This window comes from Stenotrophomonas sp. YJH_SMC_10 (genome assembly GCF_059371555.1).
The window spans coordinates 393,417-493,790 of record NZ_JCAFUS010000002.1; the positions used below are offsets into that span (position 1 = coordinate 393,417).

The 100,374-nt window shown below is 67.5% G+C and carries 96 protein-coding genes and 8 tRNA genes (1 of these 104 cut by a window edge); 69 read left to right on the forward strand and 35 right to left on the reverse strand.

The window, feature by feature from the left end:
• On the reverse strand, positions 1-727 hold the 5' portion of the coding sequence (locus tag AC5P9C_RS05120) for an enoyl-CoA hydratase/isomerase family protein (RefSeq protein WP_053463532.1). Its footprint begins 56 nt before the window's first position; 727 of the gene's 783 nt are visible here — the first part of the coding sequence; the start codon lies at positions 725-727; the stop codon falls past the left edge of the window.
• A gap of 167 nt (positions 728-894) precedes the next feature.
• Here AC5P9C_RS05120 and AC5P9C_RS05125 point away from each other — a divergent pair, with 167 nt between their 5' ends.
• From AC5P9C_RS05125 to AC5P9C_RS05135, 3 genes are all read left to right on the forward strand, one after another.
• Positions 895-1,596: an FKBP-type peptidyl-prolyl cis-trans isomerase gene (locus AC5P9C_RS05125; RefSeq protein WP_005408797.1), complete on the forward strand. Its 702-nt coding sequence runs from the start codon at positions 895-897 to the stop codon at positions 1,594-1,596.
• 125 nt (positions 1,597-1,721) lie between these two features.
• Positions 1,722-2,525: a CoA pyrophosphatase gene (locus AC5P9C_RS05130; protein WP_053463531.1), complete on the forward strand. Its 804-nt coding sequence runs from the start codon at positions 1,722-1,724 to the stop codon at positions 2,523-2,525.
• Positions 2,522-3,424, forward strand: coding sequence for a sulfurtransferase (locus AC5P9C_RS05135; protein ID WP_312580462.1), 903 nt, complete (start codon positions 2,522-2,524; stop codon positions 3,422-3,424). The genes AC5P9C_RS05130 and AC5P9C_RS05135 overlap by 4 nt, the downstream gene beginning before the upstream one ends.
• Before the next feature lie 385 nt (positions 3,425-3,809).
• On the opposite strand, the gene AC5P9C_RS05140 is transcribed toward AC5P9C_RS05135, so the two are convergent.
• Positions 3,810-4,376, reverse strand: a complete 567-nt coding sequence (locus tag AC5P9C_RS05140; RefSeq protein ID WP_049469548.1) for an N-acetylmuramoyl-L-alanine amidase — start codon at positions 4,374-4,376, stop codon at positions 3,810-3,812.
• A gap of 72 nt (positions 4,377-4,448) precedes the next feature.
• Between AC5P9C_RS05140 and AC5P9C_RS05145 the strand changes: the two genes are divergently transcribed.
• Together AC5P9C_RS05145 and rlmKL are read left to right on the forward strand one after the other, a co-directional pair.
• A complete protein-coding gene (locus AC5P9C_RS05145) occupies positions 4,449-4,976 on the forward strand; it encodes an alpha/beta hydrolase (RefSeq protein WP_024958728.1) in 528 nt (175 codons plus the stop codon).
• A gap of 102 nt (positions 4,977-5,078) precedes the next feature.
• Entirely contained in the window at positions 5,079-7,217 is a 2,139-nt protein-coding gene (gene rlmKL / locus AC5P9C_RS05150) for a bifunctional 23S rRNA (guanine(2069)-N(7))-methyltransferase RlmK/23S rRNA (guanine(2445)-N(2))-methyltransferase RlmL (RefSeq protein WP_053505180.1), read from the forward strand.
• 61 nt (positions 7,218-7,278) lie between these two features.
• Here rlmKL and AC5P9C_RS05155 read toward each other — a convergent pair whose 3' ends face one another.
• The 6 genes from AC5P9C_RS05155 to aptA form a co-directional block, all read right to left on the reverse strand.
• Positions 7,279-7,608: a DUF3325 domain-containing protein gene (locus tag AC5P9C_RS05155; RefSeq protein ID WP_049469543.1), complete on the reverse strand. Its 330-nt coding sequence runs from the start codon at positions 7,606-7,608 to the stop codon at positions 7,279-7,281.
• The gene (locus AC5P9C_RS05160; RefSeq protein ID WP_414615046.1) at positions 7,605-9,233 is read right to left on the reverse strand and encodes a PepSY-associated TM helix domain-containing protein; all 1,629 of its coding nucleotides are present in this window, start codon (positions 9,231-9,233) and stop codon (positions 7,605-7,607) included. Before AC5P9C_RS05160 ends, AC5P9C_RS05155 begins: the two co-directional genes overlap by 4 nt.
• The gene (locus AC5P9C_RS05165; protein ID WP_049469538.1) at positions 9,230-9,538 is read right to left on the reverse strand and encodes a DUF3649 domain-containing protein; all 309 of its coding nucleotides are present in this window, start codon (positions 9,536-9,538) and stop codon (positions 9,230-9,232) included. The genes AC5P9C_RS05160 and AC5P9C_RS05165 overlap by 4 nt, the downstream gene beginning before the upstream one ends.
• A 242-nt stretch (positions 9,539-9,780) precedes the next feature.
• Entirely contained in the window at positions 9,781-11,067 is a 1,287-nt protein-coding gene (locus tag AC5P9C_RS05170; protein ID WP_049469536.1) for a DUF445 domain-containing protein, read from the reverse strand.
• A 65-nt stretch (positions 11,068-11,132) separates the two neighbouring features.
• Positions 11,133-12,038 (reverse strand): plasmid replication/partition related protein, encoded by a 906-nt coding sequence (locus AC5P9C_RS05175; RefSeq protein ID WP_049469532.1) that lies wholly within the window; start codon positions 12,036-12,038, stop codon positions 11,133-11,135.
• Between the two features lie 62 nt (positions 12,039-12,100).
• The gene (aptA, locus tag AC5P9C_RS05180) at positions 12,101-13,453 is read right to left on the reverse strand and encodes an omega-aminotransferase AptA (protein ID WP_343541117.1); all 1,353 of its coding nucleotides are present in this window, start codon (positions 13,451-13,453) and stop codon (positions 12,101-12,103) included.
• A gap of 102 nt (positions 13,454-13,555) precedes the next feature.
• On the opposite strand from aptA, the gene AC5P9C_RS05185 reads away from it, so the two are divergent.
• The gene (locus tag AC5P9C_RS05185) at positions 13,556-15,052 is read left to right on the forward strand and encodes an aldehyde dehydrogenase (protein WP_343541119.1); all 1,497 of its coding nucleotides are present in this window, start codon (positions 13,556-13,558) and stop codon (positions 15,050-15,052) included.
• A gap of 162 nt (positions 15,053-15,214) precedes the next feature.
• A complete protein-coding gene (locus AC5P9C_RS05190; protein ID WP_343541121.1) occupies positions 15,215-16,516 on the forward strand; it encodes an MFS transporter in 1,302 nt (433 codons plus the stop codon).
• Here AC5P9C_RS05190 and AC5P9C_RS05195 read toward each other — a convergent pair.
• Positions 16,497-16,958, reverse strand: coding sequence for a bacteriohemerythrin (locus AC5P9C_RS05195; protein ID WP_004151683.1), 462 nt, complete (start codon positions 16,956-16,958; stop codon positions 16,497-16,499). The two genes, AC5P9C_RS05190 and AC5P9C_RS05195, sit on opposite strands and share 20 nt — an antisense overlap.
• Positions 16,959-17,043: 85 nt before the next feature.
• Positions 17,044-18,387 carry a diguanylate cyclase gene (locus tag AC5P9C_RS05200; protein ID WP_343541123.1) on the reverse strand — a complete coding sequence of 448 codons (1,344 nt, stop codon included), beginning with the start codon at positions 18,385-18,387 and terminating at the stop codon, positions 17,044-17,046.
• Positions 18,388-18,825: 438 nt separating this feature from the next.
• On the opposite strand from AC5P9C_RS05200, the gene AC5P9C_RS05205 reads away from it, so the two are divergent.
• A complete protein-coding gene (locus tag AC5P9C_RS05205) occupies positions 18,826-19,284 on the forward strand; it encodes a hypothetical protein (protein WP_210240921.1) in 459 nt (152 codons plus the stop codon).
• A 96-nt stretch (positions 19,285-19,380) separates the two neighbouring features.
• Here the strand turns inward: AC5P9C_RS05205 and AC5P9C_RS05210 are convergent, their stop codons facing one another.
• Both AC5P9C_RS05210 and AC5P9C_RS05215 read right to left on the reverse strand, forming a co-directional pair.
• Entirely contained in the window at positions 19,381-21,003 is a 1,623-nt protein-coding gene (locus tag AC5P9C_RS05210) for an MASE1 domain-containing protein (protein WP_343541124.1), read from the reverse strand.
• 234 nt (positions 21,004-21,237) lie between these two features.
• A complete protein-coding gene (locus AC5P9C_RS05215) occupies positions 21,238-22,515 on the reverse strand; it encodes an NAD(P)/FAD-dependent oxidoreductase (protein WP_343541125.1) in 1,278 nt (425 codons plus the stop codon).
• Positions 22,516-22,675: 160 nt separating this feature from the next.
• On the opposite strand from AC5P9C_RS05215, the gene AC5P9C_RS05220 reads away from it, so the two are divergent.
• The 10 genes from AC5P9C_RS05220 (at position 22,676) to AC5P9C_RS05265 (ending at position 34,966) form a co-directional block, all read left to right on the forward strand.
• Entirely contained in the window at positions 22,676-23,437 is a 762-nt protein-coding gene (locus tag AC5P9C_RS05220) for a gamma-glutamyl-gamma-aminobutyrate hydrolase family protein (RefSeq protein WP_343541127.1), read from the forward strand.
• The gene (locus AC5P9C_RS05225) at positions 23,434-24,831 is read left to right on the forward strand and encodes a glutamine synthetase family protein (protein WP_049469509.1); all 1,398 of its coding nucleotides are present in this window, start codon (positions 23,434-23,436) and stop codon (positions 24,829-24,831) included. Before AC5P9C_RS05220 ends, AC5P9C_RS05225 begins: the two co-directional genes overlap by 4 nt.
• A 91-nt stretch (positions 24,832-24,922) precedes the next feature.
• Entirely contained in the window at positions 24,923-26,032 is a 1,110-nt protein-coding gene (locus tag AC5P9C_RS05230) for a polyamine ABC transporter substrate-binding protein (RefSeq protein ID WP_049469506.1), read from the forward strand.
• Between the two features lie 170 nt (positions 26,033-26,202).
• Positions 26,203-27,375, forward strand: a complete 1,173-nt coding sequence (locus tag AC5P9C_RS05235) for an HlyD family secretion protein (RefSeq protein ID WP_414615047.1) — start codon at positions 26,203-26,205, stop codon at positions 27,373-27,375.
• Positions 27,372-28,925, forward strand: a complete 1,554-nt coding sequence (locus AC5P9C_RS05240; RefSeq protein ID WP_057494142.1) for a DHA2 family efflux MFS transporter permease subunit — start codon at positions 27,372-27,374, stop codon at positions 28,923-28,925. The genes AC5P9C_RS05235 and AC5P9C_RS05240 overlap by 4 nt, the downstream gene beginning before the upstream one ends.
• On the forward strand, positions 28,925-30,466 hold the full coding sequence (locus AC5P9C_RS05245; protein ID WP_414615048.1) for an efflux transporter outer membrane subunit: 1,542 nt from the start codon (positions 28,925-28,927) through the stop codon (positions 30,464-30,466). Before AC5P9C_RS05240 ends, AC5P9C_RS05245 begins: the two co-directional genes overlap by 1 nt.
• A gap of 147 nt (positions 30,467-30,613) precedes the next feature.
• Positions 30,614-31,750, forward strand: a complete 1,137-nt coding sequence (locus tag AC5P9C_RS05250; RefSeq protein WP_049469496.1) for an ABC transporter ATP-binding protein — start codon at positions 30,614-30,616, stop codon at positions 31,748-31,750.
• On the forward strand, positions 31,747-32,679 hold the full coding sequence (locus AC5P9C_RS05255) for an ABC transporter permease subunit (protein ID WP_049469494.1): 933 nt from the start codon (positions 31,747-31,749) through the stop codon (positions 32,677-32,679). Before AC5P9C_RS05250 ends, AC5P9C_RS05255 begins: the two co-directional genes overlap by 4 nt.
• Positions 32,676-33,518, forward strand: a complete 843-nt coding sequence (locus AC5P9C_RS05260; RefSeq protein WP_005415928.1) for an ABC transporter permease subunit — start codon at positions 32,676-32,678, stop codon at positions 33,516-33,518. The genes AC5P9C_RS05255 and AC5P9C_RS05260 overlap by 4 nt, the downstream gene beginning before the upstream one ends.
• Before the next feature lie 83 nt (positions 33,519-33,601).
• Positions 33,602-34,966: an NAD-dependent succinate-semialdehyde dehydrogenase gene (locus tag AC5P9C_RS05265; protein ID WP_049469492.1), complete on the forward strand. Its 1,365-nt coding sequence runs from the start codon at positions 33,602-33,604 to the stop codon at positions 34,964-34,966.
• 75 nt (positions 34,967-35,041) lie between these two features.
• On the opposite strand, the gene AC5P9C_RS05270 is transcribed toward AC5P9C_RS05265, so the two are convergent.
• The 8 genes from AC5P9C_RS05270 to AC5P9C_RS05305 all read right to left on the reverse strand — a co-directional run bounded on the left by AC5P9C_RS05270 (position 35,042) and on the right by AC5P9C_RS05305 (position 41,690).
• On the reverse strand, positions 35,042-36,064 hold the full coding sequence (locus AC5P9C_RS05270) for a magnesium and cobalt transport protein CorA (protein ID WP_049469491.1): 1,023 nt from the start codon (positions 36,062-36,064) through the stop codon (positions 35,042-35,044).
• A gap of 6 nt (positions 36,065-36,070) precedes the next feature.
• The gene (locus tag AC5P9C_RS05275; RefSeq protein ID WP_343541555.1) at positions 36,071-37,294 is read right to left on the reverse strand and encodes a lipoprotein N-acyltransferase Lnb domain-containing protein; all 1,224 of its coding nucleotides are present in this window, start codon (positions 37,292-37,294) and stop codon (positions 36,071-36,073) included.
• Positions 37,295-37,329: 35 nt separating this feature from the next.
• Positions 37,330-38,211 carry a CorC family transporter gene (locus AC5P9C_RS05280; RefSeq protein ID WP_049469485.1) on the reverse strand — a complete coding sequence of 294 codons (882 nt, stop codon included), beginning with the start codon at positions 38,209-38,211 and terminating at the stop codon, positions 37,330-37,332.
• 64 nt (positions 38,212-38,275) lie between these two features.
• Positions 38,276-38,884, reverse strand: coding sequence for a hypothetical protein (locus tag AC5P9C_RS05285; protein WP_343541541.1), 609 nt, complete (start codon positions 38,882-38,884; stop codon positions 38,276-38,278).
• Positions 38,884-39,492: a hypothetical protein gene (locus tag AC5P9C_RS05290; RefSeq protein ID WP_343541543.1), complete on the reverse strand. Its 609-nt coding sequence runs from the start codon at positions 39,490-39,492 to the stop codon at positions 38,884-38,886. The genes AC5P9C_RS05285 and AC5P9C_RS05290 overlap by 1 nt, the downstream gene beginning before the upstream one ends.
• A 75-nt stretch (positions 39,493-39,567) precedes the next feature.
• Positions 39,568-40,173, reverse strand: coding sequence for a hypothetical protein (locus AC5P9C_RS05295; protein ID WP_057495228.1), 606 nt, complete (start codon positions 40,171-40,173; stop codon positions 39,568-39,570).
• A gap of 48 nt (positions 40,174-40,221) precedes the next feature.
• Positions 40,222-40,707: an rRNA maturation RNase YbeY gene (gene ybeY, locus AC5P9C_RS05300; RefSeq protein ID WP_049469473.1), complete on the reverse strand. Its 486-nt coding sequence runs from the start codon at positions 40,705-40,707 to the stop codon at positions 40,222-40,224.
• A complete protein-coding gene (locus AC5P9C_RS05305) occupies positions 40,704-41,690 on the reverse strand; it encodes a PhoH family protein (protein ID WP_343541547.1) in 987 nt (328 codons plus the stop codon). The genes ybeY and AC5P9C_RS05305 overlap by 4 nt, the downstream gene beginning before the upstream one ends.
• 396 nt (positions 41,691-42,086) lie before the next feature.
• Here AC5P9C_RS05305 and AC5P9C_RS05310 point away from each other — a divergent pair, with 396 nt between their 5' ends.
• From AC5P9C_RS05310 to AC5P9C_RS05320, 3 genes are read left to right on the forward strand one after another with little or no spacing between them, the layout of a single operon-like run.
• Positions 42,087-43,043 carry an HlyD family secretion protein gene (locus AC5P9C_RS05310; protein ID WP_343541549.1) on the forward strand — a complete coding sequence of 319 codons (957 nt, stop codon included), beginning with the start codon at positions 42,087-42,089 and terminating at the stop codon, positions 43,041-43,043.
• Between the two features lie 20 nt (positions 43,044-43,063).
• Positions 43,064-43,987 (forward strand): ABC transporter ATP-binding protein, encoded by a 924-nt coding sequence (locus tag AC5P9C_RS05315; protein WP_313288676.1) that lies wholly within the window; start codon positions 43,064-43,066, stop codon positions 43,985-43,987.
• Positions 43,984-45,096 (forward strand): ABC transporter permease, encoded by a 1,113-nt coding sequence (locus tag AC5P9C_RS05320; protein ID WP_197638636.1) that lies wholly within the window; start codon positions 43,984-43,986, stop codon positions 45,094-45,096. Before AC5P9C_RS05315 ends, AC5P9C_RS05320 begins: the two co-directional genes overlap by 4 nt.
• A gap of 50 nt (positions 45,097-45,146) precedes the next feature.
• Here the strand turns inward: AC5P9C_RS05320 and miaB are convergent, their stop codons facing one another.
• A complete protein-coding gene (gene miaB, locus AC5P9C_RS05325) occupies positions 45,147-46,565 on the reverse strand; it encodes a tRNA (N6-isopentenyl adenosine(37)-C2)-methylthiotransferase MiaB (RefSeq protein ID WP_343543817.1) in 1,419 nt (472 codons plus the stop codon).
• A gap of 160 nt (positions 46,566-46,725) precedes the next feature.
• Positions 46,726-47,346: a glutathione S-transferase family protein gene (locus AC5P9C_RS05330; RefSeq protein WP_049467515.1), complete on the reverse strand. Its 621-nt coding sequence runs from the start codon at positions 47,344-47,346 to the stop codon at positions 46,726-46,728.
• A gap of 80 nt (positions 47,347-47,426) precedes the next feature.
• Between AC5P9C_RS05330 and AC5P9C_RS05335 the strand changes: the two genes are divergently transcribed.
• The 7 genes from AC5P9C_RS05335 (at position 47,427) to AC5P9C_RS05365 (ending at position 53,500) form a co-directional block, all read left to right on the forward strand.
• Positions 47,427-48,395 (forward strand): helix-turn-helix transcriptional regulator, encoded by a 969-nt coding sequence (locus AC5P9C_RS05335; protein ID WP_049467516.1) that lies wholly within the window; start codon positions 47,427-47,429, stop codon positions 48,393-48,395.
• Between the two features lie 46 nt (positions 48,396-48,441).
• Positions 48,442-49,371 carry a lytic transglycosylase domain-containing protein gene (locus AC5P9C_RS05340; RefSeq protein WP_057495222.1) on the forward strand — a complete coding sequence of 310 codons (930 nt, stop codon included), beginning with the start codon at positions 48,442-48,444 and terminating at the stop codon, positions 49,369-49,371.
• Between the two features lie 200 nt (positions 49,372-49,571).
• The gene (gene petA / locus AC5P9C_RS05345; protein WP_004151998.1) at positions 49,572-50,192 is read left to right on the forward strand and encodes a ubiquinol-cytochrome c reductase iron-sulfur subunit; all 621 of its coding nucleotides are present in this window, start codon (positions 49,572-49,574) and stop codon (positions 50,190-50,192) included.
• Entirely contained in the window at positions 50,192-51,451 is a 1,260-nt protein-coding gene (locus AC5P9C_RS05350) for a cytochrome b (RefSeq protein WP_049467520.1), read from the forward strand. The genes petA and AC5P9C_RS05350 overlap by 1 nt, the downstream gene beginning before the upstream one ends.
• Positions 51,444-52,193, forward strand: coding sequence for a cytochrome c1 (locus AC5P9C_RS05355; RefSeq protein ID WP_343543263.1), 750 nt, complete (start codon positions 51,444-51,446; stop codon positions 52,191-52,193). The genes AC5P9C_RS05350 and AC5P9C_RS05355 overlap by 8 nt, the downstream gene beginning before the upstream one ends.
• Positions 52,194-52,327: 134 nt before the next feature.
• On the forward strand, positions 52,328-52,963 hold the full coding sequence (locus AC5P9C_RS05360) for a glutathione S-transferase N-terminal domain-containing protein (RefSeq protein ID WP_021203577.1): 636 nt from the start codon (positions 52,328-52,330) through the stop codon (positions 52,961-52,963).
• 84 nt (positions 52,964-53,047) lie between these two features.
• The gene (locus AC5P9C_RS05365; protein WP_014646584.1) at positions 53,048-53,500 is read left to right on the forward strand and encodes a ClpXP protease specificity-enhancing factor; all 453 of its coding nucleotides are present in this window, start codon (positions 53,048-53,050) and stop codon (positions 53,498-53,500) included.
• A gap of 85 nt (positions 53,501-53,585) precedes the next feature.
• Here AC5P9C_RS05365 and AC5P9C_RS05370 read toward each other — a convergent pair whose 3' ends face one another.
• From AC5P9C_RS05370 to AC5P9C_RS05385, 4 genes are all read right to left on the reverse strand, one after another.
• A complete protein-coding gene (locus AC5P9C_RS05370; RefSeq protein WP_053494948.1) occupies positions 53,586-53,936 on the reverse strand; it encodes a DUF3301 domain-containing protein in 351 nt (116 codons plus the stop codon).
• Positions 53,937-54,003: 67 nt separating this feature from the next.
• Positions 54,004-55,005, reverse strand: a complete 1,002-nt coding sequence (locus AC5P9C_RS05375; protein WP_154330359.1) for a DUF2272 domain-containing protein — start codon at positions 55,003-55,005, stop codon at positions 54,004-54,006.
• Positions 55,006-55,120: 115 nt separating this feature from the next.
• A complete protein-coding gene (gene nadC / locus AC5P9C_RS05380) occupies positions 55,121-55,972 on the reverse strand; it encodes a carboxylating nicotinate-nucleotide diphosphorylase (protein WP_343543269.1) in 852 nt (283 codons plus the stop codon).
• Entirely contained in the window at positions 55,969-56,238 is a 270-nt protein-coding gene (locus AC5P9C_RS05385; RefSeq protein WP_057495220.1) for a Trm112 family protein, read from the reverse strand. Before AC5P9C_RS05385 ends, nadC begins: the two co-directional genes overlap by 4 nt.
• 58 nt (positions 56,239-56,296) lie before the next feature.
• Between AC5P9C_RS05385 and purE the strand changes: the two genes are divergently transcribed.
• From purE to AC5P9C_RS05400, 3 genes are all read left to right on the forward strand, one after another.
• Complete coding sequence (gene purE, locus AC5P9C_RS05390; protein WP_005412808.1) at positions 56,297-56,800, forward strand: 5-(carboxyamino)imidazole ribonucleotide mutase; 504 nt, start codon at positions 56,297-56,299, stop codon at positions 56,798-56,800.
• Complete coding sequence (locus AC5P9C_RS05395) at positions 56,797-57,945, forward strand: 5-(carboxyamino)imidazole ribonucleotide synthase (RefSeq protein ID WP_150827282.1); 1,149 nt, start codon at positions 56,797-56,799, stop codon at positions 57,943-57,945. The genes purE and AC5P9C_RS05395 overlap by 4 nt, the downstream gene beginning before the upstream one ends.
• Before the next feature lie 111 nt (positions 57,946-58,056).
• Positions 58,057-58,398: a carboxymuconolactone decarboxylase family protein gene (locus AC5P9C_RS05400; RefSeq protein WP_049467531.1), complete on the forward strand. Its 342-nt coding sequence runs from the start codon at positions 58,057-58,059 to the stop codon at positions 58,396-58,398.
• Positions 58,399-58,512: 114 nt separating this feature from the next.
• Here AC5P9C_RS05400 and AC5P9C_RS05405 read toward each other — a convergent pair whose 3' ends face one another.
• Positions 58,513-59,091 (reverse strand): superoxide dismutase, encoded by a 579-nt coding sequence (locus AC5P9C_RS05405; protein ID WP_074725984.1) that lies wholly within the window; start codon positions 59,089-59,091, stop codon positions 58,513-58,515.
• Between the two features lie 121 nt (positions 59,092-59,212).
• On the opposite strand from AC5P9C_RS05405, the gene grxD reads away from it, so the two are divergent.
• The 11 genes from grxD to AC5P9C_RS05460 all read left to right on the forward strand — a co-directional run bounded on the left by grxD (position 59,213) and on the right by AC5P9C_RS05460 (position 72,568).
• The gene (gene grxD / locus AC5P9C_RS05410; protein WP_049467533.1) at positions 59,213-59,533 is read left to right on the forward strand and encodes a Grx4 family monothiol glutaredoxin; all 321 of its coding nucleotides are present in this window, start codon (positions 59,213-59,215) and stop codon (positions 59,531-59,533) included.
• Positions 59,530-60,306 (forward strand): SDR family NAD(P)-dependent oxidoreductase, encoded by a 777-nt coding sequence (locus tag AC5P9C_RS05415; protein ID WP_343543070.1) that lies wholly within the window; start codon positions 59,530-59,532, stop codon positions 60,304-60,306. Before grxD ends, AC5P9C_RS05415 begins: the two co-directional genes overlap by 4 nt.
• Positions 60,307-60,538: 232 nt before the next feature.
• Entirely contained in the window at positions 60,539-63,742 is a 3,204-nt protein-coding gene (locus AC5P9C_RS05420; protein WP_229301983.1) for a TonB-dependent receptor, read from the forward strand.
• A gap of 253 nt (positions 63,743-63,995) precedes the next feature.
• Positions 63,996-65,384, forward strand: a complete 1,389-nt coding sequence (ppnN, locus tag AC5P9C_RS05425; protein ID WP_049467539.1) for a nucleotide 5'-monophosphate nucleosidase PpnN — start codon at positions 63,996-63,998, stop codon at positions 65,382-65,384.
• 161 nt (positions 65,385-65,545) lie between these two features.
• Positions 65,546-66,061 (forward strand): pilus assembly FimT family protein, encoded by a 516-nt coding sequence (locus AC5P9C_RS05430; RefSeq protein WP_053463494.1) that lies wholly within the window; start codon positions 65,546-65,548, stop codon positions 66,059-66,061.
• Positions 66,058-66,555, forward strand: a complete 498-nt coding sequence (pilV, locus tag AC5P9C_RS05435; RefSeq protein ID WP_057495216.1) for a type IV pilus modification protein PilV — start codon at positions 66,058-66,060, stop codon at positions 66,553-66,555. Before AC5P9C_RS05430 ends, pilV begins: the two co-directional genes overlap by 4 nt.
• A gap of 8 nt (positions 66,556-66,563) precedes the next feature.
• On the forward strand, positions 66,564-67,721 hold the full coding sequence (locus tag AC5P9C_RS05440) for a PilW family protein (RefSeq protein ID WP_053506820.1): 1,158 nt from the start codon (positions 66,564-66,566) through the stop codon (positions 67,719-67,721).
• Positions 67,722-67,726: 5 nt separating this feature from the next.
• Positions 67,727-68,248, forward strand: a complete 522-nt coding sequence (locus AC5P9C_RS05445; protein WP_343541677.1) for a pilus assembly PilX family protein — start codon at positions 67,727-67,729, stop codon at positions 68,246-68,248.
• 12 nt (positions 68,249-68,260) lie between these two features.
• The gene (locus AC5P9C_RS05450) at positions 68,261-72,013 is read left to right on the forward strand and encodes a pilus assembly protein (RefSeq protein WP_057495214.1); all 3,753 of its coding nucleotides are present in this window, start codon (positions 68,261-68,263) and stop codon (positions 72,011-72,013) included.
• 23 nt (positions 72,014-72,036) lie between these two features.
• Entirely contained in the window at positions 72,037-72,444 is a 408-nt protein-coding gene (locus tag AC5P9C_RS05455; RefSeq protein ID WP_053463490.1) for a type IV pilin protein, read from the forward strand.
• A 47-nt stretch (positions 72,445-72,491) separates the two neighbouring features.
• Positions 72,492-72,568, forward strand: a tRNA-Asn gene (locus AC5P9C_RS05460).
• Between the two features lie 52 nt (positions 72,569-72,620).
• On the opposite strand, the gene AC5P9C_RS05465 is transcribed toward AC5P9C_RS05460, so the two are convergent.
• Positions 72,621-73,166 (reverse strand): GspH/FimT family protein, encoded by a 546-nt coding sequence (locus tag AC5P9C_RS05465; RefSeq protein WP_343541684.1) that lies wholly within the window; start codon positions 73,164-73,166, stop codon positions 72,621-72,623.
• A 128-nt stretch (positions 73,167-73,294) separates the two neighbouring features.
• On the opposite strand from AC5P9C_RS05465, the gene uvrB reads away from it, so the two are divergent.
• The 3 genes from uvrB (at position 73,295) to AC5P9C_RS05480 (ending at position 75,674) form a co-directional block, all read left to right on the forward strand.
• Positions 73,295-75,319, forward strand: coding sequence for an excinuclease ABC subunit UvrB (uvrB, locus tag AC5P9C_RS05470; RefSeq protein ID WP_049464761.1), 2,025 nt, complete (start codon positions 73,295-73,297; stop codon positions 75,317-75,319).
• 107 nt (positions 75,320-75,426) lie between these two features.
• A tRNA-Val gene (locus AC5P9C_RS05475) sits at positions 75,427-75,501 on the forward strand.
• Positions 75,502-75,599: 98 nt separating this feature from the next.
• A tRNA-Val gene (locus AC5P9C_RS05480) sits at positions 75,600-75,674 on the forward strand.
• 132 nt (positions 75,675-75,806) lie between these two features.
• On the opposite strand, the gene AC5P9C_RS05485 is transcribed toward AC5P9C_RS05480, so the two are convergent.
• Positions 75,807-76,115 carry a hypothetical protein gene (locus AC5P9C_RS05485; protein WP_049464759.1) on the reverse strand — a complete coding sequence of 103 codons (309 nt, stop codon included), beginning with the start codon at positions 76,113-76,115 and terminating at the stop codon, positions 75,807-75,809.
• Positions 76,116-76,297: 182 nt separating this feature from the next.
• Here AC5P9C_RS05485 and AC5P9C_RS05490 point away from each other — a divergent pair, with 182 nt between their 5' ends.
• The gene (locus tag AC5P9C_RS05490; RefSeq protein WP_164688803.1) at positions 76,298-76,438 is read left to right on the forward strand and encodes a hypothetical protein; all 141 of its coding nucleotides are present in this window, start codon (positions 76,298-76,300) and stop codon (positions 76,436-76,438) included.
• A gap of 96 nt (positions 76,439-76,534) precedes the next feature.
• Here the strand turns inward: AC5P9C_RS05490 and AC5P9C_RS05495 are convergent, their stop codons facing one another.
• A complete protein-coding gene (locus AC5P9C_RS05495) occupies positions 76,535-76,819 on the reverse strand; it encodes a hypothetical protein (protein ID WP_049464757.1) in 285 nt (94 codons plus the stop codon).
• Between the two features lie 176 nt (positions 76,820-76,995).
• On the opposite strand from AC5P9C_RS05495, the gene AC5P9C_RS05500 reads away from it, so the two are divergent.
• The 19 genes from AC5P9C_RS05500 to AC5P9C_RS05590 all read left to right on the forward strand — a co-directional run bounded on the left by AC5P9C_RS05500 (position 76,996) and on the right by AC5P9C_RS05590 (position 96,927).
• A complete protein-coding gene (locus AC5P9C_RS05500) occupies positions 76,996-77,667 on the forward strand; it encodes a response regulator transcription factor (RefSeq protein WP_005415973.1) in 672 nt (223 codons plus the stop codon).
• A gap of 1 nt (position 77,668) precedes the next feature.
• Positions 77,669-79,012 carry a sensor histidine kinase gene (locus AC5P9C_RS05505; RefSeq protein WP_414615049.1) on the forward strand — a complete coding sequence of 448 codons (1,344 nt, stop codon included), beginning with the start codon at positions 77,669-77,671 and terminating at the stop codon, positions 79,010-79,012.
• A 59-nt stretch (positions 79,013-79,071) separates the two neighbouring features.
• The gene (locus tag AC5P9C_RS05510) at positions 79,072-81,471 is read left to right on the forward strand and encodes a DNA internalization-related competence protein ComEC/Rec2 (protein ID WP_343540652.1); all 2,400 of its coding nucleotides are present in this window, start codon (positions 79,072-79,074) and stop codon (positions 81,469-81,471) included.
• Positions 81,472-81,474: 3 nt separating this feature from the next.
• Entirely contained in the window at positions 81,475-82,137 is a 663-nt protein-coding gene (locus tag AC5P9C_RS05515) for a MotA/TolQ/ExbB proton channel family protein (RefSeq protein ID WP_019658999.1), read from the forward strand.
• Positions 82,138-82,140: 3 nt separating this feature from the next.
• Positions 82,141-82,563 carry an ExbD/TolR family protein gene (locus AC5P9C_RS05520; protein ID WP_019658998.1) on the forward strand — a complete coding sequence of 141 codons (423 nt, stop codon included), beginning with the start codon at positions 82,141-82,143 and terminating at the stop codon, positions 82,561-82,563.
• On the forward strand, positions 82,560-84,308 hold the full coding sequence (gene msbA, locus AC5P9C_RS05525; protein ID WP_057493616.1) for a lipid A export permease/ATP-binding protein MsbA: 1,749 nt from the start codon (positions 82,560-82,562) through the stop codon (positions 84,306-84,308). Before AC5P9C_RS05520 ends, msbA begins: the two co-directional genes overlap by 4 nt.
• Positions 84,308-85,327, forward strand: coding sequence for a tetraacyldisaccharide 4'-kinase (lpxK, locus tag AC5P9C_RS05530; protein WP_343540655.1), 1,020 nt, complete (start codon positions 84,308-84,310; stop codon positions 85,325-85,327). Before msbA ends, lpxK begins: the two co-directional genes overlap by 1 nt.
• Before the next feature lie 75 nt (positions 85,328-85,402).
• Positions 85,403-86,176, forward strand: coding sequence for a 3-deoxy-manno-octulosonate cytidylyltransferase (gene kdsB, locus AC5P9C_RS05535; protein ID WP_326422279.1), 774 nt, complete (start codon positions 85,403-85,405; stop codon positions 86,174-86,176).
• Positions 86,173-86,661: a low molecular weight protein-tyrosine-phosphatase gene (locus AC5P9C_RS05540; protein ID WP_326422280.1), complete on the forward strand. Its 489-nt coding sequence runs from the start codon at positions 86,173-86,175 to the stop codon at positions 86,659-86,661. Before kdsB ends, AC5P9C_RS05540 begins: the two co-directional genes overlap by 4 nt.
• Positions 86,658-88,070, forward strand: coding sequence for a hypothetical protein (locus AC5P9C_RS05545; protein WP_053463480.1), 1,413 nt, complete (start codon positions 86,658-86,660; stop codon positions 88,068-88,070). The genes AC5P9C_RS05540 and AC5P9C_RS05545 overlap by 4 nt, the downstream gene beginning before the upstream one ends.
• Positions 88,067-89,911, forward strand: coding sequence for an excinuclease ABC subunit UvrC (gene uvrC / locus AC5P9C_RS05550; protein WP_343540658.1), 1,845 nt, complete (start codon positions 88,067-88,069; stop codon positions 89,909-89,911). The genes AC5P9C_RS05545 and uvrC overlap by 4 nt, the downstream gene beginning before the upstream one ends.
• A gap of 18 nt (positions 89,912-89,929) precedes the next feature.
• On the forward strand, positions 89,930-90,556 hold the full coding sequence (pgsA, locus tag AC5P9C_RS05555; protein ID WP_049464736.1) for a CDP-diacylglycerol--glycerol-3-phosphate 3-phosphatidyltransferase: 627 nt from the start codon (positions 89,930-89,932) through the stop codon (positions 90,554-90,556).
• A 235-nt stretch (positions 90,557-90,791) separates the two neighbouring features.
• Positions 90,792-90,867 (forward strand) — tRNA-Gly (locus AC5P9C_RS05560).
• 138 nt (positions 90,868-91,005) lie between these two features.
• Positions 91,006-92,112: an NAD(P)/FAD-dependent oxidoreductase gene (locus AC5P9C_RS05565; protein WP_343540660.1), complete on the forward strand. Its 1,107-nt coding sequence runs from the start codon at positions 91,006-91,008 to the stop codon at positions 92,110-92,112.
• 113 nt (positions 92,113-92,225) lie between these two features.
• A tRNA-Gly gene (locus AC5P9C_RS05570) sits at positions 92,226-92,301 on the forward strand.
• Between the two features lie 370 nt (positions 92,302-92,671).
• Positions 92,672-94,135: an efflux transporter outer membrane subunit gene (locus AC5P9C_RS05575; protein ID WP_343540662.1), complete on the forward strand. Its 1,464-nt coding sequence runs from the start codon at positions 92,672-92,674 to the stop codon at positions 94,133-94,135.
• Positions 94,132-95,271 carry an ABC transporter permease gene (locus tag AC5P9C_RS05580; protein WP_053463476.1) on the forward strand — a complete coding sequence of 380 codons (1,140 nt, stop codon included), beginning with the start codon at positions 94,132-94,134 and terminating at the stop codon, positions 95,269-95,271. Before AC5P9C_RS05575 ends, AC5P9C_RS05580 begins: the two co-directional genes overlap by 4 nt.
• Before the next feature lie 10 nt (positions 95,272-95,281).
• On the forward strand, positions 95,282-96,010 hold the full coding sequence (locus tag AC5P9C_RS05585) for an ABC transporter ATP-binding protein (RefSeq protein ID WP_074725931.1): 729 nt from the start codon (positions 95,282-95,284) through the stop codon (positions 96,008-96,010).
• Positions 96,007-96,927, forward strand: a complete 921-nt coding sequence (locus AC5P9C_RS05590) for an HlyD family secretion protein (protein ID WP_057493623.1) — start codon at positions 96,007-96,009, stop codon at positions 96,925-96,927. Before AC5P9C_RS05585 ends, AC5P9C_RS05590 begins: the two co-directional genes overlap by 4 nt.
• An 8-nt stretch (positions 96,928-96,935) precedes the next feature.
• On the opposite strand, the gene AC5P9C_RS05595 is transcribed toward AC5P9C_RS05590, so the two are convergent.
• Both AC5P9C_RS05595 and AC5P9C_RS05600 read right to left on the reverse strand, forming a co-directional pair.
• Positions 96,936-97,358 carry a hypothetical protein gene (locus AC5P9C_RS05595; RefSeq protein ID WP_103283305.1) on the reverse strand — a complete coding sequence of 141 codons (423 nt, stop codon included), beginning with the start codon at positions 97,356-97,358 and terminating at the stop codon, positions 96,936-96,938.
• Positions 97,351-97,752, reverse strand: coding sequence for a hypothetical protein (locus tag AC5P9C_RS05600; RefSeq protein WP_150827273.1), 402 nt, complete (start codon positions 97,750-97,752; stop codon positions 97,351-97,353). The genes AC5P9C_RS05595 and AC5P9C_RS05600 overlap by 8 nt, the downstream gene beginning before the upstream one ends.
• Positions 97,753-97,880: 128 nt before the next feature.
• Here AC5P9C_RS05600 and AC5P9C_RS05605 point away from each other — a divergent pair.
• From AC5P9C_RS05605 to AC5P9C_RS05620, 4 genes are all read left to right on the forward strand, one after another.
• Positions 97,881-97,956: transfer RNA gene (locus AC5P9C_RS05605), tRNA-Gly, on the forward strand.
• A 142-nt stretch (positions 97,957-98,098) separates the two neighbouring features.
• A tRNA-Gly gene (locus AC5P9C_RS05610) sits at positions 98,099-98,174 on the forward strand.
• A 66-nt stretch (positions 98,175-98,240) separates the two neighbouring features.
• A tRNA-Cys gene (locus AC5P9C_RS05615) sits at positions 98,241-98,314 on the forward strand.
• Between the two features lie 161 nt (positions 98,315-98,475).
• Positions 98,476-99,591 carry a site-specific integrase gene (locus tag AC5P9C_RS05620; protein WP_495205101.1) on the forward strand — a complete coding sequence of 372 codons (1,116 nt, stop codon included), beginning with the start codon at positions 98,476-98,478 and terminating at the stop codon, positions 99,589-99,591.
• Here the strand turns inward: AC5P9C_RS05620 and AC5P9C_RS05625 are convergent.
• The 3 genes from AC5P9C_RS05625 to AC5P9C_RS05635 form a co-directional block, all read right to left on the reverse strand.
• Positions 99,579-99,929, reverse strand: a complete 351-nt coding sequence (locus tag AC5P9C_RS05625) for a helix-turn-helix domain-containing protein (RefSeq protein WP_495205102.1) — start codon at positions 99,927-99,929, stop codon at positions 99,579-99,581. The two genes, AC5P9C_RS05620 and AC5P9C_RS05625, sit on opposite strands and share 13 nt — an antisense overlap.
• The gene (locus AC5P9C_RS05630) at positions 99,926-100,105 is read right to left on the reverse strand and encodes a hypothetical protein (RefSeq protein ID WP_495205103.1); all 180 of its coding nucleotides are present in this window, start codon (positions 100,103-100,105) and stop codon (positions 99,926-99,928) included. The genes AC5P9C_RS05625 and AC5P9C_RS05630 overlap by 4 nt, the downstream gene beginning before the upstream one ends.
• A partial coding sequence (locus tag AC5P9C_RS05635) for a hypothetical protein (protein WP_495205104.1) occupies positions 100,098-100,374 on the reverse strand: 277 nt, incomplete at its 5' end. The genes AC5P9C_RS05630 and AC5P9C_RS05635, both read right to left, overlap by 8 nt.

The window sequence follows — 100,374 nt, forward strand, 5'->3', positions numbered from 1 at the left end:
GCATGTCCTCGGTGGCAAACAGCAGGCCAAACTGCGCGCTTTCATACTCCAACCCGGCTTCCAGGCTGCATTCGCCGCCCACGTGCACCGCATCGAGCAGCCCACGCAGGGCCAGCGGCGCCGAGCGTGCCAGCTGTCGGGCAATGTCCTGCACGCGATTGTCCAGCGCGTCGGCGGGCACGACTTCGTTGACGATGCCCAGTTCCAGCGCACGCGCGGCGTCGATCGGCGCCCCCAGCAGGCACAGCTCCAGGGTGGCGGCGCGGCCGCACAGGCGCAGCAGGCGCTGGCTGCCGCCAAAGCCGGGGATCAGGCCGAGGTTGATTTCCGGTTGGCCGACCTTGGCGGTATCGGCGGCGATGCGCAGGTGGCAGGCCATCGCCAGTTCCAGGCCGCCGCCCAGCGCAAACCCGTTCACGCGTGCGATGACCGGCTTGGGCATCCGCTCGATCTGGCGCATCAGGGCCTGGCCCAGCAGTGAGAAATCACGTCCCTGAACGGCGCTCAGGGTATTCATCTCGGCGATGTCCGCCCCGGCCACGAAGGCCTTCGGGCCGGCCCCGGTCAACACCACCACGCGCACCTGTGGATCGGCAGCGGCCTCGCCGAAGGCGTCGGCCAGGGCCTGCAGGGTGGCGGCGTTGAGGGCGTTGAGCTTGTCCGGGCGCTGGACGGTCACGGTGCGGATGGCGCCGTCGTCGGTGACAGCGATCAGGGCATCGGCCACGGGGAAACTCCTGGAACGTTAAAAAAAAGTGATATTGAACTCTGCAAACGCAGACGGGTCATAGCCTGCATCGTGAGTGGCGGTTACACGTTGCGCCCGTTATCCTAACCCGTCGCCTCAGGGCGGCGCAGAACGTCCCTGAGTTACCACCCCTGGAGAACTGTTTGATGAAGTTGCGTTCTATCGCGGTCGCCGTCGCGGCCCTGGCCCTGACGGGCAATGCCTTCGCCCAGGACGTCTCGTCCGAAAAGGGCAAGCTGAGCTACTACTTCGGTTACGACTACGGCAACAACCTGGCGGAGCTGACCGGTCGTGGTGAGCAGCTGGACATCAACTCGGTGGTGAAGGGCCTGCAGGATGCCTACGCCAAGAAGCAGCCGGCGATCACCGCCGAGCAGCTGAAGCCGGCCGTTGAAGCGTTCCAGAAGCGCGAGCAGGGCCGTGCCCAGGCTGCCAAGGCCGAGTACGAAAAGGCGGCTGCCGAAAACAAGACCAAGAGCGATCAGTTCATCGCGGCGAACAAGGCCAAGGCCGGCGTGCAGTCCCTGCCGAGCGGCGTCCAGTACCGCGTGATCGAAGCCGGCAAGGGTGCCAAGCCGACCCAGGCCAGCACCGTGCAGCTGGAAGTGGCCGGTCCGTTCCCGTACGGCCAGCGCCCGACCGAAGCCCGCCCGGCCCAGCAGATCCCGTCGATCAAGGTCAGCGAAGTCGAAATGAAGGCCATGCGCGAGACCCTGCTGCAGATGCCGGCCGGCTCGAAGTGGGAAGTCACCCTGCCGCCGGACCAGGCCTACGGTGCCGACCCGCGCACCCCGTTCCCGCCGAACGTGGCTGTGCAGTTCGAGATCAAGCTGGTCAGCGTCAAGTAAATCGAAGCAGCAAACGAAACGCGCCGGTGATTCCACCGGCGCGTTTCTGTTTGCGCAGTGCGCTGCGTGCCGCATCATCGCGCGCAAATTCAGCCCGATCGCGCTACTGTTGCCGGGTGCAAACAATGGAAGAATCGGCGCGTGTTGTCGCAAGTCCCTGCATCGGAGTGTGCACGCTGGATCCGCACCGGCAATGTACCGGCTGCGCGCGGCATATCGATGAGATCGCGCGGTGGTCGTCGATGAGCAACGAGGAACGCAGTCGCATCCTGCATCGCGTGCAGCCCCTGCGCCAGCAACTGCAGCAGTCGCTGCGCGGTTCGCTGGCCGACCACGAACGGCTGATGCGCGCGCTGCACCCGCTGGCCGAACCGCCGGTCGGCGACGGCTGGAACCGCAGCGAGCTGATCGACCTGCTGCCGCCCGGGCCGCCAGTGGAAGCGGCAGTGCTGGCCGGCATCGTGCCGCGTGCCAACGGCGCGCAGGTGATCCTCACCCGTCGCACCGAAACCCTGCGCACGCACGGGGGCCAGGTCGGATTCCCCGGCGGCCGCACCGAGCCTGACGACCGCGACGCGCTGGCGGCCGCACTGCGCGAGAGCCAGGAAGAAATCGCATTGGCGCCCGGCCAGGTGCAGGCGCTGGGGTATCTCGATCCTTTCGTGACGATCACCGGCTACCGGGTCACGCCGGTGGTGGCGGTGGTCGATCCGGATTTCGTGCCGGTGCCGCAGCCCAGTGAGGTGGCCGAGGTATTCGAGGTGCCACTGGATTATCTGATGGCGCCCGACAGCCTGCGCCAGGTCGAAATCACGCATCGCGGCCGGGTTCGACACGTCCTGGAGTATGGCTGGCCGGGCCAGCGCATCTGGGGCGCGACCGCCGCCATTCTCTACAACCTGCGTCGCCGCCTGGAGCAAGTGCAATGAAGCCGATCGATCCGCCGTGGACCCCCCTGGTCGATGTCGCCACCCTGGCCGCCACGCTGGGTGACGGCGTGCGCGTGGTCGATGCGCGCGCCACCGCCAGCACTGCCGTGCGCGTGGTGGATGCGCGTGCTTCGCTGGCCGACCCGCAGGCGGGAAGCAGCCAGTATCTGGCCGGCCATATCCCGGGTGCGGTGCATGCCGATCTCAATCGTGACCTGTCCGATCTGTCGCGCGTCGGCCACGGTCGCCATCCGCTGCCGGACAGCGATGCCTTCGCCGCGAAGCTCGGCCAGTGGGGTATCGGTCCTGACACCCAGGTGGTGGTCTACGACGGCAGCGACGGCAGCATGGCTGCCTCGCGCCTGTGGTGGCTGCTGCGCCTGATCGGGCACACCCGGGTGGCCGTGCTCGATGGCGGCATCGCCGCCTGGCAGGCCGCCGGTCACGCGCTGGCGAGCGGGCCGGCTGAAGTGACGGCGTTACCTGCCTACCCGGGCCGTTTCGACACCACGCAGATCGCCAACGCTGATGAAATCAGTGCACGGCTGAAGCACGCGCCGGGCTGGCTGGTCGATGCCCGCGCAGGCGAACGCTTCCGCGGTGAAGTCGAGCCGCTGGACCCGGTGGCCGGGCATGTGCCGGGCGCAGTCAATCGCCCGTTTGCGCTGAACGTGCTCGACGGCCGCCTGCGCGACCCACAGGCGCTGCGCGCCGAACTGCAGGGCGTGATCGGCAATCGCGATCCGCAGCAGGTGGTGCTGATGTGCGGCTCGGGCGTGACCGCCTGCCACCTGCTGCTGGCGATGGAAACGGCCGGCCTCTCCGGCGCACGCATCTATGCCGATTCCTGGAGCGGCTGGGTGAGCGACAGCAGCCGCCCGGTGGCGACCGGCGCCTGAGCCGCGCGGGGTCGGATCCGTTTTCCAACGGAGAACGGTTCTGACCCCATCAACCGAAAATCGGGTCAGAGCCCGTTGCGTAGCAACGGGATCCGACCCCGTGTCGATTCGAAGGATCGCGGAGAACTGTCGAAGGCGGGGTGGGGCCGGTTGCGGGGGCGTGAGCCGCATGGATGCGGCGACCGAGCTTACATGGGTGAGGGCGCTTTGCTTGCGAAGCACTGCTTCGCAAGCGCCCGAACGCCCAGCCGCCAGCGGCTGGGCCGGGCCCCGGAGGGGGACTTGCAGCGGCCCCCGCAACCGGAGCCACCCCGCCATCCCTCGGAATGCCAGCTCTTGACGTTGACGTTGCCTCTGCAGGTGCAGGGCGCAGCCCTGCAAACACTTACCCAACCGGCTGCAGCGGCACCTTCGCCAGCACCCGCGCCCACGGGAACAGCGGCCCCGGGTCGCGCTTGCGCGCCACCGTCAGTGCCGCATCATCGCTGGCCGGCACCTGCTCCAGGTCCAGCTGGTCATGCCCGGCAATCCGCTGCAGCGACGGATAGCGCACCACCAGCGCCTGCAGCAGCCGCTCCAGCGCTTCCAGCTGCGCCTCGGTGTAGGCCTCGTCCATCGCCTGGTGACGGCTGTCGAACCAGTGCGGGTAGCGCCCGGTATTGACCAGCTCGATGCCCAGCGTATGCGCGTTCATGCCGCGCACGTGGTGGGCCACGCGTTCGGGCGCAACGTACTGCACCACGCTGCCATCGCGGTCGATGTAGAAGTGCCCGCTGTTGCCGGCACCGCTGTCATACAGCACGCGCTCGCCGTACTCGCGGGCCGTCGCCAGATCGGGCAGCTCGGTGCAGTGGATCACCACCATCTCCAGCGTGGCCGGATCGCGCAGCGGCAGTCGGTCGTGGTAGGGCAGGGGCTGCAGCTGCAGGCCGGGCAGGAGCGGGTTGGGCATCCGGCGATGCTAGCATTGCGGCATGAACCTGCCTTCTCTTTCCTGGTTGGCCCGCGCCCACGGAGCGCGCGCATGAGCCGCGGTCACTGCATCCTGTCCCATGGCTTCGAGAGCGGTCCGGAGGCAACCAAGGTCACCGCGCTGGCCGAGGTGGCGCAACGCCTGGGCTGGACCCACGAGCGCCCCGACTACACCGACCTGGACGCGATGAGCGAGGTCAGCCGGGTGGGCGACGTGCCGACCCGCCTGCGTCGCTTGGTTGAACGCGCCGCCATCGCTGCCCGGCAGGGGCCGGTGGTGCTGGCCGGCTCCAGCCTGGGCGCCTACATCTCCGCCATCGCCTCGTTGCAGGTACCGGTCGCCGGCCTGTTCCTGATGGTGCCGCCGACCACGATGGGCCCGATGCCGGCGCTGGACGCCGCCGCCGTGCCGACCACCGTGGTCCAGGCCTGGCATGACGATGTGGTTCCGGCCGCCGGAGTGATCGCCTGGGCGCAGGCGCGTTCGGCGCAGCTGCTGCTGGTCGACGATGGGCACCGCCTCGAGCGCCACGTGGAGGCTTCCGCGCAGGCCTTCGAGCGCCTGCTGCGGCAACTGTGAAGCCCGGGCGCACGGCGCGCCCGCCCGCATTGACTACAATGGCACCCCCGCCGCCCCCGGCCCGGCCCCTGTGCCGCGCCCGACCACCTGCGAACCGATCCCGTGAAATTCTTCGTCTCCTGCGCCAAGGGCCTGGAATACCTGCTTGCCGATGAACTGTCGGCCCTGGGCCTTGGCAAGGCCACCGCCACCATTGCCGGCGTCAACGCCGAGGGCGAACTGGCGCAGGCGCTGCGGATCGTGATGTGGTCGCGCCTGGCCAGCCGCGTGCTGTGGCCGATCGACGAGTTCGAGTGCCCGGACGAGCAGGCCCTGTATGACGGCGTGCGCGCGCTGCCGTGGCACGAGCACATCACGCCGGAGATGACCCTGGCGGTGGACGCGCATGTGTCCGGCGACAAGATCACCCACGCGCGCTTTGCCGCGCAGCGGATCAAGGATGCCATCGTTGACCGCATGCGCGATGAAGGCCTGGAGCGGCCCTCGGTCAACACCGATCTGCCCGACGTGCGCGTCAACCTCTCGCTGCGCAAGGGCCGCGCCTCGCTGTCGATCGACCTCGGTGGCGGCCCGCTGCATCGCCGGGGCTGGCGCGGTGCCGCCCACGAGGCGCCGCTGAAGGAAAACCTGGCCGCTGCGCTGCTGCTGCGCGCGCAATGGCCGCGCCTGCATGCCGCCGGTGGTGGCCTGCTGGACCCGATGTGTGGCAGCGGCACGCTGCTGATCGAAGGCGCACTGATGGCCGCCGATGTTGCCCCTGGCCTGATGCGCCATGGCAGCTTGCCGCCCAGCCGCTGGCTGGGCTTCGACAAGGCGGCCTGGAAGTCCATCCAGAGCGAAGCACGTGAGCGTGAAGCGGCCGGCCTGGCCGCGCTGAAGCCGGTCATCCACGGCAGCGACATCGACCCGGCCGCGATCCAGGCGGCCCGTGAGAATGCAGAGGTCGCCGGCGTCGCCCACGCGATCCGCTTCACCCGCGCCGATGTCGCCGACCTGGCCGCGCCGGAACAGGAGATCGGTGCGGTGGTCTGCAACCCACCGTACGACGAGCGCCTGGCCGCCGATCCGGCGTTGTACCGCGCACTGGGCAATGCCTTGCAGAAAGCGGTGCCGCAGTGGCGCGCCAGCCTGCTGTGTGGCAACGACGAACTGGCCTTTGCGACCGGCCTGCGCGCCAGCAAGAAGTACCAGATGTTCAACGGTGCGCTGGAATGCGCGCTGATCGTCTGCGATCCGATTGCCGTGCCGGGCCGTGATCCGGCCCAGCCGCGCGAGCTGAGCGAAGGCGCGCAGATGGTGGCCAACCGGCTGCGCAAGAACCTGAAGAAGTTCAAGAGCTGGCGTGCCCGCGAGGACATCACCTGCTTCCGCGCCTACGACGCCGACCTGCCGGAGTACGCGGCGGCCATCGATGTCTACGAGGAAGACGGGGGCAGGCGGCGCACCTTCCTGCATGTGCAGGAATACGCGGCACCGGCGGCGATTCCCGAGAACGACGTGCGCCGCCGCCGCAACGAGTTGCTGGCCGCCGCGCGCGAAGTTTTCGGCGTGCCACCGGAACAGGTGTCGATGAAGTCGCGCGAGCGCGGCAAGGGCGGCAGCAAGTACGGCCGCTTCGAGCAGCGTGACGAGTTCATCGTGGTGCGCGAGAACCATGCACTGCTGCAGGTGAACCTGTTCGACTACCTGGACACCGGCCTGTTCCTCGACCACCGTCCGCTGCGCCGGATGATGGCCGAGCAGGTGCGCGGTAAGCGTTTCCTCAACCTGTTCTGCTATACCGGCGTGGCCAGCGTGCAGGCCGCCGTGGCCGGTGCCGCCAGCACCACCAGCGTCGACCTGTCGGCAACCTACCTGCAGTGGTGCTACGACAACCTGGCGTTGAACGGGCAGGGCGGCAACCAGCACCTGCTGGTGCAGGCCGATGCGATGGCCTGGCTGGAGGGCGACCGTGGCCAGTACGACGTGATCTTCTGTGATCCGCCGACCTTCTCCAACTCCGCCCGCGCCGACGATTTCGACGTGCAGCGCGAACAGGTGAAGCTGCTGCGGGCGGCCGTGGCGCGGCTGGCACCGGGTGGCGTGCTGTACTTCTCCAACAACTTCCGCCGCTTCAAGCTGGAAGAAAATGCGATCGCCGAATTCGCCCAGTGCCGCGAGATCACCGCACGCACCCTCGGCCCGGATTTCGAACGCAACGCGCGCATCCACCGCGCGTGGGAACTGAAGCGGTTGGGGTGAGGCGACGCCCGGGGCCCGAGCCCTTGCGCTGCACGCAAGGGCTCCGACCCCGGTGGCTCTGTTACAGCACCGCCACCAGCAGCCCGGCCACCGGCAGCACGATCGCCAGCGGCGCGATCCAGTTCGGCCGGTACGGGTACAGCCCGAACGACAGCGCCACGCCGCCCAGTGTCATCGTGCCCAGCCACAGCACCGGGCCCATCGCCCAGCCGTGGTCGGCCACGCACACCGCGAACGCCGCCGTCAGCAGCGTCCAGCCCAGCAGCCGCCATTGCGTGCGCCGTGCCAGCGTGGCCGCGGCCTTGCCGTGCAGGTCGTGCTGGTGCCTTTCCATCGCCAGCGACAGGGCGGTGAACGCCGAGAACGACAGGGTCAGCGCCAGCAGCATCATGCGCGGGCTCCCGCTTCGGTCGCGTCCACGGGTGCCTTCGACACAGCGGCGGTGGCCGCGCGCTTCTTCTTCTCGGCCGCACTCAACGGTGGCGTCCAGCGCTGCATGCGCCAGCCACACAGGGCCAGCATCGCCCCGAACGCGAGCATCGACAGATCAAAGCCGGCCAGTGCCCAGTCGCCGTTGCGCAGGGTCACGCCGAGGTGGGCGTGCGTGGTCATTGCATTGATGACCGGCACCAGCGTGAATGCGGCCGCACCCAGATACAGCTGCCAGGCCCACATCATCCGCTTCGGCCAGAGGAAGGCGGCCAGCAGCGCGCCGCCCCAGGCGCAGAAGAACACGTTGGCCTCCGCGCTGGAGCGTTCGGCAATGTCCAGCGGCAGCAGGCGATTGCCCCAGAAATAGGCCGCGAACGCGATCGGCAGGCCCGCCACGGTGCCGATGTTCAGCGCATCGACCAGGCGCAGGCCAAAGCCGGTGCGTCCACTCTTGGCGTGCTTCGGCCGTTCCTTCACCGCCCACAGCACCACGCCACTGGCCACCATCAGGCAGCCGACCAGGCCGGACAGGAAGAACAGGGCACGCAGGCCCCAATCGGCGAAGCGCGCCAGGTGCAGGCCGTACAGCACGCCGCGGGTCGCCGTGGCACCGCCGGAAGGCGGCGTTTCCGCCAGCAGCGTGCCGTTGACCATGTCGTAGCGCACGGCCGGGGTATCGGTGGACAGGCGCTTGCCGTCGCGTTGGCGGATGTCGATCACCGCATTGGCCGCCCCCGGGTTGGACACGGTGAAGCCGGCCACTTCCACGCCACGCCAGTGCGCACGTGCGCTGTCCAGCAGCTGTGCGATCGGCAGCGGCGCGGCGCGTCCTTCGGCCGGTGCAGTCACCTCCGGCATGCCACCGAAGGCCTCGCTGAAGAACGCGTCCTCGTCCTGCGGGTAGGCCACCTTCACCCCCCACGGCAGGTACATGACCATCAGGGTGACGATGCCGGTATAGGTGATCATCGCGTGGTAAGGCAGCGCCATCACCGCACTGACGTTGTGGAAATCCAGCCAGGAACGCAGGCCCTTGTCCTTGCGGAAGGTGAAGAAGTCCTTGAAGATTTTCTTGTGGGTGATGACGCCGGTGATGATCGCCACCAGCATGAACATCGCGCAGAAGCCGACCAGGTAGCGCGCCCACAGCACCGGGATGTAGTGCAGGTCGAAGTGCAGGCGGTAGAAGAAGTCACCGCCGCGGGTTTCGCGGGCTTTCAGCGCCTGGCCACTGTTCGGGTCCAGCGTGGCTTCGCCGAAACCACCGCGACGGCCACGACTGGGGTCGGCCTGCTCCGGCGGCAGCCGCCAGAACATCTGCATGGCCGGGTTGCGCGGCTGCGGCAGGGTAACGAACCAGTTCCCGGCCTGGGCCGCGTTGACCTGCAGGTAGTCGACGGCGCGCTGCGCGGCGACGTCGATGCTGACGTTGCTGGAGGGCAGCTCCGGGCGCATCCAGCGGCTGATTTCCTCGCGGTAGTAACTGGCGGTGCCGGCCATGAAGATCAGCAGCAGCAACCAGCCGACCAGCAGGCCGGTCCAGGTGTGCAGCCAGGCCATCGATTGGCGGAATCCGTTCTTCATGCCCAGGCCCCCAGCAGCCGGGCGACGGCCGCCATCAGCAACGCCGGCGCCAGGATGCCGGCCCAGGCGCGCAGCGCGCTGCGGGTGGCAAACGCCCACAACGCCGCGCAGGCGGCCACCAGGATGGCCAGCAGCATGCCGGTCAGCACGGCCTGGCCGCGGGGGCCGGGCAGTGCCACCGCGCAGAACACGCTGGTGGCCGAAGCCAGTGCGTAGCCGCCGAAGATCGCGGCCAGCGAGCGTGACAGCACGCCCCAGCGGGGATTGGAGAACAAGGGGCGGGCGGTTGCGGGCGAGCGGTCCACGGCGTTCCTGAAGATGGAAGGGAGGAGGGAACGCGCCGCGGCCTCCTTGCGCCCTGCGCATGTGGCCGAGCGAGGTCCCGTCAACGGAGCACTGCCCGCGCCGGCGGGCAGTCCTGGGTGGGAGGCAGGCGGGCAAGGGATGCGTCTTCCGCACCCGTCCGCCCAAGTGCACGACCCATCAGCAAATGATAGGCATTCGCATTTCGTGAATCAAGCATGACGCCGCCAGCGGGCGGTGGTGGCTAGAACCTGAAGACGACGGTTGCCGCATGCAGCAGCAGGCCGATCAGACCGCCGACCAGCGTGCCATTGAAGCGGATGAACTGCAGGTCGCGACCCACGCTCAGTTCCAGCTGCTCGACCAGATGGCGCTCGTCCCAGCCCTTCACGGTCTGCGCGATATGCGTGGTCACCCCTTCGCGCAGGCGGCCGGTCAAGCGCTGCGCCCCTTCCAGCAGGTGCTGGTTCAGCGCCTCGCGCAGCGCCGGGTCGGCCTGCAGGCTGCTGCCGAGCGACGCCAGGCTGCGCTGCAGGTGACCGACCAGCGCCGAGTCTTCGCGCTGCAGGTCGGCGCGCAGGCTGGCGTGGATCCGTGCCCACAACCCCTGCACGTAGTCCTGCAGGGCGGGGTGGTCGATCATGTCCTGCTTGAGCTGTTCGATGCGTTCGGCCAGCGCCGGGTCCGCGCGCAGGCGCTGTACGTAATTCTGCAGCCAGGCCTCGTAGTCCTGGCGCAGCGGATGCTGCGGCTCGGCCAGCACCTGCTGCAGTTCCTCCAGTACCGCGCGTGCCAGGCGCTCGGCCAGGCTGTCGCCGATCTCGTCGATCGGCTTGACCCAGTTCACCGTGCTCGACAGGGTCGGCCATTCGCGCTGGATGTAGCCCACGATCAGCTGCGAGGCGCGCTCTTTCACCTGCGGCTGTTCCAGCCAACGGCCGAGCCGCTGCAGGCCCTCGTCCAGCACCCGCTGGTGGCGCCCGTCGGCGGTCAGCAGGGCCAGCAGTTCACCGGCGGTGGCGGCGGCATTCCACTGCCGCAGCTGCTGCACCACGAAGGCATGCAGCTGCCGGCGCACCGCGGTTTCATCGAAGAAATCCAGCGCCTGCAACGCCCAGCCGCGGGCCATGTCGGCCAGCATCCGTGAGCGCGCCGGATCGGCCAGCCAACTGCCGAGGCGGCTGGCCGGGTCGAACACCTGCAGCTTGGCCAGCAGCACGCCCGGCTCCAGGAACTGGTCGCGCACGAACAGCGCCAGGCTGTCGCCGATGCGCTCCTTGCTGCGCGGGATGATCGCGGTGTGCGGAATCGGCAGGCCCATCGGCCGCCGGAACAGCGCGACGACCGCGAACCAGTCGGCCAATGCGCCCACGGCTGCCGCTTCGCAGAAGGCCGAGACCCAGGCCCAGATGCCGCGCTCGCCCTGCCAGTGGCTGACCGCGAAACCCGCCAGCATCAACAGCAGCAGGCCCAGTGCGAGGGCTTTCAGGCGCCGCAGCTGGGCGCGGCGCGGATCGTGGACAGGCGTCATGCCGGAAGTCTACCTGCCCGTGGATGAGCGCCAGGTAGTGCCGGCCGCTGGCCGGCATCTTCAGTTCACCCGATACCTTCATGGGGTTGCCGGCCAGCGGCCGGCACTACCTGCTTGCGCAGCGCGGCCAGCTGCGCGCGCAGGGTATCGTTTTCGCGGGTCAGCGCGACCACGCGACGGCGCAGTGCCGCTGCATCCTCGCCCAGCTGCTCCAGCGCCGACAGGACCTCGGCGTCGCGGCTGGCGATCTCGTCCTCGCTGGGCTCTTCGAAATCCATCTCGGCCGCGTCCGGCTTCGGTGCGCGCGGCTTGCGCTTGGATTCACGCACGCGCTTGGCAGCCTGCTTCAACTCGTCCTTGCCACCGGCCGCGGCCGCGCGCTGCTGGTCCTCGGGCAGGTCGGCCACGGCGGCGGCGGCGCTGATCGAGATCACGCCGGCCTTCACCGCTTCGACCACTTCGGGCGCGGCCTGGGCGTGGATGCGCTCGATCATGCCGACCTGGCTGGTGCTCAGCTTGGCCTCGCGGGCCAGCTCGGCGCGGCTGATCTTCGGTGCCGGCTCCCACGGCGGGCTGTCTTCGCCCTCGTCGGCAACGTCAGCGGTGCCATCGCTCTCGCGCTGCAGCTGCGCCTGCTCGACCTGCTTGCGGGCGGCCAGGATGTCGCGCTTGCGCAGCGCCAGCACGCCGCGCTGGAAGTCGGACACGCTGCGCCGGCCCAGGTGCTGCTCGATCATCCACAGATGCACGTCTTCCATGCTCTGGAAGCGGGTGTTCTGCACGGTGTTGAAGGGCAGGCCATGCTTCTGGCAGATGCCGAAACGGTTGTGGCCGTCGACCAGTACGTTGCCCCACAGCACCAGTGCGTCACGGCAGCCTTCGGCCAGGATGCTGCGCTCCAGCGCGTCATGTTCGTCCGCGGTCAGCGGGTCGATGTAGGCCTTGAGTTCTTCTTTGACGACGATATCCATGGGCACGGCAGCGAGCAGGAGCGGAACCGCCCATTGTACCTGCTCGCCACCGCCGGCCCGGCTCAGGCAGTGGCCCGGATCATCTCGCCCAGGGTGCCGGTGATCTGGTCGATCTGCGCCTTGTCCACGATCAGCGGCGGCGACAGCGCGATGATGTCGCCGGTGCAGCGCACCAGCAGCCGGCCGTCGTGGAAGCAGCGCCGGTAGACCTCGTAGCCCCGGCTGCCGGGTGCATCGCGGCGCGGCGCCAGCTCGACCGCGCCGACCAGGCCGAAGTTGCGGATGTCGATCACGTTGGGCAGGCCCTGCAGCGCATGCAGCCGTTGCTGCCAGTACTCGCCCAGCTCGATGGCGCGCTCGAACAGGCGTTCCTCGGCGTAGACGTCCAGTGTCGCCAGCGCCGCGGCGCAGGCCAGCGGGTGCCCGGACCAGGTGTAGCCGTGGAACAGCTCGATGGCTTGCGGCGGCGCCTGCATCAGCCCGGCATGCACCGCATCGGCCACCAGTACGCCGCCCAGTGGCACCGCGCCATTGCTGACCGCCTTGGCGAACGTCAGCAGGTCCGGGGTGACCCCGAAACGCTGCGCGGCGAAGGGCATGCCGACACGGCCGAAACCGGTGATGACCTCGTCGAACACCAGCAGGATGCCGTGCTGGTCGCACAGCTCGCGCAGGCGCTGCAGGTAGCCTGGCGCGGGCAGGATCACCCCGGCCGAACCGGCAATGGGTTCGACGAACACTGCGGCGATGGTGGAGGCGTCATGCAGTGCGATCAGTCGTTCCAGGTCGTCGGCCAGCTCCGCGCCCTGGCGTGGCAGGCCCTTGCTGAAGGCATTGCGCTGCAGATCCAGGGTGTGCCGCAGGTAGTCCACACCGCCCAGTTGCAGGGCGAACGACTTGCGGTTGTTGGGCAGTCCGCCCAGCGCCATGCCGCCGAAGCCGACGCCGTGGTAGGCCTTCTCGCGGCTGATGAAACGGGTGCGCTGGCCTTCGCCACGCTGGCGATGGTAAGCCAGCACGATCTTCATCGCGGTATCCACCGCCTCGGAGCCGGAGCTGGTGAAGAACACATGGTTGAGCGGCCCCGGCGCCAGCGCGGCCAACCGCTGCGCCAGTGCGAACGCGGGCGGCGAGCCCATCTGGAAGGCGGGTGAGTAGTCCAGCGTGCGCGCCTGCTCGACGATGGCCTCGACGATGCGGGGGCGGGCATGGCCGGCATTGCAGCACCACAGGCCGGCGGTGCCGTCGAGGATCTGGCGGCCTTCGACATCCTCGTAGTGCATGCCCTCGGCACGTACCAGTACACGCGGGGCGGCCTTGTACTGGCGGTTGGCGGTGAACGGCATCCAGTACGCCTCCAGTGATTCCGGGCGCTGGGTAGCCAGGTCGTGCAGGTCGCTCGCGGGATGCTTCATGCCGGCTCCGTCGGGTCCGATGGGGTGAATGTAGCGCAGCCACGTCACGGTGGAGTCGCGGCCACGCCGGTATAACCGGGGCGACTGTTCCGAGGAGCCGACATGGCCGACTTTCCTGACCGCAGCCACTGGCAGGTGCTGTCGCAGCAGCTTTCGATGCCCGGACAGGCCTTCATCGATGGCCGCTACACCGACGCCGCCAGCGGCGCCCGCTTCGACTGCATCAGCCCGATCGATGGCCGCGTACTGGGAGCGGTTGCCGACTGCGATGCGCAGGACGTGGAGCGTGCGGTGCTGGCGGCGCGGCGTGCCTTCGAGGCCGGCCACTGGTCGCAGGCCAGCCCGGCCCACCGCAAGCGGGTGCTGCTGGCCTTGGCGGCCCTGGTGGAGAAACACGCGGACGCGCTGGCGCTGCTGGAAACCCTGGACATGGGCAAGCCGGTGCGCGACGCGCGCCGCATCGATCTGCCCGCTGTGGTGCGCTGCCTGGGCTGGACCGCCGAAGCGGTGGACAAGCTGTACGGCGAAATCGCACCCACCGGCCTGCATGAGCTGGGGCTGGTCACGCGCGAGCCTGCCGGCGTGGTGGCGGCGATCGTGCCGTGGAATTTCCCGCTGCTGATGGCCTGCTGGAAGATCGCACCGGCGCTGGCCATGGGCAATTCGGTGGTGCTCAAGCCTTCGGAGCGGTCGCCCCTGACAGCGCTGCGGTTGGCTGCGCTGGCCGCCGAGGCGGGCCTGCCGGACGGGGTGCTGAACGTGCTGCCCGGCCAGGGCGCGCGGGTCGGCGAGCCGCTGGCCCTGCACATGGACGTGGACGTGCTGGCCTTCACCGGTTCCACGGCCACGGGCGCGAAGCTGCTGCAGTATTCAGGGCGATCCAACCTCAAGCGGGTCTGGCTGGAGTGCGGTGGCAAGAGCCCGCACGTGGTGTTCGCCGACGCTCCCGATCTGGACGCCGCCGCCAAGTCGGTGGCCCAGGGCATCTTCTTCAACCAGGGCGAAGTCTGCACCGCCGGCTCGCGGCTGCTGGTACAACGCTCGATCCGCGAGGATTTCGTGCACCAGGTGGTTGCCTACGGCCAGCGCATGCAGCCCCGCCATCCACTGGACGCCGATGCACCGATGGGTGCGCTGGTCGACGCCGCGCACGTGGAGAAGGTGCTGGCCGATATCACGCGCGCCGAAGGCGAGGGCGCTCGCCTGCTGCTGGGCGGCCGTCGGGCCGACGTGGAAGCCGGAGGCTGCTATGTGCAGCCCACGGTGTTCGACCAGGTGCGTCCGGACCACGCGTTGGCACGCGAGGAGGTGTTCGGGCCGGTGCTGGCCGTACTGGGCTTCGAGGATGAGTCTGAAGCCGTGCGCGTGGCCAACGACAGCCGCTACGGCCTGGCGGCGGGCCTGTGGACGCGTGACCTGGGCCGTGCCCACCGCGTCGCGCGCCAGCTGCGTGCTGGCAGCGTGTGGGTGAACGGCTGGGATGGCGGTGACATGACCGCCCCGTTCGGTGGCTACAAGCAGTCCGGCAATGGGCGCGACAAATCACTGCATGCGTTCGACAAGTACAGCGAGATCAAGGCCACCTGGATCCAGTTGTAACGACGCCTGGCATTGCGCTCACCTGCAGGGCGGAGACCTGCTCGACGCTACGGAGGATGGCGCCTGGCCCCCTTGCTGGCATCGGTGTCGGCTGAAACCATCGTCCCGTGCGGCCGCCAGCCCGTGGCAGAATCGGGCGATCCGCCGTTACCCGTGTTGCCGATGTCGACGATCACCGCTGCCGCACCGCCCGTGAATTCTCCCCGCCGCGTCCTGTTGGCCAGCCTGATCGGCACCACCATCGAGTTCTTCGATTTCTACATCTACGCCACGGCGGCCGTGCTGGTGTTCCCGCACCTGTTCTTCCCGGACAGCAGCGAGCAGGCGGCCCTGCTGCAGTCACTGGCGACCTTCGCCGTGGCGTTCATCGCGCGCCCGGTCGGCTCTGCGGTGTTCGGCCATTTCGGTGACCGCATCGGCCGCAAGGCGACGCTGGTCGCGGCGTTGCTGACCATGGGCCTCTCTACGGTGCTGATCGGCCTGCTGCCGACGCACGCACAGATCGGCCTGTGGGCGCCGGCGCTGCTGGCGCTGTGCCGCTTCGGCCAGGGCCTGGGGCTGGGCGGCGAGTGGGGTGGGGCGGTGCTGCTGGCCACCGAGAACGCGCCGCCGGGCAAGCGTGCCTGGTACGGCATGTTCCCGCAGCTGGGCGCGCCGATCGGCTTCCTGTTGTCGGCGGGCATTTTCCTGGTGCTTGGCCGCTGCCTGAGCCAGGATGATTTCCTGCAGTGGGGCTGGCGTATTCCGTTCGTGGCCAGCGCGCTGCTGGTCGGCCTGGGTCTGTGGGTGCGCCTGAACATCCATGAGACGCCCGACTTCAAGCAGGCACTGGAGCGCAAGGCGCCAGTGCGGCTGCCGATGTGGACCGTGCTGCGTGACCATCCGGTGCCGATGCTGCTGGGCACGCTGGGGGCGTTCGCCACCTTCGTGCTGTTCTACCTGATGACGGTGTTCAGCCTTGGCCACGGCACTGCGGTGCTGGGCTACAGCCGCGAGCAGTTCCTGCTGATGCAGATGGCCGGCATGGTGTTCTTCGCACTGGGCATCCCATTGTCGGCACGCTATGGCGACCGCTGGGGCACGCGTCGCACCATGATCGTCGCCAGCGTGCTGATCATCGGCTTCGGCGTACTGTTCGCGCCGTTGTTCCAGCCGCACAGCCCGTGGCTGGTCACCGCTTTCCTGTGCCTGGGCCTGTTCCTGATGGGCCTGACCTACGGCCCCTGCGGCACCTTCCTCGCCGAGATCTACCCGGTGGAAGTGCGTTACACCGGCGCGTCGCTGTCATTCAACCTGGCCGGCATCCTCGGCGCGGCGCCGGCGCCCTACCTGGCCACCTGGCTGGCCGAGCGTTTCGGCCTGGTCGCGGTCGGCTACTACCTGTGCCTCACCGCGGTGGCCACGCTGTGCGCGCTGGTGGCCCTGCACCGGCGCGCGCTGCGGCTCAGCCAAAGAAGCGCTTGAGCGTGCGCCCCAGCCAGCCACCGCCCTGGTGTTCGCGGGCGAACTGGTTCAGGTGTGCCTTGACCTGTTCGGCATACGCCTGGTCGTCGCCACGGATGTGGTTGAACAGCCAGCGCGAGAGCATGGTGCGCAGCTCGTCGCTGATGTCCTCGCCGGCCTGGAAGCGCATGCGGTACTCCGATACCCGCTTGATGAAGACCTCGTGCACGCGCTTGTGCGCGGCACAGAACGGATAGCCCGCTTCCTCCATCAGTTCTTCCTCGAACGCGAAGTGCGACATGGTGTAGTCCACCACTTCGTCGATCACTTCGCCCACTGCCGCACGCTGCATGCTGGCCTGGGCCACGTGCAGGTGGTTGAGCATCTCGATGATGCGGCGGTGTTGTTGGTCGATCACATCGATGCCGATGTTCAGATCGTCCTGCCAGACCAGTAGTGCCATCCCCGGCTCCCCTTCATGCGTATGTCGGGGCTGACTGTAGAGCTGCCGCGGCGGCGCGGCGTTGATCTGGATCAAGGCTGCCCGGTCAGGTCAGCGCGGGCTCGCGCGGGCGCAGCGGGCTGGCCACCGTGGTGCAGCTGACCCGGTTGCGGCCGCCGGCCTTGGCCAGGTACAGCTGGCGGTCGGCTTCGGAGATCAGCCGGTGCAGTGCATCGCGCTGCGGGCGCAGGCAGCACAGGCCGATGCTCACCGTCATGCGCAGGCTGGCGGTGCCGATGTCCACTTCCAGCGCGGCGATGCGCTGGCGCAGTTCCTCGAAGTACAGCAGGGCCTCGTCCTGCTCCATGTCCGGCACCAGCAGGCAGAACTCCTCGCCGCCGAACCGGGCGGTCAGGTCGTGGCTGCGGGCATGCGCGGCCACCGCTCCGGCCACCGCGCGCAGCGCGTCATCGCCGGCTTCGTGACCGTAGGTGTCGTTGATGTGCTTGAAGTGGTCGATGTCGATCATTGCCACCGCCACGCACTGGCCATGCAGCTGCAGCTGCGGCAGCTGGCGCTGGCTCTGTTCCAGGAAGCAGCGGCGGTTCGGCAGGCCGGTGAGGAAGTCGCGGGTGGCCAGGTCCTGCAGGGTGCCGATCAGCTCCAGCTGATCCACGTTCTGCGAGACCCGGCAGAAGAACTCCTCGCGCGAGAACGGCTTGCGCAGGAAGTCGTTGGCGCCGTTCTTCAGGAAGCGCGGAATCAGCGAGGCATCGGTATTGCCGGAAATGCCGATCACCGCCACCTTGTCGCGCGAGCGCAGGGTGCGCAGGCGACGGGTGAACTCCACGCCCTGCATGCCCGGCATTTCCTGGTCGACCACGGCGAGGCGGATCGCAGGATGCGCTTCGATCGCAGCCAGCCCCTCATTGCCATCGGCTGCTTCGTGCACCTCATGGCCATACATGCGCAGCAGGGCGGCGGCATAGCCGCGGGCCGAAGGCGAATCGTCCACCACCAGCGCCGCAATGCGCCGGTTGCGCTCCAGGCGCTGCACCAGCCACACCAGGTAGTCGATGCTGCCCGGCGTGTTCTTCAGCACGTAGTCGATGATCTGCTGCTGCAGTACGCGCTTGCGCAGGTCCTCGTCGTAGACGCTGCTGACCACCACGGTGGGCAGGCCGCGCCTGAGGAAGAACTCGACCACCGCGTCGCGGTCGCCGTCGGCCAGCACCAGCCCGGTCAGTACCAGGAACCAGCCGCCCTCTTCACTGAGCAGGCGGTCGGCCTCGGCCAGGGTGGAAGCGATCACCACCGGCAGTTCCAGGCGCTGCTCGATGGCCTCGCGCAGCATGCTGGTGAAGGCACGGGAGTTTTCGACCAGCAGGATCCGCTGCGGCAGCGGATCGGCCAGGTCGCCATCGACGGCGGCCTGCGGCAGGACGGGCATGATGCGGTGGCTCACGAGGGAGGGACTCGGCACGGATAGCGGCAGTTTCGGGTGCAACTTTAGCGTTGCGCGCCCGATGTGCGTGCAAGAGGCCCGCCGGTCGGACAGACCCCGTAGGTTCACGTGCGTGCTTCAACCGATCCAAGTGAAGTTACGCGCTGTCGGTGACGTCCATCCGCAATAGCAGGCGGGCTCTGGCCACGGAGGGCGCTCGGTGCAATCCGTGCGGGCGCATCGCGCGTTGCGGGCAGTTTCCAGTTCCCCACCGCCAATGTCGTGCAGCGGACACGATTATCCAGATCCTTCGCGATTGTGTGCCGCTCTGTATCAACGGAGTCAGTAGACATATAGTGGTTGCCGCACGTCCGACAGATGCAGCGACGTTATGCGGGGTGCGTCGAGGGCGGCCTCCGGCCACCACTGGAGAATAGTTTCATCGTGCTCACCATTTTCTTTGCCGAGGAGGCAACAGTGCGAATAGTTAACGTTGGAGTGGCGTTGGGAGTGTTCGTGGCCGCAGGTCTGCCGATGTCGGCATTGGCCCAATCCGATGATCACGGCATCAGCATGAGTGGGCAGGGCCTGGGCAAGGCATACCCCGCGGCAACCAATCTGAGCCAGGATCCTGCCTGGCTGGTCTACGGATTCCAGCGTGATGGCATTTCCTACTACCAGGTCAACGATCTTGCTGGCCGGGTAGAAATGATCATCGGCAATGCCGACGGTACATTCTGGGCGTTGCCGGCCGGTGAGACGCAGGTGCCGGTATCGCTGCCCAGCCAGCCGCTGCCGGTACCGGCCAAGGCGACCCGTTCGCTCATCTATCGTGGCAACGGCTTCGCACTGGTGCGATACAGCACGGGTTCCCGCGTGCTCTGGGCGATCGAAACGCAGTAACCAACGATCAGCAGGTGACAGCCGTCGCCTGCTGGTCGGCTGTCTGCGGAAGGGGCGCGTGCGACCACGTCGTGCGGTACGCAGGGCAGGCCGGGGTCAGGCCTGTGCCTGCTGACCATCCCAGCTGTGGGATGCGATGCTGGTGCCCGACACGGCGCTCTCGGCGGATTCGCGTCGCAATGGCGCGGCCGATTCCACCAGCACCATGATGATGCGGTTCTGGCGGCAACGCACCGAACCTCCGAATGCCAGCGTACGACCGGCCAGTCTGTCCCTGACAAGACGCGTGGTGGCGTCGGACAGCGCGCGATGCCGGTCCAGCAACGAGGCCGTCATGACGATCCCGCGCTGGCGCTTCAGGCCAATGCAGCGCGCCCGCACGATCACCTGGCCGGGCTCGCTCTTCAGTAGCAGGGACACGGCGTCAATGAGCGTCCGGTAAGCAGCCAACTGCAGATCCAGGCTGAGCCGACACGGGTCACCGGCCAGGCGGGGCTCGGCCACACGGTGCGTGTTGACCCACGCTGCGCGTACGCCACCGGCCTGCAACGCGACATACAGTCCCAGCTGCTCAAGCGCGGTCGGGTAGACCATGCTGGCCTGCTCGCGGAACAACCGGGAATGGACGTTGGCCGTGTGGGTCAGGCTGTTGGCGATGGCCGAGTGACCGTGGCTGTTGAGCCAGTTGATGACTTCCGACAGCGAAAGATCGATGCCATCGCCCAGTTTGCGCAGGTGGATGGCACGTTCGCGAAGGTCGGATTCACTGGCCATGTGTGAACTGCGCGCGAGGTTGATGGCGTTCTTCTCGCCGACCTCGCGGAGTTGATAGCGCCGATGATAATGGCTGATGCGGGAACCGAGCAGCAGCAGTGCCACTCCGGTAATGGCCATGATCTGCTGGGTAGTGAACGCCGAAGCATCGAAGGCTGCGGCATAGGGTTTCGGCGTGGTCAGGCCGATGATCAGATTCAACGCCGGCACGCCGACGGCCGCGCCACGCCAGCCATGCAGGCACGTCAGCGCGATGGCCGGCAAGCCCATCAGCAACTGCAGCGATGTCCTCAGCGCGCTGGCCTCGGAGGGAATCAAGGTCGCGGTTACGCCAAGCAGCGTCATCACCGACAGTGCGACGGCAGTGGGACCGGTGAAGATGGTTTTCCAGCCCTGTTCGACGTTGCGTCTGGCCCAGAGCAGTGCAAGTGGTGCCACGGTGAGGATGGCGATGAAGTCTCCGACGCTGAAACGTACGGCGCGGGACAGGAACGCGAGCACGGAATCCGCAGGCGGCGTCGGCCAGAGCAACTGCGACAGGCTCACGTTCAGGAGCGTGACCAGCACGGAGGACAGCAATGCGATGGCCAGCAGGCGCGCGTTGACCGAGTTTGCCAGGACCTTGCGGCAGCCATGGGTGATGAGCATCACTGCGGGCATCAACGAAGCCGATGCAAGGACCGCCCAGGCCATCCCGTACTTCTCGATCATCGGGTAGCGCATCTGTGCGAAATAGGCATATTCGCCGAGCAACAGGTACGGCCAGAACCGAGGAGGGCAAAGCAATACCGCCGCCACGCGTATTCCCGCGGGCAGATAGAACTGATCCAGTGACAACTGCCGGGTCGCCCAGCAAGCGATCGCATAGAACACCGCCAGGACCAGGCCTGCCGGATGGATGCGCAACTTCAGATGCAGGCCTTCATTCCACCAGTTCAATCGCACTTCTCCCTCGAGTACGTTCCCTGTCAGCATCCATTCGCCGCGGGACGCGGTTCCAAGGGACGGTATCGAGATGAATTGGATAATGCAATTGCAGATTTGATCTTTCGGTCAAATGAGAATTCCATCACGCGGGTCTGAATGTGCGGTCTTCACACCGTCGCACCTCGGGACACGCCACCAGGGGCACGCCCGCCGGTGAAAATGCCGTACGCGGGCTGCGGTCGGCACGCGGCTTCACCACAGCGCATCCCGCAGCTTGTACCAGGACATCGCCGCCACCAGCAGCGGCGTGCGCAGCAGCCGGCCGCCGGGGAAGGGCGCATGCCGCAGGCGCTGGAACACGTCCAGGCGCTCGCTCTGGCCGGCGATGGCGGCCGCGATGACCTCGCCGGCCAGCCCGGCGGCGGCCACCCCATGGCCGGAGAAGCCATGCGCAAAATACAGGTTGCCGTCCAGCCGGCCCCAGTGCGGGGCGCGGTTGCGGGTAATGTCCACATAACCGCCCCAGACCTGGTCCAGGGCCACGTCGGCCAGCTGCGGGAACACCTGGTGCATGCGCCGCTGCATCACCCTGCGCAGACCGGGCGGTGGCAGCGCCGAATAACTGGCACGGCCACCGAACAGCAGCCGGTGGTCGTGGCTGAGGCGGAAGTAGTCCAGTGCCCAGGCGGTGTCGGCTACCGCCATGTTGTTGCCGATCAGCGCCCGGGCACGCTCGGCCCCGATCGGCTCACTGGCACCGATATAGGTGCCGACCGGCATGATCCGGCGTTCCAGCTCGGGCAGCAGGCCCTGCAGCCACGCATTGCCGGCAATCACCAGGTGTGCAGCGTGCACGCTGCCCAGTGCGGTGTGCAGGACAGGCCGCGGCCCACGCTGCACGCGGGTTACCGCTGAATGCTCGTGGATCACCACGCCGGCCGCGCGCGCGGCGTCGGCCAGGCCTCGCGCATAGGCCAGCGGATGCAGGTGCGCGCTGAGCGGATCGAACATCGCGGCACGGTAGCGCGGGCTGTCCAGCCGCGCGCGCAGGGCGTTGCGGTCCCACCACTGCATCGGGTAGTCGTAGTGGCGCTGAAGGTGCTCGCAGTTGGCGTGCAGGTCGCGCTCATGGCGTTCGCGTATGGCAACGCTGGCGTGGCCTTCGACCCAGTGGCAGTCGATGCCGTGGCGATCGATGCGCGTGCGCATCGCCTGCACCGCATCGCGTGACCAGTCGAACAGGTGGCGCGCATCGTCACGACCGAGCTGCCGCTCCAGTTCGTCCACCTCGCAGCCGTAGCCGACCAGCGCCTGGCCGCCGTTGCGGCCGGACGCGCCCCAGCCGATCCGCTGCGCTTCCAGCACCACCACGCGCTGGCCGCGCGCGGCCAGTTCCAGTGCGGCGGTCAGGCCGGTATAGCCGGCGCCCAGCACCGCAACGTCGGCCTGCACCTGCCCCTGCAACGAGGGCAGTGCGGGCGGTTCGGGCAGGCTGGCGGCATACCAGCTGGGCGGAAAGGCGGCGCTCACTGCAGGCCTCGCGGCTGCAGTGGGGCAGGGAAGAACGGGGAAGGACGATCAGCATTCACCCGCCTAGTTTCGCCGATGCATGACGGCGTGGCGTGATGGCACCGGCTTGCCGCGTGCGGTGAGCGACGGGTAACGTGTCGGCACGCCAAGGAGTGTCCCCATGCGCCGCCTGCCCTGGGTGGGCCTGCCCACCGACAGCACCGTGCTCGGCCATCACCGTTTCGCGGTGGCCGGCGAGAAGTACGTGCGCGCGCTGGTCGAGGCGGCCGAGGTGACCCCGGTGGTGTTGCCCAGCCTGCAGCCACCGTTGCCGGCCAGTGACTGGCTGGTGGGGCTCGATGGCCTGCTGTTGACCGGCGCGGTCAGCAGTATCGAACCGCAGCACTACGAGGGCGGCCGCAGCTGGCCGGGCAATCCGCATGATCCGGCCCGGGATGCCAATGCCTTCGCGCTGCTGCGCGAGGCGCTGTCGTTGTACCTGCCTGTCCTGGCGATCTGCCGCGGCTTCCAGGAACTGAACGTCGCACTGGGCGGCAGCCTGCATCCGCAGCTGCACGCGGTGCCTGGGCTGGCCGACCATCGCGAAGACCCGCAGGCACCGGTGGAGGTGCAGTATGGAGCGGCGCATGCGGTCACCCTGGCGGCCGATGGCTGGCTGGCACAGTGGCACGGCAGCGACCGGGTGCAGGTCAATTCGGTGCACGGGCAGGGCATTGCCCGCCTGGCGCGGGGCCTGCAGGTCGAGGCCCGTGCCGATGACGGACTGGTCGAAGCGGCGCGCAGCCTGCACCATGGATTCGTGCTCGGCGTACAGTGGCACCCGGAGTGGCGCGTCATGCAGGCGCCGTTCTATCACGCTATTTTCCGTGCATTCGGCCAAGCTTGCCGGCAGCACCAACAGAACCGACTGGATTCCCGATGAGTTCCCGAACGCGCCCGCGCAAGACGGCCACGCCGCCCGCACCGCAGGAAAGCACCCTGCTGCGCTGGCTGAAGGAGCGGCGCATCACCGAAGTTGAATGCCTGGTGCCGGACATCACCGGCAACGCCCGCGGCAAGATCATTCCCGCCGACAAGTTCTCGCACGACTACGGCACGCGCCTGCCCGAGGGCATCTTCGCCACCACCGTCACCGGTGAGTTCCCCGACGACTACTACGAGCTGACCTCGCCGTCGGACTCGGACATGATGCTGCGGCCCGATCCGGACACCGTCCGCATGGTGCCATGGGCGGCCGATGCCACTGCGCAGGTCATCCACGATTGCTACACCAAGAACGGCGAGCCGCATGAGCTGGCGCCGCGCAACGTGCTGCGCCGCGTGCTGGCGGCCTACGCCGAACTGGGCCTGCGCCCGGTGGTGGCACCGGAGCTGGAGTTCTTCCTGGTGCAGAAGAACACCGACCCGGACTTCCCGCTGCTGCCCCCGGCCGGCCGTTCCGGTCGGCCGGAAACCGCGCGGCAGTCTTACTCGATCGATGCGGTCAACGAGTTCGACCCGATCCTCGACCTGATGTACGACTACGCCGATGCGATGAAGCTGGACGTGGACACGCTGATCCACGAATCGGGCGCGGCGCAGCTGGAAGTCAACTTCACCCACGCCGATGCGATGGACCTGGCCGACCAGGTGTTCCTGTTCAAGCGCACCATGCGCGAGGCGGCGATGCGCCACGGCGTCTATGCCACGTTCCTGGCCAAGCCGATGGAAAACGAGCCCGGCAGTGCCATGCACATCCACCAGAGCCTGGTGCGGGTGAGCGACGGCAGCAACGTGTTCGCCGGCGATACCGACGCCGAGGGCGAGTTCAGCCCGGTGTTCGGCCACTACCTGGGCGGCCTGCAGAAGTACGCGCCGCAGGCGATGGCGTTCTTCGCGCCGAACGTGAACTCCTACCGCCGGCTGGTGTTTGGCGAAGTCTCGCCCAGCAACGTGCACTGGGGCTTCGACAACCGCACCTGCGGCCTGCGCGTGCCGCTGGATACGCCGGAAAACATGCGGGTGGAGAGCCGCTTCGCCGGGTCCGATGCCAACCCCTACCTGGCGATGGCCGCGACCCTGGCCTGCGGCCTGCTCGGCATCCGCGAGCGGCTGGCACCGGATGCACCGGTGACCGGCAGCGCCAAGGAACTGGGCTACAACCTGCCGCGTTCACTCGGCGAGGCGCTGGACGGGCTGGAGCGGTGCAGCGAGCTGCAGGCGCTGCTGGGCGAGCGCTTCTGCCGGGCCTACATCTCGGTCAAACGCAAGGAATACGAGACCTTTTTCCGCGTCATCAGCTCGTGGGAGCGCGAGTTCCTGCTGCTGAACGTCTGAGCCTGCGGAATAGAAAAATCCGCCGCCGGGGGGTAGGCTGGCAGCCGTCGCCGGCCCCGCCGGCCCCCCTTCCCGCATTCTGGAGCACCCGATGAAGCTGCGTATCCTCACGCTCGGCCTGGCCTCCGCCATGCTCGCCGCCTGTGGCGGTGGCAACGGCGGCGCGCAGGACAGCCAGGTCCTGAACGTCTACAACTACAGCGATTACATCGCCGAGGACACCATTCCGACCTTCGAGAAGGAGAGCGGCATCAAGGTGACCTACGATGTGTTTGACAGTGACGAGATGGTCGAGACCAAGCTGCTGGCCGGCAACAGCGGCTACGACGTGGTGGTGCCGACCCTGAACTTCTTCGGTCGCCAGATCCAGGCCGGCGTGTTCCTGCCGCTGGACAAGAGCAAGATTCCGAACCTCGCCAATCTCGATCCGGCGGTGATGAAGCGCATCGCCACCCAGGATCCGGACAACCAGTACGGCGTGCCGTACATGATCGGCACCACCGGCATCGGCTACAACGTGGACATGCTGAAGCAGCGCTTCGGTGGCAGCACCGACATCGCCAACAGCTGGGACCTGGTGTTCAAGCCGGAGAACATCAGCAAGATGAAGGACTGCGGCGTGACCATCCTGGACACGCCGGCCGACATGATCCCGATCGCGCTGCATTACCTGGGCCTGGACCCGCACAGCGGCGACCCGGCCGAGCTGCAGAAGGCGGCCGACCTGCTGAAGTCGATCCGCCCGTACGTGCAGAATTTCCACTCCTCGCAGTACGTCGGCTCGCTGGCCAACGGCGGCACCTGCCTGGTGGTCGGCTGGTCCGGTGACATCATCCAGGCACGCGACCGCGCCGAGGAAGCCAGCAATGGCGTGCACGTGGCCTATTCGATCCCGAAGGAAGGTGCGCCGCAGTGGTTCGACATGCTGGCGATCCCGAAGGACGCCAAGCACCCGGAAGCGGCGTACCGGTTCATCAACTACCTGCTGGAACCGAAGGTCGCCGCAGCCAACACCAACTTCATCCACTACGCCAACCCGGTGCCGACCGCCACCCCGCTGGTGGACGAGGCGATCCGTACCGACCCGACCATCTATCCGCCGGCCGACGTGGCCGCGAAGATGTTCACCTACTCGATCAACACGCCGGAGACCGACAAGCTCTACACCCGGCTGTGGACCGAGGTGAAGACCGGGCGTTGAATCCGCCTGCGCGGCGCCGGGCATGACCGGCGCCCACCGCCAGGCGCATGTCGAAGGAGGCCGCAGGGCCTCCTTCTGCATATGTGCAGTCCGCGTCGCGGCGGCTTTCACTTCCCCTCGGCGCTGCATCCCCTACCGTCCCGTATGGCACTGACCACCGCCACGAGACGATGACCGAACAGCCCGCGCGCGACGACAGCGCCCACGACGACGACCGGCAGCAGAAGGAACAGGACACGCCCTCTCCGCTGAAGAATCCCAGGGTGCGCTGGACGCTGGCGATCATCGGGCTGCTGGTCGCGGTGGCCCTGGTTGCCTGGCTGGTCTATCACCTCCTGGTCGGGCGCTACCTTCAGGACACCAACAACGCCTACCTGCAGGCCGACGCTGTTGCCGTGGCGCCGCGCATAAACGGCTACGTCACCGAGGTGCTGGTCAAGGACAACCAATGGGTAAAGGCGGGCGAGCCGCTGCTGCGCATCGACCCGCGCACCTACCGTGCCACCCTGGACCAGGCCGAAGCAGTGATCGCCGTCCGCGAAGCGGATATCGCGGCGGCAACCGCCGGCGTGCAGGGCCAGCAGTCCAGCCTGCTGCAGGCGCGCACCCAGCTCACGGCCGCGACCGCTTCATTGCGCTTCGCAAGATCCGAGCTGGCCCGTTTCACCCCCCTGGCCGCCAGCGGCGCAGACACCCACGAGCATGTGGAGAGCCTGCGCCACGACGTAGAGCGGGCGCAGGCCCAGTACGACGCCGCCAGGGCGCAGATCCAGGGCGTGCAGAGCCAGATCGACGCCAGCCAGGCGCAGCTGGAACAGGCACAGGCCGGCCTCAAGCAGGCACAGGCCGATGCCGCGCAGGCCCGGGTCGCATTCGAGGACACCGAACTGCGCGCGCGCATCGATGGCCGCATCGGCAACAAGACCGTGCAGGTCGGCCAGTTCGTCGCCGCGGGTACCCGCACGATGACCGTTGTCCCGGTCGCCTCGCTGTACCTGAGCGCCAACTTCAAGGAAACCCAGGTAGGCCTGATGCGGGCCGGGCAGCCGGCGGAGATCAAGGCCGATGCCCTGCCGGGTACCACCCTGCACGGTACGGTCGAGAGCATTTCGCCAGGCACCGGATCGCAGTTCGCGCTGCTGCCGCCGCAGAATGCCACCGGCAACTTCACCAAGGTGGTGCAGCGGGTGCCGGTGCGCATCCGGGTCGATGCCGGTGCCGAAGCGCGCAAGGTGCTGGTGCCGGGCATGTCGGTGGAAGTGACCGTGGACACCCGCAGCGCCAAGGACGCGCGCAGGCGCACCCGCGATGAGGCCGAGGCCACGGCCGCACCCGTGCGATGAACGCCGCCGCCGCCCCTGCCGCCGCCGCCGAAGGCAAGGCCGACGCTGGCGCGTGGTTGGCCGTTGCCGCGGGCACGATCGGTTCGTTCATGGCCACGCTGGACATCTCCATCGTCAACGCGGCCCTGCCCACCATCCAGGGCGAGGTCGGCGCCAGCGGTACCGAAGGCACCTGGATTTCCACCGCCTTCCTGGTGTCGGAGATCGTGATGATCCCGCTCACCGGCTGGTTCGTGCGCACCCTGGGCCTGCGCACCTTCCTGCTGATCTGCGCGACGCTGTTCACCGCCTTCTCGGTGATGTGCGGGTTGGCCGACTCGCTGCCGATGATGATTGCCGGGCGGGTGGGGCAGGGATTCGCCGGTGGGGCACTGATCCCCACGGCGTTGACCATCGTCGGCACGCGCCTGCCACCGAAGCAGCAGCCGCTGGGCACCGCGCTGTTCGGCATGACCGTCATCCTCGGGCCGGTGATCGGCCCGCTGCTGGGCGGCTGGCTGACCGAGAACGTGAGCTGGCATTACGCCTTCTTCATCAACGTGCCGATCTGCGCCGGGCTGGTGGCGCTGCTGCTGCTGGGACTGCCACACGAAAGATCGGACTGGGGAGGCCTGCTGCGCGCTGACTGGCTGGGCATCCTCGGCATGACCGCCGGCCTGTCCGCGCTTACCGTGGTGCTGGAAGACGGGCAGCGCGAGCGCTGGTTCGAATCCACGCTGATCGTGGTGCTCACCGTGGTCTCGGTGGTGGGGTTCGCCCTGCTGGCGCTTTCACAATTCACCAGCAAGACCCCGGTGATCCGTCTCAACATCCTGTTCCAGCGCAGTTTCGGTGCGGTGTTCGTGATGGTGATGGCGGTGGGCATGATCCTGTTCGGGGTCATGTACATGATCCCGCAGTTCCTGGCGATCATCGCCGGCTACAACACCGAGCAGGCCGGCTACGTGCTGCTGCTGGCCGGTCTTCCAACCATCCTGCTGATGCCGTTGATGCCGAAGATGCTGGAAACGGTGGACGTTCGCATCATGGTGTTCGGCGGCATGCTGTGCTTTGCAGCGGCCTGCTTCGTCAACCTTGGTCTCACGCCGGACAGTGTCGGCCCGCATTTCATCGTCGGCCAGCTGCTGCAGGGCTGCGGGTTGGCGCTGGCAATGATGGCGCTGAACCAGGCGGCCATCACGTCGGTACCGCGCGAGTACACCAGTGATGCCTCGGGCCTGTTCAATGCCGCGCGCAACCTCGGCGGCTCGATAGGCCTGGCGATCATCTCGACCTTCCAGGAACGTCGCACGATCCTGCATGTCGATGCGATCGGCAGCAGCGTCACCGCGAATTCGCCGCTGGCCCAGGATGCGCTGCACGCCTATGGCCAGCAGCTGGGTGACGCGACCCAGGCGGCGGCGGTGCTGGCGCAGACGGTCCAGATGCAGGCGATGGTGATGGCCTACAACGACCTGTTCTGGATCTTCGGCCTGATCGTGGTACTGACATTCCCGCTGGTTTTCCTGCTCAAGCCCCTGCCCAAGGGCGTTCCATTGGCGATGCACTGATGACTTCGACGACTCCGCCCCCGTTCGTTCGCGCGTGCCGGATGTGGCCGGCCGTGGTACCGCTGCTGCTGGCCGGCTGCACGCTCGGGCCGGATTACGTGCGGCCCGACCTTGCCGGCGGCGCTACCGCGCAGGCGGCGTTGCCACGTGCAGCGCAGGCCGGCGTGCAGCCTGCGGCGCCACCGAGCCAATGGTGGCGCGCGCTGAACGATCCGTTGCTGGACCAGCTGGTGGACGAGGCCCTGCGCAACAGCCCCAACCTGCGCGCCGCCCAGGCCAAGCTGCTGGCCTCGCGCTCACTGCAGCGCCAGCGCCGTGCCGAACAGCTGCCCAGCGTGGGCGCTGCGGCCGGCTACGCCAACATCAAGGCGCCGGATTCGATCGGGAACCGTGTGCGCAGCATCGGCGAGAACGTCGCCGGCGTTGCCGAGGCCAACGGTCGCCCGCAGGAAGCGGCGCAGCTGCGCCAGCAGTTCGCCGATACCGATCTGGATACCGAGTTGTACGTGGCCGGCTTCGATGCCAGCTGGGAGCTGGACCTGTTCGGCCGACGCCGCCGCGCAGTGGAGCAGGCCAGTGCCGAGGCCGAGGCCAACGCTGCGGCGCTGGCCGACGCACAGGTGCAGCTGGCCGCCGAGCTGGCCCAGGTCTACCTGGGGTATCGCAGCAGCCGTGAGCGCATCGCGCTGGCCGAGGACAACCTGCGGACGGCCCAGGAGAGCCTGCAGCTGACGCGCCAGCGCCGCCAGCGTGGCGCCGACTCGGACCTGCAGGTGGAACGCGCGCAGGCCGAGCTTGAGCAGCAGCAGGCGGCGCTGCCCACGCTGCAGGCCCAGGCCGACGAGGCGCGCGACCTGCTGGCGCTGATGGTGGGGCGCGAGCCGGGTGCGCTGGACGCGCGGCTGGCGGCGGATCAGCCGCTGCCGCAGCTGCCGGCCAGGGTGCCGGTGGATGATGCGCGCGCCCTGATCCAGCGCAGGCCCGATGTGCGCAAGGCCGAGCGCGAACTGGCCGCGTCGTCGGCACAGATCGGGCAGGCCCTCTCCGCCTACTTTCCGCAGGTGACGCTGCTGGGCAGCATCGGCGCCGGCGCCACCTCGGTATCCGATCTGGGACGGGATTCGGCGGCTACCGTCATCGCTCCGTTCCTGCGCTGGTCGCTGTTCGACTTCGGCGTGAACAAGGCACGGGTGGCGCAGGCCCGGGCGGGCAACCAGGCGCGCCTGGCCGCCTACGAGGGCACGGTACTGGCAGCGCTGCAGGATGCCAATACCGCACTGGCGCGGTTTGGCGCCGCGCGGCAGCAGCTGCAGGCCAGCGGCCGTGCCGAGGCCTCTGCAGAGCGCGCGCTGGCCCTGATGCGGCAGCGACGCCAGGCCGGGGCCACCTCGCAGATCGACCTGCTGGACGTGCAGCGCCAGCGCCTGCGGGCCCAGGATGCCGCCGCCCAGGCCCGCCTGCAGGTGCTGGTGCGCTACGTGGCGCTGCAGAAGAGCCTGGGCCTGGGCTGGCAGGACGCGCCACCGGTGGCCGTGCGCTGAGACCCTTCGCCGGGGTCACCCTGCAGCGGCGGGCCCGACCCGGTGGGCGCCGCGGCACGGTGCGCGCCGCCACAGCCCGTCATATCCCCTTCGGCCCCCGGCCGTTAGAATGACCGCCGCTGTCCACCGCCCGCTCCCGGAGCCCCCATGCCCGTTGAAGCCCAGCCGGTAGCCACCGTCGTCGACACGACCGGTGCGCCCGGCTATCTCTCCATTCGCGACCTGCGCAAGGAATTCGACGGTTTCGTGGCCGTCGACGACGTCAATCTGGACGTGCGCAAGGGCGAGATCTTCGCCCTGCTCGGTGGCTCCGGCAGTGGCAAGTCGACCCTGCTGCGCTGCCTGGGCGGCTTCGAGACGCCCACCAAGGGCAGCATCACCCTCGATGGCCAGCGCCTGGACGCACTGCCGCCGTACCAGCGGCCGGTCAACATGATGTTCCAGTCCTATGCCCTGTTCCCGCACATGACGGTGGAGCAGAACATTGCCTTCGGCCTGAAGCAGGACGGCCTGGGCAAGGACGCGATCAGCAAGCGCGTCGGCGAGATGCTGGACCTGGTGCAGATGGGCCACCTGGGCAAGCGCAAGCCGCACCAGCTGTCCGGCGGCCAGCAGCAGCGCGTGGCGCTGGCGCGGTCGCTGGCCAAGGGGCCGAAGCTGCTGCTGCTGGACGAGCCGATGGGCGCACTGGACAAGAAGCTGCGCTCGCAGATGCAGCTGGAACTGGTCAGCATCATCGAATCGTCGGGCGTGACCTGCGTGATGGTCACCCACGACCAGGAAGAAGCGATGACCATGGCCACCCGCATCGCGGTGATGGATGCCGGCTGGATCCAGCAGGTCGGCAAGCCGGACGAGGTCTACGAGCAGCCGGCAAACCGCTTCGTTGCCGAGTTCATCGGTTCGGTCAATCTGTTCGATGGAGTGATCGACGAGGACCTGCCCGAGTATGTGACCGTGCGCTCGCCGCTGTTCCCGGCGCCGATCTACATCGCCCATGGCATCACCTGTTACGAAGGGCAGCCGGTCGCATTCGCGCTGCGCCCGGAAAAGGTGATGATCGGCAAGGACGAGCCGGAAGGGCATACCAACAAGGCCCAGGGCGTGATCGAGGACATCGCCTATTTCGGCAGCCATTCGGTCTACCACGTGCGCCTGCCCAGCGGTGCCAAGGTGCTGGCCAATTTCGCCAACTCGCAGCGCTGGGCCAGCGATGGCCTGACCTGGGGGGACAGCGTGTGGGTGCACTGGCGCGACAACGACGGCGTGGTGCTGACCTCATGAGCGTCGCCGGCCTGAAGCGCTGGCTGCCGGGGCTGCGTGCCACGGTGATCGGCATTCCGTACCTGTGGCTGCTGCTGTTCTTCGCAGTGCCGTTCCTGATCGTGCTGATGATCAGCTTCTCGCTCAGCCGGGTCGGCTCGCCGCCGTACACCTGGCTGCTGCAGTACGCGGACGGCGGCTTCTCGCTGAAGCTGAACCTGGAAAACTACCTGGCGCTGTTCCGCGATTCGATCTATGCGCAGGCCTTCCTCAGCTCGATCAGGATCGCGGCGATCTCCACCTTCCTGACCCTGCTGATCGGCTACCCGATGGCCTATGCCATCGCCCGCCTGTCGCCGGCCGCGCGCAACGTGGCGATGATGCTGGTGGTGCTGCCGTCGTGGACCTCGTTCCTGATCCGCGTGTACGCGTGGAAGGCGATCCTGGACCGCAATGGCCTGCTCGACCAGTTCCTGCAGTTCACTGGCCTGCAGACGCTGATGACGTCGATGGGGCTGCCGAAACTGCAGCTGATCGATACGCCGACGGCCGCCTACATCGGCATCGTCTACTGCTACCTGCCGTTCATGGTGCTGCCGCTGTACGCCAACCTGGTCAAGCATGACCACCGCCTGCTGGAAGCGGCCTACGACCTCGGCGCCAAGCCGTGGCAGGCGTTCCTGCGCATCACCTTGCCGCTGTCCAGGGCCGGCATCATCGCCGGCTGCATGCTGGTGATGATCCCGGCGGTGGGTGAGTTCGTGATCCCGGAAATGCTCGGTGGTTCGGAGACGCTGATGGTCGGCCGCCAGCTGTGGAACGAGTTCTTCAACAACCGCAACTGGCCAGGCGCCTCGGCGATGGCGGTGGCGATGATCCTGTTGCTGCTGGTGCCGATCCTGCTGTTCAACCGTTCCCAGCAGCGCCTGCTGGAAGGGAAGCAGGCATGAGCCCGCGTACCGCCAAGGGCCTGGGCCTGGGCGTGCTGCTGCTCGGCTTCGCCTTCCTGTACCTGCCGATCCTGCTGTTGATGTTCTATTCGTTCAACAGTTCGCGGCTGGCGATGGTCTGGGCCGGGTTCTCCACCCGTGCCTACAGCGACCTGTTCGCCGACCGTGCGCTGATGGATGCGATGTGGACCAGCCTGGTGGTGGCGTTCTGGACCGCTTGCACCGCCACCGTGCTGGGCACGCTGGCGGCGATGGTGATGACCCGTTTCAAGCGTTTCCGGGGCAAGCCGCTGTTCGGTGCGCTGGTCACCGCGCCGCTGGTGATGCCGGATGTGATCCTGGGCTTCTCGCTGATGGCGCTGCTGGCCTCGATGGGCGCGATTCCCGGCTTCCCCGCGCGTGGCCTGGCCACCATCTGGATCGCACACGTGACCTTCACCCTGTGCTTCGTCACCGTGGTGGTGTCCTCGCGCCTGCAGGAAATGGACCTGTCGCTGGAAGAAGCGGCGATGGACCTCGGTGCCAGCCGGCTGACCGTATTCACCCGCATCACCCTGCCGATCATCGCGCCGGCTCTGGTGGCGGGCTGGCTGCTGGCCTTCACGCTGTCGCTGGATGACGTGGTGGTGGCCAGTTTCGTGGCCACGCCGGGCTCGACCACGCTGCCGATGAAAGTGTTCGCCTCGGTGCGCATGGGCATCAGCCCGAAGATCAACGCGTTGGCCACGCTGCTGGTGTCGGCCGTGTCGATCGCTGCAGTGATCGGCTGGTACATCAACGCCCGCGCCGAGAAGCGGCGCCAGCGTGACCTGCAGCTGGCACGGCAGGACAACGGCTGAGCACACGGTCTGTCGGCAGCGCCGGCAACATCCGGCTCACGGCCGGCGGCGCACAATGGGGGTCACTTTGATGGAGACCCCCCATGACCGTCGAGATCATCGACCCGGCCACCGGCCAGGTGACCTACCGCCATGAACTGATGGGCGCTGCCGACATCGAGCAGCGCCTGCAGGCCGCCGCCGATGCGTTCCCCGGCTGGGCCGAGCGTTCGCTGCAGGAACGCGGCGCGATCCTGCGCCAGATCGCGGCGCAGCTGCGCACGCGCCGCGACGACCTGCAGCAGGCGATGACCCATGAGATGGGCAAGCTCAAGGCCGAAGCGCTGGCCGAAGTCGACAAATGTGCGGCCGCCTGCGAGTACTACGCGGACCACGCGGCCGACTATCTGAAGCCGCAGCTGATCGACACCGAAGCCCAGCGCAGCTACGTGCGCTACGAGCCGATCGGCTGCGTGTTCGCGGTGATGCCGTGGAATTTCCCGATCTGGCAGGTATTCCGATTCCTTGCACCGGCCTTGATGGCCGGCAACGTGGCGCTGCTCAAGCACGCCAGCAACGTGCCGCAGTGCGCTGATCTGATCCTGGCCGTGTGCCGTGATGGAGGACTGCCGGAGGGCGTATTCGACGTGCTGCACATCGACAACGACCAGGCGGCCGAGGTGCTGCGCGACGTGCGGGTGAAGGCGGTGACGCTGACCGGCAGCGAGCGGGCAGGGCGCTCGATCGCGGCCAATGCCGGTGGCCAGCTGAAGAAGTCGGTGATGGAGCTGGGCGGCAGCGATGCCTTCGTGGTGCTCGATGACGCCGACCTGGACAGGACCGTGGCCGCGGCGGTGAAGTCGCGCTTCGACAACAGCGGGCAGACCTGCATTGCCGCCAAGCGTTTCATCGTGGTCGAAGCGGTCGCCGATGAGTTCACCCGGCGCTTTGTCGAAGCGGCCGGCCAGCGCCAGTACGGCGACCCGGACGAGCGTGGTACCACGCTGGCGCCGATGGCCCGTGCCGACCTGCGCGATGAACTGCACAAGCAGGTGCAGGCCAGCGTGGCCAAGGGCGCGCGGGTGCGGGTCGGTGGCGAGCCGATCGCCGGCACGCATGCAGGCTATCCGGCCACCGTGCTCGACCAGGTCGGCCCAGGCATGCCGGCCTACGACGAGGAACTGTTCGGGCCGGTGGCTGCGGTGATCCGGGTCGCCGACGAGGCCGAGGCACTGCGCGTGGCCAACGACACCCGCTTCGGCCTGGGCGGCAGCGTGTGGACGCGCGACCCGGTGCGCGGCGAAGCGTTCGCGCAGCGCATGGAGTGCGGCGCCGCGTTCGTCAACGCCATCGTCAAGAGCGACGCCCGGCTGCCGTTCGGCGGCAGCAAACAGTCCGGCTTCGGCCGGGAACTGGCCGACCACGGCATCCACGAGTTCATGAACATCAAGACCGTCTACGTGGCTTGATGCCGAAGGGTAGTGCCGGCCGCTGGCCGGCATTGCCCCGATTGCCGGCCAGCGCCCGGCGCTACCAGCAGCGGGTCACAACCACTTCGCGCGCTTGAACAACCGGTACAGGCCCACGCACACGCCGCCCACGCCGACAATCATCAGCGGATATGACCACGGCTGGCTCAGCTCCGGCATGTGGCTGAAGTTCATGCCATACCAGCTGGTGATCAGCGTCGGCGCCGCCAGCAGCGCGGCCCAGGCGCCGAGGCGCTTGACCGTCTCGCCCTGCGCCAGCGTCACCAGCGACAGGTTGACGCTGAGCGCGGTGCCGAGCATCTCGCGCAGGGTGTCGATCACATCGCTGATGCGCACCGCGTGGTCGTGCACGTCACGGATATACAGCTTCACTTCGTCGGGGATCAACTCGCCCTGGTAGCGGCGCAGCTGCGCCAGTACGTCCTGCAGCGGTGCCACCGCCATCCGCATCTTGTTCAGTTCGCGCTTGAGCTCGTACAGCCGCACCACGGTGCTGCGCTTGTAGTTCTCGGCGAAGATGTCCTTTTCCAGCAGGTCCAGGGTGTCGCGGAAGCGGTGCACGATCGGCAGGTAGTTGTCGACCACGAAGTCGGTCACTGCGTAGAGGCAGTACGACGGGCCCATCTTCAGCAGCTGCGGCTCACGCTCGACCCGCGCCCGCACCGGCGCGTACGACAGCGAGGCGCCGTGGCGCACCGTCACCAGGAAGCGCGGGCCGAGGAAGGCATGGGTTTCGCCATACTGGATGCGCTCGTCGACCATCTGCGCGGTGGTCACCACCACGAACATCGAATTGCCGTAGGTCTCGACCTTGGGCCGCTGGTGCGCGTTGCGCGCGTCCTCGATGGCCAGGTCGTGCAGGCAGAATTCTTCCTGCAGCTTCAGCAGTACATCGTCGTTGGGATCGTACAGGCCGACCCAGACAAAGCCGTTGCCACTGGCAATGACGTCGCTGATGGCATCCAGGCCGATGTCGTGGCGCTTGCCCTCGTCATCGTAGTGGACGCAGTTGATGACGCAGGCGGGGTTGGCCGAAGCCGGGGCGGAAGCGGAGGCGGGCAATGACATGCCCGCCATCGTGCGTCAGCGCCGTGTTTCGGACAAGTGAGGACGGCGCCCCAGCACCCACGCCAGCGCCGCGTGCACCGGCAGCAGCAGCACGATCCACTGTACGTTGTACTGCGCCTGCAGGCTCAGCCAGTGCAGTACCAGCGCCGCCACGGCCTGCACCGCCAGCAGCCACAGCACGACCCTGAACATGCGGCCCGGCACGCGCCGGCGCAGCAGTGCGATCGCGCCCGGAAGCAGCAGCACGGCCAGCGGCGAAAGCAGCAGCAGGTTGCGGTTGGCCCAGGCGGCGTAGTGGGTACTGAAGCCCCACAGGAACACCAGCAGGCTGCCAGCGATGGAACACAGCAGCCAGAACGGCAGGGCCAGCCCGGCCAGCAGGCGCGGGCGGTTGCGCAGCGCCAGCACGCCGCCGGCCACGACCAGCCCCAGCAGCAGCCACGGCCACCAGCGGCGCGCGAATTCCTTCGGCTCCGGATCGATGCGGTGCGGCAGCAGTTCCTGTTCGGACTGTACCAGCGGCCGGCCGTCGCTGTTGCGTGCCTGGCGCAGCGCGTCGGCCAGGCGCATCGGCACGAAGGCTTCCTGCCAGCGCGACAGCGGCTGGTCGGCGAACGGCCCGAGGCCGACATCGAAGCCCAGCCACATCCACGGTGCCGGCGACGCCAGGCGCACCGATTCACTGCGGTAGGTATTGCCGCGCGAGCGCCCCGACAGCTGCGACTGCAGGCCGCCGCCCAGCGCCTTGTCCACCGTGTCGCGCACCATCGTGGCGCAGTTGGCGGTGTAGTAGTCGTAGTGGTAGCGCGCGTTTTCCGGCTTGGCCCGTTCGGCCAGGTCGGCGGCCAGCGCACGCGCCTGGTCCGGGCGCAGGTCCAGCCATTGCACGCTGGCACCGCGGCCGGTCTCGTCGTAGTACGACAGGTCCTGCTGCAGCGGCAGCGCCACCAGGTAATACATCATGTCGCCGCGCACGAAGCGGCTGATGAAATCGTCCTCGGACGGATCGAAGTAGCCGAAGTTGTATGAGGTCGCTTGGCCGCTGAGCGGATCGATCACCACGATGGCATCGTGGCCGAAGCGCTCGAAGAACACCGTGCCCGGCTGCATGGTCACCACGCCGATGCGCGGGGCCGCAGCCTCGGCGCCGGCGGCGGCAGGCGCGGGCGTGCTCGCCGCCGGCTGCGCGAAGGCAGCCAGCGGCAGGACCATGGCCAGCACGCACAGTGCCAGCCACATCGTCAGGCGGAGTGCCAGGACGGGGCCGCCGCGCTTCAAGCGTCGTCCTGCGCGTCCGGCGGCAGCACGGTCACGTGGAAGGCCTGCACCCGGCGCGCATCGGCGCGGGCCACGCGGAACATGAAGCGGTCCAGGGCCAGCTCATCGCCGACTTCCGGCAGATGGCCCACGGCCTCGGTGACCAGGCCGCCGATGGTGTCGTAGTCCTCGTCGGAGAACGTGGCGCCGAAACGCTCGTTGAAGTCGCCGATCGGGGTCAGTGCGTCGACCACGTACTGGCCGTCGGATTGGATGGCGATCTGCGCCGACGGATCCTCGGCCTCGTCATGCTCGTCGTCGATCTCGCCGACGATCTGTTCCAGCACGTCCTCGATGGTGACCAGGCCGGCGACACCGCCGTACTCGTCGACCACGATGGCCATGTGGTTGCGTGACAGGCGGAACTCCTTCAGCAGCACGTTGAGCTTCTTCGCCTCCGGGATCAGCACCGCCGGGCGCAGCAGCTCGCGCACGTTGGCCGGGCCGTTGTCGGCGACCACGCCGCGCAGCAGGTCCTTGGCCAGCAGGATGCCAAGGATGTCGTCCTTGTTCTCGCCGTGCACCGGGAAGCGCGAATGGCCGGATTCGACCACCTGCTTCATCAGTTCCAGGAACGGCGCTTCGACCGGCAGCGAAACCATCTGCGAGCGCGAGATCATCACGTCGCCCACGGTCAGCTCGGCCACCGCAATGGCGCCTTCCATCATCTTCAGGGTATCGGCGGCGATCAGACCCTCTTCCTGCGCGGTGTGCAGGACAGCGACCAGCTCGTCGCGGGTATGGGGTTCGCCGGAGAAAGCGGAGGTCAGGCGTTCAAGCCAGCCGCGCTTCTTTTCACTGGGCTCCTGTGCGGAGCTACTACTGTCGTCTTCTGACATCTCTGGAAAAAGGGCACCCGGCAAGCCGGGCGATGGCCCAAGTCTAGCAGGATGTGGCGCCCTGTCAGCGACCGTCGCTGCCCGGCCCGGTGATCGGTGGCGGGGCCAGTTCAGGCCGGGCGGGGGCCTCTTCCTCGGGCAGGTCCAGGCTGTAGGTACAGCCAGCCAGGGTCTTGCCCGGATGGGAGGCCACGGTAGAGACGCTGAGGATGATCGATTCGATCTGGGCCTCGCCGGTCTTCGGGTCGGTCACGTCCCGGCTGACCAGCTCGCGGCCGGCCATGAACTTGCCGTCCTGGTCGTAGCCGGTCTCCAGCCCCAGCTGCCTGGCCAGTGGCCGCGGATCGGCCTGGTCGAGGATGGCCATGACGCTGGCCCCGGCCACGGCGACCCGTTCGGTGCGCGCACCGAACACGCTGATCGGCTGGGCCAGGCGGTACTCGCTCATGAACTGGTTGCCCTGCGGCAGCGGCTGCAGGCCCTGGGCCACGGCCTTCAGCGGATCAGCCAGCAGGGGCGCCAGCGCGGCCTGCTCGGCCACGCCCTGGCGGCACTCGATCAGGGCGGGCAGGTCCAGGCTGGAGGCGAAAGCGGATGGGGCCGCAAGGACATACAGCAGAGGCAGGCAGCAGCGCAGCGACACGGGCGGATTCCGTAGACGGAGGTCTGCCATCATAGCCCCGGCGAGCGCCTGAACGGCCCGGTGAGAAGGCGCAGGAAACCGGTCGCCGCCCGCCGCACGACCATCAGTGAGAGGGTCAGCACGACCGCAAGCATGGTGATCTGCATCGATTGCCCCGCGATGCGCGCCACCGCCGGCCACAGGCCCGGGCTGGTCAGCCAGGGCATCAGTTCCGACGCTGTTGTCCTCGCTACTTTCATGTAGATCACGGCCAGCGCGAACAGCACCAGCAGCGAGGTGCGGCTCGCATGGAAGAACGGAAGCGTGTTGACCGGACGGCCAAGCCGCTGCTGCAGCACCGTCCGCCACAGCACCGGCAGGGTCGCAGCGCCGACCAGTATCAGCATCATCGACGTTTCCCAGAGCCCGGGCGGGTGGGCGGGTTCCGGTCTATCCGTGAGGTGGGGGCCGATCAAGCCGACCGCCAGCCCGACCAGCAGACACGAGGGCGAGAGCAGGGCCAGGCTGCGCAGCAGCCAGTGCCTACCGCCGGGGGCCCGAGCAATGATGCGGCGCACGGCATAAGTGCCAAGCAGCAGCAAAACGGCGAATAGGCCCAGGCCGATCGTAAACGCCATCAAGTCATTTTCCGAGGTCATCCATGGTTCCCTGCGCCCCATGCCGGGGGCAAACAATAGCGCGCCGCGCGGACCGGCGCCTACGGGCCGGCTGGATCAGGGCGACCGCTGCTGCGATGTCGCAGGGTACCAGCGCAGCCTGACCGGGTAGCCCAGTTGCATCTGCAGGCGGTCGCGCACGGCGATTGTCGTCGCGCGGTTCGCTGGTTCCCGCAGCTCCACCTCCAGCTCCCCGGTCATGACATCCAGGCGGTAGCCGAACAGGTCCGGCAGCTGGGCCCGCAGCCAGTCCTGCTGTGCGTGCAGGCGGCGCCTCATCTCCACTTCGGTCATCGCGGCGCCAGTGACGTAGTGCACGTGTTGCGGGCCAGCCGCCCCTGGATGTGTCTCATCGGCCGCGGGTACGGCGCCGGTCAGTCGCACCACGACGTTCCAGCCCGTTGCGTTGTCCACCCAAATACCGGCCAGGCGTGCCGCGTGTCGCGCTTCCAGGCGCTCGATCAGCGCCCGTTGTTGGGCAGTGGCGACGATATCGCGAGTGTCGCGCTCGCTGCTGCCGAAGAACGCCCTTAGTTCGGCGATCTTTGCGGCGATGTCAGCCTCGCTGTCGCTGGCGGGGAACGGTGAGGGACGGTCAGGATCGGGCATCAGGCCTGCCCCGGACTGCAGCAGCGCGGCAAGCACAAGTGCGGGCAGGGTCATGCTGCGCTCCTCTTCCGTGAGTGCGTGGGCTCGGAACAGAGCCCGACGTCAGCGCTCGCCGGCGTAAGGATCGGCGATGCCAAGCTCGGCCAGGATCTCACGCTCCAGCTGCTCCATCGCGTCGGCTTCCTTGTCGTCCTCGTGGTCCCAGCCGAGCAGGTGCAGTACGCCGTGTACGGTCAGGTGCGCGTAGTGGGCGTTGAGCGCCTTGCCCTGTTCCTCGGCCTCGCGGGCGACCACCGGTGCGCAGATCACCAGGTCACCCAGCAGCGGAAACTTGACACCCTTGGGCAGGCCTTCGGGCACTTCGGCCGGGAAGCTGAGCACGTTGGTCGCGTAGTCCTTGCCGCGGTAATGGCGGTTCAGTGACTGCCCTTCCTTGGCATCGACCACGCGGATGGCCAGGTCGGCTTCGCGGATGCGGCCTTTCAGCGCAGCGGCCACCCACTTGCGGAAGCTGACTGCCGCCGGCAGGCCGGTACGCGGCAGGGCATAACTGACGGCGACGTCCAGTCGCACGGGACCACGGGTCATGGAGTTGCTCCAGGTTGGATCTGATGCAGGTCGCGGCGGTCGTAGGCGCTGACGATACGCGCCACCAGCGGGTGGCGGACCACGTCGCGCGACTCGAAGAAGGTGAAGCTGACGCCATCGACGTCGCGCAGCACATCGATGGCGTCGCGCAGGCCGGACTTCACGTGCTTGGGCAGGTCGGTCTGGGTCAGGTCGCCGGTGACCACGGCGGTGGAGCCGTAGCCCAGGCGGGTCAGGAACATCTTCATCTGCTCGATGGTGGTGTTCTGCGCTTCGTCCAGGATCACGAAGGCATCGTTGAGCGTGCGGCCGCGCATGTAGGCCAGCGGCGCGATCTCGATGACGTTCTTTTCCAGCAGCTTGACCACCTTCTCCACGCCCATCATCTCGTACAGGGCGTCGTACAGCGGTCGCAGGTAGGGGTCGACCTTCTGGCTCAGGTCGCCGGGCAGGAAGCCCAGCTTCTCGCCGGCTTCCACCGCCGGGCGCACCAGGATCAAGCGCTGTACCCGTGATTCGTTCAGCGCTTCGACCGCGCTGGCCACGGCCAGGAAGGTCTTGCCGGTGCCGGCCGGGCCGATGCCGAAGTTGATGTCATGGGTGGCGATCTGGTGCAGGTAGCGGGCCTGGTTGGCGCCACGGCCACGCACGGTACCGCGCTTGACCTTGATCGCCACCTCCTGTGCCTCGTACGAGCGTTCGGCGATCTGTTCGACATTGGCCTGCGCCAGGCGCAGGTGGATGGCATGGTTGTCGAAGACAGTCTCGCCGGCTTCGGCGTACAGCGCCTCGACCAGCTTCTGCGCCTCGACGATCGCCTCGCCGGGCCCGCTGATACGGAACACGAAGCCACGATTGGCGATCTCCACACCGAGCTTCAGCTCGATCTGGCGCAGATGGCCATCGAAGGGGCCGCACAGGTTGGCCAGCCGCTCGTTGTCTTCCGGCGACAGGCTGAAGTCTCGATGCTCGATGCTTTTCATTGCTTGGGGTGGGGCGGGTTCGCCGTCCACCGCGATGGACTCGGGATGACAAGGTTACGCGCGTGCAGGGCAAGCGGCCAGCGTGCGCATCGGAACAGTGTGGCACCACGCGGTTTTCCACACCCGGTGTGGACCGCGGCTGCGGAAAGCTGTGGATAGTCCTTCGCAGCGCTTGTGCCACAAGGGAGATGATGTCGTGGTGAAAATATGGCCAGGCGCCAGCGGGTTTTCCACATGCGATGTGGACGGCGGTGCAACGAACCTGTGGATAGATGGGGCCGAGCCTTGTGGCACGAGGCCTGGCGCTGCGTGGTGAAAAAACCGTCAAGGCTGATCGGGATCATTGCGGGTGCACGGGCGGCATGGCACCGTGGCGCTGTCGCGGGAGGGGATGGCATGGGCATCGGCAAGCGGATGCGTGGCGCCGGACTGGCGGGCCTCGGCCTGCTGGCCGGGTGCGGCCAGGCGCCGTCGGTTGCACTGGGTACGCTGGAATGGGACCGGATCACGGTGCCTGCGCCGGCGGCCGAGGTGATCTCCTCGGTGGAGGTGCGCGAGGGCCAGCAGGTCAAGGCCGGGGCCGTGCTGATGCAGCTCGATTCCGCCCGCGGCGGTGCGCAGTTCGCCGCAGCACAGGCCGACACGGCGCGCGCGCAGGCGCAGCTGGAAGAACTGAGGATCGGCCCGCGCCAGGAACAGATCGCGCAGGCCCAGGCGCAGCTGGCCGCGCTGCGAGCGCAGTCCGCCGAGGCCAGCGCGTACTACCGTCGGGTGCAGCCGCTGGCACGCCAGCGCCTGATCGCCGCTGCCGAACTGGACCGCGCACGCGCCGCCGCCGGCAATGCCGAGGCCAGCGTACGGGCTGCCGAGCAGGCATGGCTGGAGCGGGTGCACGGCAGCCGCGCGCAGGACATCGCCCAGGGCCAGGCGACCGCAGATGCTGCGCAGGCGCAGCAGGTGCTGCAGGGGGTCAACCTGCAGAAGCTGCAGCTGCGCGCGCCGCGTGATGGCGTGGTCGATGCCTTGCCCTACCGGCAGGGGGACCAGGCGCCGGTCGGTGCGCCGCTGGTGGTGATGCTGGTGGGCGAGCGCCCCCATGCGCGCGTCTACCTGCCGCAGCCGCTGCGGCTGCAGGTCAAGGTCGGGCAGGCCGCGCAGATACAGCTGGAAGGGGGCAGTACCGTACTGCAGGGGCACGTGCGCGCGATCCGCAGCGAGCCTTCATTCACCCCCTACTACGCATTGACTGGCGATGACGTCGAGCGCCTGAGCTACCTCGCCGAGATCCAGGTGGATGCAGCCGCCGACATGCAGGCGCTTCCGGCCGGGGTGCCGGTCCAGGTGCGCTTCTGAACACCGGCGGCGACATCGCGGTGCACGCGCGGGGCCTGACCCGCCGCTTCGGTGACCTGCTGGCCGTGGACAACGTCGACCTGAGCGTGCCGCGCGGGCAGGTGTACGGCTTCCTGGGGCCGAACGGATCCGGAAAGTCGACCACCATCCGCATGCTGTGCGGGCTGCTGGAGCCGAGTGCTGGGCGGATCGAGGTGCTGGGCCTGTCCGTGCCGGAGCAGGCGGAAGCACTGCGCCGCCGGATCGGCTACATGACCCAGCGCTTCTCGTTGTACGAAGACCTGTCGGTGCGCGAAAACCTGGAGTTCCTCGCTGCGATCCAGGATCTGTCGCGCGTGCAGGCCCGGCAGCGGGTGGAGGCGCTGCTGCAGCAGTACCGGTTGCACGACCGTCAGCCCCAGCTGGCCGGTACCCTCAGCGGTGGCCAGAAGCAGCGCCTGGCCTTGGCCGGTGCGGTGGTGCATTCGCCCGAGCTGCTGTTCCTGGACGAGCCGACCAGCGCGGTCGATCCGGAATCGCGCCGCGATTTCTGGGAGGCCCTGTTCGAACTGGCCGACGCCGGCACCACGGTGCTGGTGTCGACCCATTACATGGACGAAGCCGAGCGCTGCCACCGGCTGGCGATCCTGGATCGCGGCGCGCTGGTGGCCGATGGCACGCCGGCTGAGCTGTGCGCGCGGTTGCAAGGGCGCACGCTGCAGGTCACCGCGTCGCAGCCGCGCCTGGCCAGCCGCGCACTGGCCGATCTGCCCGGTGTGCTCAGCGTGGCGCAGATCGGTACCCATCTGCGCGTGCTGTGCAATGAGGGAGCGGCGGACATCGCGGTGCTGGGCCGTGCGCTGGCCAACGCTGACCCGCAGGCCCGCATCGAGACGGTGGCGCCGAACCTGGAAGACGTGTTCGTGGCGGCCACCCGTGGTCGCGGCCGGGAGCCGGCGGCATGAACCTGCGCCGGCTGTGGGCGATCATGCTCAAGGAGCTGCGGCAGCTGCGCCGCGACCGCATCACGCTGGCGATGATCGTCGGCATCCCGGTGATGCAGCTGCTGCTGTTCGGGTATGCGATCAACCTCAACCTGCGCCACCTGGATGCGGGTGTCGCCGACCAGTCCAACAGCGCCGCTTCGCGCGCGCTGGTGCAGGACATGGTGGCCACCGGCGTGATCACGCCGCGCAGCGAGGCCTACACACCGGACCAGCTGATGCAGGCGCTGCGCCGCGGCGAGATCAGTGTCGGCATCGTGGTGCCGGCCGACTTCGAGCGTCGCCGCTTCGACGGTCGCGAAGCAGTGCAGGTGCTGGTCGATGGCAGCGACACCGTGGTGCAGAGCGCGGCGATCCAGCTGGCGCAGGTGCCGCTGGACACGCGCCCGACCAGCAACACGCGGCCACTGCGCGAAGGCAGCATCGCCAGTGGTCCAATCAGCGTGACCAGCTTCTACAACCCGCAGCGGCGTTCGGCGGTGAACATCGTGCCGGGCCTGATCGGGGTGATCCTGACCATGACCCTGGTGATGTTCACCGCGGTGGCGGTGGTGCGTGAACGCGAGCGCGGCAACATGGAGCTGCTGATCGCCACGCCGGTGTCACGCAGCGAACTGATGGTCGGCAAGGTGCTGCCCTATGCAGCCATCGGCCTGCTGCAGACCACGCTGGTGCTGGTGCTGGGCACCTGGCTGTTCCAAGTGCCCATTCGCGGCAGCCTGCTGGACATCTATCTGGCCGCGGTACTGCTGGTGCTGGCCAACCTGGCGCTGGGGCTGTTGATCTCCACGCGCGCGCGCTCGCAGTTCCAGGCCATGCAGATGACCTTGTTCCTGTTCCTGCCGTCGATCCTGCTGTCGGGCTTCATGTTCCCGTTCGCGGGCATGCCGCGGCCGGTGCAGTGGCTGGCCGAAGTGCTGCCGCTGACCCACTTCCTGCGCCTGGTGCGCGGCATCATGCTGCGCGGCGCCCCGTTGTGGGAGCTGTGGCCGGATGCACTGGCGCTACTGGCCTTCATCGGGGTGATGATGACCCTGGCGATCCTGCGTTTCCGCAAGCGCCTGGATTGAAGGCAGGGGGTCGGATCCCCGCAGGGGCTCCGACCCCCTTCACCGGGGCCTTATTCGGCCACCACGCGCCCGCGCAGCGAGTTGGTCAGCGCCTCGGTGATCAGCACATCCACGAACTGGCCGATCAACCGCGCAGGCGCCGGGAAATTCACCGACCGCATGTTCTCGGTCTTGCCGGTCAGCTCGTTCGGATTCTTGCGCGACGGCCCCTCCACCAGCACGGCCTGCACGGTGCCGACCATCTTCTCGGAGATGCCGGCGGCATGGGCGTTGATGCGCTCCTGCAGGCGCGACAGGCGCGCGTGCTTTTCGGCATCGCTGATCGTGTCCTCCAGGTCCGCGGCCGGCGTGCCCGGGCGCCGCGAATAGATGAACGAGAAACTGTGGTCGAAGCCGATGTCCTCGATCAGCTTCATGGTCTTCTCGAAATCGGCGTCGGTCTCGCCGGGGAAGCCGACGATGAAGTCCGAGCTGATCGAGATGTCCGGGCGCACCGCGCGCAGCTTGCGGATCTTCGACTTGAATTCCAGCGCGGTGTACCCGCGCTTCATCGCCGACAGCACGCGGTCGCTGCCGGCCTGCACCGGCAGGTGCAGGAAGTTGGCCAGCTGCGGGACGTCGCGGAACGCGTCGATCAGCGAGTCGCTGAACTCCAGCGGGTGCGAGGTGGTGAAGCGGATGCGGCCGACCCCATCGATCTCGGCGATGGTACGGATCAGCAGGCCGAGGTCGGCGAACTCACCGTCACCATAGGGCCCGCGATATGCGTTGACGTTCTGCCCGAGCAGGTTGATCTCGCGCACGCCCTGTGCGGCCAGCTGCGCCACTTCCACCACCACGTCCTCGAACGGGCGGCTGACTTCGGTGCCGCGGGTGTAGGGCACCACGCAGAACGAACAGTACTTGGAACAGCCTTCCATGATCGACACGAATGCCGAGGGACCTTCGGCGCGCGGCTCGGGCAGGCGATCGAACTTCTCGATCTCGGGGAAGCTGATGTCGACCTGCGGGCGCTTCTGCTCGCGACGTGCACGGATCAGCTCCGGCAGGCGATGCAGGGTCTGCGGGCCGAACACCAGGTCCACGAACGGCGCGCGCTTGATGATCGCTTCGCCTTCCTGCGAGGCGACGCAGCCGCCGACGCCGATGATGACTTCGCGGCCCTTGTTCTTCAGGCTCTTCCACACGCCCAGCTGGCTGAACACCTTCTCCTGCGCCTTCTCGCGGATGGAGCAGGTGTTGACCAGGATGACGTCGGCGTCGTCCGGGCGGTCGGTCAGTTCCAGGCCATCGCTGGCGGCAAGCACGTCGGCCATCTTGGCCGAGTCGTACTCGTTCATCTGGCAACCGTGGGTCTTGATGTACAGCTTGCCCTTGACCTGGTCGGGCTTGCGCGGACCAGCGGGCAGGGCAACGAGCGAGGTACCGTCCGGCGTGGCGGGCGGAAAGACGTCTGGCGTCCCGGTCATGGCGCTTAATCCATTCGGGTGGCGGGAAAGCGGGCAATTCTACCCGCATCCCGGCGCGTGCGCCGGCCCGGTAGAGCCAGGCCATGCCTGGCTGCATTCCGTACCGCAGGCGCCGCGAACGGGTTCATCCACGCATGGCGCGGATCTACTGCAACCGCGCTTACGCCGCCGCCAGCTCCGCATCGATCTGCCGCGAACGGTCGAAGGCGGTCATCGCGCTCATCCGTGCAATGTAATCGGCCGTGGCCGGCGCCGGCTGTACCAAGCCGAAGGCCGTGGTCCAGGCCAGCGCATTGCCCCACAGCACGTCGGCGGCGCTCATCGTCTCGCCGAGCAGGTACGGGCCCTGCGCCAGCTGGGCCTCGACCACCTGCAGCACGGTCTCCGCATCGTTGTACGGCGACATCAGGCGCGGTGGCGGCTCGCGATGCATCGCCTTGTCGATCATCGCCGGCTCGAAACAGGCGCCATAGAAGGCCATCCAGCGCAGGTAGGGCCCGCGCAGGGCGTCGCCGATCGGCGGCGCCAGCCCGGCTTCCGGATACAGGTCGGCCAGGTACAGATAAATGGCCACCTGTTCGGTCACCAGCGCGCCGTTGTGGACGATGGCCGGCACCTTGCCCATCGGGTTGATGGCCAGATAGGCCGGGGCCAGGTTGGCGCCGGCCTTCAGGTCCAGCACCTGCATGCGGTAGTCGGCACCCAGCGCTTCGAGCAGGGCCACGGCACCGCTCGAGCGGGAACGGGCGGCGTGGTACAGGGTGATCTGGCGTGAGGACATGGCATTGCTCCTTGCGGTGGGTGGTGAACTGGAGGCCATCCTGGGGCACTATTGCGGACGACTTCTGTCCTCGATCCTTCATGCGCCATACCGCCCATCGACTGCTGCGCCTGATCGCCCTGCTGCAGGCCCGCCGCCAGTGGTCAGGGGCCGAGCTGGCCGAGCGCATGGGCGTGGACCGGCGCAGCATCCGGCGTGACATCGAGCGGCTGCGCGAACTGGGCTATCCGGTCCGGGCCTCGTCGGGGGTCGGTGGCGGCTACCAGCTGGGGGCAGGGGCACCGGTACTGCCGATGCTGCTGGACGAGGAGGAGGCGACCACCCTGGCGATCGCCCTGCGTGCCGCGTCCGCGACCGTCGCCGGCATCGACGACACCGCCCGTGGCCTGTTGTCCAAGCTCGACCCGCTGGTGCCGACCCGTCGCCGCCAGCAGGCCGGCGAGGTGCATGCCGCCACCGCCACCCTGTCCGATCTTCCGTCCACCGATGCACGCCTGCTCGGGCGGCTGGCCCAGCACTGCCGGCAGGCGTCACGGCTGGCCTTCGAATACCGCAGCGCGCAGGAGGCGGTGACCCAGCGCGAGGTCGAGGCGCAGCACCTGGTCAACTACGGGCGGCGCTGGTACCTGCTGGCCTGGGACCTGGGCCGGCAGGACTGGCGCACCCTGCGCGTGGACCGGATGGGCGCGGTGCGCGAATGCTCCGCGCCGGGCATGCATCGCCGCACGCCCGCACCGCCGGATGTGATGGTGCGGCAGGCGGTCAGCCAGGCGCCCTTCGCGCTGCAGGCCATCGTGCGCCTGGCCGGCAGCCACGCTGAGCTGGAAGGCCGCATCCCGCCCTGGTGTGGCGTGCTGGAGGCCGACGGTCCCGACCACTGCCTGCTGCGCATGGGCGCCGAGAGCCGCGGCATGATGCTGGCGCAGATCCTCAGCCTGGACCGGGTGCCGGTAGCGTTGTGGACGACGCCGCCGGGCCTGCGCGATGAACTGGCACAGCGCCTGGCCGGATTGGGGCAGGTGCTGGCTGTGCCGCCGGTCACAGGCTGAGCGGCGTCGCTTGGCAAGCCCCGGCGAAGCTGGGACACTCGCCGCCATGAAGGGGATACTGGGGACAACGGCGATCATCATCGCTGCGCTGACCGCTGCGCCGGCCAGTGCGGGCACCCTGTTCAAGTGCCAGGGCGCCGACGGGGTCACCAGCTATGTCAGCAAGCGCGTGGCCGGTGCCCGCTGCAGCACCATCAGCTACAGTCGCGACACCCGCCCGGCACCGCGCCCGGTGGTGGCCGCGCCGAAGCCGGCGCCGACCACCGTGGCCAGCATCGAGCGCAATCCGGTGGCCGTGGCCGCCAGTGCGGCGGCCCCGGTCGTGGCGCCCGCGGCCTCGCCTGCACCGGCGCCTGCGGCCGTGCCAGCGCCCCCGGTCGCCTCGCGCAGCGGGCGCATGGTCAGCGGCCAGGTCTATTCCTTCATGAAAGATGGCGTGCGCCACTACACCAGCGCACGGCCTACCCAGGTGGCCAACCTCGGTCCGGTGCGCACCATCCGCTACAGTTTCATCGAGCGCTGCTACGCCTGCGGCGTCAACCCGCGCGTGGACTTCGGTTCGGTGCGCCTGAACACCACCGCGTTCCAGACCGAGATCACCTCGGCCGCACGCGAGTTCGGCGTGGAGGAGGCGGTGGTGCGGGCCATCATCCACGCCGAATCGGCCTACAACCCGACCGCGCTCAGCCGCGCCGGCGCGCAGGGGCTGATGCAGCTGATGCCGCCGACCGCCGCGCGCTTCGGGGTCAGCGATGCTTACGACGCCGGACAGAACATCCGCGGCGGCGTGCAGTATCTTGCGTGGTTGCTGAAGCGCTTCAATGGCGACCTGACCCTGGCCGCAGCCGGCTACAACGCTGGCGAAGGCGCGGTCGACCGCCACGGCGGCGTGCCGCCCTACAGCGAAACCCAGTACTACGTACGCCGGGTCGGGCAACTGGCCGAGCGTTACCGCTCCGCATTGACGCACCAGTAGTGCCGGCCGCTGGCCGGCAACCCCTGGGCAATGGCCGGTACCGACCGGCCGCTGGCCGGCAACCCCGCAATCAATGTTGTTGCAATGCGTTGTGTGGCGCGCGACGGTTCCGCTACACTCGACCGCGATTCAATGCGGCTCTGGCCCCCACCGGATCCGCTGGCAGCCTTAAAGCTACCTAATCAATATCGGAGTGCCGGATGGCCAACGATGGGGTACACGATCCAGTCAACACCGGACGTCGGCGTTTTCTTTCTGCCACCACAGCCGTGGTGGGCGCCGTCGGCGTCGGCTTCACCGCCGTTCCTTTCATCAAATCCTGGAACCCCAGTGCCCGCGCCAAGCTTGCCGGCGCACCGGTGGTAGCCGACATCAGCGCCCTGCAGGAAGGCCAACGCCTGATCGTGGAATGGCGTGGCCAGCCGATCTGGATCGTCAAGCGGTCCAAGGCGATCCTGGATGCGCTGCACGGGCTGGACGGCCGCCTCAAGGACCCCGAGTCCGGCGAAAAGGACCAGCAGCCGGACTACGTGCTGAAGCAGAACCCCGAGCTGCGCTCGATCAAGCCGGACATCTCCGTGCTGGTCGGCCTGTGCACGCACCTGGGCTGCTCGCCGGAAATGGTCGCCGAGATCCGGCCCGAGCCCTATGACCCGCAGTGGAAGGGCGGCTACTTCTGCCCCTGCCACAAGTCGCGCTTCGACATGTCCGGCCGCGTCTTCAAGGACGTGCCGGCGCCGATCAACCTGAAGGTGCCCGCGCACCACTACCAGGACGACAACACCATCATCATCGGTGTCGATCCGCAGGGGGCTGCCTGATGGCCAATATCCTCAGCCGTACCGCCAGCGGCGTGGCCGACTGGGTCAATGCCCGCGCGCCGGGCCTGATGCCGGTCTACCGCAAGCACGTCAGCGAGTACTACGCGCCGAAGAACTTCAACCTCTGGTACTACTTCGGTTCGCTGGCGCTGCTGGTGCTGGTCAACCAGATCGTCACCGGCATCTTCCTGACGATGCACTACAAGACCAACGCCGCCGAGGCGTTCGGCTCCATCGAATACATCATGCGTGATGTGGAGTGGGGCTGGCTGATCCGCTACATGCATTCCACCGGTGCCTCGCTGTTCTTCATCGTGGTCTACCTGCACATGTTCCGCGGCCTGCTGTACGGCAGTTACCAGAAGCCGCGCGAGCTGGTGTGGATCCTCGGCATGCTGATCTACCTGGTGCTGATGGCCGAAGCCTTCATGGGCTACGTGCTGCCGTGGGGACAGATGTCGTTCTGGGGCGCCAAGGTGATCATCTCGCTGTTCGGCGCGATACCGGTGATCGGCAACGGCCTGACCGAATGGATCATGGGCGACTACCTGCCCAGTGACGCTACGCTCAACCGCTTCTTCGCGCTGCACGTCATCGCGTTGCCGCTGGTGCTGCTGTTGCTGGTGGTGCTGCACCTGGGCGCGCTGCACGAAGTGGGGTCGAACAACCCCGATGGCGTTGAGATCAAGAAGGGGCCCAAGGGCAACCGCTGGTCGCCGAATGCACCGGCCGATGGCATCCCGTTCCATCCCTACTACACGCTCAAGGATGGCGTCGGCGCCGGCTTCCTGCTGATCATCGCTGCCTTCATCATCTTCTTCGCCCCCGGTTTCGGCGGCCTGTTCCTGGAGCACGACAACTTCACCGAGGCCAACCGCCTGGTGACCCCGGAACACATCAAGCCGGTCTGGTACTACACGCCGTACTACGCGATGTTGCGCGTGGTGCCGAACAAGCTGGGCGGCGTGCTGGTGATGTTCTCGGCCATCGCGATCCTGTTCCTGGTGCCGTGGCTGGACAAGGCGAAGGTGAAATCGGTGCGCTACCGCGGCTGGATCTCGAAGGTGATGCTGGGCGTGCTGGCCGTGTGCTTCGTGTGGCTGGGCGTGATTGGTTCCGGCCCGGGTACCGACGTGCACGAGACCTACATCGGGCGGGTGCTGACCTTCCTGTACTTCGCGTTCTTCATCACCATGCCGCTATGGACAAGGCTGGACAAGACCAAGCCGGTACCGGAGAGGGTGACCACGCATGACTGAGCGCTGGATGGTCCGGCTGGCCCTGGCGGCCACCCTGATGCTGGGCAGTTTCCTGGCCTCCGCCGCCGAGGGCGGCACCCCGCTGCTGCAGGCCGGCAACGACCCGGGTGACCGCGCCTCGCTGCAGCGCGGCGCGCAGCTGTACATGAACTACTGCTCCGGCTGCCACGCACTGAAGTACCTGCGCTATTCGCGGATGGCGCAGGACCTGGGCCTGACCGAGGAAGAGGTGATGAACAACCTCAACTTCACCGGCTCGGCGATCGGCGACCCGATCCCGGTGGCGATGCCGAAGGAGAACGCGGAGAAGTGGTTCGGCAAGATGCCGCCCGATCTCAGCCTGATCTCGCGCGTGCGGGGCAGTGACTGGGTCTACACCTATCTCAAGTCGTTCTACCTGGACAGCAGCCGCCCGCTGGGCTGGAACAACGCGCTGTTCGCCAATGCCTCCATGCCCAACCCGCTGTGGGAGATGCAGGGCCTGCAGCATGCGGTGCACGGCAAGGCGGAAGCGCCCGGCATGGACCCGCCGGTGACCGGCCTGAAAATCGAAACGCCCGGGTCGGTCGATGCCGGCCAGTACGATCAGGCCGTGCGGGACATCACCAACTTCCTCGAATACGCCGGTGAACCGGCCGCGCTCAAGCGCCAGCAGCTGGGCGTGTGGGTGATCCTGTTCCTGGCCCTGCTGACTTTCCTGCTGTACCTGCTGAAGAAGGAATACTGGAAGGACGTCCACTGATTCTGCCGCTGGCCATCGCACGGGCCTATTGGCTTTTGTGATGGTCGGTTGCACACTCGGGGAGGAGTCGACCGCCGGCACGGTGCCGGCGGCGCCGATGCGGCAGGCGGTCTCCTGTCGTGGGAGAGCCTTTGATGGCGGCGAGCGTACGCATGCGCAATACACTGACGCTGTTTTCCTCGAACGACGACGTACTGTGCCACCGTGTACGCCTGGTCCTGGCGGCCAAGGGGGTCACCTTCGACTTTGTCCCGGTCGATCCGCAGAACCCGCCTGAAGACCTGATCGATCTCAATCCGTACCATTCCGTGCCGACCCTGGTCGAGCGCGAACTGGTGCTGTACGCCGCCTCGGTGGTCAGCGAATACCTGGACGAGCGCTATCCGCATCCGCCGCTGATGCCGGTCGATCCGCTGTCCCGTGCGCGCATCCGCCTGGCGATGCTGCGCATCGAGCACGACTGGGTGCCGCAGGTGCAGGCCATCCAGCTGGGCAACAAGACCCAGGCCGAGGCCGGTCGCAAGCGCCTGAAGGAACTGCTGACGGCCTCGCTGCCGCTGTTCAAGGCCAGCAAGTTCTTCCTCAACCCGGAAATGAGCCTGGCCGACTGCGCCATGGCCCCGATCATCTGGCGCCTGCAGTCGCTGGATGTTCCGCTGCCGAAGGATGGCAAGGCGATCGAGGACTACGGCAACCGCATCTTCCGCCACCCCGGTTTCGTCCGCAGCCTGACCGAGCAGGAAAAGAAACTGCGCGACCTGCCGGCCTGACCGGCCCATGCAGTACCCGTCTGCACGCCGACCGGCGTGCAGGCGATCCGCCCCGGCAGGCCGCCGGGCGCGTACACTTCACGCATGACCGAAGACTTCTTCCACATGACCAGCCACCGCCCGTACCTGCTGCGGGCGCTGGTGGAATGGATCAACGACAACCAGCTGACCCCGCACATCCTGGTCGACGCCGGCGTTCCCGGCGTGCAGGTCCCGCCTTCGGCGGTCAAGGATGGCCGGGTCGTGCTCAACATCGCCGAACGTGCTGTCGTGCGGCTGATGATCGACAACGAGATGGTCAGCTTCTCGGCGCGCTTCTCCGGTACCAGCTACCCGGTGCAGGTGCCGATCAGCGCCGTGCTGGCCGTCTACGCCCGCGAGACCGGGCAGGGCATGGCGCTGCCGGATGACATCCCGGGCAGCGAAACCGCGCCGACCAGCGACGAGCTGCTGCATGAGGACGGCACGCCACCGGACGATACGCCGCCGGCCAGCCCGCCGCCGAAGGGCCGCCCGAACCTGCGCGTGGTCAAGTAACCCTTCCGACGCCGCCCCGATGGGCGGCGTTTTTCTTTGCCCGTTTGCGGTGGGTGCCTGCCGTTGGTCGGCACATTCTTAAACCCTAGACATCCTCGGCATCCTCCACATCCGGCCGGATCTGGCTGATCCGCGCCGCGCCTGGGCCGGTGAACGAGATCAACTGGTCGCCACGCAGCACCATGCGTCCCACGTGGCGGTCGATGCCATCGTAGGAATACTCGAACTTGAAGGTGCGCTCGAAGCCGAGCCGGCCATCCTCGCCGCGCGACAGCCGCAACCCGGTGGCGTGCACCGCCTGATCCAGCCACTGCACGTTGGCGGCGCGGCAGGCATTGCGGCCCAGTTCCACCGCGCGCTCGGCGGCCGAGCGCGCGGCGTTCCAGAAGAAGTAGATGATTCCGCCGGCAATCAGCAACAGCAGCAGGGTGGGCATGGCGTCAGCCGTCAGAGGTGGATCCGGCAAAGATGGCGGCGAATGCGTGCTGGATCAAGCGCCTGTGTCACCGCCTTGGCGGCTGCGGGTCGGTCATCGGTGATGGGGGTGCGGTGGCCGGCACCGTGGCCGGCACTGCCTGCATCGGTGCTGTGCTGGGCGAAGGCATCGCCAAGGGCGTGGTCGCGGTCAGCTGCAGCAGGGCCGCCCAGTCCTGGCGGTTGAAACTGCATTCGTCCTCACGCCCCGGGGTGCAGCTGGGGTCAATGCCGGTGCTGTTGCGTTCGCGCGCCGGCGGCAACTTGATCAGCCCGGTACGATCCAGCGGCAGCAACCGCATCGCCACGGTGTTCATCACGTTGCCACCGACCAGGTACAGGGTCTGGTCGCCGCCGAGGTTGGCGGCCACCACCACTTCGCAATGTGATTTCCAGTGGCCCACCGAACCGTTGCCCAGCGCCTGCACCAATCCGCTGTAACTGAGCGTGCTGCTGCGGTCGCGCAGGAAGCACAGCAGGTCACCGGGCGCGGGTTTGGCCGTGGCCGGGTCGACCAGCCTGTACGGCACGCCCGAGGGGCCGCCCTGGTACGCGGCGCGGATGTAGTCGATATGGCGTGGCGAGGTATTGAAGCCGGGCACACCGGCGCGCACCATCACCCACGAAATGAAGGCGGCCGACCACGGGTTGTCGACCAGGAACGCGCGGCAGTCACTGTCGGTGTAGCGCGTGCCCAGCGGTGCCAGGCAGCTGCTGGCGCCGGCGATGCTGCCCATGGCGTTGAGCGTGCCGCTGTTGCGCCAGTAGCCGGCCACGCGCTGCCAGGCGATCAGTCCGTTGTCGGCCAGGTGTTCGTTCTCGGCCTCGGTGACACTGAGACTCGCCGCACGGCCATCACGATCGATGAAAGGCCGGAACCAGAGCCGGTGTTCATTGCAGGCAGTATTGCGGATGGCCACCGCCAACGGACTCAGGCCGAAGCGGGGCGGCACATCGCAGGCTTCGGCGGCCGCTGCGGACAGGGGCGCTGCAGCCAGCAGCAGACAGGCAGGCAAGAGCATCCGGGGCATGCGCGGCTCCTGTGGGGGATGTCCGCAGCGTCGCAGCGCTGTCGTGAACGCCGGGTGTGAGAACGCGGTCCGATCCCTTTTCCGATGGAAAAGGGATCGGACCCCGCGCCAGGCCTCAGCCCGGTGGCGGGCCCAGCTTCAACGACAGGTCGATCGCCTGCACGTGCTTGGTCAGGCCGCCGATGGAGATGCAGTCGACGCCATCCTCGGCGATCGAGCGCAGGCCGCCCAGGCCGACGCTGCCGGAGACTTCCAGTGGAATGCGGCCGGCAGTGATGCGTACGGCTTCGCGGCGCAGGTCGGGGCTGAAGTCGTCCAGCAGGATGCGTTCGCACCCGGCTTCAAGGGCCTGGCGCAGCTGCGCCAGGTCTTCGACCTCGACCACCAGCGGCAGCGCAGGCCACTCACGACGTGCGGCGGCCACCGCCGCGGCCAGCGAACCGGCGGCACGGATGTGGTTCTCCTTCAGCATCACCGTGTCGTACAGGCCGAAGCGATGATTCTCGCCACCGCCGCAGCGCACCGCGTACTTCTGCGCGAGGCGCAGGCCGGGCAGGGTCTTGCGGGTGTCGAGGATGCGCGTGCCGGTACCGGCCACCGCCGCCACGTAACGGGCGGTGGTCGTGGCGGTGCCGGACAACGTCTGCAGGAAATTGAGCGAGGTGCGCTCAGCGCTGACCAGGCTGCGGCTGCGCCCGTGCAGCAGCGCCAGCACGGTGCCGGCGGTGACGGCATCGCCTTCGGCGATGTGCCATTCAATGCGCACCTCGGGGTCGAGCGCGCGATGGGTGGCGTCGAACCAGGGCCGCCCGGCGATCACCGCGTCCTGCTTGCACAGCAGGTAGGCGCTGTCAGCCTGGTCGGGCAGCAGGGCAGCGGTGACGTCGCCGCTGCCCAGGTCCTCGGCCAGTGCACGCGCGACAGCGGCGGCGACCAGGGCCGCATCCGGCGTCGGCAGCGTGCTCATGCGGCCGGGAAGTCGGCGATCTGGGACGTCGGGATGGCTTCCTCGGCCAGCAGCACCGGGATGCCGTCGTCGACGCGGAACACCTGCTTGCGGTCACGGGTGACCAGCGCTTCGCGCAGCGGCTGCGCCAGCGGGTTGCCATCGGCCTTGTTCACCGCGCCGGCGGAGATGGCCTTGTTGAGGGCTTCCAGGCCCTTGCCATCCAGCAGGGACAGGGGCTGGCGGGTGTCCGGCGACACCAGCAGGTCGAGCAGCTTGCGATCCATGGTTCTTCGTCTTGCGTGGAAGATGGCTAGAATACGTCTTTAAGGCAGGTGACGGCCAATGACCCCCAACCCGATCGCGCCGCTTGTCGGCATCGTCATGGGTTCCCGTTCCGACTGGGAAACCATGCAGCACGCCGCCCAGAAGCTTGAAGCCCTGGGTGTTCCGTTCGAAGTGAAGGTGGTGTCCGCGCATCGGACCCCGGATGTGTTGTTCAGTTACGCCGAGCAGGCGGGCCCGCGTGGCCTGCGCGCGATCATCGCCGGTGCCGGCGGGGCCGCGCACCTGCCGGGCATGATCGCGGCCAAGACCGCCGTGCCGGTGCTGGGCGTGCCGGTGCAGTCCAAGGCCCTCAACGGCATGGACTCGCTGCTGTCGATCGTGCAGATGCCGGCCGGCATTCCGGTCGCCACCTTCGCCATCGGCAATGCCGGCGCCTCCAACGCGGCGCTGTTCGCGGCGGCGATGCTGGCCAGCGACCAGCCGGCGATCGGCCAGGCGCTGGACGCCTTCCGTGCACGCCAGACCGAAGACGTGATGGCCCACGACGATCCGCGCCAATGAGCCTGACCGTCGGCATCCTGGGCGGCGGCCAGCTCGCCCGCATGATGGTCCTGGCCGGTGCGCCGCTGGGGCTGCGTTTCGAACTGTACGACCCGGCAGCCGACGCCTGCAGCGGCCCACTGGCGCCGCTCACCGTCGGTGCCTTCGATGACCGCCAGGCGCTGGCGGACTTCGCCGCCAAGGTCGACGTGGTCACCTTCGATTTCGAGAACGTGCCCGCCGACAGTGCGCAGTTCCTGGCCGGCCGCGTGCCGGTCTACCCGCCGCCGGCTGCGCTGGCGGTGGCCCAGGACCGGTTGAGCGAGAAGACCCTGTTCCAGCAGCTGGGCATTCCGCTGCCGGCCTTCGCCGACATCCGCAGCCGCGACGAGCTGGCGGCGAAGGCCGCTGAATTCGGCCTGCCGTGCATCCTCAAGACCCGCCGTCTGGGCTACGACGGCAAGGGCCAGTTCCGCCTGCGCAGCGAGGCCGACGTCGACGCCGCCTGGGAGGCGCTGGGCGCGCAGGTCGAGCGCACCGGGCTGATCCTGGAGGGCTTCGTCGCCTTCCAGCGCGAGGTCAGCGTGGTGGCCGTGCGTGGCCGCGATGGCAGCTTCGAGGCCTGGCCGATCACCGGCAACTGGCATGTCGATGGCGTGCTGTCGGCCAGCGTGGCGCCGGCGGTGCTGTCCGACGCCGAGCAGCAGGCGGCCATCGGCTACGCGCGCCGTGTCGCCGAGCACCTGCAGTACGTCGGCGTGTTCGCGCTGGAGCTGTTCTGCCGCGATGGCGAGCTGTTGGCCAACGAGATGGCGCCGCGCGTGCACAACTCCGGCCACTGGACCATCGAAGGCAGCGAGACCTCGCAGTTCGAGAACCACCTGCGTGCCGTGCTGGGCCTGCCGCTGGGCAGCACCCGCATGCTCGGCCATGCCTGCATGCTGAACTGGCTGGGCGAGATGCCCGACCCGGCACCGGTACTGGCCCAGGCCAGCGGCCATTGGCACGATTACGGCAAGCAGCCGCGTGAGGGCCGCAAGGTCGGCCACGCCACGCTGCGCGACGATGATGCCGTGGCCTTGGCCGATGCGCTGGAGCAGGTTGGCCTGGAGCTGGACCGTCAGGCCCAGGTCGCACCTGCGGTGCACGCGCTGCGCAACCGCTGAGCCGGTAGTGCCGGCCGCTGGCCGGCAATGCAACGATGTGGCGCGCCGGTGCAGGCATTGGCGCAACATTTCCGGTGGTAGCGTGGGAGCTCCTTTACAGGAGTCACGACCATGCTCGACTGGAATGCCTACCGCAAGGAACTGAAGGGTCGTATCGGCGAGATCGGCAAGCTCTCGCCCGACACGATCAAGGGCTACGCCACCCTGGCCAACGCCGGCGCCCAGACCAACCACCTTGATGCCAAGACCCGCGAGCTGATCGCGCTGGCGGTGGCGGTGACCACCCGCTGCGACGGCTGCATCACCGTGCATGTGGACGCAGCGCTGAAGCAGGGCGCCAGCCGCGAGGAAATCGCCGAAGCACTGGGCGTGGCGGTGTCGCTCAACGCCGGCGCCGCGCTGGTGTACTCGGCGCGGGTGATGGATGCGGTGGCCGCGCACGAGAGCGCGTGACGCTCCGCTCTGCATTTCGGTAGTGCCGGCCGCTGGCCGGCAACCCCGGCATCCTTGTACGTCCAGTGGGTTGCCGGCCAGCGGCCGGCACTACCCGGTGACCGAGCCGCTGCCTCAGCGCAGCTGGCTCTCGGCGAATTCCCAGTTGACCAGCTGCCAGAACCCGTCCAGGTAGCGCGCGCGATCATTCTGGTAATCGGTGTAGTAGGCGTGCTCCCAGACATCGCAGCACAGCAGCGGGGTGCTTTCGCCGGTCAGTGGCGTGCCGGCATTGCGCGTGGCCTGGATGCCCAGCTGGCCACCGGGGTGCTGCACCAGCCACACCCAGCCCGAGCCGAACAGGCCCAGCGCCGTGCGGTTGAACTCCTCGCGCAGGCGCTGTACGTCGCCGAACTGGCGCTTGACCAGCTCGCCCAGCCGGCCCTGCGGCTCGCCGCCGCCGCGCGGGCGCAGGCACTGCCAGTAGAAGCCATGGTTCCAGGCCTGGGCGGCCGCATCGAACAGAGCGCCCTGGGCATGGCGCACGATCTCTTCCAGTGACGCTTCCTCCCACTCGGTGCCGAGGGTGCCGGCATTGACCGCGTCGACATAGGCGCGGTGGTGGCGGCCGTGATGCAGCTCCACGGTCTGCGCGGACAGGTGCGGCTGCAGGGAGCCGGAGAGGTAGGGCAGGGCAGGCAATTCGACGGGCATGGACAGGTTCGTGGCCAGGGGGACGACGGCAGCCTGTTCCATCCGCTTACAATGGCGGCTACCGTGGGCAGTCTAGCCGACCATCGCGGTCGGGTTGTCCGGCGAAGCAAGGAGTGTGGTTGTGGCGGTGATGCAGCAAATCCAGGCCGAGGTCGATCGTTACCCGCTCGTGCTATTCATGAAAGGCACCCCGCAGTACCCGATGTGCGGCTTTTCCAGTCGCGCCGTGCAGGCGCTGATGGCGGCCGGCGCTGTCGCCCTGCGCACCGTCAACGTGCTCGAGGAACCGGAGATCCGTGCCAACCTGCCGCGCTTCTCCAACCTGCCGACCTTCCCGCAGCTGTTCATCAACGGTGAGCTGATCGGCGGCTGCGACATCGTCATGGAACTGTTTGAATCCGGCGAGCTCAAGCGCATCGTCGAAGAGGCGACCCAGGGATGAGTGCCTGGCCGTCGACGTCACCGACTGACGGGGCGTTCGATGGCCGCCCGTTGCAGGACCGCGTGGTGCTGGTCGCCGGGGCCGGCGGCGGGCTGGGCAGTGCCGCGGCGGTTGCTGCCGCAGCCGCCGGGGCCACCGTGGTCCTGCTGGGGCGCAAGCCGCGCCGGTTGGACCGGGTCTATGCCCAGGTCCAGGCGGTCGGCCCGGAACCCTTGCTGTACCCGCTGGACCTGGAAGGTGCCGGCCCCGACGACTACGCCGAACTGGCCCAGGCCCTGCAGCGCGAGCTGGGGCGGCTGGACGGCCTGCTGGTCTGCGCCGCGCATTTCCCGGGGCTGACCCCGTTCGAGCTGGCCGACCCGGCCAGCTTCGCCCGCGCGGTCCATGTCACCCTGACGGCCCCGGCCTGGCTGGCCCAGGCCTGCCTGCCGTTGCTGCGACAGCGCGAGGATGCCGCCCTGGTGTTCGCGGTCGATGCCCCTGAACGGGTGGGGCAGGCCTACTGGGGAGGGTACGGCGTGGCCCAGCACGGCCTGCGTGGCCTGATCGCCAGCCTGCACGATGAACTGGGCCGCAGTCCCGTCCGGGTCAGCGGCCTGTACCCCGGCCCCCTGCGCACGGCGCTGCGCGCACGTGCCTATTCCGTCGACCAGGACCCGGCTGCGCAAGGCCCGGAAGCCGCAGCGGCAGCGGCGGTGACCCTGTTGTCCGGGGCCGGGAGCGTCTGGCGCGGGCAGATTCTTGATGCCAGTGGGATGCCCCGGGAAAAGTGAGTCCCGTGGAAAGGCGGAGTGAAGAACCCGTCACGATTGCGTTGCGAACCGGTGCCGTTTGTCGCACAACCGTCACATTGATGGCGTAGCGTGTTAATCTAGTGTTAACCGTTAGGGCTGCCTTCAGCCGAGCGGTAGGGAACCCCAGATAACTCTCCGATCAGCCACCCGCAGGGCTGCTTGGATGCGCTTTTTTTCCGCCATCGCCAACTCGCATCGAGGCTACCGAAAAATGACCCACCCACTCCGGATGTCCAAGCTCACCCTTGGTCTCGTGGCTGCACTTGCCGCCGCCCCTGCCTTCGCCCAGAGCACCTCTGCCGGTGTCGGCGGCCAGGTCGTGTCCCGCAGCGGCCAGCCCGTTGCCGGCGCTGAAGTCACCATCACCCACACCGAGTCGGGCACCGTTTCGCGTGCGACCACCGATGCGGCCGGCCGCTACAACGCGCGCGGCCTGCGCGTGGGTGGTCCGTACTCGATCACCATCACCAAGCCGGGTGAAGGCACCAAGACCGAAGACGGCGTCTACCTGGGCGTGAACCAGACCGGCACCATCAATGCCACCTTGGCCGGCGACCTCGCCGCGACCAACCTGGACACCGTGCAGGTCACCGCTGTCGGCGGTGGTTCGGAAGTGTTCAGCGCCACCAAGATGGGCTCGGGCACCAACATCAGCCAGCAGCAGATCGAAGTTGCGCCGTCCATCGGCGGCAACATCCAGGATCTGATGCGCCTGGATCCGCGCGTGACCTTCATCGATCGCGCCTCGGGCTCGATCTCGGCCGGTGGCCAGAACCCGCGCTTCAACTCGATCAACATCGACGGCGTCTCGGCCAGCGACACCTTCGGCCTGGAAGGCAACAACATGCCGACCCGCCGCCAGCCGGTCGCGATGGAAGCCATCGAAGCCCTGGACATCAACCTGTCCAACTACGACGTCAGCATCGCTGCTGCCGCCGGCGCCACCGTCAACGCGGTGACCAAGTCCGGTACCAATGAATTCCACGGTTCGGTGTACGGCACCTACCGTGATGGCGACTGGTTCGGCGACAACCCGGAAGGCCAGCCGTTCAAGGGCTTCACCAAGGAAGAAACCTACGGCATGACCCTGGGCGGCCCGATCGTCAAGGACAAGCTGTTCTTCTTCGCCAACTACGAAAAGTTCAAGCAGGCCGCCCCGGGCGCCGACCTGAGCGGCACCGCGCTGGGCAAGGCCAATCCGCAGTTCACCCTGGCCGACGTGACCCGCGCGCAGCAGATCGCGCAGGGCTATGGCATCAACGCCGGTGGCCTGGAAAGCAACGGCGACACGGAGATGGAAGAGTACGCGCTGAAGCTGGACTGGAACATCAGCGAGAACCACCGCGCCAACATCCGTTACAGCAAGATCGACCAGAGCAAGCTGCGCATCAACGGCATGACCACCAGTTCGGCCTCGCTGAGCTCGTACTGGTACCAGCATGACAAGACCAACGAGAGCTACGTCGCCCAGCTGTTCAGTGACTGGACCCCGAACTTCTCGACCGAATTGAAGGCGTCGTACCGCGAGTACTCGGCGATCCGCAACGTGTCCACCGGCGCGCCGAGCATCCGCATCTACTTCGGCGGCAACGAGGCTGCGCCGTCGGGCGATTCGCTGTACCTGGGTACCGAGGTCAATTCGCAGGACAACATCCTCGAGACCAAGGCATGGAACTACTACGCCGCCGCCACCTGGACCCTGGGTGACCACGACGTCAAGTTCGGCGCCTCGTACGACACCAACGACATCTACAACTACTTCGGCGCCAACTCGTGGGGTGCCTACACCTTCTACGGCCTGGACAACTTCGCCGCTGGCCGCTGGAGCAGCTACAACTACAACCCGGAGCGCACCCCGGGCTCGATTCCGGCTGACTACAAGTACAGCAACCTGGCCCTGTTCGTGCAGGACACCTGGTATGTCAACAACAACCTGACCCTGACCCTGGGCGTGCGTGCCGACCGTGCCGACACCAGCCCGGCCCCGACCTACAACGCTGCAGCCTCGACCTTCTTCGGTCGCGACAACAGCGAGGTGCTGAGCAACAAGTTCCTGATCCAGCCGCGCGTCGGTTTCAACTACACCTTCGACAGCGAGCGTCCGACCCAGCTGCGCGGCGGCGTGGGCCTGTTCCAGGGTGATGCGCCGCAGGTGTGGCTGAGCAACAGCTACTCGGCCACCGGCTTCAACAATTCGGTGTACGCCTACACTGCCTACGATCGCACGCTGCCGTTCAACGGGAACAAGGACAGCCAGCCGGTCCCGACCACCCCGGGCTCGAACCGTCAGAACGTCAACTTCGTCGGCAGCGACTTCAAGATGCCGTCGGTGTACAAGGCCAACCTGGCCTTCGATCATGAGACCCCGTGGTACGGCATCGTGGCTTCGGCCGAGCTGCTGGTCACCAAGGTCAAGGATGCCCTGTACTACAGGAACCTGAACCTGGGCCCGGTGCAGCAGCTGGGTCCGGACGGTCGTGAGCTCTATTACGCTGCGTCGCGCAACGGCAACCTGTGGACCAACAGCGATGCCCGCTTCGGGCGGAACCGCGGCTACGACGCCGTCTACGAAATCGCCAACACCGACAAGGGCCGCACCTCGCAGTTCACCGTGTCGCTGAGCAAGCCGTGGTCGGACGCCAGTGACTGGTCCTGGAACATCGGTTACACCTACACCGACGCTACCGAAGTGGGCTCGCTGACCAGCTCCACTGCAAGCTCGGGTTGGAACTACCAGTACGCCTTCAACGCCAACAGCGAAACCGAGAACACCTCGCGCTACCAGATCCGTGACCGCCTGTCGGGCTCGCTGAACTGGAAGCACAAGTTCTTCGGCGACTACGAAACCAAGGTCGGTCTGGTGTACGAGGGCCGCAGCGGCCGTCCGTACAGCTACGTGTACGTGAACGATGCCAACGGCGACGGCCGTGCCGCAAACGACCTGTTCTACGTGCCGAACCCGGGCGAGGTTCTGTTCGGCAATCTGGTGGGCAGCACCTTCACCCCGGATGCGGCAATGGAGAAGTCGTTCTACGAATGGCTGGCGGCCAACCCGCAGCTGGCCAAGTACGCAGGCGGCTACGCTCCGGCCAACCAGTTCCGTACCGGCTGGATCAACACCTTCGACATCCGCATCAGCCAGCAGCTGCCGGGCTTCATGAAGGGTCACAAGTCGGAAGTGTGGCTGGACATCCAGAACGTCGGCAACATGCTCAACAAGAAGTGGGGCAACATCTACGACTACGGCTTCTTCGCCGATGCGCGCGTGGCTACCCTGCAGGGCATGAAGGACGGCAAGTACGTCTACAACTTCCGCGGCGCTGACCTGCCGACGGTGGCCAACAACGACGCAGACGGCTTCGACGTCGGTGTCTCGCAGTGGTCGTTGCAGCTGGGCTTCCGCTACCAGTTCTGATGCACTGACGTAGCGTTGCTGTAAACGGAAACGGCCGGGGAAACCCGGCCGTTTTCCGTTCAGGCGAAAGTCCTTGCAGGGTGTCGGGCAACGGCGTAGCATCCAGAAATGTGCGCGGCGTCAACGCCGCCCAGGCGGTCCCGGACAGGCGAACGCGGGCAGCACACATCCAACGGTCGGGCTTCCCGGCCGTTTTGCTTTTTAAGGGGGCGGCAGTACAGTCGGAAACCTTGAAGGAAGCGAAAAATTGGATATGACCACGAACGAAAAATCAGCCCGTGCGCTGCCGGTGCAGGATGCGCGGATCTACCCGCGCGGTGGGCTGGACGTGCTGTCGCGGGCCGAAGTGGCACGCCTGCGCGATGCCTCCGCCGGCGGCATGCATGAGCTGCTGCGCCGCTGCGCGCTGGCCGTGCTGACCAGCGGCAGCGCCTCGGACGATCCGCGCGCGGCGCGCGACCTCTACCCTGATTTCGACATCCAGGTGGCGCAGCAGGATCGCGGCGTGCGCATCGACCTGGTCAACGCACCGGCGATGGCCTTCGTCGACGGTGAGATCATCCGCGGTGTCGCCGAACTGCTGTTCGCCGTCGTGCGCGACCTGGCCTACATGGCCATCGAGATGGGCCCGGCCTACGCGGCCGAGCTGGAGTCGTCCGAGGGCATCACCAACGCGGTGTTCGGCCTGCTGCGCAACGCGCGCATCCTCAACCCGGGCGATCCGAACCTGGTGGTGTGCTGGGGCGGCCACTCGATCTCGCGCGACGAGTACCTGTACACCAAGCAGGTGGGTTACGAGCTGGGCCTGCGCGGCCTGGACATCTGCACCGGCTGCGGCCCGGGCGCGATGAAGGGCCCGATGAAGGGCGCGACCATCGCCCATGCCAAGCAGCGCCGCACCGTCACGCGCTACATCGGCCTGACCGAGCCGGGCATCATCGCGGCCGAGTCGCCGAACCCGATCGTCAACCATCTGGTGATCATGCCGGACATCGAGAAGCGCCTGGAGGCCTTCGTCCGCATCGGCCACGGCATCATCGTGTTCGCCGGTGGCGTCGGCACGGCCGAAGAGATCCTGTACCTGCTCGGCATCCTGCTGCGCGAGGAGAACAAGGACCTGCCGTTCCCGCTGATCCTGACCGGCCCGACCGTGGCAGCGCCATACTTCGAGCAGATCGACCGCTTCATCCGCCTGACGCTGGGCGACGAGGCTGCCGAGCGCTACGAGATCATCATCGGCGACCCGGTGGCCGTGGCCAGGAAGATGGCCAGTGGCATCAAGCGCGTGCGCGAACACCGCCTGGCGCAGAAGGACTCGTTCTTCTTCAACTGGTCGATCGAGATTCCGTGGGAGTACCAGCAGCCGTTCGTGCCGACCCACGAGGCAATGGCGGCGCTGGACCTGCATCACGGGCGTGCGCCGCACGCGCTGGCGGCCGACCTGCGCCGGGCGTTCTCGGGCATCGTGGCCGGCAACGTGAAGGAGGACGGCATGCGCCGCATCGAGCAGTTCGGGCCGTTCCAGATCCACGGTGACCCGGACATGATGCAGGCGCTGGACGCGCTGCTGCGCGCCTTCGTCGAGCAGCGCCGGATGAAGATCTCCGGCGAATACCAGCCCTGCTACCAGGTGCTGGCCTGAACCCGGGCCGGCGCGATGGGGATCGCGCCGGCACCGGTCGGGGGAGGGTGGACGTCAAGCCTTTGACGCCCGTCGCCCCGGATTGACCGTTCATCCTGCCGCCGCTTGCCGGTGGCGGGGCGATGGCCCATCGTGGCCACCAACACGCTGGGGAGCGTCCAATGTCTTTGCGCCGGCAAAACGGCTTCACGCTGGTTGAACTGATGGTCACGCTGGCTGTCTTCGTGGTCCTGGCGTCGATCGCCTATCCGAGCTTCCGCAACATGATCCGCTCGAACCGGCTGGCGACCGCCAATAACGAGCTGATCGCGCTGGCCAACCTGGCCCGCAGCGAGGGCATCCGCAACAGCACCGGTGGCGGTGTCTGTGGCAGTGCCGATGGCAAAGCCTGCGATGGCGACTGGACCAAGGGGGTACTGGCGTGGTCGGACCTGGACGGCGACGGACAGATGGGCGGCAATGACGTGGCGCTGCGCTTCTCGCAGGGCAACCCGCAGCTGAGCGTGGTCGGCCCACCGGGCGCGGTCATCGCCTTCGACGGGCGGGGCCGGCGCAGGGCTGTTGCTGATCAGACGCTGGTGCTGTCGCCGGATGCGTGCAAGGCCGGTGAATCGAAAAGCACGTTGACGATCAACCAATCCGGCCAGGTCCGGGTGACCAAGGGAACCTGCTCATGAGCCGCCGCAACCTTGCCCGCCCACGTTCTTCGCAGGGCGGCTTCAGCCTGATCGAAGTGATGGTGGCGGTGCTGATCCTGGCGTTCGGGCTGCTGGGCTTCGCCCTGCTGCAGACCACCAACGTCCGCTTCGTGCAGAGCGCGAACTACCGGACGCAGGCCACCAACCTGGCCAATGACCTGATCGAGCTGATGCGCGCGCAGCGCACCGACACCCTGGCCGGAGGCGCCTATTCCTCGGCCTCGTTCTCGGCCGGATCAGTGAAGCCCAACGGCGCCTGCGCCTGGCCGACCGGTGCCGCCGTGACACCGAAGACGAACGTGGCGCGCTGGCAGTGCGAGGTCGCGCGCACGCTGGGCGAGAAGGCCAGTGCACAGGTGACCTTCGTGCAGAGCACCGGTCAGGTCACCGTGGCGATCAGCTGGGGTGACCAGCGCTGGGATCCGAAGGACCCCGACAGCCTCACCACCTTCGGCCTGACGACCTTCCTGTGAACATGCCCATGAGTCCAATTTCGCGCGCCCGAGGCCTGTCGCTGATCGAACTGATGATTGCCATGGTCATCGGCCTGGTCCTGATGCTGGGCGTCACCCAGATCTTCATCGCTTCGCGTGCGGCATCGCGCCTGTCCGAAGGCGCGGCCCGCACGCAGGAGAACGCGCGTTTCGCACTGGATTTCCTGCAGCGTGACCTGCGCATGGCCGGCCATTTTGGTTGCGTCAACGACCAGGCGCACCTGGTCAAGAACACCGGCGATGTCGGCTATCACCTGGGTATCAGCTCCGGCAGTGGCGACCCACTGGACTTCTCAGTGCCGGTGCAGGGTTACGAGGCTGCAGGTACTGCACCGGGCACCACGCTGACGCTGGGGCGTGCGTGGAGCGCGGCACAGTCGGTTCCGAAGAGCATCGCCAATCTCAAGCCGGCACCGTTGCCGGGCAGCGACATCCTGGTGTTGCGCCTGATGAGTCCGGAAGGGGCCGTGGTGACCGGCATCTCCGTGGCCGCGGGCGCGACCACGCTGACCGTCTCCAGTGATGGCATGGCCCGACTGAAGGCCAACGCCGCAGGCACGCCGACGGTCTTCGGCGTGGCCGACTGCACCCGTGCGGACGTGTTCCCGGCGACCATCAGCGGTTCGACCGTGAAGGTCGACAAGGTCGACCTGAGCAACTATTCGATCAACAACGCAATGACCATGCTGTATCGCGCCGATGGCATGGCGTACTACATCGCGAGCAACCCCAATGGCGAGCCGGCGCTTTACCGGGCACGTGCCAATGGCGCCGGTGGCTATGCCGACGGCGAGGAGCTGGTGGAAGGCATCGAGAACATGCAGTTCCTGTACGGCCTGGATGCCACCACCAACATCTCCCTGCCCACGCCGCCGACCGGGCGCATCGTAGACCAGCGCGTGGCCAGTGCGGTGAGCACCGGCACCGACGCTGCCGCCGCGGCGCAATGGCGACGCGTCGGCATGGTGCAGGTCGGCCTGCTGGCGCGCAGTCCGCAGCGTGCGTCGGCCGAAGCACCGGGCAGCGCGGCCACTTATCCAGCCATCCTGGGAGTGGGTTTCGCTCCGGCCGATCCTTACGACCAGCGCCACCGTGGCGCCTATGAAGCGTCCGTTGCGCTGCGCAACCGCTTGTTCGGGAACTGACGACCATGCGCACTTATCCTTCCTCCAGGCGCCGCCCCTTCGTTGCCCAGGCACGGCAGCAGGGTGCTGTTCTCTACGTCGCGCTGATCATGCTGGTGCTGCTGGCTCTACTGGGCGTGATCGGCATGCAGGTGGCCGGCATGCAGGAGCGCATGGCAGCCGGTTACCGGGCGACCAACATGGCGTTCCAGAACGCCGAAGGCGCGGCCCGCAGCGCCGAGAACGCGGTGGAGAACATCGCAAACCGGAAGGATGCCGGTGCCAATCCGTCCGTGGTTTCCTCCGACATCAACCAGCAGTGCGACGACGGCTTCGACCCGTCGGCCTGGGTCGCGAAAACCAAGCTGAGCAGCAAGCCGGCGATCTATGTCCGTGAGATCCAGGGGTGCATCCAGGGCGAAGGTGCACTGGACATGGGCAAGACGGTGGAAAAGCCGACGCCGGTCTACCAGATCACGACCTATGCCGGTGATACCACCAGTGATGCGACGTCGCGTGCGGCGATCGATACCGTATTCAAGCTGTAAGGGTGGGGACCCATGAACACTCGCAACCGCAGGATCCTGGCAGGCGCTGGCCTTGCCATTCTCGCCGCTGGGGGCTACCTGGCGCACACCCTGTTCGCGGCACAGGCGCAGGGCGTGCTGGCGCAGGAGCCGATGAACGTGCAGACGCGCGCGACGCCGGCCTTCATCATGGCCGTGGACGATTCGGGTTCGATGAATTTCGAACGCATGTTCCCCGGCGGTGACGGCCGCATGCGCTGGAACACCAGCACCGGAAGCTTCTTCAACAATGACGGAAGCTTCTTCAGTGTCGGTTCGGCGTGTTCGACCAATTCAGTGGACTGCTACCTTTATCTGTACCCACACGCGGATTTCAACAAGGAATATTCGCCGGGTCGCGCCATTCCGCCGCTGGACATCTACGGCTTTGCCCGTTCCCATGTCTACAACGCCAGCTACTTCAACCCGGACGTGACGTACCGGCCGTGGACCAATGCCGATGGCACGTTGTGGGCCGATGCCTCGATCACCCAGACCCGTGCCGATCCGCGCTCGGGCCAGCGTGGTTACAACGCCGTCTACAACATGACGACCGACCGTTCCACGACGGCGGAGCAGTTCCAGTTCGTCAGCGGCATGCGGATTCCCGACCTGTCCGGAACCGGCAACTCCTATTACACCGGCCGAGGCTGGAGCACGGCGGCGATCAGCAACACCGGCAACACCACCTATGCGGTGACCTATTTCCCGGCCACGTTCTACCTGCCAGCGGCGGCGCCGGCACCGGCGGGCTACAAGACCGACAATGCCAGCCGGCCACTGATCGCAGGGGCCTGTGGCCCCGGCTGCGACATGCGCCGCTACCAGATCAAGTCAGGCAACTATTCAAGTTCCGCGGCCTACAACGCCGCGATCCAGAACTTTGCCAACTGGTTCCAGTATCACCGCAATCGCGTATTGGCCATTGTCGGTTCGTCGACTGCCGCACTGGTGAGCGTGGATACGATGCGCGTGGGCTACTTCACCATCAACAAGCTCAGCAACGCGACCATGTACGACATGGTCACCAACCGGGCTGACCTGTACTCGCAGATCTACGGGTTGACCGCCAGTGGTGGCACGCCCAATCGTCGCGCCGTGGAGTACCTGGTGGACCAGTTCCGCCGTACCGATAGCGGCGCGCCGGTCCAGCTGGCCTGCCAGCGCAATGGCGGCATGCTGTTCACCGACGGCTACACCAACTCCGGCAATACGGCGAACAGCGGTTTCGGTGATGCCGACTCGGTGAACTCGACCCACCTGCCGTCCATTCCGTTCGCCGATGGCTACAGCAATACCATCGCCGACATCGCGGCGGCGGCCTACGCCGGCGCGCGCACGCCCCTGCGCACCGGGACCGGCTTCCCGGCAGGGCAGGTGCCGGTCAGTGACAAGTGCAATTCGCTGGACAAGGGCAGCCCGGACTGGAAGCGACTGGATTGCCAGACCGACCTGCACATGAACTTCTACGGCGTGACCCTGGGCGCGCAAGGCAAGATCTACGGCGTCAACCAGGCCGCCACCGACGATCCCTACAAGAACCCGCCGAACTGGGCCGGCAACGGCAACCCGATAAACGTGGACGACGGTACTGTCATCGATGAACTGTGGCATGCGGCCGTCAACAGCCGTGGCGAGTTCATCAACGCACAGACGCCGGCAGACGTCACCGAGGCCATGCGCCGGGTGCTGTCCTCGATTACCGGTGGTGCATCGCCATCAGGGACGATCGGCATCAGTGGTGCGCGCATCGGTACCGGCTCACTGGCGGTCACCCCGCGCTATGACATCACCAACAGTGGTACCGACTGGTCGAGCAAGCTGACCGCGTCAAGCGTCAAGGTCAACGCTGACCAGGTGGCCGAGCTCACCGAGGTGTGGGAGGCGTCCAGCCGCCTGTCCTCGTCCGGCCGCCGCATTGTCGCCAACAAGCTGGGTTCGCCGGTGGATTTCAACAGCGCCCGCATCAGCTTGCAGGATCTGTGCAGCAAGCCCAGCGGCAAGTACGCGACGATGCTGGTCTGCTCCGCCGACAAGCTGACGGCGATCAAGGCCGACCTGGCCAGCGCGATCAACTACCTCATGGCCGACAGCTCGACCGAAGTCCGCAACGGTGGCAAGTATCGTGACCGCACCACGCCGCTGGGTGACATCGTCAACTCGGCGCCGGTGGTGAGTTCGCCGTTGGACGACTACGGCTATCGCCAGCTGGGCGGCACCTACGCCAAGAGTTACACCGACTACCTGGCGACCAAGGCCAAGTCGCAGCGGTACATGGTCTATGTCGGCGCCAACGACGGCATGCTGCATGCCTTCGACGGCGGCATGAAGGCCGATGCAAAGCAGGACGGCACCGGCGGTACGGAGACGTTTGCCTACATCCCGGCCACCGCGCTGGGCCACATGGCCAACCTGCTGTTCCCCTACAAGTCCGACACGGCTGACCAGACCTTCCGCCACCGCTACTACGTCGACGGTCCGGTGACGGTGTCCGATACGTTCAACGGCACCGCCTGGCAGACCAGCCTGGTTGGCACCACCGGTGCGGGCGGTCGTTCGGTGTTCGCACTGGACGTCACCACGCCGGGCAGCTTCGGCACCGGCAACGTGCTGTGGGAAATCAGCGACGTCAACGCGTCGCTGAGGGACGAGGTGCGCAACAACATCGGTTTCGTGCTGGGCAAGCCGGTGATCGTGCCGGTGAAGAGCGGCACCGGCGTGGCCTGGAAGGCGATCTTTGGCAACGGCTATGGCAGTGCCAATGGCAAGGCCGTGCTGTTCGTTGTCGACATGGCCACAGGCGACATCCGCATGATCGAAGCGGTCGAGGGCACCTCGGGCGCCGGCATCTCCGGGGATAATGGGCTGGGCAATGTGGTGGTGGTCGATCGCTGGACCGGCGCCAACCAGGATGCGCGCGGCCGAGATGGGCTGGCCGACACCGTGTATGCCGCCGACCAGCGCGGTGCCGTGTGGAAGTTCGACCTGACCAGCAGTGCGAACACCACGCTGACGGTGCCGATGTTCACCAGCCAGGCGGCACAGGACTCCTCCGGCAAGACCTACCGTCAGCCGATCACCGGTGGCATGACCGCAGCGACCGGCCCCTCGGGCGGTGTAATGCTCTATTTCGGCACCGGTAGCTTCTCGTTCACCAGCGACAAGGATGACAAGTCGCAGCAGGCGCTCTACGCGGTAAACGATCTGTCGGGAAAAACGGTGACCTCGACGGTGACCGCTGCCAATCTCGTTCCGTATACAGCCGCCGCCGCCACAAGCAGCGATGAACGCAAGATCACTGCAGGCGTGGCGCCGGCCAACGCGCGTGGCTGGATGATTCAACTTCCCGCTGGCAACGGCGAACGCGCGGTAGGCAACCCGATCCTGGTCAGCGGCATTGTCTTCATGCCGACCTATGTGCCCAACATGGAAACGGTCGGCTGTTCGACCAGTGGTTCCAACTGGCTGTTCGGACTGTCGTCGATCAGCGGCCTGCCGATGCTGGAGAACGTCCGCTACGGCTCACCGGCCGGCAGCCAGCCCGGGGCAGGGACCGCAGCGATCGCGCTGAAGACGGGAGGGACCGCGCCGGTGCGTGACGTCTCGCTGTCGGTGCTGCCACGTCCGACGGACAACAAGGCGCCGCCCGGAGGCAGCTCCTGCTGGATGGCCGTCGGCGCGGCAGGCAGCCAGTCGCTCTACCTGCCTTACCCGTGTGGTCGCCAGTCCTGGCGCCAGCTCCAGTAACCCAAGTGCGAGGATCCACGCCCATGCTGCACACAACCATGCCTCGCCGCGCGGCTGGCTTCACGCTGATCGAACTGATGATCGTGGTGATCGTCATCGGTATCCTGGCGGCCATCGCCATTCCCTCCTACCAGGAATACGTTCGGCGCTCGCATCGCGCCGTGGTGAAGGCGGACCTGGCCGAGTACGCACAACGTGCCGAGCGCTACCACACCAGCAACAACTCCTACACCGGCTACGCGCTGCCGACCAAGGTGTCGCCACGCGATGGCGGTACCGTGCGCTACAACCTGGATTACAAGGGGGATGGCTCCAGTTTCACGATCACGGCCACTCCGCAAGGCACGCAGGCCAAGGACAGTTGCGGCACCCTGAGCGTGGACCAGGCCAACCGCAAGACGGCCAGCGGCGGTGTGGCCAGCTGCTGGTGAATCAGGTGTTGATCTTCGTGTAGTCGGTCAGTACAATGCGCCTCCCCGCCCGAATAGCTCAGCCGGTTAGAGCACTTGACTGTTAATCAGGGGGTCGTTGGTTCGAGTCCAACTTCGGGCGCCAGATACTGCAGAAGCCGCGAGAAATCGCGGCTTCTGCTTTTTCGTGCAAGTGTTCAGCAGGGTGCATTGCGATCTGCGCGTTCGCTTCGGGTGCGGCCGCCGTTGTTGACGACCAGCGCGCCGTGCAGCCGGCCACCCGCGCAGATGCGCAGGGTCAGGTTGGCCCCCGGGCTGCGTCCGTCTGGCTGGAAGAACAGCCGGGGGCGCCCGCTGCTTGCCCGCGCTACGACCGCGATGTCCGGACGCCCGGTGTGGTGGACCAGGATCGCCTCTGGCGACGCGGGCTCCCCGCGCTGCTCGCCGCTGCGGTAGATGATCCAGCCGGCGCTCCAGTCGTCGTTGCAGTGCAGGCCGTCGACACTTGCACAGACGCCGATCAGCTCGCGCCTGCGCAAGGCCTCGCTGCGGGCGCCGGACAGGCTGGCGTGCAGGCTCAGTTGCAGTGCATCGGCGCGTTGCCGCAGCAGGAGGGGCTGCAGCGCCGGCCAGGACGCGGCCAGCAGCACCGCCAGCACCACGACCACCACCAGCAGTTCGGTCAGGTGAACGCCCCGCGCTGGGCGGGGGCCGACGGGGCAGGGGGCGTGGGCAGGGCGCATGCATTCAGCCTCCGCGCCTGGCCGGGCGGCTGCCATCGGGAAGCGCCGCGGCGGGCTGCCCGGAGACCCCTCAGCCAGCCGTCACCCCACGCCTCGTATACTCATCCTCCCCGGGAACTGGCAACACCATGAGCGACAGTTTTGAACTTGTCTCGCCGTACTCGCCGGCGGGCGATCAGCCCGATGCCATCGCCAAGCTGACCAGCAACTTCGAGGCCGGCATCGCCAAGCAGACCCTGCTCGGCGTCACCGGCTCGGGCAAGACCTACACGATCGCCAACGTCATCCAGAACGTGCAGAAGCCGACGCTGATCATGGCGCCGAACAAGACGCTGGCGGCGCAGCTGTATGGCGAGTTCAAGGCCTTCTTCCCGCACAACGCGGTGGAGTACTTCGTCAGCTACTACGACTACTACCAGCCGGAGGCCTACGTGCCCTCGTCGGACACCTTCATCGAGAAGGACAGTTCGATCAACGAGCACATCGAGCAGATGCGCCTGGCCGCGACCAAGACCCTGCTGTCGCGCCCGGATGCGATCGTGGTGGCCACGGTGTCGGCGATCTACGGCCTGGGTGCACCGGAAGACTACCTGTCCCTGCGCCTGATCCTGTCCAAGGGCGAACGCATCGACCAGCGCGACCTGATCAACCACCTGACCCAGCTGCAGTACACGCGCAACGAATACGAGCTGCAGCGCGGTACCTTCCGCGTACGCGGCGAAGTGATCGACGTGTTCCCGGCCGAGTCGGACAGCGAGGCGCTGCGCATCGAGCTGTTCGACGGCGAGGTCGAGAAGATCACGATGTTCGACCCGTTGACCGGCGAGACGCTGCGCAACATGCAGCGCTTCACCGTCTATCCCAAGACCCATTACGCGACCACCCGCGAGCGCGTGCTGGCCGCGGTGGAAACCATCAAGGTCGAGCTGAAGGAACGGCTCGAGCAGTTGTACGCCGAGAACAAGCTGGTCGAGGCGCAGCGCCTGGCGCAGCGCACCCAGTTCGACATCGAGATGATGGCCGAGGTCGGGTTCTGCAATGGCATCGAGAACTACTCCCGGCACCTGACCGGCAAGAAGGCCGGCGAGCCGCCACCGACCCTGTTCGACTACCTGCCGCCGGATGCGCTGCTGGTGATCGACGAGTCGCACGTGACCATTCCGCAGATCGGCGCCATGTTCAAGGGCGATCGCTCGCGCAAGGAAACCCTGGTCGAATTCGGGTTCCGCCTGCCGTCGGCGCTGGACAACCGTCCGTTGCGCTTCGAGGAGTGGGAGGAGCGCTGCCCGCGCAGCATCTACGTGTCGGCCACGCCCGGTCCTTACGAGCTGCGCGAGGCGGGTGACGAGATCACCGAACTGGTGGTGCGCCCGACCGGCCTGATCGATCCGGTGGTGGAGATTCGCCCGGTCGGGACCCAGGTCGACGACCTGATGAGCGAGGCCAACGCGCGCATCAAGGCCGGTGATCGCGTGCTGGTCACCACGCTGACCAAGCGCATGGCCGAGAACCTCACCGAGTACCTCACCGAACACGGCATCCGCGTGCGCTACCTGCACTCGGACGTGGACACGGTCGAGCGCGTGGAGATCATCCGCGACCTGCGCCTGGGCAAGTTCGATGTGCTGGTCGGCATCAACCTGCTGCGCGAAGGCCTGGACATGCCCGAAGTGTCACTGGTGGCGATCCTGGACGCCGACAAGGAAGGCTTCCTGCGCTCCACCGGCTCGCTGATCCAGACCATCGGCCGTGCGGCCCGCAACGTGCGCGGCAAGGCGATCCTGTACGCCGACAAGATCACCCGTTCGATGCAGGCGGCGATCGATGAAACCGACCGCCGCCGCGCCAAGCAGGTCGAGTACAACGAAGAGCACGGCATCGTGCCGCGTTCGGTGGCGCGCCCGATCGTCGATGTGCTGGAAGGCGCACGTTCGGATGCGGCCGAAAAGGAAGCGAAGAAGGGCCGGGGCAAGGGCCGGCCGGGCGTGGCCGAAGAGGCGGCCGACTACCGTTCGCTGTCGCCGGCACAGCTGGGGGTGCGTCTGAAGGCACTGGAACAGCAGATGTACCAGCACGCCAAGGACCTGGAGTTCGAGGATGCCGCGCGCGTGCGCGACCAGATCCGGCAGCTGAAGGAAGCCAGCCTCGGCTGAACGTGGCAGTGCTGCGTCATCTTCACAAAAGTGTTGCGCTTCCCTGCCGGCATCCGTAATATACGCGGCCTGCACCGACGCAATCGCGGAAATGCAGAAGCAAAAACGGGCGGTTAGCTCAGCGGTAGAGCACTACCTTGACATGGTAGGGGTCACAGGTTCGAACCCTGTACCGCCCACCACGAAGCCCTCGCAAGGGGACTGTCGTGAACTGCAAAGCCCGGCCCTGGCGCCGGGTTTTTACGTAACAAGGCCAGCCCGCGGGCGGCAAGAACATGATGGGCGGTTAGCTCAGCGGTAGAGCACTACCTTGACATGGTAGGGGTCACAGGTTCGAACCCTGTACCGCCCACCACCTGCTTCCGGTCCGCCGGTGAAGCGGTGGAAACGATGAAAGCCGGCCCCTGGGCCGGCTTTTTTCGTTCCGATGAGGTGGCCTGTCCTTCCCGTGAAAGCGGGAAGCTCCCGCCGGTTCAGTGGCGTGAATTCAGCCGTGGATGCTGATCGAACGCCGGATCTGCCATCGCCCATCCACGCGCTCCCACAGCTGCGCCACGCGGACCTGGACCGGCCCGGCATCGGGCGCCGCGCTGTGCGGGTCAGGCAGCCGCTGGCAGCCCAGGCGCAGGATACGGTCCGGACGCAGGTGATAGAGCTGCAGCGGCTCGGCCCCGTGCGCATCCTGCGCGGCCTCAACGCGCAGGATCTGGCTGCGCAGGGCGTTCTCGGTGGGACCGCCGCCATCGCCGTCGCCGAACAGGCTGGAGAACAGCAGCATCAGGGCAAGCATCGGCATGGCACGGTGCTCCAGCGGGAAAGTGCGTGCAGGCTGGCATGGCGCGCCGGGTATCGCAGCCGGCCTGCGACGAAGGCCCGGAATGCGTCGCCAAAGGCAGGCAGGCGACGATGAATCCGGGATGCACAGGCGTAGACTCCGGGTTACCGCGCAACTGCGCCACCACGGAAAGGAACTGCTGCATGAGCGATCACGTCCCGGTGTCCAGGCCCAATCCACTGCTGGAGGGCCTGTTTGGCGGCAACATGCTGGAAGGCACGTTCAAGGCCGTGGCCTGGGTCGCGATCCTGTGCGTGCTGCTGGCGTGGAGCACGCTGCGCTGACGTGACGCGGTCGTGCAGTGCTTGCGCGCCGCGCTGATGCGATGGATGCCGGTGGCACCGCGAAGATGCCGCGTCGCTCTCCAGGCGCGCGCGCCCTCAGGCGCTGAAGGCCTGGCGCAGGCTGTGCAGGGTCGCCTGGCGATGTTGCCTGGCCGTCGGCTCGCCCATCTCCAGCTCCTGCAGGCGCAGTCCGACCAGGGTCATCGACAACGCATAGCCGCGTGCCGCGTCGGCCACGCGTGACAGGCCCACGGCACGACGGGCCAGTGCGTTCACGTGTTCGAGGTCGGGCATCAGCCCCAGATAGGCGCGCTCGGCGCTGTCCAGGTCAGGCGCTCGCAGGATGGCGTGGGCGTCGGCAGTGTGGGAGACGGAGGCCATGGGGGTCCTTGTCAGGGGCAGCGACAGCATCGTTCGGCCACGTTGCGGGGGATGGCTGCGCATGCTGAAGGGGCAACATTGTCAGAACATTGCGCCTGCAGCCGCTGGCATGCATGGGCGCCAAAGCAGGGCGCCAGGCACTATGATCGGCAGCGTTTCCGATAGACGAGTGACTGATGCGCATCCTCCTGGTCGAAGACGATCCCGATCTGTCCCGCGCCCTGCAATCGGGCCTGGAGCGGCAGGGCGTGGTCGCCGATGTGGTCGGCAGCCTGGCCGAGGCCGCGCTCGCGTTGCGCGAACCGGTGCACCAGCTGCTGCTGCTCGACCGCCAGCTGCCCGATGGCGATGGTGCCGGATTCGTCGCCACTGCGCGCGCGTTGCGGCCAAACCTGGCGGTGATCATGCTGACCGCCAAGGGCACGCTGTCCGACAAGGTCGAAGGCCTCGATGTCGGTGCCGATGATTATCTGGTCAAGCCGGTCGCGATCGAGGAGCTGATGGCGCGCATCCGCGCCGTGTCGCGCAGGCCGTCAGCGATGGTGACGCCGAGCCTGCGGTTGGGGCGGCTCGAATTCGATTTCGAATCGCTGCAGGCGCAGGTGGAGGGCCAGCCGTTGGCACTGCCACGGCGGCAGGTGCTGGTACTGCAGGCCCTGGCGATGCGGCAGGGGCGCACGGTCACCCGCAGCGCGCTGGAGGCCGCGGTGTACGGGTTCGACGATGAGATCCAGTCCAATGCGCTCGACGCGCATATCTCCAAGCTGCGCAAGGCGCTGCAGCAGGCCGGTGCTGGCGTGGAGATCCATGTGATCCGGGGTGTCGGTTACCTGCTGGCGGAGGCCTGAGGTGGCCCGTCCGATCCGTTCGATCACCCTGGGCCTGGCCTGGCGCCTGTTCCTGGCGCAGGCCTTCACCGTGCTGTTCGCGGTGGTCGCCCTGATCCTGACCTGGGGCGACAAGGACTCCTGGGGCATGGACATGTTCGTTGCCGAGGCGGTGGCCAAGGCGGTGCACAGCGAAGGCGGCCGCCTGGTGCTGGACCAGGCGCGCTGGGACGCGCTCGATACCGACGCCGGTGGCAATCTCTGGTTCGCTGCGGTCGACGACAAGGGCGTCTGGCTTGGGCGCGGCACCATCCCGGCGGTCCACGCGCCGCTGCTTGCGCGGCTGCCGACCGTGGGTGCCAGCGAGCTCGGGTCGCTGGTGCCGCCCTATCTGGACGTGGCGCGGGTGATGATCCGCAACGAGGATGGGCGCCGCATCACCGTGATGGTGGGAGGCGCACCCAAGGGCGGGCTGCTGGACGGCGCACTGATGGTGCTGCGGCTGATCGGCCTGTGGTTCTTCCTGCCGTTGATCGTGGTCACCCTGCTGGTGATGCCGACCGTGATCCACCGTGCGATGCGCGGCGTGCGCCGTTCCGCGCAGCAGGCCAAGGAGCTGGATATCGGCCAGCCGGGTGCACGGCTGGACGCGCGCCTGGTGTCGACGGAAGTGGCGCCGCTGGTGGAAGCATTCAACGACGCCATCGACAAGGTGCAGCAGGGCTATGCCGCGCGCGACAAGTTCCTCGCCGACGCGGCGCACGAACTGCGCGTGCCGATCGCCGTGGTGCAGGCGCGCCTGTCGCAGCTACCGCAGGGTGAGTTGAAGTCACAGCTGCTGACCGACGTGGCGCGGCTGGGCAATGTTGCCGAGCACCTGCTTGACCTGCAGCGCCTGGACCGCAACGTGGGCGCATTGCAGCGGCTGGACCTGGCCCAGCTGGTGCGTGAGGCCGCAGCGGACCTGGCGCCGCTGGTGGTGGGAGCCGGCTATGGATTCGAAGTCGACGCGCCGGAGGCGCCAGTGTGGATCCATGGCGACAGCCTGGCGCTGGGGCGGGTGATCGCCAATCTGGTGCACAACGCGATTGTGCATGGTGGTGGCCGTGGCACCATCTGCGTGCGGTTGGACACGCGCGGCGTGCTGGAAGTCAGCGATCAGGGCGCGGGCATTCCAGTAGGCGACCGCGAGGCGATCTTCGAGCCGTTCCATCGCCTGCGCGCGGCGGGCAGCGGCAGTGGCCTGGGCCTGCACCTGGTCAAGGAAATCGTGCAGCACCATGGTGGCTCGGTCAGCGTCGGCGAGGCGCTGGGGGGCGGTGCGAGTTTCCGGGTCAATTTCCATCGCGGAAGCGTTCGGCGCTGATGCGACTGCGGGGCAAGTCCCGATAGGCAGCCTGCTGCCGTCGGCGGCACGCTGGCGTCATGGCCGCCGAGCGTTTCCCGTCTCCCTTGCTGGGCAGTGGCTGCGCTGCCGCGCTGACGCTAGGGGCGTTGGCCTGCGTGCAGCTGCCGCAACTGCCGCCGCTGTGGGTCTGCACGGTGATGGTCGTGCTTGGCATGGCGGGGTGGGGCCTGCGCTGGCGCGGGCGCCTGCCGGCGGTCGTGCTGTTCGGTGCCGGCTGGGCAGCGCTGCACGGGCACTGGGCATTGCAGGACCAGCTGCCACCGGGCCAGCCGGCTCGGGACGTGGTGGTCAGTGGCCGGGTCATCGATCTGCCGGATCATGCCGAGGCGCGCACCCGCTTCCTGCTGCAGGTCAGTGAGAGCAGCGAACTGCCATCGCTGCGCGGCAAGCGCCTGCAGGTCACCTGGAACGACGGCTGGCAGGGCAGGTCCAGCGCCGCTGCCGAGGGACGGCGCAGGCAGGTCCTGGCCGGTGCGCAGTGGCGGTTGGCGCTGCGTGTGCGGGCCCCTCGCTCGCGGATCAATCCCGGGGGTTTTGACAGCGAGCGCCATGCGCTGCTGCGTGGCGTGGCTGGCACTGGAACGGTGAGGGCGCCGGCCAGTGCCCACGCGCTGCAGTCTGCGCGCGGCCTGCCGGCATGGCGTGAGCGCACCAGCGCCGCCATCGCCCTGCAGGTGGCCCATCCGGCCGCGCGCTTCGTGCAGGCGCTCGCCCTGGGCGATACGCGTGGCCTGTCCGACACCGATTGGGATCAGTTGCGGGCGCTGGGGCTGACCCACCTGATCGCCATTTCCGGGTTCCATGTCGGGGTGTTGGCGGGGCTGGGGGCGTTGCTGTGCCGAGGGCTGTGGTGGCTGTGCCCCCTGCTGGCCCGGCATTGGCCGCGTCCACAGGCGGCGGCCTGCGCCGCGGCGCTGTCCGCGGCGAGCTATGCGGTGCTGGCCGGCGGTGAATTGCCGACCGTGCGCACGGCGCTGATGATCGGGCTGGTGGCCCTGGCGCGTAGCGGGCGGCGCCCGCTCGGTCTCGTGCAGGGACTCGCGCTGGCGGCGCTGGCGCTGCTGCTGCCGGCGCCCCTGTCGGTGCTGTCAGCGGGCTTCTGGCTCAGCTTCGGCGGCGTGCTGTGGCTGGCGTGGTGCCTGCCACAGGGACGTCCGCGCGGGATGGCCGCCAACCTGCGTGGGTTCCTGGCCGCGCAGGGCGTGGCCAGCGTCGGCCTGTTGCCGTTGGGCATCGCCCTGTTCGGTGGCACCGCCTGGCTGGGGCCGCTGGTGAACCTGCCGGTCATTCCTTGGTGGACCTTGCTGGTGGTGCCGCTGTCGCTGCTGGGTACCGCCCTGCAGGTGCTGCATGACGGGGCCGGGCGCTGGGCCTGGCGTGCGGCGGCGTGGCTGTTCGAGGTCAGCTGGCAGGCCCTGCAGCCTCTCTCGGCGCATCCGCAGGCGATGTGGTGGTTGGCCGAGGCACCGGCCTGGGCAGTGCCGGCGGCGCTGCTGGGGGTGTTCTGGTGGCTGTTGCCACGGGGTGCCGGCGGCGGGCTCGCTGGCCTGTTGTTGTGCCTGCCGCTGTTGTGGCCGTTGCGCGAGCGGCCGGCCGAGGGGGAGCTGGAGCTGCTGCTGCACGATGTCGGCCAGGGCACGGCGGTGTTGCTGCGCACCGCGCGGCATGCGCTCTGGTATGACGTCGGGCCGCCGAGCGGCAGCGAAGGGAGCGAGCGGACTCTGGTTCCGGCACTGCGGGCACTCGGCCAGGCGCCGCCTGACCGCGTACTGCTCAGCCACGATGACCTGGATCACGCGGGCAACCTGCCGGGTCTGCGGCTACAGCTGCCGGCACTGCCACTGCTGGCGCCGCCGGGCAGCTCGATCACCGGAGCGGGGCGTTGCCAGCGGGGCCTGAGCTGGCGCTGGGACGGGGTCGATTTCCACGTGCTGCACCCGGATCCCGGCAGCCGGCGGGCCGAAAACGAGGACAGCTGCGTGCTGCGCGTGGCCAGCGCCCATGGCGTGGTCCTGTTGCCCGGCGACATCGGCCGTCCGGCGGAACAGGCGCTGTTGCGGGCGTCTCCGGCGGCGCTGAAGGCTGACGTGGTGCTGGTGCCGCACCATGGCAGCGGGGGCAGTTCCAGTGCCCCGTGGGTGGCCGCGGTGGCACCACGGTTGGCGCTGGTCTCGGCCGGGCACCAGAACCGCTTTGGCCACCCGCGTCGGGACGTGGTCCGGCGCTGGCAGGCGCAGGGCGCCGAGGTGGTGTCCACCGCGGAGTCCGGGGCGATCCGCGTATGGCTTGGCGCACAAGGGCTGCAGCTGCGTGAACAGCGCATCCATGCATCCCGGTGGTGGGATGCCGCTGGGCGGGCGCGGTCGGCTGCTATCCTATCGTCGATCGAACAAGCGGCCGTTGGGCCGGAGGGTTGAAACGTGTGGGAACTGGTCAAGGCCGGTGGCTGGCCGATGGTGCCGCTGCTGCTGTTGGGCGTACTGGCTTTGGCGATCATCCTGGAGCGTTTCTGGTCCCTGCGGCGAACGGAAGTGCTGCCGCCCGGGCTTGGCCAGGAAGTGCGCAACTGGGCCGCACGCGGCAAGCTGGACCCGGCGCACCTGCAGACCCTGCGCGCCAACTCGCCGCTGGGCGCGCTGCTGGCCGCTGCGCTGGAAGCCCGCAACCGCCCGCGCGACCAGATCCGTGAGCGGATCGAGGACACCGGGCGCCACCTGGTGCACCGCATGGAGCGCTTCCTCAACGCGCTGGGCACCATCGCCTCGGCCGGCCCGCTGCTGGGCCTGCTGGGCACCGTGATCGGCATGATCCAGATGTTCCTGGGCATCCTCGACCATGGCGTGGGCGATGTGAACCAGCTGGCCGGCGGCATCGGCAAGGCGCTGGTGTGCACGGCCACCGGCATGATCGTGGCCATCCCGGCGCTGATGTTCCATCGCTATTTCAAGGGCCGGATCCACGGCTATGTGGTGGAAATGGAACAGGAAGCCAGTGCCCTGCTGGACACGCTCGACGGTCGCCCCGGGGTGATGAACCCGGCCGCGCCGGCGCGACCGGCCCACGCTGCCACGGCGAAGGCCTGATCGATGCGTATCGGCAATGACCGATCCCAGGATGAGCCGCATATCGATCTGGTCCCGCTGATCGACGTCATCCTGGTGCTGATCATCTTCTTCGTGGTCACCACCACCTTCGATGCGCGCTCGACGCTGCAGGTGCAGCTGCCGACCGCCAGCCAGCAGCCCAGCAACGAGCCGCCGCGCTCGCTCAGCGTGCTGATCAACGCCGAAGGCCGCTATTTCATCAATGACCAGGAAGTGCTGCGCAGCGATGTCGAGTCGGTCAAGCAGACCATCGCATCGGTCGCCGGCAGCGACCGCAGCCAGCCGGTGCTGCTGCGCGCCGACGCACGCACCCCCTACCAGGCCGTGGTGACTGCGCAGGACGCGCTCGGTCAGCTCGGTTTCCGTCGTATCGCCATTGCAACTGCGCCAGAGGTGCGTCCATGAGTTCCCATCACGCGCCGGTGTGGCCGATCTACAAACGTCTGCTGGGCTACACCCGCACCTACTGGGTGTTCATGGTGGGCGCGGTCATCGCCATGGTGGTCGAAGCCCTGGCCGGCTATCACTTCACCAAGCTGATGGAGCCGCTGGTCAACGAGGGTTTCGTCGATCCGCAGCCGCGCGCGGCCGTGGTGCTGCCGCTGACCATCCTCGGCCTGTTCCTGATGCGCAGCCTGGCCACCTGGGTCAGCGACTACACGCTGGCCAAGACCGGTCGCAGCGTGGTCCGCGACCTGCGTGAGCAGGTGCTGCAGAAGTACCTGCACCTGCCGTCGTCGCACTTCGACACCGAAGCGACGCCGGTGATGGTCAGCCGCCTCAACTTCGATACCGAACAGGTCACCCAGGCCAGCGCCGACGCGCTGAAGACCGTGGTGGCCGACACCCTCACCATCATCGCGATGCTGGCGGTGATGCTGCAGATGAGCGTCAAGGTAACCCTGGCGATGCTGCTGGTGGTGCCGCTGATCGGTGGCATCGTGTCCTACGTGGGCAAGCGCTACCGTCGCATCAGCCGCGGCATCCAGGACGGCATGGGCACGATGGCGCAGACTGCCGAGCAGTCACTGGCCGCGCAGCAGGAAGTGAAGGTGCACGGCACCCAGCAGCATGAGATCTCGCGCTACTCGCGCCTGGCCAACCGCATGCTGGCGCTGAACATGAAAGTCGAGGTCACCCGCGCCGCCGCGTCCAGCGTGGTGCAGTTCCTGGCCGCACTGGCGCTGGCGGTGATCGTCTGGGTGTCGACCCGCGAAGCCTTGGCCGGCCGCCTCAATGCCGGCCAGTTCATGGGCCTGATGACCTCGATGATGGCCATCATTCCCTCGCTGCGCCGACTGACCAGCGTACAGACCTCGATTTCGCGCGGCGTCTCCGCCGCCGAGCGCCTGTTCGGCATCCTCGACATGCCGGTGGAGCGCGACGACGGCCAGCAGCGCGTGCAGCGTGTACGGGGCGAGCTGGCGTTCGACCACGTCATGCTGCGCTACCGCGAAGACAGTGGCATCGCCCTGGACGACATCAGTTTCGTCGCCAGGCCGGGCACGGTGACGGCCATTGTCGGCCGCTCCGGCAGTGGCAAGACCAGCCTGATCCGGCTGGTTCCGCGCTTCTACGAGCCCACTGGCGGCGTCATCACCCTCGATGGCGTGGCCCTGGATGACTATCCGCTGGCCGACCTGCGCCGGCAGGTGGCGATCGTCGGGCAGAAGGTGATGCTGTTCGATGACACCATCGCCGCCAACATTGCCTATGGCATGGAGGCGACCGATGAGCAGATCCGTGCGGCGGCCGAAGCAGCCAATGCCTGGGAGTTCATCGCACGCATGCCGCAGCAGCTGCAGACCCCGGTCGGCGAGAACGGCGCGCTGCTGTCCGGTGGCCAGCGCCAGCGCCTGGCGATTGCCCGCGCGATCCTGCGCGACGCTCCGATCCTGATCCTCGACGAAGCCACTGCGGCACTGGACAACGAGTCCGAGCGCCTGGTGCAGGATGCGCTGCAGCGCCTGATGCCGGAGCGCACCACGCTGGTCATCGCGCACCGCCTGTCGACCATCGAGCACGCCGATCAGGTGCTGGTGATGGACCATGGCCGCATCGTCGAGCGTGGCACCCACAAGGAGCTGCTCGAACTGGGCGGCCTGTACCAGCACCTGCACAGCATGCAGTTCCGCGAAAGGCAGGACTGATGGCCGGCAAGGGCACCCAGACCCCGCCGTACTGGTATGACGGCACCCCGGTTCCGTGGGCCATGCGCCTGCTGGCGCCCCTGTACGCGGGTGTCACCGCGCTGCGGCGGCGCGCCTATCGGCGTGGCTGGCGCAAGCGTCACGCGCTGCCGGTGCCGGTCATCGTGGTCGGCAACATCACCGCCGGCGGTACCGGCAAGACGCCGCTGACCATTGACCTGGTCGAACGCCTGCGCGCGGCCGGCTGGAAGCCCGGCGTGGCCAGCCGCGGCTACGGTCGCGAAGACGCCGACAAACCGCTGTGGGTGCAGGCCGATACGCCGACCGCCAAGGGCGGTGACGAGCCGGTGCTGATCGCCTGGAAGACCGGCGTGCCGGTGCGCGTGGACCGTGATCGGGTTGCGGCCGGCAAGGCGCTGGTCGAGGCCGGCTGCGATGTGATCGTCTGCGACGACGGCCTGCAGCACTATCGCCTGGCGCGCGACATCGAGATCGAAGTGGTCGATGCGCAGCGTCGCTACGGCAATGGCCGGATGATTCCGGCCGGGCCGCTGCGCGAGCCGGTCAGCCGCGCCAGCGAGTGCGATTTCCGCGTGGTCAACCTCGGCCAGGCCGATGAGGAGACGGCGGCACAGGCCTGTGGCTTCGGCCAGTGGCCGATGGCGCTGCACATCGACAGTGCGCAGCCACTGGCCGGTGGCCGCGCGCGCCCGCTGGCATATTTCAAGGGCCAGCGCGTGCATGCGGTGGCCGGCATCGCGCATCCGCAACGCTTCTTCGACATGCTGCGCGCGCGCGGGATCGGCGTGGTGCCGCATGCGTTCGCCGACCACCAGGCCTACCAGCCGCAGGACCTGTCCTTCGGCAGCCAGCTGCCGGTCCTGATGACCGAGAAGGACGCGGTGAAATGCCGTGCGTTCGGCAACGACTGGCACTACGCGGTTCCGCTGCGCGCCGAGTTGCCCGCCGCGTTCTGGGTGGCGCTGACCGATCGCCTGGACAAGCTGCGACCGAACTGAGCGGCGCGGTGGCGCTTGCATTCACGCGCCGCTGGCCGCATTCCCGTTGTAACAAGCCTGCCGAGTATCGCCCACATGACCGAATTCGTCGTCGCCATCCCGGCCCGCTATGCTGCCTCGCGGCTGCCCGGCAAGCCGTTGCGCCTGCTGGGCGGTGAGCCGCTGGTGCTGCATGTGGCGCGCCGCGCGCTGCAGGCTGGCGCCCGCGAGGTCTGGGTGGCGACCGACGACCCGCGCATCGCCGATGCGCTGTCCGGGCTGGCCGAAGTGAAGGTGGCGATGACCGCGGCCACGCACGCTTCCGGCACCGATCGGCTGGCCGAGTGCGCGCGCATCGCCGGCTGGGCCGGTGACACGGTGGTGGTCAACCTGCAGGGCGACGAACCGTTCGCACCGGCGGCCGGCATCCGCGCGGTGGCCGATGCGCTGGTCGCCGGCAATGCGCCGATGTCGACTCTCGCCACGACCGTCGAGGACGCGCACACCTTGTTCGACCCGAACGTGGTGAAGCTGGTACGCAACGTGCGCAACGAGGCGATGTACTTCAGCCGTGCACCGATCGCCTGGCACCGTGATGGTTTCGCGCGCAGCCGCGACACGCTGCCGGAAGGCCATGCCTGGCTGCGCCACATCGGCATCTACGGTTACCGTGCCGGTTTCCTGCAGCAGTTTGCGGCGATGCCGCCGGGCCAGCTGGAGCAGGTCGAATCGCTGGAGCAGCTGCGCGTGCTGGAGGCAGGCTACCCGATCAGCGTGGCGATCTCGCCCGAGCCGTTCCCGCCGGGCATCGACACGCCCGAGGACCTGGAACGGGCCGAGGCGTTGCTGCAGGCGACGACCGCGCGATGAGGCTGCTGCTCGTCTGCCTGGGCAACATCTGCCGTTCGCCGATGGCCGAAGGGGCGCTGCGCGCACGCTTGGAAGCCTCGCCGCTGGCCGGGCGGGTGCAGGTCGATTCGGCTGGCACCGGCGACTGGCACGTGGGCCAGCCGCCGGACCGCCGCGCGATCGCCTGCGCGGCCGGGCACGGCGTGGACATCGGCGGCCTGCGCGCACGCCAGCTACAGGCCGTGGATTTCGACCGTTTCGACTGGGTCCTGTGTGCCGACGAGGCCAACCTGCGTGATGCCGGGCGCCTGGCGTCGGCGGCCCAGCGTGAACGGCTGGCGTTGTACCTGCCCTGGTCCGGCGGGCAGGGGCGGGCAGCGATCCCCGATCCCTATACCGGCGGCAGCGATCATTTCGAACAGGTCTGGTCGCTGGTCGACGATGCTGCAAAACGTGCAGTGGCACGACTGTTGCATGACGCCGACTCCGGCATAATCGGGTCATGAACGTCCAGCCCGTCCCGGACCTGCCCGAGTTCGCCACCTGGCTCAATGCCACCCCCTGCACCCTGACCGAACTGCGCGGTCGGCCGGTCGCGCTGTTGTTCGTCAACGCGGCCTCGGCCTGGAGTGCGCAACGCCTGGCCGAGTTCGGCCAGTGGTTGTCGCGCCACCCCGGCAAGCTGCAGCCGCTGGTGCTGCAGGTGCCGCGCTTCGACTTCGAGCGCGACGCCAGCGCGGCGCTGAAGCTGCTGCGCCGCCAGGGCCTGGCCATGCCGGTGCTCCTCGACGCGGACTGGGATGGCTGGCGCCGCTTCGGCGTGACCGCCTGGCCGACCATGGTGTTGCTGGATGCGCAGGGTCGCGAACAGCAACGGCTGGTCGGGCAGGGCGCACCCGGTGAACTCGAACGCGCCTTGAACGCGCTGTGCCAGGGCGCTCCGTCGGCGCCGCCGCGTGGCGGCAGCGAACTGCACCCGGAACCGCGCCAGGCCCTGCGTTTTCCGCTGGGGCTGGCGGTCAGCACCGAGCGTCTGTACATCGCCGACAGCGGCCATCACCGCATTCTCGAATGCAGCCACGGCGGCCGCATCCTGCGCCAGTTCGGCCTCGGCACCGCTGATTTCATGGACGGCAACCTGGCCGAAGCGGCGTTCCATCGCCCGCAGGCGCTGGTGCTGGAGCGCGATTCGCTGTACGTGGCCGATACCGGCAACCATGCCGTGCGCCGCATCAACCTGCTGACCGGCATCGTCGACACGCTGTGTGGCAACGGGCGTCCCGGCGCGCCGGTGGAAGGGCCGGTGGCGCAGGCGCGGCAGGTCTCGCTGGACCATCCGGTCGGCCTGGCCATCGCCGACAACCAGCTGCACATTGCGATGGCTGGCGACAACCGCATCTGGAGCTACCACCTCGGCCAGCGCAGCCTGCAGTGGCGCGCCGGCAGCGGCGCCATCGACGAGCGCGACGGCAGCGGCCATCTGGCGGCCTTCGCCCAGCCGACCGCGCTGGCCGTGGTGCAGCAGGTGCTGTACGTCGCCGATGCGCTGGGATCCTCTATCCGTGCGCTGCAACTGCGCGGCGATCTGGTGCAGACCCTGGTCGGGCAGGGGCCTTGGCGCTTCGGCAGTGAAGACGGCCCGCGCGCGCAGGCCAGCCTGCAGTTCCCGCAGGCCATTGCGCTGAGCCCGGAGGCGCCGCTGCTGTGGATTGCCGATAGCGGCAATGGCCGCCTGCGCACGCTGCGCCTGGGCGGCGGTGAGTTGACCACCCAGCCGCTGCCGCGTCGCCTGCATGGCCCGGCCGGGCTGGCGGTGGGCGCCGGGGCGGTGTGGATCGCGGAGACCGACGCCCACGCCGTGCTGCGATTCGACCCCGACAGCGGCGTGCTCAGCGAAGTCCCGATCAGCGAATGACCGACGTTCCCGCCCCGGCCTTCGACGGCAAGGCCTTCGCGTCCCAGCTCAGCACTGCACCCGGCGTGTACCGCATGTACGCCGCCGACGACACGCTGCTGTACGTGGGCAAGGCGCGCGCGCTGCGCAACCGTGTCGGCAGCTATTTCAACGGCAGCCCGAAGAATGCGCGGATCATGTCGATGATCTCGCAGATCACGCGCATGGACGTGACCGTGACGCGCTCGGAAGCCGAGGCGCTGCTGCTGGAAAACCAGCTGATCAAATCGCTGTCGCCGCGCTACAACGTCTCCCTGCGCGACGACAAGACCTATCCGCATGTGCTGCTGACCCGTGAGGACTGGCCGCGCATCGCGCTGCATCGCGGCCCGCGTGCCATTCCGGGCCGCTATTTCGGTCCGTACCCGGGCGTCACTGCGGTGCGCGAAACGCTGAACCTGATGCACAAGCTGTTCAAGCTGCGCAGCTGCGAGGACAGCGTGTTCCGCAACCGTTCGCGGCCGTGCCTGCAGTACCAGATCGGGCGCTGCAGCGCGCCGTGCGTGGAGCTGGTGCCGGCAGCGGAGTACGCCGAGTCGGTGCGCCGCGCCGCCCTGTTCCTTGAAGGCAAGAGCGACGAGCTCACCCGCGAGCTGGGCGAGCAGATGCAGGCCGCCAGCGAGGCGCTGGAGTTCGAGCAGGCCGCGCGCCTGCGCGATCTGATTTCCTCGCTGCGCAGCATGCAGACCCGGCAGTACGTGGACGGTCGCGCCGCGGACCTGGACGTGCTGGCGGTGGCCATGCAGGGGTCGCAGGCCTGCGTGCTGCTGCTGGCGTTCCGCGATGGCCGCAACCTCGGTACCCGCCCGTTCTTCCCCCGCACCAATGGTGAGGAGAGCCCGGAAGAAGTGCTGGCCGCGTTCGTTTCGCAGTACTACATCGAGTTCGAGCCGCCGCGCGAGATCCTGCTGGACCGCGAAATTCCCGACGCCGACCTGCTGGTCGCCGCGCTCTCGGCCTCGGCCGAGCGCAAGGTGCAGCTGAGGTGGAACGTGCGCGGCGAGCGCGCCGGCTACGTGGAGCTGGCCAGCCGCAATGCGCAGCTGACCCTGGCCACGGAGCTCAACAGCCGCAACGCACAGCACGCACGCAGTGATGCGCTGCGCGAGATGCTCGGCCTGGCCGAGCCGGTGAAGCGGGTCGAGTGCTTCGATATCAGCCACACGCTGGGCGAGGCCACCGTGGCCTCGTGCGTGGTGTTCGACGCGGCCGGTCCGGTGCGCGCGCAGTACCGCCGTTTCAACATCAGCGGCATCGAGCCGGGCGACGACTATGCGGCCATGCGCCAGGCCATCGACCGCCGTTTCCGCCGCGCCGTGGAAGAGCAGGGCGTGCTGCCGGACGTCCTGCTGATCGACGGTGGGGCCGGCCAGCTGGCGCAGGCCGAGGCCGCACTGGCCGACCTGGGCGTGGAAGGGGTGCTGCTGGTGGGCGTGGCCAAGGGCGTGGAGCGCCGCGCAGGCCATGAGGCGCTGGTGATGCCCGGTGGACGCGAGCTGCGCCCGGGCGCGGCCAACCCGGCGCTGCAGTTCATCCAGCAGGTTCGCGATGAAGCCCACCGCTTCGCCATCACCGGTCATCGCGGCCGCCGCCAGAAGGCGCGGATGACCAGCAAGCTGGAGGACATCCCCGGCATCGGGCCGCGCCGCCGGGCCAGCCTGCTCAAGCATTTCGGCGGCCTGGTGGGCCTGAAAGCGGCCGGCGAAGCCGAAATCGCCAAGGTGGAAGGCATCAATGACGCCCTCGCGGCACGCATCTACGCTAACCTGCACGGGTTGGCCACGCCCGATGCGGCCGAGTAGAGAGAGAAGCACGCAAGCATGAAGTTGACCCTGCCCACCTGGCTGACGTTGTTGCGGATCGTGATGATCCCGGTGCTGGTGCTGGTGTTCTACCTGCCCTATACCTGGACCAACTTCGCTTCGGCGGCGATCTTCGGCCTGGCCGCGATCACCGACTGGCTCGACGGCTGGATCGCACGCCGTTACCAGCTGGAGTCGGCCTTCGGCGCCTTCCTCGACCCGGTCGCGGACAAGCTGATGGTGGCAGTGGCGCTGTTCCTGATCGTGCAGGGCCATCCGACGCCGTGGATGGCGTTCTGGGCGGCGGTGATCGTCGGCCGCGAGATCGCGGTGTCGGCGCTGCGCGAATGGATGGCCGAGCTGGGCCAGCGCGCCAAGGTGCGCGTGGCGATGATCGGCAAGATCAAGACCACCGCGCAGATGGTCGCGCTGCTGTGCCTGCTGTACTCGGTGGCGCCGAACGTGCCGGTGCAGGACATCTGGATGGGCTGGCCGGTGTTCCACATCGGCGACTGGACCCTGGCCATCGCCGCGGTGCTGACGCTGTGGTCGGGCCTGCAGTACCTGCACGCCGCCTGGCCGAGCCTGCGCGAGGATGAGCGTGCCGCGCGCGAGCGCTCGCGGCAGAAGAAGCTGGGCAACTGAGCCTGGGGTCGGATCCCTGTCCGCAGGAAAGGGCTCTGACACCACGGTTGCTGCCATCCACGCATGGCGTGGATCCACTGGAAATGCCGCATCCACGAAGGATGCGGATCCATCGGTGTGCGGGGATGCTGTAGTAGATCCACGCCATGCGTGGATACGCGGTGCAAGGCGCCTCGCAGGCCCCGAAAAAACCGCTTGACGCCATTCCCAGAATAGGTAGAATTTCGCCTCCCAAGCGGGAATAGCTCAGTTGGTAGAGCGCAACCTTGCCAAGGTTGAGGTCGCGAGTTCGAGTCTCGTTTCCCGCTCCAGATTCAAGAAAAACGCTCCCGCAAGGGGGCGTTTTTCGTTTGCGTATTCCGCGCTTCATCCCCACTTCACCGCCACTCCTTCGGCTCGCCACGCGGCAGTTCGAAGCTGCATCTCCGATTCTCCACGGCGATGCCGCAATGCCTCACACTCCCTCCGCCTACGACCACGACGTCATCATCGTCGGCGCCAGTTTCGCCGGTGCCGCCTGCGCACTGGCTGCCGCCCAGTACGGTCTGCGCGTCTGCGTGCTGGAACGCAAGGCCGACCCCGGCGAGCGCCTGCACACCACCGGCATCGTGGTGAAAGAGGCGATGGAGCAGACCTGGCTGGGGCGCATGCCCGAGCACCTCGTGCAGCGCGTTGCCAACGTGCGCCTGTATGCGCCGAACCTGCGCAGCGTGTTGCTGGCCGCGCCGGGCTATTACTTCCTCACTACCGATACGCCGAACGTGATGCGTTGGCTGGCCAGCGAACTGCGCGCGAACGGTGTCGACCTGCGCCTGCAGCAGTTCTTCACCGACGCTCGTCGCTGTGGTGACGGCTGGCAGGTGGAAGGGGCAGGGCGCTGCGCCTATCTGGTCGGTGCTGATGGCGCACGCTCACGCGTGGCCCAGCGCACCGGCCTTGGCCAGGTGCGCGACACCCTCTACGGCGTCGAGCGCGAGTTCGCCGGCCTGCAGGTGGCGCAGGGCAATGCGCTGCATTGCTTTGTCAGCAAGCGCTACGCGCCGGGTTATATCGGTTGGGTCGCGCAGAATCCAACCGGCCTGCAGGTCGGATTGGCGCTGCGTCATGACCCGCAACAGGTACGGCCGCCGGATATCGATGGCTTCCTCGACCACGTGCGCGATGGGGTCGGCATTCCGCCTTCGGCGCGTCCCTCGGGCACCCGCGCAGGGCTGGTGCCCTGCGGCCGGCCGGACGGGCCGATCACCGGCCAGCGCGTGGTCCTGACCGGCGACGCGGCGGGCATCGTCTCTCCGCTCTCGGCCGGGGGCATCCATTCCTCATGGCGGCATGGCTGGGCCGTCGGCGAGGCGATTGCCCGGCATCTGCGTGGCCAGGGGCCGGACGCCGAGCGGGTGGCGCGGCAGGTGGCGCCGGCCTTCCATGGCAAGCGCCTGCTGCGCTGGGCCATGGACCATCTGCAGGCCGACTGGCCGCTCAACGCGCTGCTGCACACGGCGGCCACGCGTCGCATTGCCGAGCAGGTCTACTTCCACCGCCGCGGCCTGCGTGCCTGAAGCCAAGGCCAAGCGCCTGAACGCTACCCCGTCGCACAGGTGAAAATTCCGGTTGACGCCGTGCAGCGATCCCGACACAATAGCGCTCCTTCGACGCAGGTCGAACGAAATCTGCGGGAATAGCTCAGTTGGTAGAGCGCAACCTTGCCAAGGTTGAGGTCGCGAGTTCGAGTCTCGTTTCCCGCTCCAGATTCAGAAAAACGCTCCCGCAAGGGGGCGTTTTTCGTTTGTCATGGTGTTGGCTACGCGGGTCGCTACAGTCAGGCCACGACATTTTCATGGGGGGCGTGGTAAGTGTGCCTCTGGGGGGGCGATTCCGACATTTGCGTCGCAATCGGCATGACGGGGGGCGCGGCGATCGTGGGGACGATCGGAAGCCCTGGCGCGAGGTGGGCTGCTGCAAGAGGCAATGACCTGGAATCTGCATCAGTGTTCCGCCTGCTGCAGGCAGTGAAAGGCTGGCGAAAGGCCTGCGCCATCGTTGCCTGAACCGCACGCGTGTTGTGACCGTTTTCGGACCATTTCTCCATGTTCGCTCCACAATCGCACGGTAGCCTTCATGCTCCTTCTACACGTTGGCGGGCTGGTGGTCAGGCGTATCACTCCAGTGGCGGTGCCCAGGACCGGGCGAGCATTCTCCCTGCAGGCGCTGCTGCGGCCCGGCGCATTGTTGGCAAGCCTGGCGCTGACCGGCTGCATGTCGGTACCGGTTCCGGACCTGCCTGACCGCACACCCACCGCCTGGACCCAGGTGCCGCAGGGGCAGGGCGTGGCGGTGGACGCCAGGCAGTGGTGGAAAGTGCTGTCCGACCCAGCGCTGGACGGCCTGGTCGATCAGGCCGTCGCCGGCAATCTGGACCTGCAGCAGGCGACGTTGCGGCTGCAGGCCGTACGGATCGTCGCCGGCACCTCCGATTCGCGCTTCCTGCCGGAAATCACCGCCAGCGCCAAGCAGGTGCAGGACGCTGCCGCTGTCGACACCTACTTCCATGCCGGCATCGAAGCGATCTGGGACCTGGGCCTGTTCGGTGCCGCCGAGAGCGCGCAGTTGAGCGCTCAGGCCTCGGCCGGCAACGCCGTGGCCCTGCGCAATGCCGCACAGGTGGCGGTGATCGCCGATGTGGTACGCAGCTATCTCGACCTGACCGTAGCGCAGGCCCAGCAGGATCTGCTGGCCCGACAGCAGGCCGTGGACGACCGCGGCGAACAGCTGGCGCTGGTCCGGCAGCGGCTGCGTCTGGATGAGCCGGGCGAGCTGGAACGGCTGCGCGCGCGGCAGGCGGCCACCCGTGCGGCCATCGCGCAGGCGCGGGAAAACGCCGACAACGCCGCCCGTGCGCTGGCATTGCTGCTGGGCCGCGAGCGTCCGGATCCGGCCTGGCACGCCTACCGCACCCCGCCGACGCTGGGTGCGTTCACGCTGCAGCAGGTCCCGGCTGACCTGCTGCGACATCGACCGCAGATCCTGCTGGCCGAATCGGAGGTGATGCAGGCCGCCGCCAGCAAGGGCGCGGCGCGCGCTGCGATGTATCCGCGGATCAGCCTGGGTGGCTCGATCCTGTACGCCTACAACCTCACCCAGAACGCCCGTTCCAATTCCGACTCCAGCCCGTCGATCGGCCCGTACATCGATATTCCGCTGTGGGACTGGGGGCAGCGCCGAGCGCGCTTCCATGCCGATGAGAAGCAACTGGATGCCGCCTTGCTGGGCTACCGCAAGGCGGTGCTGGAAGGCGTGAGCGAGGTGGAGGGCGCGTTGGGCAGCCTGGCGCGCCAGGACAGCAGCATCCAGTCGCTGCGTGCGGCCAATGATGTTGCCAGCCAGCAGGTCAAGCGCCAGGCGCGGCAGGTGCAGCTGGGCCTGTCCAGCGAGTTCGAGGGTCTGGACACGCAGCGTGCCGCACTGGCCTCGCAGGCCGATCTCATCGGTGCACAGGGCGCACGCGTGCTGGCGTTCGCCTCGCTGTACCGCGCCCTCGGGGGCGCGCCGCTGCCGGCCGGAGCTGGGGAGCCATCACAATGATCGCGCTGGCCCGCAAGACCCTGGCCTATGAGTGGCGCCGGTTCCTGCCGGTGGTGCTGGCGATGTGTTTTGCCGGCGTGCTGCTGATCGTGCAGGCGGCGCTGGTGCTGGGCATCTTTGGTACCGCCGCGATCTACGTAAAGGCATCCTCGGCCGATATCTGGGCAGGTTTCCCGGGCACGCAGAGCGTCAACTACGGCCATGCGATCAGCGCCGACGTGGAAAGCCACCTGCGCATGGACCCGGATGTCACCCGCGTCGAGCCCTACGAGTGGGTCGACGGCGAATGGCGTTCCGGCGCGCAGGGCACCGGCAACGTGTCGGTGTACCTGTCCGGCATCTCCACCCGCGACGACGCAATGATGTTCGCGCGCATCCTGCCTGCCGACCTGCGCGCACAGCTGCGCGAGCCCGGCGCGGTGATCGTCGACAGCGCCGACCTGGATACGCTGGGCGTGGACCTGCAGAACAACCGCGCGTGGATCAACGGCAAGGCCGTGCGCGTGGTCGCCGCGCAACCGGGGCTGCGGGGCCTTGGCGGCGTCAATGTGCTGGCCTCGCTGGATACCGCGCGCGCCATTGCCGGCACGGATCCGCACGAGGGCAGTACCTATTTCGTGGCGGGCCTGCGTTCGCCGGACCTCGCCGGTCACGTGCGCGATCGCCTGTCTGCATCGATGGGCCAGGCGACGCCGGTCGAGTTCTGGACCGCGCCGGAGTTCGCCAGCCGCTCGCAGCAATATTGGCTGTTCGATACCGGCGCCGGCATCGCGGTGCTGTTCATGGCGGTCATCGTCTGCTTCGTCGGTGCGGTGATCACCAACCAGTCATTCGCCTCGGTGGTGGCCGGCTCGGTGCGCGAGTACGCCACGCTCAATGCACTCGGTGCCGGTCGCTACGCGCTGGCACGGGTGGTGTTCGAGCAGGCCTTGCTGATCGGCGGCGTAGGCATGTTGCTGGCAGCGGCCTTCAGTACCGTGGTGCTGCTGATCGCGCAGACCCAGCGCGTACCGGTGCAGCTGACGCCGATGGTGATCCTGGGCTGCGTGGCGCTGGTCGCGGTGATGGCCATGCTGTCGAGCATCATGGCGGTGCGCAGTGTGGTCCGCTCCGATCCATCGTTGCTGCTGCGTTGAGGACCGGCCGATGACCTCCAAACATGCCATCGCCCCCACATTGCAGGCCGACGCACTGGAGAAAGGCTTCATGTCCGGCGATGTACAGGTGCCGGTGCTGCGTGGCCTGTCGCTGGACATCTACCCCGGCGAGCTGACCCTGGTGTCGGGGCCTTCGGGGTGCGGCAAGAGCACGCTGTTGTCGCTGCTGTCCGGCCTGTCCGCGCCCGATGGTGGGCGGGTGCACGCGCTGGGCCAGGATGTGGGGCACATGACCCGCGGCGAGGTGGAGCGGTTCCGCCTGCACCATGTCGGCTTCGTGTTCCAGGGCTTCAACCTGTTCCCGGCGCTGACCGCGCTGGAGCAGGTGCAGCTGCCGCTGGGCTACCGCGGCATGCGCGATCGCGAAAGCGAACCACTGGCCCGCAGGGCGCTGGAAGAGGTTGGCCTCAGCCACCGCAGCCACATGCGCCCGGCGCAGCTGTCCGGCGGTGAGAAGCAGCGCGTGGCGGTGGCCCGTGCCTTCGCCAAGTCGCCAACGCTGATCTTCGCCGACGAACCCACCAGCGCGCTGGACGCCGAGAACGGTCAGCGCGTGATCGACATCCTGCATCGCTATGCGCGGGCGCACGGCGCCACCGTGCTGTGCGTGAGCCACGATCCGCGCCTGATCCGGCATGCGGATCGGGTGATCGCCATGGAAGACGGCATGGTCCGTGATGACCGCCGCCAGAACGAAACCGTAGAGTCCGCCCCATGATCAAGACGCCGCACCTGCTTCCCCTCAGCCTGGCCCTCTCCGCGGCACTGCTGCTCGGCGCCTGTTCCAGGGACGCGCCCGCGCCTGTACAGCCGCCTTCGGGCAAGGCCGATGCAGCCGCCGCCGGCAAGGTTGCGGTCGCGCGCGGCATCATCGATGTCGAGGGCGGCCTGATCGCGCTTGCACCGCCGGTGGATGGCTCGATCACCGCTGCGCCGGTGAAGGAGGGCGCCACGGTCAAGAAGGGGCAGCTGCTGCTGTCGCTGGATGGCGCGCTGCTGCAGCAGGAAGTGGCGATGGCCACCGCCGATCTGGCCCTGGCCAATGATCGCCTGAAGGGCAGCCAGGCGCAGCTGCGCGAACTGGAGCGCAACGCCACCCGCCTGTCCACCGGCGCCAGCGAAGGGGTGTCATCCAACCAGCAGGCCGATGCGGCCAGGCAGCAGCTGGCGGTTGTTCGCGCCGACGTCGACGTGGCGGGTGCGCAGGTCGACATGGCCCAGCACAAGCTGGAGCACGCCAGGTTGAAACTGCAGCAGATGTCGTTGAGTGCACCGGAAGCCGGCACCGTGGTCGGCCAGGTGCCGGGCCTGGGTGCCTTCGTGCAGGCCGGCAAGCCGGCGATCTCGCTGCTGCCGGCACGCCCGCTGCAGGTGCGTGCCGAACTCAGTGCCGCCTATGCCGACGCGGTGCAGGTAGGCATGAAAGCGACGGTGGTACCGGACAGCGATGGTGCCGAGAACACCGGCACGCTGCCGACCGCACGCGTGGTACGCATCAGCCCGGTGTTCGCGCAGGCCCGCCTGCCTGAAGACGCGGGGCGTGGCGTGGCCAAGGTGGTGGAGTGCGTGCTGGAGTTCGACGGCGAGGCCAAGGCACGCTTCGGCCAGCATGTGCGGGTGGAGTTCCGGAAGTAGGCCTAGCGTTATGGCGGACGCCTGAACGCCCGCCATGCGCTCACCGCCGACACCCCGCACAGCGCCAGCAGCAGGCCCACGTCCAACAGCAGCAGCCACAGCAGGTGCATGCCTTGTACCGGCGGCTGGTGCATCGCCGACAGCATCCACGGCACCGACCACAGCAGCAGCAGGGCGAAGGCGATCAGCAGGCGCAGCCACAGGCGTTTCAGTCTCCACGGCCGCACGATCAAGGCGGCCACCACCAGTTCGACCGTGCCCAGCAACGCGAACACGATGACAGTGCTGGTCGGGTAGGGCGACTCGGCACCTTCCAGGTGGTGCAGCAGCCAGTAGTCCGGGGTGAAACCGGCGTTGACCAAGGCCGCGATCAGCGCCAGCCAGGTCAATGAAACCAGCAGCCAGAACAGGCGGACGTAGCGTCTAGGCATTGGTGGTGTCCGTGGTGGCAGGCAGGCGGTTGTGTGATGCATACCACGCGGAAATGGCAATCGCGGCCAGTGCCAGCAGGCCGGGCCCGAGGGTGAAGTACAGCAGGCGCAGCGGATGGTTGTGCATCAGTGTCCAGCTCGCGAACGCCAGGGGAATCGCCAGCACCAGCAGCTTGGCAAACAGCGGCCGCAGCATCGCGATCAGCGGCTGGGCGCCAATGAACATCCAGAACAGATGGAACTGGGCGATGCCCAAGCCGATGTCACGATGTGAAGCAAAGCCGAAATGGTCGCGATACCAGTTCATTCCCATCGGCATCAGTGCCCAGTACAGCAGGGCCACCAGCAGATGCAGCAGCAGGGCGATCAACAGGGGCGTGCCGCGAAGGAGCATCGGTGAACGAGGCCGGGCGGGGCAGCGTACCCCACTGCGGACGCCCGTGACCGCATGATGTGAAGACTGTTGACGGCGTGAAGGAATTTGGACACAATGGCGCTCCTTCGACGCAGGTCGAAGAATCTGCGGGAATAGCTCAGTTGGTAGAGCGCAACCTTGCCAAGGTTGAGGTCGCGAGTTCGAGTCTCGTTTCCCGCTCCAGATTCTACAGGGCCCCGACAGGGGCCTTGTTTTTCTCCCGCCACGGCAAGGCGGGGCACGTTGGGCCACAAGGCTCTGCGCGCAGTCAGAAAGGTGAAATCGCTGGTGTGTGTCCCGGATTTCCGGTACCATGTCGGCTTACGCGGGAATAGCTCAGTTGGTAGAGCGCAACCTTGCCAAGGTTGAGGTCGCGAGTTCGAGTCTCGTTTCCCGCTCCATGTTCCGACAGGCCCCATCTTGGGGTTTTGTCTTGTCAGGGCAGTGTTCCTGGCGTGCAGTACGTTGGCCTCATGGCAGAGTGGCTATGCACCGGATTGCAAATCCGTTTACAGCGGTTCGATTCCGCTTGAGGCCTCCAAATAAAGCCCTGATTTATCAGGGCTTTTTCTTTGCCTGACGTTTTGCGGTGCTAGCCAAAATCCCCTGATTCGGGCCTGAAATCATCGGTCTGCCACCCGTTTTCGGGTGGCAAACTCGCGTTAACATGTGCCGAGTGCGTTTACGTGAGTTTGAACAGGGATGGCAACCAAGCGACGCCGGGGCGACTCCTGGCAGTACACGATTAAGCGAGCGGGACTGCTGCCCCAGCCGGTCTACCTGAGCTTTGCGTCGGAGGCAGAGGGCGACGAGTATGTGCGCCGCCTCGAGGCGTTGCTCGACCGTGGGGTGGTGCCGGAGGAGCTGGCCAATACCAAGGCGGCTGCGAAGGATCTACGCAGCCAGGTCAGCGAGTATCGGAGCGCGCAGCACATCTCGGTGGATGATGAGCAACTGCTGCCTGTGCTGCTTTCGCGACTGCCGATCGGCATTACGCTGCCGCAGCTGACCTTCACCTGGGCGACTGAGTGGGTGACCGCCATGAAGCGCGAGCAGAACCTTGCGCCATCAACGATTCGACACTATGTGGGGGCGCTCTCGCGTGCCTTGGATTGGCTGGCTGCTCACGGCGCGCTGCCAATGAACCCGCTGCGACTCCTGCCTCGGGGTTATTCGACGTATACGGCTGATGACAAGATCGCCGTGAAGCGCATAGATGGTGAAGCGAAAGCTGACCAGGAGCGCGATCGCCGGCTGGAGCCTGGTGAGGAAGAACGCATCCGCGAGATCCTCGCCGGCGCAAAGCCGCCGGGGCGGCAGCGGCCGCTCGATCTGCCGCAGCGGGAGGCGCTGATTCTAATGTTCGACATGGCGCTGGAAACCGCCATGCGCATGCGGGAGATCTACACGCTAGAGCGCAGCCAACTCGATGTGGCGCGGCGTACGATCTTCTTGGACAAGACAAAGAACGGGAGCAAGCGTCAGGTACCCATGACTTCGGTACTGATGGCGAAGCTTGCTGCGTATGAGGGTGATTTCGAAGGCCGTCTATTCCCGTTCTGGGGAGGCGAGCGTACGCCGCTGGCCCTGCGGCGTGTATCGAGCAAGCTGTCGCGCCAGTTCGAGCGCATCTTTGTCGCAGCCGGGTGCGCAGATCTAGGCTTCCACGATCTGCGTCACGAAGCGACGAGCCGCCTGTACGAAAAGACCACGCTGACAGACATCAAGATCGCGAGCATCACTGGGCATCGCGATCCGCGACAGTTGAAGCGGTACGCCAACCTCCGCGCTTCTGATTTGGCCGATCAACTCTGGTGATCGGCCTGCTCGTAGGCGCGGAGGTCGGGCAGCCTGGTGCGACGCGACTTGCTTGCACGTCTTGTCGGTCCAGGTGCGGGTGAGTTGGCTGCAGGCTGGATGCCGATCGCCGACTTCTTGCGCTCAGCAGCTTGCCTGCGCCCTTCCGAGCGCAGGAAGTCGATCAGGTCCTCACGCAGCATGACCGTGTGTTTCTGGTTCAGCCGCACGGCTGGCACCTCGCCCTTGTCCACCAGGTCTTTCATCGCTTCCAGGCCGAGCCGCAGCATCCTTGCGGCGCCTTCCAGACCCATGGTGTCGTGAATGTCGTCCATGACCTGTTGTCGCTTAGCGCTCAAGGGTTGCTCCTGTCAGCTTCGCGGTAACGGGATGGCGACCAGTCACAGCTTTCGTCTGCAGGGATGTGGCCGAACATGGCGGTGCAGCGCCGGCAGTGCACGCAGTCGCCGCAGGTCTTGCCCTCGGGCAGATCCATATCGTCGCCAGTGCGGCCATACGGATTTCGCTCAGCCATGGGCGGGCTCCTTCTTGCATTGGTTGCACTGGGCGCTGTGGGGCGCCCGAATAGAGAACCTGGTGCCGCGCACGTGTACCCCTTGCCGCATGACGATGTGGCCGCAATCCAGTTCGCACTGGAAGCGACCCTCAAGCACGGACACACCGGGACTCGCAATGAACTTCGCGTTCACCACTACGCGCACTGGATGCACGTTGAGCAGCTGGTCAGCCATTGGCCACCGCCTTTGCGCGGTTTGCACCGATGCGACCTTCGAACTCATCTTC

What these genes read in the sequence shown, in the direction of transcription:
- AC5P9C_RS05125 (WP_005408797.1), top strand. Translation starts at nt 895, where the DNA reads ATGAAGTTGCGTTCTATCGCGGTCGCCGTCGCGGCCCTGGCCCTGACG.
- AC5P9C_RS05130 (WP_053463531.1), top strand. Translation starts at nt 1,722, where the DNA reads ATGGAAGAATCGGCGCGTGTTGTCGCAAGTCCCTGCATCGGAGTGTGC.
- AC5P9C_RS05135 (WP_312580462.1), top strand. Translation starts at nt 2,522, where the DNA reads ATGAAGCCGATCGATCCGCCGTGGACCCCCCTGGTCGATGTCGCCACC.
- AC5P9C_RS05140 (WP_049469548.1), bottom strand. Translation starts at nt 4,376, where the DNA reads ATGCCCAACCCGCTCCTGCCCGGCCTGCAGCTGCAGCCCCTGCCCTAC.
- AC5P9C_RS05145 (WP_024958728.1), top strand. Translation starts at nt 4,449, where the DNA reads ATGAGCCGCGGTCACTGCATCCTGTCCCATGGCTTCGAGAGCGGTCCG.
- AC5P9C_RS05155 (WP_049469543.1), bottom strand. Translation starts at nt 7,608, where the DNA reads ATGATGCTGCTGGCGCTGACCCTGTCGTTCTCGGCGTTCACCGCCCTG.
- AC5P9C_RS05160 (WP_414615046.1), bottom strand. Translation starts at nt 9,233, where the DNA reads ATGAAGAACGGATTCCGCCAATCGATGGCCTGGCTGCACACCTGGACC.
- AC5P9C_RS05170 (WP_049469536.1), bottom strand. Translation starts at nt 11,067, where the DNA reads ATGACGCCTGTCCACGATCCGCGCCGCGCCCAGCTGCGGCGCCTGAAA.
- AC5P9C_RS05175 (WP_049469532.1), bottom strand. Translation starts at nt 12,038, where the DNA reads ATGGATATCGTCGTCAAAGAAGAACTCAAGGCCTACATCGACCCGCTG.
- aptA (WP_343541117.1), bottom strand. Translation starts at nt 13,453, where the DNA reads ATGAAGCATCCCGCGAGCGACCTGCACGACCTGGCTACCCAGCGCCCG.
- AC5P9C_RS05185 (WP_343541119.1), top strand. Translation starts at nt 13,556, where the DNA reads ATGGCCGACTTTCCTGACCGCAGCCACTGGCAGGTGCTGTCGCAGCAG.
- AC5P9C_RS05190 (WP_343541121.1), top strand. Translation starts at nt 15,215, where the DNA reads ATGTCGACGATCACCGCTGCCGCACCGCCCGTGAATTCTCCCCGCCGC.
- AC5P9C_RS05195 (WP_004151683.1), bottom strand. Translation starts at nt 16,958, where the DNA reads ATGGCACTACTGGTCTGGCAGGACGATCTGAACATCGGCATCGATGTG.
- AC5P9C_RS05200 (WP_343541123.1), bottom strand. Translation starts at nt 18,387, where the DNA reads ATGCCCGTCCTGCCGCAGGCCGCCGTCGATGGCGACCTGGCCGATCCG.
- AC5P9C_RS05220 (WP_343541127.1), top strand. Translation starts at nt 22,676, where the DNA reads ATGCGCCGCCTGCCCTGGGTGGGCCTGCCCACCGACAGCACCGTGCTC.
- AC5P9C_RS05225 (WP_049469509.1), top strand. Translation starts at nt 23,434, where the DNA reads ATGAGTTCCCGAACGCGCCCGCGCAAGACGGCCACGCCGCCCGCACCG.
- AC5P9C_RS05230 (WP_049469506.1), top strand. Translation starts at nt 24,923, where the DNA reads ATGAAGCTGCGTATCCTCACGCTCGGCCTGGCCTCCGCCATGCTCGCC.
- AC5P9C_RS05235 (WP_414615047.1), top strand. Translation starts at nt 26,203, where the DNA reads ATGACCGAACAGCCCGCGCGCGACGACAGCGCCCACGACGACGACCGG.
- AC5P9C_RS05240 (WP_057494142.1), top strand. Translation starts at nt 27,372, where the DNA reads ATGAACGCCGCCGCCGCCCCTGCCGCCGCCGCCGAAGGCAAGGCCGAC.
- AC5P9C_RS05245 (WP_414615048.1), top strand. Translation starts at nt 28,925, where the DNA reads ATGACTTCGACGACTCCGCCCCCGTTCGTTCGCGCGTGCCGGATGTGG.
- AC5P9C_RS05250 (WP_049469496.1), top strand. Translation starts at nt 30,614, where the DNA reads ATGCCCGTTGAAGCCCAGCCGGTAGCCACCGTCGTCGACACGACCGGT.
- AC5P9C_RS05255 (WP_049469494.1), top strand. Translation starts at nt 31,747, where the DNA reads ATGAGCGTCGCCGGCCTGAAGCGCTGGCTGCCGGGGCTGCGTGCCACG.
- AC5P9C_RS05260 (WP_005415928.1), top strand. Translation starts at nt 32,676, where the DNA reads ATGAGCCCGCGTACCGCCAAGGGCCTGGGCCTGGGCGTGCTGCTGCTC.
- AC5P9C_RS05265 (WP_049469492.1), top strand. Translation starts at nt 33,602, where the DNA reads ATGACCGTCGAGATCATCGACCCGGCCACCGGCCAGGTGACCTACCGC.
- AC5P9C_RS05270 (WP_049469491.1), bottom strand. Translation starts at nt 36,064, where the DNA reads ATGGCGGGCATGTCATTGCCCGCCTCCGCTTCCGCCCCGGCTTCGGCC.
- AC5P9C_RS05275 (WP_343541555.1), bottom strand. Translation starts at nt 37,294, where the DNA reads ATGTGGCTGGCACTGTGCGTGCTGGCCATGGTCCTGCCGCTGGCTGCC.
- AC5P9C_RS05280 (WP_049469485.1), bottom strand. Translation starts at nt 38,211, where the DNA reads ATGTCAGAAGACGACAGTAGTAGCTCCGCACAGGAGCCCAGTGAAAAG.
- AC5P9C_RS05285 (WP_343541541.1), bottom strand. Translation starts at nt 38,884, where the DNA reads ATGGCAGACCTCCGTCTACGGAATCCGCCCGTGTCGCTGCGCTGCTGC.
- AC5P9C_RS05290 (WP_343541543.1), bottom strand. Translation starts at nt 39,492, where the DNA reads ATGACCTCGGAAAATGACTTGATGGCGTTTACGATCGGCCTGGGCCTA.
- AC5P9C_RS05295 (WP_057495228.1), bottom strand. Translation starts at nt 40,173, where the DNA reads ATGACCCTGCCCGCACTTGTGCTTGCCGCGCTGCTGCAGTCCGGGGCA.
- ybeY (WP_049469473.1), bottom strand. Translation starts at nt 40,707, where the DNA reads ATGACCCGTGGTCCCGTGCGACTGGACGTCGCCGTCAGTTATGCCCTG.
- AC5P9C_RS05305 (WP_343541547.1), bottom strand. Translation starts at nt 41,690, where the DNA reads ATGAAAAGCATCGAGCATCGAGACTTCAGCCTGTCGCCGGAAGACAAC.
- AC5P9C_RS05310 (WP_343541549.1), top strand. Translation starts at nt 42,087, where the DNA reads ATGGGCATCGGCAAGCGGATGCGTGGCGCCGGACTGGCGGGCCTCGGC.
- AC5P9C_RS05320 (WP_197638636.1), top strand. Translation starts at nt 43,984, where the DNA reads ATGAACCTGCGCCGGCTGTGGGCGATCATGCTCAAGGAGCTGCGGCAG.
- miaB (WP_343543817.1), bottom strand. Translation starts at nt 46,565, where the DNA reads ATGACCGGGACGCCAGACGTCTTTCCGCCCGCCACGCCGGACGGTACC.
- AC5P9C_RS05330 (WP_049467515.1), bottom strand. Translation starts at nt 47,346, where the DNA reads ATGTCCTCACGCCAGATCACCCTGTACCACGCCGCCCGTTCCCGCTCG.
- AC5P9C_RS05335 (WP_049467516.1), top strand. Translation starts at nt 47,427, where the DNA reads ATGCGCCATACCGCCCATCGACTGCTGCGCCTGATCGCCCTGCTGCAG.
- AC5P9C_RS05340 (WP_057495222.1), top strand. Translation starts at nt 48,442, where the DNA reads ATGAAGGGGATACTGGGGACAACGGCGATCATCATCGCTGCGCTGACC.
- petA (WP_004151998.1), top strand. Translation starts at nt 49,572, where the DNA reads ATGGCCAACGATGGGGTACACGATCCAGTCAACACCGGACGTCGGCGT.
- AC5P9C_RS05350 (WP_049467520.1), top strand. Translation starts at nt 50,192, where the DNA reads ATGGCCAATATCCTCAGCCGTACCGCCAGCGGCGTGGCCGACTGGGTC.
- AC5P9C_RS05355 (WP_343543263.1), top strand. Translation starts at nt 51,444, where the DNA reads ATGACTGAGCGCTGGATGGTCCGGCTGGCCCTGGCGGCCACCCTGATG.
- AC5P9C_RS05360 (WP_021203577.1), top strand. Translation starts at nt 52,328, where the DNA reads ATGGCGGCGAGCGTACGCATGCGCAATACACTGACGCTGTTTTCCTCG.
- AC5P9C_RS05365 (WP_014646584.1), top strand. Translation starts at nt 53,048, where the DNA reads ATGACCGAAGACTTCTTCCACATGACCAGCCACCGCCCGTACCTGCTG.
- AC5P9C_RS05370 (WP_053494948.1), bottom strand. Translation starts at nt 53,936, where the DNA reads ATGCCCACCCTGCTGCTGTTGCTGATTGCCGGCGGAATCATCTACTTC.
- AC5P9C_RS05375 (WP_154330359.1), bottom strand. Translation starts at nt 55,005, where the DNA reads ATGCCCCGGATGCTCTTGCCTGCCTGTCTGCTGCTGGCTGCAGCGCCC.
- nadC (WP_343543269.1), bottom strand. Translation starts at nt 55,972, where the DNA reads ATGAGCACGCTGCCGACGCCGGATGCGGCCCTGGTCGCCGCCGCTGTC.
- AC5P9C_RS05385 (WP_057495220.1), bottom strand. Translation starts at nt 56,238, where the DNA reads ATGGATCGCAAGCTGCTCGACCTGCTGGTGTCGCCGGACACCCGCCAG.
- purE (WP_005412808.1), top strand. Translation starts at nt 56,297, where the DNA reads ATGACCCCCAACCCGATCGCGCCGCTTGTCGGCATCGTCATGGGTTCC.
- AC5P9C_RS05395 (WP_150827282.1), top strand. Translation starts at nt 56,797, where the DNA reads ATGAGCCTGACCGTCGGCATCCTGGGCGGCGGCCAGCTCGCCCGCATG.
- AC5P9C_RS05400 (WP_049467531.1), top strand. Translation starts at nt 58,057, where the DNA reads ATGCTCGACTGGAATGCCTACCGCAAGGAACTGAAGGGTCGTATCGGC.
- AC5P9C_RS05405 (WP_074725984.1), bottom strand. Translation starts at nt 59,091, where the DNA reads ATGCCCGTCGAATTGCCTGCCCTGCCCTACCTCTCCGGCTCCCTGCAG.
- AC5P9C_RS05415 (WP_343543070.1), top strand. Translation starts at nt 59,530, where the DNA reads ATGAGTGCCTGGCCGTCGACGTCACCGACTGACGGGGCGTTCGATGGC.
- AC5P9C_RS05420 (WP_229301983.1), top strand. Translation starts at nt 60,539, where the DNA reads ATGACCCACCCACTCCGGATGTCCAAGCTCACCCTTGGTCTCGTGGCT.
- ppnN (WP_049467539.1), top strand. Translation starts at nt 63,996, where the DNA reads ATGACCACGAACGAAAAATCAGCCCGTGCGCTGCCGGTGCAGGATGCG.
- AC5P9C_RS05430 (WP_053463494.1), top strand. Translation starts at nt 65,546, where the DNA reads ATGTCTTTGCGCCGGCAAAACGGCTTCACGCTGGTTGAACTGATGGTC.
- pilV (WP_057495216.1), top strand. Translation starts at nt 66,058, where the DNA reads ATGAGCCGCCGCAACCTTGCCCGCCCACGTTCTTCGCAGGGCGGCTTC.
- AC5P9C_RS05440 (WP_053506820.1), top strand. Translation starts at nt 66,564, where the DNA reads ATGAGTCCAATTTCGCGCGCCCGAGGCCTGTCGCTGATCGAACTGATG.
- AC5P9C_RS05445 (WP_343541677.1), top strand. Translation starts at nt 67,727, where the DNA reads ATGCGCACTTATCCTTCCTCCAGGCGCCGCCCCTTCGTTGCCCAGGCA.
- AC5P9C_RS05450 (WP_057495214.1), top strand. Translation starts at nt 68,261, where the DNA reads ATGAACACTCGCAACCGCAGGATCCTGGCAGGCGCTGGCCTTGCCATT.
- AC5P9C_RS05455 (WP_053463490.1), top strand. Translation starts at nt 72,037, where the DNA reads ATGCTGCACACAACCATGCCTCGCCGCGCGGCTGGCTTCACGCTGATC.
- AC5P9C_RS05465 (WP_343541684.1), bottom strand. Translation starts at nt 73,166, where the DNA reads ATGCGCCCTGCCCACGCCCCCTGCCCCGTCGGCCCCCGCCCAGCGCGG.
- uvrB (WP_049464761.1), top strand. Translation starts at nt 73,295, where the DNA reads ATGAGCGACAGTTTTGAACTTGTCTCGCCGTACTCGCCGGCGGGCGAT.
- AC5P9C_RS05485 (WP_049464759.1), bottom strand. Translation starts at nt 76,115, where the DNA reads ATGCCGATGCTTGCCCTGATGCTGCTGTTCTCCAGCCTGTTCGGCGAC.
- AC5P9C_RS05490 (WP_164688803.1), top strand. Translation starts at nt 76,298, where the DNA reads ATGAGCGATCACGTCCCGGTGTCCAGGCCCAATCCACTGCTGGAGGGC.
- AC5P9C_RS05495 (WP_049464757.1), bottom strand. Translation starts at nt 76,819, where the DNA reads ATGGCCTCCGTCTCCCACACTGCCGACGCCCACGCCATCCTGCGAGCG.
- AC5P9C_RS05500 (WP_005415973.1), top strand. Translation starts at nt 76,996, where the DNA reads ATGCGCATCCTCCTGGTCGAAGACGATCCCGATCTGTCCCGCGCCCTG.
- AC5P9C_RS05510 (WP_343540652.1), top strand. Translation starts at nt 79,072, where the DNA reads ATGGCCGCCGAGCGTTTCCCGTCTCCCTTGCTGGGCAGTGGCTGCGCT.
- AC5P9C_RS05520 (WP_019658998.1), top strand. Translation starts at nt 82,141, where the DNA reads ATGCGTATCGGCAATGACCGATCCCAGGATGAGCCGCATATCGATCTG.
- msbA (WP_057493616.1), top strand. Translation starts at nt 82,560, where the DNA reads ATGAGTTCCCATCACGCGCCGGTGTGGCCGATCTACAAACGTCTGCTG.
- lpxK (WP_343540655.1), top strand. Translation starts at nt 84,308, where the DNA reads ATGGCCGGCAAGGGCACCCAGACCCCGCCGTACTGGTATGACGGCACC.
- kdsB (WP_326422279.1), top strand. Translation starts at nt 85,403, where the DNA reads ATGACCGAATTCGTCGTCGCCATCCCGGCCCGCTATGCTGCCTCGCGG.
- AC5P9C_RS05540 (WP_326422280.1), top strand. Translation starts at nt 86,173, where the DNA reads ATGAGGCTGCTGCTCGTCTGCCTGGGCAACATCTGCCGTTCGCCGATG.
- AC5P9C_RS05545 (WP_053463480.1), top strand. Translation starts at nt 86,658, where the DNA reads ATGAACGTCCAGCCCGTCCCGGACCTGCCCGAGTTCGCCACCTGGCTC.
- uvrC (WP_343540658.1), top strand. Translation starts at nt 88,067, where the DNA reads ATGACCGACGTTCCCGCCCCGGCCTTCGACGGCAAGGCCTTCGCGTCC.
- pgsA (WP_049464736.1), top strand. Translation starts at nt 89,930, where the DNA reads ATGAAGTTGACCCTGCCCACCTGGCTGACGTTGTTGCGGATCGTGATG.
- AC5P9C_RS05565 (WP_343540660.1), top strand. Translation starts at nt 91,006, where the DNA reads ATGCCTCACACTCCCTCCGCCTACGACCACGACGTCATCATCGTCGGC.
- AC5P9C_RS05575 (WP_343540662.1), top strand. Translation starts at nt 92,672, where the DNA reads ATGCTCCTTCTACACGTTGGCGGGCTGGTGGTCAGGCGTATCACTCCA.
- AC5P9C_RS05580 (WP_053463476.1), top strand. Translation starts at nt 94,132, where the DNA reads ATGATCGCGCTGGCCCGCAAGACCCTGGCCTATGAGTGGCGCCGGTTC.
- AC5P9C_RS05585 (WP_074725931.1), top strand. Translation starts at nt 95,282, where the DNA reads ATGACCTCCAAACATGCCATCGCCCCCACATTGCAGGCCGACGCACTG.
- AC5P9C_RS05590 (WP_057493623.1), top strand. Translation starts at nt 96,007, where the DNA reads ATGATCAAGACGCCGCACCTGCTTCCCCTCAGCCTGGCCCTCTCCGCG.
- AC5P9C_RS05595 (WP_103283305.1), bottom strand. Translation starts at nt 97,358, where the DNA reads ATGCCTAGACGCTACGTCCGCCTGTTCTGGCTGCTGGTTTCATTGACC.
- AC5P9C_RS05600 (WP_150827273.1), bottom strand. Translation starts at nt 97,752, where the DNA reads ATGCTCCTTCGCGGCACGCCCCTGTTGATCGCCCTGCTGCTGCATCTG.
- AC5P9C_RS05620 (WP_495205101.1), top strand. Translation starts at nt 98,476, where the DNA reads ATGGCAACCAAGCGACGCCGGGGCGACTCCTGGCAGTACACGATTAAG.
- AC5P9C_RS05630 (WP_495205103.1), bottom strand. Translation starts at nt 100,105, where the DNA reads ATGGCTGAGCGAAATCCGTATGGCCGCACTGGCGACGATATGGATCTG.